105 protein-coding genes, 1 tRNA gene and 1 pseudogene (2 of these 107 running past the window's edge) are annotated in these 111,788 nt (G+C 70.6%); 66 read left to right on the top strand and 41 right to left on the bottom strand.

The genetic code is table 11. The annotated features are described in order from the left end of the window. On the top strand, window positions 1–8 hold the end of the coding sequence (pabB, locus tag FJ694_RS00815; RefSeq protein WP_157263516.1) for an aminodeoxychorismate synthase component I. 1,825 nt of this gene lie to the left of the window's left edge; only the last 8 of its 1,833 coding nucleotides appear in the window; the start codon falls outside the window, past its left edge; the stop codon is at window positions 6–8. Between the two features lie 182 nt (window positions 9–190). Further along, window positions 191–1,537: a tRNA (N6-isopentenyl adenosine(37)-C2)-methylthiotransferase MiaB gene (gene miaB, locus FJ694_RS00810; RefSeq protein WP_157263515.1), complete on the top strand. Its 1,347-nt coding sequence runs from the start codon at window positions 191–193 to the stop codon at window positions 1,535–1,537. 45 nt (window positions 1,538–1,582) lie between these two features. Here miaB and FJ694_RS00805 read toward each other — a convergent pair whose 3' ends face one another. Together FJ694_RS00805 and FJ694_RS00800 are read right to left on the bottom strand one after the other, a co-directional pair. Next, the gene (locus FJ694_RS00805) at window positions 1,583–1,801 is read right to left on the bottom strand and encodes a hypothetical protein (protein ID WP_157263514.1); all 219 of its coding nucleotides are present in this window, start codon (window positions 1,799–1,801) and stop codon (window positions 1,583–1,585) included. A gap of 169 nt (window positions 1,802–1,970) precedes the next feature. Next, window positions 1,971–2,375, bottom strand: a complete 405-nt coding sequence (locus tag FJ694_RS00800) for a hypothetical protein (RefSeq protein WP_232539830.1) — start codon at window positions 2,373–2,375, stop codon at window positions 1,971–1,973. A gap of 12 nt (window positions 2,376–2,387) precedes the next feature. On the opposite strand from FJ694_RS00800, the gene hemA reads away from it, so the two are divergent. The 6 genes from hemA to FJ694_RS00770 all read left to right on the top strand — a co-directional run bounded on the left by hemA (window position 2,388) and on the right by FJ694_RS00770 (window position 7,415). Further along, on the top strand, window positions 2,388–3,689 hold the full coding sequence (gene hemA, locus FJ694_RS00795; protein ID WP_157263512.1) for a glutamyl-tRNA reductase: 1,302 nt from the start codon (window positions 2,388–2,390) through the stop codon (window positions 3,687–3,689). Window positions 3,690–3,750: 61 nt separating this feature from the next. Continuing rightward, a complete protein-coding gene (gene prfA, locus FJ694_RS00790) occupies window positions 3,751–4,839 on the top strand; it encodes a peptide chain release factor 1 (protein ID WP_157263511.1) in 1,089 nt (362 codons plus the stop codon). After that, window positions 4,836–5,696 (top strand): peptide chain release factor N(5)-glutamine methyltransferase, encoded by an 861-nt coding sequence (gene prmC, locus FJ694_RS00785; protein ID WP_157263510.1) that lies wholly within the window; start codon window positions 4,836–4,838, stop codon window positions 5,694–5,696. Before prfA ends, prmC begins: the two co-directional genes overlap by 4 nt. Window positions 5,697–5,892: 196 nt before the next feature. Next, entirely contained in the window at window positions 5,893–6,438 is a 546-nt protein-coding gene (locus tag FJ694_RS00780) for a hypothetical protein (protein WP_157263509.1), read from the top strand. 96 nt (window positions 6,439–6,534) lie between these two features. Next, window positions 6,535–6,852 carry a Grx4 family monothiol glutaredoxin gene (gene grxD / locus FJ694_RS00775; protein ID WP_157263508.1) on the top strand — a complete coding sequence of 106 codons (318 nt, stop codon included), beginning with the start codon at window positions 6,535–6,537 and terminating at the stop codon, window positions 6,850–6,852. Next, the gene (locus tag FJ694_RS00770; RefSeq protein ID WP_157263507.1) at window positions 6,849–7,415 is read left to right on the top strand and encodes a UbiX family flavin prenyltransferase; all 567 of its coding nucleotides are present in this window, start codon (window positions 6,849–6,851) and stop codon (window positions 7,413–7,415) included. Before grxD ends, FJ694_RS00770 begins: the two co-directional genes overlap by 4 nt. A 30-nt stretch (window positions 7,416–7,445) precedes the next feature. Here FJ694_RS00770 and FJ694_RS00765 read toward each other — a convergent pair whose 3' ends face one another. Further along, on the bottom strand, window positions 7,446–8,045 hold the full coding sequence (locus FJ694_RS00765; RefSeq protein WP_232539829.1) for a lytic transglycosylase domain-containing protein: 600 nt from the start codon (window positions 8,043–8,045) through the stop codon (window positions 7,446–7,448). Beyond that, window positions 8,042–9,787 (bottom strand): proline--tRNA ligase, encoded by a 1,746-nt coding sequence (locus FJ694_RS00760; protein WP_157263506.1) that lies wholly within the window; start codon window positions 9,785–9,787, stop codon window positions 8,042–8,044. Before FJ694_RS00760 ends, FJ694_RS00765 begins: the two co-directional genes overlap by 4 nt. A 134-nt stretch (window positions 9,788–9,921) precedes the next feature. On the opposite strand from FJ694_RS00760, the gene FJ694_RS00755 reads away from it, so the two are divergent. Continuing rightward, window positions 9,922–10,509, top strand: coding sequence for an RNA pyrophosphohydrolase (locus tag FJ694_RS00755; protein ID WP_157263505.1), 588 nt, complete (start codon window positions 9,922–9,924; stop codon window positions 10,507–10,509). Window positions 10,510–10,569: 60 nt separating this feature from the next. Here the strand turns inward: FJ694_RS00755 and proB are convergent, their stop codons facing one another. From proB to rplU, 4 genes are all read right to left on the bottom strand, one after another. Further along, window positions 10,570–11,688 carry a glutamate 5-kinase gene (proB, locus tag FJ694_RS00750; RefSeq protein WP_157263504.1) on the bottom strand — a complete coding sequence of 373 codons (1,119 nt, stop codon included), beginning with the start codon at window positions 11,686–11,688 and terminating at the stop codon, window positions 10,570–10,572. Next, the gene (gene cgtA / locus FJ694_RS00745; RefSeq protein ID WP_157263503.1) at window positions 11,685–12,764 is read right to left on the bottom strand and encodes an Obg family GTPase CgtA; all 1,080 of its coding nucleotides are present in this window, start codon (window positions 12,762–12,764) and stop codon (window positions 11,685–11,687) included. Before cgtA ends, proB begins: the two co-directional genes overlap by 4 nt. A gap of 75 nt (window positions 12,765–12,839) precedes the next feature. Beyond that, window positions 12,840–13,097, bottom strand: a complete 258-nt coding sequence (rpmA, locus tag FJ694_RS00740) for a 50S ribosomal protein L27 (RefSeq protein ID WP_157263502.1) — start codon at window positions 13,095–13,097, stop codon at window positions 12,840–12,842. A gap of 27 nt (window positions 13,098–13,124) precedes the next feature. Next, window positions 13,125–13,439, bottom strand: a complete 315-nt coding sequence (rplU, locus tag FJ694_RS00735) for a 50S ribosomal protein L21 (protein WP_157263501.1) — start codon at window positions 13,437–13,439, stop codon at window positions 13,125–13,127. A gap of 229 nt (window positions 13,440–13,668) precedes the next feature. Between rplU and ispB the strand changes: the two genes are divergently transcribed. The 9 genes from ispB (at window position 13,669) to groL (ending at window position 22,165) form a co-directional block, all read left to right on the top strand. Next, the gene (ispB, locus tag FJ694_RS00730) at window positions 13,669–14,658 is read left to right on the top strand and encodes an octaprenyl diphosphate synthase (RefSeq protein WP_232539828.1); all 990 of its coding nucleotides are present in this window, start codon (window positions 13,669–13,671) and stop codon (window positions 14,656–14,658) included. A 61-nt stretch (window positions 14,659–14,719) separates the two neighbouring features. Continuing rightward, window positions 14,720–14,796, top strand: a tRNA-Pro gene (locus FJ694_RS00725). Window positions 14,797–15,054: 258 nt separating this feature from the next. Next, the gene (gene pilB, locus FJ694_RS00720; RefSeq protein WP_157263500.1) at window positions 15,055–16,791 is read left to right on the top strand and encodes a type IV-A pilus assembly ATPase PilB; all 1,737 of its coding nucleotides are present in this window, start codon (window positions 15,055–15,057) and stop codon (window positions 16,789–16,791) included. 59 nt (window positions 16,792–16,850) lie between these two features. Then, on the top strand, window positions 16,851–18,080 hold the full coding sequence (locus FJ694_RS00715; protein WP_375140184.1) for a type II secretion system F family protein: 1,230 nt from the start codon (window positions 16,851–16,853) through the stop codon (window positions 18,078–18,080). A 14-nt stretch (window positions 18,081–18,094) separates the two neighbouring features. Beyond that, window positions 18,095–19,012 (top strand): prepilin peptidase, encoded by a 918-nt coding sequence (locus FJ694_RS00710; RefSeq protein WP_310735025.1) that lies wholly within the window; start codon window positions 18,095–18,097, stop codon window positions 19,010–19,012. An 11-nt stretch (window positions 19,013–19,023) separates the two neighbouring features. Continuing rightward, a complete protein-coding gene (gene coaE / locus FJ694_RS00705; protein WP_157263499.1) occupies window positions 19,024–19,665 on the top strand; it encodes a dephospho-CoA kinase in 642 nt (213 codons plus the stop codon). A gap of 136 nt (window positions 19,666–19,801) precedes the next feature. After that, window positions 19,802–20,008, top strand: a complete 207-nt coding sequence (locus FJ694_RS00700; protein ID WP_157263498.1) for a DNA gyrase inhibitor YacG — start codon at window positions 19,802–19,804, stop codon at window positions 20,006–20,008. Window positions 20,009–20,180: 172 nt separating this feature from the next. Next, window positions 20,181–20,471 carry a co-chaperone GroES gene (groES, locus tag FJ694_RS00695; protein ID WP_028996473.1) on the top strand — a complete coding sequence of 97 codons (291 nt, stop codon included), beginning with the start codon at window positions 20,181–20,183 and terminating at the stop codon, window positions 20,469–20,471. A gap of 50 nt (window positions 20,472–20,521) precedes the next feature. Beyond that, window positions 20,522–22,165 carry a chaperonin GroEL gene (gene groL, locus FJ694_RS00690; RefSeq protein ID WP_157263497.1) on the top strand — a complete coding sequence of 548 codons (1,644 nt, stop codon included), beginning with the start codon at window positions 20,522–20,524 and terminating at the stop codon, window positions 22,163–22,165. A gap of 118 nt (window positions 22,166–22,283) precedes the next feature. Here groL and yihA read toward each other — a convergent pair whose 3' ends face one another. Continuing rightward, window positions 22,284–23,051 carry a ribosome biogenesis GTP-binding protein YihA/YsxC gene (gene yihA, locus FJ694_RS00685; protein ID WP_157263496.1) on the bottom strand — a complete coding sequence of 256 codons (768 nt, stop codon included), beginning with the start codon at window positions 23,049–23,051 and terminating at the stop codon, window positions 22,284–22,286. Window positions 23,052–23,125: 74 nt separating this feature from the next. Here yihA and FJ694_RS00680 point away from each other — a divergent pair, with 74 nt between their 5' ends. From FJ694_RS00680 to FJ694_RS00655, 6 genes are all read left to right on the top strand, one after another. Beyond that, window positions 23,126–23,764, top strand: coding sequence for a c-type cytochrome (locus FJ694_RS00680; RefSeq protein WP_157263495.1), 639 nt, complete (start codon window positions 23,126–23,128; stop codon window positions 23,762–23,764). 147 nt (window positions 23,765–23,911) lie between these two features. Continuing rightward, a complete protein-coding gene (locus FJ694_RS00675) occupies window positions 23,912–26,080 on the top strand; it encodes a cytochrome c biogenesis protein ResB (protein ID WP_232539827.1) in 2,169 nt (722 codons plus the stop codon). Then, window positions 26,077–27,471 carry a c-type cytochrome biogenesis protein CcsB gene (gene ccsB / locus FJ694_RS00670; RefSeq protein ID WP_157263494.1) on the top strand — a complete coding sequence of 465 codons (1,395 nt, stop codon included), beginning with the start codon at window positions 26,077–26,079 and terminating at the stop codon, window positions 27,469–27,471. Before FJ694_RS00675 ends, ccsB begins: the two co-directional genes overlap by 4 nt. 219 nt (window positions 27,472–27,690) lie before the next feature. After that, window positions 27,691–28,683, top strand: a complete 993-nt coding sequence (gene msrP, locus FJ694_RS00665; RefSeq protein WP_157263493.1) for a protein-methionine-sulfoxide reductase catalytic subunit MsrP — start codon at window positions 27,691–27,693, stop codon at window positions 28,681–28,683. Between the two features lie 25 nt (window positions 28,684–28,708). Continuing rightward, window positions 28,709–29,356 (top strand): protein-methionine-sulfoxide reductase heme-binding subunit MsrQ, encoded by a 648-nt coding sequence (msrQ, locus tag FJ694_RS00660; RefSeq protein ID WP_157263492.1) that lies wholly within the window; start codon window positions 28,709–28,711, stop codon window positions 29,354–29,356. A 35-nt stretch (window positions 29,357–29,391) separates the two neighbouring features. Beyond that, complete coding sequence (locus tag FJ694_RS00655) at window positions 29,392–30,159, top strand: phosphatase PAP2 family protein (protein ID WP_157263491.1); 768 nt, start codon at window positions 29,392–29,394, stop codon at window positions 30,157–30,159. Here FJ694_RS00655 and uvrA read toward each other — a convergent pair. Beyond that, window positions 30,107–35,779 carry an excinuclease ABC subunit UvrA gene (gene uvrA, locus FJ694_RS00650; RefSeq protein ID WP_157263490.1) on the bottom strand — a complete coding sequence of 1,891 codons (5,673 nt, stop codon included), beginning with the start codon at window positions 35,777–35,779 and terminating at the stop codon, window positions 30,107–30,109. The genes FJ694_RS00655 and uvrA overlap by 53 nt on opposite strands. A gap of 340 nt (window positions 35,780–36,119) precedes the next feature. Between uvrA and FJ694_RS00645 the strand changes: the two genes are divergently transcribed. From FJ694_RS00645 to FJ694_RS00635, 3 genes are all read left to right on the top strand, one after another. Continuing rightward, window positions 36,120–36,566 carry a response regulator gene (locus FJ694_RS00645; protein ID WP_157263489.1) on the top strand — a complete coding sequence of 149 codons (447 nt, stop codon included), beginning with the start codon at window positions 36,120–36,122 and terminating at the stop codon, window positions 36,564–36,566. 165 nt (window positions 36,567–36,731) lie between these two features. Next, complete coding sequence (locus FJ694_RS00640) at window positions 36,732–37,766, top strand: Bug family tripartite tricarboxylate transporter substrate binding protein (RefSeq protein WP_157263488.1); 1,035 nt, start codon at window positions 36,732–36,734, stop codon at window positions 37,764–37,766. Window positions 37,767–38,018: 252 nt separating this feature from the next. After that, entirely contained in the window at window positions 38,019–39,566 is a 1,548-nt protein-coding gene (locus FJ694_RS00635) for a malonate--CoA ligase (protein WP_157263487.1), read from the top strand. 370 nt (window positions 39,567–39,936) lie between these two features. Here FJ694_RS00635 and FJ694_RS00630 read toward each other — a convergent pair whose 3' ends face one another. Continuing rightward, a complete protein-coding gene (locus tag FJ694_RS00630; protein WP_157263821.1) occupies window positions 39,937–40,473 on the bottom strand; it encodes a deoxycytidylate deaminase in 537 nt (178 codons plus the stop codon). Window positions 40,474–40,541: 68 nt separating this feature from the next. On the opposite strand from FJ694_RS00630, the gene FJ694_RS00625 reads away from it, so the two are divergent. Beyond that, window positions 40,542–40,775, top strand: coding sequence for a cysteine-rich CWC family protein (locus FJ694_RS00625; protein ID WP_157263486.1), 234 nt, complete (start codon window positions 40,542–40,544; stop codon window positions 40,773–40,775). Between the two features lie 92 nt (window positions 40,776–40,867). Here the strand turns inward: FJ694_RS00625 and FJ694_RS00620 are convergent, their stop codons facing one another. The 4 genes from FJ694_RS00620 to FJ694_RS00605 form a co-directional block, all read right to left on the bottom strand. Next, complete coding sequence (locus FJ694_RS00620) at window positions 40,868–41,179, bottom strand: BON domain-containing protein (RefSeq protein WP_157263485.1); 312 nt, start codon at window positions 41,177–41,179, stop codon at window positions 40,868–40,870. Window positions 41,180–41,385: 206 nt separating this feature from the next. After that, entirely contained in the window at window positions 41,386–42,684 is a 1,299-nt protein-coding gene (locus FJ694_RS00615) for a glucarate dehydratase family protein (protein WP_157263484.1), read from the bottom strand. Window positions 42,685–42,709: 25 nt separating this feature from the next. Beyond that, on the bottom strand, window positions 42,710–43,684 hold the full coding sequence (locus FJ694_RS00610) for a Bug family tripartite tricarboxylate transporter substrate binding protein (protein WP_157263483.1): 975 nt from the start codon (window positions 43,682–43,684) through the stop codon (window positions 42,710–42,712). Window positions 43,685–43,828: 144 nt separating this feature from the next. Then, complete coding sequence (locus FJ694_RS00605) at window positions 43,829–44,875, bottom strand: LacI family DNA-binding transcriptional regulator (protein ID WP_157263482.1); 1,047 nt, start codon at window positions 44,873–44,875, stop codon at window positions 43,829–43,831. Between the two features lie 110 nt (window positions 44,876–44,985). Here FJ694_RS00605 and FJ694_RS00600 point away from each other — a divergent pair, with 110 nt between their 5' ends. Continuing rightward, complete coding sequence (locus tag FJ694_RS00600; protein ID WP_157263481.1) at window positions 44,986–45,279, top strand: hypothetical protein; 294 nt, start codon at window positions 44,986–44,988, stop codon at window positions 45,277–45,279. A 35-nt stretch (window positions 45,280–45,314) separates the two neighbouring features. Here FJ694_RS00600 and FJ694_RS00595 read toward each other — a convergent pair whose 3' ends face one another. From FJ694_RS00595 to FJ694_RS00585, 3 genes are all read right to left on the bottom strand, one after another. Then, window positions 45,315–45,866: a hypothetical protein gene (locus FJ694_RS00595; RefSeq protein WP_157263480.1), complete on the bottom strand. Its 552-nt coding sequence runs from the start codon at window positions 45,864–45,866 to the stop codon at window positions 45,315–45,317. 62 nt (window positions 45,867–45,928) lie between these two features. Beyond that, on the bottom strand, window positions 45,929–46,129 hold the full coding sequence (locus FJ694_RS00590; protein ID WP_157263479.1) for a hypothetical protein: 201 nt from the start codon (window positions 46,127–46,129) through the stop codon (window positions 45,929–45,931). A 218-nt stretch (window positions 46,130–46,347) separates the two neighbouring features. Further along, entirely contained in the window at window positions 46,348–46,935 is a 588-nt protein-coding gene (locus tag FJ694_RS00585; RefSeq protein ID WP_157263478.1) for an IMPACT family protein, read from the bottom strand. A gap of 78 nt (window positions 46,936–47,013) precedes the next feature. Between FJ694_RS00585 and FJ694_RS00580 the strand changes: the two genes are divergently transcribed. From FJ694_RS00580 to FJ694_RS00560, 5 genes are all read left to right on the top strand, one after another. Beyond that, window positions 47,014–47,235, top strand: a complete 222-nt coding sequence (locus tag FJ694_RS00580; RefSeq protein WP_157263477.1) for an oxidoreductase-like domain-containing protein — start codon at window positions 47,014–47,016, stop codon at window positions 47,233–47,235. 68 nt (window positions 47,236–47,303) lie between these two features. Continuing rightward, the gene (locus FJ694_RS00575) at window positions 47,304–48,293 is read left to right on the top strand and encodes an MBL fold metallo-hydrolase (protein ID WP_157263476.1); all 990 of its coding nucleotides are present in this window, start codon (window positions 47,304–47,306) and stop codon (window positions 48,291–48,293) included. Window positions 48,294–48,408: 115 nt separating this feature from the next. Then, window positions 48,409–48,753 carry a hypothetical protein gene (locus FJ694_RS00570; protein WP_232539826.1) on the top strand — a complete coding sequence of 115 codons (345 nt, stop codon included), beginning with the start codon at window positions 48,409–48,411 and terminating at the stop codon, window positions 48,751–48,753. Between the two features lie 129 nt (window positions 48,754–48,882). Then, the gene (locus FJ694_RS00565) at window positions 48,883–49,647 is read left to right on the top strand and encodes a carbonic anhydrase (protein ID WP_157263475.1); all 765 of its coding nucleotides are present in this window, start codon (window positions 48,883–48,885) and stop codon (window positions 49,645–49,647) included. Window positions 49,648–49,656: 9 nt separating this feature from the next. Beyond that, window positions 49,657–50,580 (top strand): alpha/beta hydrolase, encoded by a 924-nt coding sequence (locus FJ694_RS00560; protein ID WP_157263474.1) that lies wholly within the window; start codon window positions 49,657–49,659, stop codon window positions 50,578–50,580. Window positions 50,581–50,614: 34 nt separating this feature from the next. Here the strand turns inward: FJ694_RS00560 and FJ694_RS00555 are convergent, their stop codons facing one another. From FJ694_RS00555 to FJ694_RS00530, 6 genes are all read right to left on the bottom strand, one after another. After that, a complete protein-coding gene (locus tag FJ694_RS00555) occupies window positions 50,615–54,358 on the bottom strand; it encodes a ribonucleotide reductase barrel domain-containing protein (RefSeq protein ID WP_157263473.1) in 3,744 nt (1,247 codons plus the stop codon). A gap of 178 nt (window positions 54,359–54,536) precedes the next feature. Next, window positions 54,537–55,007: a ubiquinone anaerobic biosynthesis accessory factor UbiT gene (gene ubiT / locus FJ694_RS36980; RefSeq protein WP_157263472.1), complete on the bottom strand. Its 471-nt coding sequence runs from the start codon at window positions 55,005–55,007 to the stop codon at window positions 54,537–54,539. Beyond that, window positions 55,004–55,948, bottom strand: a complete 945-nt coding sequence (locus FJ694_RS00545; protein ID WP_232539825.1) for a U32 family peptidase — start codon at window positions 55,946–55,948, stop codon at window positions 55,004–55,006. Before FJ694_RS00545 ends, ubiT begins: the two co-directional genes overlap by 4 nt. A gap of 5 nt (window positions 55,949–55,953) precedes the next feature. Then, entirely contained in the window at window positions 55,954–56,976 is a 1,023-nt protein-coding gene (gene ubiU, locus FJ694_RS00540; protein WP_157263471.1) for a ubiquinone anaerobic biosynthesis protein UbiU, read from the bottom strand. Between the two features lie 238 nt (window positions 56,977–57,214). Continuing rightward, complete coding sequence (locus FJ694_RS00535; RefSeq protein ID WP_157263470.1) at window positions 57,215–57,646, bottom strand: putative toxin-antitoxin system toxin component, PIN family; 432 nt, start codon at window positions 57,644–57,646, stop codon at window positions 57,215–57,217. 3 nt (window positions 57,647–57,649) lie between these two features. Beyond that, window positions 57,650–57,892, bottom strand: coding sequence for a DUF2281 domain-containing protein (locus FJ694_RS00530; protein WP_157263469.1), 243 nt, complete (start codon window positions 57,890–57,892; stop codon window positions 57,650–57,652). 227 nt (window positions 57,893–58,119) lie between these two features. Here FJ694_RS00530 and glf point away from each other — a divergent pair, with 227 nt between their 5' ends. Together glf and FJ694_RS00520 are read left to right on the top strand one after the other, a co-directional pair. Continuing rightward, window positions 58,120–59,439: a UDP-galactopyranose mutase gene (gene glf, locus FJ694_RS00525; RefSeq protein WP_310735021.1), complete on the top strand. Its 1,320-nt coding sequence runs from the start codon at window positions 58,120–58,122 to the stop codon at window positions 59,437–59,439. Continuing rightward, a complete protein-coding gene (locus tag FJ694_RS00520) occupies window positions 59,436–61,640 on the top strand; it encodes an SDR family oxidoreductase (protein ID WP_157263467.1) in 2,205 nt (734 codons plus the stop codon). Before glf ends, FJ694_RS00520 begins: the two co-directional genes overlap by 4 nt. Before the next feature lie 16 nt (window positions 61,641–61,656). Here FJ694_RS00520 and ccoG read toward each other — a convergent pair whose 3' ends face one another. The 5 genes from ccoG to FJ694_RS00495 form a co-directional block, all read right to left on the bottom strand. Further along, window positions 61,657–63,081, bottom strand: coding sequence for a cytochrome c oxidase accessory protein CcoG (gene ccoG / locus FJ694_RS00515; RefSeq protein WP_157263466.1), 1,425 nt, complete (start codon window positions 63,079–63,081; stop codon window positions 61,657–61,659). A gap of 158 nt (window positions 63,082–63,239) precedes the next feature. After that, window positions 63,240–63,755: an RrF2 family transcriptional regulator gene (locus tag FJ694_RS00510; RefSeq protein WP_157263465.1), complete on the bottom strand. Its 516-nt coding sequence runs from the start codon at window positions 63,753–63,755 to the stop codon at window positions 63,240–63,242. A gap of 47 nt (window positions 63,756–63,802) precedes the next feature. Further along, a complete protein-coding gene (locus tag FJ694_RS00505; protein ID WP_157263464.1) occupies window positions 63,803–65,011 on the bottom strand; it encodes an NnrS family protein in 1,209 nt (402 codons plus the stop codon). Continuing rightward, window positions 65,008–66,105 carry a DUF8744 domain-containing protein gene (locus FJ694_RS00500; RefSeq protein WP_232539824.1) on the bottom strand — a complete coding sequence of 366 codons (1,098 nt, stop codon included), beginning with the start codon at window positions 66,103–66,105 and terminating at the stop codon, window positions 65,008–65,010. The genes FJ694_RS00505 and FJ694_RS00500 overlap by 4 nt, the downstream gene beginning before the upstream one ends. A gap of 35 nt (window positions 66,106–66,140) precedes the next feature. Then, window positions 66,141–66,506, bottom strand: coding sequence for a metal-sulfur cluster assembly factor (locus tag FJ694_RS00495; RefSeq protein WP_157263463.1), 366 nt, complete (start codon window positions 66,504–66,506; stop codon window positions 66,141–66,143). A 274-nt stretch (window positions 66,507–66,780) separates the two neighbouring features. Here FJ694_RS00495 and FJ694_RS00490 point away from each other — a divergent pair, with 274 nt between their 5' ends. The 4 genes from FJ694_RS00490 to FJ694_RS00475 all read left to right on the top strand — a co-directional run bounded on the left by FJ694_RS00490 (window position 66,781) and on the right by FJ694_RS00475 (window position 71,562). Beyond that, the gene (locus FJ694_RS00490; protein ID WP_157263462.1) at window positions 66,781–67,770 is read left to right on the top strand and encodes a recombination-associated protein RdgC; all 990 of its coding nucleotides are present in this window, start codon (window positions 66,781–66,783) and stop codon (window positions 67,768–67,770) included. A 47-nt stretch (window positions 67,771–67,817) separates the two neighbouring features. Next, entirely contained in the window at window positions 67,818–69,149 is a 1,332-nt protein-coding gene (locus FJ694_RS00485) for an erythromycin esterase family protein (RefSeq protein ID WP_157263461.1), read from the top strand. A 79-nt stretch (window positions 69,150–69,228) separates the two neighbouring features. Then, window positions 69,229–69,621 (top strand): TraR/DksA family transcriptional regulator, encoded by a 393-nt coding sequence (locus tag FJ694_RS00480; RefSeq protein ID WP_157263460.1) that lies wholly within the window; start codon window positions 69,229–69,231, stop codon window positions 69,619–69,621. Between the two features lie 225 nt (window positions 69,622–69,846). Then, window positions 69,847–71,562: a cation:proton antiporter domain-containing protein gene (locus tag FJ694_RS00475; RefSeq protein WP_157263459.1), complete on the top strand. Its 1,716-nt coding sequence runs from the start codon at window positions 69,847–69,849 to the stop codon at window positions 71,560–71,562. A 123-nt stretch (window positions 71,563–71,685) separates the two neighbouring features. On the opposite strand, the gene FJ694_RS00470 is transcribed toward FJ694_RS00475, so the two are convergent. Together FJ694_RS00470 and FJ694_RS00465 are read right to left on the bottom strand one after the other, a co-directional pair. Further along, a complete protein-coding gene (locus tag FJ694_RS00470; RefSeq protein ID WP_198320666.1) occupies window positions 71,686–72,030 on the bottom strand; it encodes an ElaB/YgaM/YqjD family protein in 345 nt (114 codons plus the stop codon). Window positions 72,031–72,225: 195 nt separating this feature from the next. Then, window positions 72,226–73,488, bottom strand: coding sequence for an NAD(P)H-dependent flavin oxidoreductase (locus tag FJ694_RS00465; RefSeq protein ID WP_157263458.1), 1,263 nt, complete (start codon window positions 73,486–73,488; stop codon window positions 72,226–72,228). Window positions 73,489–73,659: 171 nt separating this feature from the next. Here FJ694_RS00465 and FJ694_RS00460 point away from each other — a divergent pair, with 171 nt between their 5' ends. Further along, complete coding sequence (locus FJ694_RS00460) at window positions 73,660–73,992, top strand: cupin domain-containing protein (protein ID WP_157263457.1); 333 nt, start codon at window positions 73,660–73,662, stop codon at window positions 73,990–73,992. A 299-nt stretch (window positions 73,993–74,291) separates the two neighbouring features. Here FJ694_RS00460 and FJ694_RS00455 read toward each other — a convergent pair whose 3' ends face one another. The 6 genes from FJ694_RS00455 to FJ694_RS00430 form a co-directional block, all read right to left on the bottom strand. Further along, window positions 74,292–74,738, bottom strand: a complete 447-nt coding sequence (locus FJ694_RS00455) for a universal stress protein (protein ID WP_157263456.1) — start codon at window positions 74,736–74,738, stop codon at window positions 74,292–74,294. A 134-nt stretch (window positions 74,739–74,872) separates the two neighbouring features. Next, the gene (locus tag FJ694_RS00450; RefSeq protein WP_157263455.1) at window positions 74,873–75,571 is read right to left on the bottom strand and encodes a carbonic anhydrase; all 699 of its coding nucleotides are present in this window, start codon (window positions 75,569–75,571) and stop codon (window positions 74,873–74,875) included. A gap of 185 nt (window positions 75,572–75,756) precedes the next feature. After that, on the bottom strand, window positions 75,757–77,664 hold the full coding sequence (locus tag FJ694_RS00445) for a DmsC/YnfH family molybdoenzyme membrane anchor subunit (RefSeq protein WP_157263454.1): 1,908 nt from the start codon (window positions 77,662–77,664) through the stop codon (window positions 75,757–75,759). 29 nt (window positions 77,665–77,693) lie between these two features. After that, on the bottom strand, window positions 77,694–79,898 hold the full coding sequence (locus tag FJ694_RS00440; RefSeq protein ID WP_157263453.1) for a molybdopterin oxidoreductase family protein: 2,205 nt from the start codon (window positions 79,896–79,898) through the stop codon (window positions 77,694–77,696). Between the two features lie 52 nt (window positions 79,899–79,950). Next, window positions 79,951–81,378, bottom strand: coding sequence for a NarK family nitrate/nitrite MFS transporter (locus FJ694_RS00435; RefSeq protein WP_157263452.1), 1,428 nt, complete (start codon window positions 81,376–81,378; stop codon window positions 79,951–79,953). A gap of 105 nt (window positions 81,379–81,483) precedes the next feature. Then, a complete protein-coding gene (locus tag FJ694_RS00430; RefSeq protein WP_232539823.1) occupies window positions 81,484–82,779 on the bottom strand; it encodes an MFS transporter in 1,296 nt (431 codons plus the stop codon). Window positions 82,780–83,850: 1,071 nt separating this feature from the next. On the opposite strand from FJ694_RS00430, the pseudogene FJ694_RS00425 reads away from it, so the two are divergent. From FJ694_RS00425 to FJ694_RS00405, 5 genes and pseudogenes are all read left to right on the top strand, one after another. After that, window positions 83,851–84,236 (top strand): annotated as a pseudogene (locus FJ694_RS00425) (BPSL0067 family protein). A 3-nt stretch (window positions 84,237–84,239) separates the two neighbouring features. After that, window positions 84,240–84,665: an STY0301 family protein gene (locus FJ694_RS00420; RefSeq protein WP_157263451.1), complete on the top strand. Its 426-nt coding sequence runs from the start codon at window positions 84,240–84,242 to the stop codon at window positions 84,663–84,665. Window positions 84,666–85,219: 554 nt separating this feature from the next. Continuing rightward, entirely contained in the window at window positions 85,220–85,897 is a 678-nt protein-coding gene (locus tag FJ694_RS00415) for a DUF6946 family protein (protein WP_157263450.1), read from the top strand. 239 nt (window positions 85,898–86,136) lie between these two features. Then, window positions 86,137–86,775 carry a hypothetical protein gene (locus FJ694_RS00410; protein WP_157263449.1) on the top strand — a complete coding sequence of 213 codons (639 nt, stop codon included), beginning with the start codon at window positions 86,137–86,139 and terminating at the stop codon, window positions 86,773–86,775. 176 nt (window positions 86,776–86,951) lie between these two features. Then, a complete protein-coding gene (locus FJ694_RS00405; protein WP_157263448.1) occupies window positions 86,952–87,218 on the top strand; it encodes a hypothetical protein in 267 nt (88 codons plus the stop codon). Between the two features lie 152 nt (window positions 87,219–87,370). On the opposite strand, the gene FJ694_RS00400 is transcribed toward FJ694_RS00405, so the two are convergent. After that, window positions 87,371–88,093, bottom strand: coding sequence for a response regulator (locus FJ694_RS00400; RefSeq protein WP_232539821.1), 723 nt, complete (start codon window positions 88,091–88,093; stop codon window positions 87,371–87,373). Window positions 88,094–88,101: 8 nt separating this feature from the next. Then, window positions 88,102–90,012, bottom strand: a complete 1,911-nt coding sequence (locus tag FJ694_RS00395) for a type IV pili methyl-accepting chemotaxis transducer N-terminal domain-containing protein (RefSeq protein WP_157263447.1) — start codon at window positions 90,010–90,012, stop codon at window positions 88,102–88,104. A 198-nt stretch (window positions 90,013–90,210) separates the two neighbouring features. On the opposite strand from FJ694_RS00395, the gene FJ694_RS00390 reads away from it, so the two are divergent. After that, the gene (locus tag FJ694_RS00390) at window positions 90,211–90,801 is read left to right on the top strand and encodes a cytochrome C (protein ID WP_157263446.1); all 591 of its coding nucleotides are present in this window, start codon (window positions 90,211–90,213) and stop codon (window positions 90,799–90,801) included. Window positions 90,802–90,870: 69 nt separating this feature from the next. Here FJ694_RS00390 and FJ694_RS00385 read toward each other — a convergent pair whose 3' ends face one another. Beyond that, on the bottom strand, window positions 90,871–92,520 hold the full coding sequence (locus FJ694_RS00385) for an MFS transporter (RefSeq protein ID WP_157263445.1): 1,650 nt from the start codon (window positions 92,518–92,520) through the stop codon (window positions 90,871–90,873). A 371-nt stretch (window positions 92,521–92,891) separates the two neighbouring features. Here FJ694_RS00385 and FJ694_RS00380 point away from each other — a divergent pair, with 371 nt between their 5' ends. The 7 genes from FJ694_RS00380 to FJ694_RS00350 all read left to right on the top strand — a co-directional run bounded on the left by FJ694_RS00380 (window position 92,892) and on the right by FJ694_RS00350 (window position 101,053). Beyond that, window positions 92,892–93,146, top strand: coding sequence for a DUF4212 domain-containing protein (locus FJ694_RS00380; RefSeq protein ID WP_157263444.1), 255 nt, complete (start codon window positions 92,892–92,894; stop codon window positions 93,144–93,146). 7 nt (window positions 93,147–93,153) lie between these two features. Next, entirely contained in the window at window positions 93,154–94,959 is a 1,806-nt protein-coding gene (locus FJ694_RS00375; protein ID WP_157263443.1) for a sodium:solute symporter family protein, read from the top strand. Window positions 94,960–95,106: 147 nt separating this feature from the next. Then, window positions 95,107–95,460, top strand: a complete 354-nt coding sequence (locus FJ694_RS00370; protein ID WP_157263442.1) for a hypothetical protein — start codon at window positions 95,107–95,109, stop codon at window positions 95,458–95,460. 18 nt (window positions 95,461–95,478) lie between these two features. Next, complete coding sequence (locus FJ694_RS00365; protein ID WP_232539820.1) at window positions 95,479–95,679, top strand: hypothetical protein; 201 nt, start codon at window positions 95,479–95,481, stop codon at window positions 95,677–95,679. A 34-nt stretch (window positions 95,680–95,713) separates the two neighbouring features. Continuing rightward, entirely contained in the window at window positions 95,714–98,491 is a 2,778-nt protein-coding gene (locus FJ694_RS00360) for a sensor histidine kinase (RefSeq protein ID WP_157263441.1), read from the top strand. Beyond that, a complete protein-coding gene (locus tag FJ694_RS00355; protein ID WP_157263440.1) occupies window positions 98,466–98,849 on the top strand; it encodes a response regulator transcription factor in 384 nt (127 codons plus the stop codon). The genes FJ694_RS00360 and FJ694_RS00355 overlap by 26 nt, the downstream gene beginning before the upstream one ends. Then, window positions 98,846–101,053 (top strand): exonuclease domain-containing protein, encoded by a 2,208-nt coding sequence (locus tag FJ694_RS00350; RefSeq protein ID WP_157263439.1) that lies wholly within the window; start codon window positions 98,846–98,848, stop codon window positions 101,051–101,053. The genes FJ694_RS00355 and FJ694_RS00350 overlap by 4 nt, the downstream gene beginning before the upstream one ends. A 236-nt stretch (window positions 101,054–101,289) precedes the next feature. On the opposite strand, the gene FJ694_RS00345 is transcribed toward FJ694_RS00350, so the two are convergent. Continuing rightward, on the bottom strand, window positions 101,290–103,152 hold the full coding sequence (locus tag FJ694_RS00345; protein WP_157263438.1) for a putative nucleotidyltransferase substrate binding domain-containing protein: 1,863 nt from the start codon (window positions 103,150–103,152) through the stop codon (window positions 101,290–101,292). 315 nt (window positions 103,153–103,467) lie between these two features. Between FJ694_RS00345 and FJ694_RS00340 the strand changes: the two genes are divergently transcribed. The 12 genes from FJ694_RS00340 to FJ694_RS00285 form a co-directional block, all read left to right on the top strand. Then, window positions 103,468–103,827, top strand: a complete 360-nt coding sequence (locus tag FJ694_RS00340; protein ID WP_157263437.1) for a DUF485 domain-containing protein — start codon at window positions 103,468–103,470, stop codon at window positions 103,825–103,827. Beyond that, window positions 103,824–105,554, top strand: coding sequence for a cation acetate symporter (locus FJ694_RS00335; protein WP_157263436.1), 1,731 nt, complete (start codon window positions 103,824–103,826; stop codon window positions 105,552–105,554). The genes FJ694_RS00340 and FJ694_RS00335 overlap by 4 nt, the downstream gene beginning before the upstream one ends. A gap of 323 nt (window positions 105,555–105,877) precedes the next feature. Then, window positions 105,878–107,536: a sensor histidine kinase gene (locus FJ694_RS00330; protein ID WP_157263435.1), complete on the top strand. Its 1,659-nt coding sequence runs from the start codon at window positions 105,878–105,880 to the stop codon at window positions 107,534–107,536. Next, window positions 107,533–108,264 (top strand): response regulator transcription factor, encoded by a 732-nt coding sequence (locus tag FJ694_RS00325; RefSeq protein ID WP_157263434.1) that lies wholly within the window; start codon window positions 107,533–107,535, stop codon window positions 108,262–108,264. The genes FJ694_RS00330 and FJ694_RS00325 overlap by 4 nt, the downstream gene beginning before the upstream one ends. Before the next feature lie 100 nt (window positions 108,265–108,364). Then, entirely contained in the window at window positions 108,365–108,874 is a 510-nt protein-coding gene (locus tag FJ694_RS00320) for a response regulator (protein WP_157263433.1), read from the top strand. A 219-nt stretch (window positions 108,875–109,093) separates the two neighbouring features. Continuing rightward, entirely contained in the window at window positions 109,094–109,270 is a 177-nt protein-coding gene (locus tag FJ694_RS00315; RefSeq protein WP_198320665.1) for a Flp family type IVb pilin, read from the top strand. Between the two features lie 70 nt (window positions 109,271–109,340). Further along, complete coding sequence (locus tag FJ694_RS00310; RefSeq protein ID WP_157263431.1) at window positions 109,341–109,517, top strand: Flp family type IVb pilin; 177 nt, start codon at window positions 109,341–109,343, stop codon at window positions 109,515–109,517. A 59-nt stretch (window positions 109,518–109,576) separates the two neighbouring features. Beyond that, window positions 109,577–109,753, top strand: a complete 177-nt coding sequence (locus tag FJ694_RS00305) for a Flp family type IVb pilin (RefSeq protein ID WP_157263431.1) — start codon at window positions 109,577–109,579, stop codon at window positions 109,751–109,753. Window positions 109,754–109,812: 59 nt separating this feature from the next. Next, entirely contained in the window at window positions 109,813–109,989 is a 177-nt protein-coding gene (locus FJ694_RS00300; protein ID WP_157263430.1) for a Flp family type IVb pilin, read from the top strand. A 118-nt stretch (window positions 109,990–110,107) separates the two neighbouring features. Next, complete coding sequence (locus tag FJ694_RS00295) at window positions 110,108–110,284, top strand: Flp family type IVb pilin (protein WP_157263429.1); 177 nt, start codon at window positions 110,108–110,110, stop codon at window positions 110,282–110,284. A gap of 102 nt (window positions 110,285–110,386) precedes the next feature. Continuing rightward, window positions 110,387–110,944 carry an A24 family peptidase gene (locus FJ694_RS00290; protein WP_232539819.1) on the top strand — a complete coding sequence of 186 codons (558 nt, stop codon included), beginning with the start codon at window positions 110,387–110,389 and terminating at the stop codon, window positions 110,942–110,944. A gap of 22 nt (window positions 110,945–110,966) precedes the next feature. Further along, on the top strand, window positions 110,967–111,788 hold the 5' portion of the coding sequence (locus FJ694_RS00285; protein WP_157263428.1) for a DUF8689 domain-containing protein. 504 nt of this gene lie beyond the right edge of the window; 822 of the gene's 1,326 nt are visible here — the first part of the coding sequence; its start codon is at window positions 110,967–110,969; its stop codon lies beyond the right edge, outside the window.

Genomic DNA, 111,788 nt, shown 5'->3' with positions numbered 1-111,788 from the left:
CCGACTAGAATTTCGTCTTTCGCCTGCGGGCTTTCATGCCCGCTTCACAGCCGCTGGATCTACACCAGGCCCGCTGTGCCGGCGCCGCCTTCTTGACTGCGACTGCATCGGCAGCCGCTCCAGGCGGCCGCCTTGCGCATGGGTGCCGGGATGCCACGGGCTGCAGCCCTCCTCTCGCTGAAGGACCCCCATGAGCGCCAAGAAAGTCTTCATCCGCACCTTCGGCTGCCAGATGAACGAGTACGACTCGGACAAGATGGCCGACGTGCTGCAGGCCGTCGAAGGCTACGAGCCCACCGACGACGTCGAGCAGGCCGACCTGATCCTCTTCAACACCTGCTCGGTGCGCGAGAAGGCGCAGGAAAAGGTCTTCTCCGACCTGGGCCGCGTCAAGCACCTCAAGCAAAAGGGCGTGCTCATCGGCGTGGGCGGCTGCGTGGCCAGCCAGGAAGGGGCCGCCATCATCGAGCGCGCGCCCTACGTGGACATGGTGTTCGGCCCGCAGACGCTGCACCGGCTGCCGCAAATGATCCAGGCGCGGCAGCAGCAGCGCCGCCCGCAGGTGGACATCAGCTTTCCCGAGATCGAGAAGTTCGACCACCTGCCGCCGGCGCGCGTGGAAGGCGCCTCGGCTTTCGTGTCGATCATGGAAGGCTGCTCGAAATACTGCAGCTATTGCGTGGTGCCCTACACCCGCGGCGAGGAAGTCAGCCGACCCTTCGAGGACGTGCTGACCGAAGTGGCGGGCCTGGCCGACCAGGGTGTCAAGGAAGTCACGCTGCTGGGCCAGAACGTCAATGCCTACCGCGGGAAGATGGGCGACAGCAACGAGATTGCCGACTTCGCGCTGCTCATCGAGTACGTGGCCGAGATCCCGGGCATCGAGCGCATCCGCTACACCACCAGCCATCCCAACGAGTTCACGCAGCGGCTCATCGACGTCTACGCCAAGGTGCCGCAGCTGGTGAGCCACCTGCACCTGCCGGTGCAGCATGGCGCCGACCGCGTGCTCATGGCCATGAAGCGCGGCTACACCGCGCTGGAATACAAGAGCACGATCCGCAAGCTGCGCGCGGTGCGGCCGGACATCAGCCTGTCAAGCGACTTCATCGTCGGCTTTCCCGGCGAGACGCAGGAGGACTTCGAGCGCACGCTCAAGCTCATCGAGGACGTGGGCTTCGACGCCAGCTTCAGCTTCGTGTTCTCGCCGCGCCCGGGCACGCCCGCGGCCGCCCTGCACGACGACACGCCGCAGGACGTGAAGCTCAAGCGGCTGCAGCAGCTGCAGGCGCTGATCGAGCAGAACGTGCGCCGCATCAGCGACAGCCGCGTCGGCACGGTGCAGCGCATCCTGGTCGAAGGGCCCTCGCGCAAGGACCCGGCCGAACTCATGGGCCGCACCGAGTGCAACCGCATCGTCAACTTCAAGGGCCAGCCGCGCCTGGTCGGGCAGATGGCCGAGGTGCGCATCACGCAGGCGCTGCCGCACTCGTTGCGCGGCGAGATCGTGCTGCGCGGGGACGACGCGGCGGCCTGACCGTGAGGGGGCGCCGGGGCCGCGCGGCGGCCCGGTGTCAGGGCCTCAATGCAGGCTGCTGGGCAGCACGCGCGGGGTGGCGAACTCGCGCCCGACCATGGCGCGGGCGAACAGGTAGTTGCCCTTGGCGCGCTCGCTCAGCGCGTCGAGGTCCACATGGCCATCGCGGTCACAGGGAAAGGCCAGCGCATGGCCTTCACGGAACAGCGAGGGGAAGCGGATTTCGTAGGCTTCCACGGACTCGGCAAGGGGCTCGGAAAACATGGCCTTCTCCTGCATTGTTCGGTGCTTGACGGTTCTCGATGTGCTGCCGCAAGGCTGGCACGGGACAGTCAAACAGAAGCAAGGTGCGTGCCGGCGCCTTGCCCTTGCGCATGCCAGCACGAGGAACTGCAGGCCGCGGCATCTTTCCGGTGCCTGCCGCGGCGTTTCCCTACAAACGGGACGACGGCCGGGACGCCGCCTTGCCGAAGCCGGCCCACCACAGTGCCAGGGCGCAGCTCAGCGTCATGGCACCGTAATTGAGCAGGCGGCCGTCGCGGCCGCTGATGACGAGCATGGCGGTCAGTGCCAGCGCCGCGCCGGTGCAGCCCCAGAGCGCCAGGCGCCGCCAGGGCACGGCGGCGAGTTCGCGGCGCCAGCACAGCTTGGCCGTCAGCGCACCGAGTGCGCCGACGGCCAGCGCGGGCGCGAAGAAATCGAGCAGATGCCACAGCGCATCCAGCGGACCCATGGCCTGCGCCCCTCCGTATCCAGCCGCTTTGATGTCGGTCAAGCCGCGCAGCGCAGCCGGCGGCGACCATAACCGGCCGGCAAATCGGCCAAAACGGCAGATCATACAATTCCCACCATGAGTGTTTTTGCCCTCGGCCTGAATTACCAGACCGCCCCGCTGGACCTGCGCGGGCGGTTCGCGTTCGGGGCGGAGCAGCTCTCGCCGGCGCTGCGCGGCTTCCGCGAGCGGCTGCAGCGCGCCATGCCCGAGGCGGCCCTGGTCTCCACCTGCAACCGCACCGAGCTGTACGTGGCCGCCGAGCCCGGCCACGCGCGCGAGCTGGTGCGTCCGGCCATGGACTGGCTGGCGGAACAAGGCGGCGTCTCCGGCGTGCAGCTGGAGTCGTGCAGCTACGTGATGGAGAACCGCGACGCCGCGCGCCACGCCTTCCGCGTGGCCTCGGGGCTGGACTCCATGGTGCTGGGCGAGCCGCAGATCCTGGGCCAGATGAAGCAGGCCGTGCGCCAGGCCGAGACCGCCGGCACGCTGGGCACGACGCTGCACCAGCTGTTCCAGCGCAGCTTCTCCGTGGCCAAGGAGGTGCGCACCTCCACCGAGATCGGCAGCCACTCCATCAGCATGGCCGCCGCCGCGGTGCGGCTGGCCTCGCAACTGTTCGAGGACCTGCGCGACATCAAGGTGCTGTTCGTCGGCGCGGGCGAGATGATCGAGCTCGTCGCCACCCACTTCGCCGCGCGCGAGCCGCGCGCCATGGCCGTGGCGAATCGCACGCTCGAACGCGGCGAGAAGCTCGCCGGCCGCTTCGGCGCGCAGGCGCTGCGCCTGGCCGAGCTGCCCAACTGCCTGCACGAGTTCGACGCCGTCATCTCCTGCACCGCCAGCACGCTGCCCATCATCGGGCTGGGCGCCGTGGAGCGCGCTCTCAAGGCGCGCCGGCACCGCCCGATGTTCATGGTCGATCTGGCCGTGCCGCGCGACCTGGAGCCCGAGATCGCGCAGCTCTCCGACGTCTACCTCTACACCGTGGACGACCTCTCGGCCCTGGTGCAGAGCGCCGGCGAGAAGCGCCAGGCGGCGGTGCAGCAGGCCGAGGCTATCATCGACGCCGGCGTGCAGAGCTTCAGCCACTGGCTCGACCAGCGCGGCAGCGTGCCGCTGATCCAGGCCCTCAATCAGCAGGCCGACCGCTGGCGCGGCGCCGAGCTGGCCCGCGCGCGCAAGCTGCTGGCGCGCGGCGAGGACGTCGATGCCGTGCTCGAGGCGCTGAGCCGCGGCCTGACGCAGAAGATGCTGCACGGCGCCTTCGCCGAGCTGCATGCCGCCGATGGCGCGCAGCGCGAGCAGGTGGCGCACACGCTGTCGCGCCTGTTCCTGCGCCAGACCAGCCGCAATCCCGAATCCGAAGGCGGCCGCTAGCGGCTGTTACCCTGCCGCCGGCCGTGCGCGGGGTTGCCGTGTGCCCGGCATCCTTGCGCCCATGAAAGACACCCTGCGCCAACAATTCGAACGCCTGGCCCTGCGCCAGGCCGAGCTCGACGCCACGCTGGCCGACCCGCAGCTGATGTCGGACCTCAAGCGCTGGCGCGCGCTCTCGCGCGAGCAGGCCGAGGTGGCCGAAGTGGTCGCCGAGTTCCGCCGCTACCAGCAGCGTGAGCAGGACCTGGCCACCGCGCGCGAGCTGCTCGACGACCCGGACATGGCCGACATGGCGCGCGAGGAGATCGCCGCCGCCGCGGCCGACCTGGAGCGGCTGCAGGCCACGCTGCAGACCGCGCTGCTGCCGCGCGACCCGGATGACGCGCGCAACGCCTTCCTGGAAATCCGCGCCGGCACCGGCGGCGACGAGTCGGCACTGTTTGCCGGGGACCTCGCGCGCATGTACCTGCGCTACTGCGAGCGCCAGGGCTGGCGCACCGAGGTCATGAGCCAGAGCGACTCGGAGCTCGGCGGCTACAAGGAGATCGTGCTGCGCATCGAGGGCGACGGCGCTTACGGGCGGCTGCGCTTCGAGAGCGGCGGCCACCGCGTGCAGCGCGTGCCCGCCACCGAGAGCCAGGGCCGCATCCACACCAGCGCCTGCACCGTGGCGGTGATGGCCGAGCCTGACGAAGCCGAGGAAGTTGCGCTCAATCCGGCCGAGCTGCGCATCGACACCTTCCGCGCCAGCGGCGCCGGCGGCCAGCACATCAACAAGACCGACAGCGCGGTGCGCGTCACGCACCTGCCCACGGGCCTGGTGGCCGAATGCCAGGACGACCGCAGCCAGCACCGCAACAAGGCCAAGGCCCTGGCGGTGCTGGCGGCGCGGCTGCGCGACAAGGAAGCGAGCGAGCGCGCCGCCAGGGAAGCTGCCACGCGCAAGGGGCTCATCGGCAGCGGCGACCGGAGCGACCGCATCCGCACCTACAACTTCCCGCAGGGCCGGCTCACCGACCACCGCATCAACCTCACGCTCTACAAGCTCGGCGCGGTCATGGACGGCGAGCTCGACGACGTCATCGCCGCGCTGCAGGCCGCGCGCGCCGCCGAGCAGCTCGCCGCGCTCGAAGGCGGTGCCCTGGCATGACGGTGCCGGTTCCCCCCCCTGACACGGCCGGCACCGTGCGCGAGTCGCTGGCGCGCGCACGCGCGCTGGGGCTGGACCGGCTCGACGCGCAGCTGCTGCTGGCGCACCACCTGGGCCGCCCGCGCAGCTGGCTGCTGGCGCATGACGATGCCCTGCTGACGGCGGCGCAACGCGAAGCTTTTGACGCGGACGCGGCGCGGCGCGTCGACGGCATGCCGATCTCCTACCTGCTCGGACAGCGCGAGTTCCACGGCTTGACACTGCAGGTCACGCCCGACGTGCTGGACCCGCGCCCGGACACCGAGACGCTGGTGGACTGGGCGCTGGAGCTGCTGTCCGGCGCGCTGGCGGCGCTGCCCGCGCCGCAGGCGCTGGACCTGGGCACCGGCAGTGGTGCCATCGCCCTGGCCGTCAAGCACGGCGCGCCGCGCGTGCGCATGCGCGCGCTGGACGCCAGCGCCGCGGCGCTGGCGGTGGCGCAGGGCAACGCGCAGCGCCTGGGGCTGGAGGTGGAGTTCTCGCAGTCCGACTGGTGGCAGGCGCTGACGCCGCCGCGGCTGCACCTGGCGCTGAGCAACCCGCCCTACATCGACGGCGACGACCCGCACCTGGCCGCGCTGCGCCACGAGCCGCTGCAGGCACTCACGCCGGGAGCGGACGGCCTGCAGGCGATCCGGCGCATCGTCGAAGGTGCCCCGGCGCACCTGGAGCCCGGCGCCTGGCTGCTGCTGGAGCACGGTTTCGAGCAGGGCGAGGCCGTGCGCAAGGTGCTGCGCCGGCACGGCTTTGCCGACGTGGCGACGCGGTGCGACCTTGCCGGCCTGGAGCGCTGCAGCGGCGGGCGCTGGCCAGGCTGACTCACTGCCCCGAATCCTGCGGCGCGCCCCGTGCGCCGGGCTCACGTCCTGAGCCAGCACCAGCCGGGGCAGGCCGGCAACCCCGGGTTCGCACCCGGTCGGGGGATGCGCACGGCGCCGCGCAGGCGGCGTAGCATGGCCCGGCAGTGGTCCTGCTAAGGGGGGTACCGCGATGAAGGCAATCCGAGGATGGGCCGTGGCAGTCATGGCCCTGGGCAGCGTGGCCGCGCAGGCTGAGGGCGGGCTTCGGGTGGCGCCGGAGCAGGCGCCGTGGCCGCGCTGGCAGGCGCGCATCGGCGTGGACCAGGCGCCGGCGTGGCGCGGGGATCTCGCACCTGCCGGCAATGGCCCGCGCAGCATGAAGCTGCTGGGCGACTACTACCTCAGCGGCCCGGGCTTCGGTCAGGGCCAGGTCGTCGGCGGGCTGCGCGCCACGGGCGGGGTGCTGCTGGGCAGCGGCTCGCCGCTGCTGGGCGCGTCCGCCGGTGCGCCACTGACCTTCAGCGTCATGCGCAGCCTGACGCCCAACCGGGGCGACGACGGCTTGGAGGCGCCGCCGGTGGGCTACCTGGGCATCGGCTACAGCAGCCTGTCGCTGCGCGGCGGCTGGGGCTTCAGCGCCGACCTGGGTGTCACCACCGGCGCCGGGCTGCGGCCGCCCGAGGCGCGCACGCTCGACGACGCGGTGCGCGAGCTGCGGCTGCGGCCGGTGCTGCAGCTGGGTGTGTCCTACGCTTTCTGATGCCGCAGGCCCAGGGGCTTTGCCCTGCGCCGGGGCGACGGGGTGCCGCATGCCGTATAACGCCGGCTGTTTGAATCCCTCGTTTCAAGAGACACCATGGAAGACGTACAAAAGCGCATTGACGACCTCGTGAAGGGCAACCGCGTGGTGCTGTTCATGAAGGGCACGGCGCAGTTCCCGATGTGCGGGTTCTCCGGCCGCGCCGTCCAGATCCTCAAGGCCTGCGGCGTGCAGGACCTGCAGACGGTCAACGTGCTGGAGGACGAGGCGGTGCGCCAGGGCATCAAGGCCTACGCCAACTGGCCCACCATCCCGCAGCTCTACGTCAACGGCGAGTTCGTCGGCGGCTCGGACATCATGATGGAGATGTACCAGAGCGGCGAGCTGCAGCAGGTGCTGGGCGCCCAGGGTTGAGCGCGCAACGGCTGGTCGTCGGCCTCACCGGCGCCAGCGGCGCGGTCTACGGCGTGCGGCTGCTGCAGCGCGCCCGCGCCCTGGGCGTGCACACGCACCTGGTGGCCACGCCCGCAGGCGTGCTCAACGCGCACCACGAACTCGGCCTCGACCGCCGCTCGCTGGAGGCGATGGCCGACGAGTCGCATGCGCCCGGAGACATCGGCGCCTGCATCGCCAGCGGCTCGCACCCGGTGGACGCGATGCTCATCGCGCCCTGCTCCATGAAGACACTGGCCGCCGTGGCCCACGGCTACGGCGACAACCTCCTCACCCGCGCCGCCGACGTCATGCTCAAGGAGCGGCGCCGGCTGCTGCTGCTGGTGCGTGAGACGCCCTTCAATCTTGCGCACCTGCGCAACATGATGGCCGTGACGGAGATGGGCGGCATCGTCTTCCCGCCGCTGCCGGCCTTCTACAACCACCCCGCCAGCATCGACGAGATGGTGGACGACACGGTGGAGCGCGTGCTGGCGCTGGCCGGCATCGGCGCGGCCCGGCCGCGGGCCTGGCAGGGGCTGTAGCGGCCAGGGGTCAGGAAGACAACTTCGGCTTCAGTCCGGCAGCATCCACTGGCGCCGCGCGCCGAAGACCAGGTTCGGGTACTCGGCCCGGCCGCGGCTGCCGTTGTAGCGGCCCAGCGCCATGAACAGGTCGCCCGCCTCGCGCTCGAGGTAATGGCGCAGGATCACGCAGCCGAAGCGCAGGTTGGTCTGCATGTGAAAGAGGCGGCCGGCATCGCCGTCGCCGATGACGCGGGCCCAGAACGGCATCACCTGCATGTAGCCGCGCGCCCCGGCCGAGCTCACGGCGTACTTGCGGAAGTTGCTCTCCACCTGCACGACGCCGAGCACCAGGTCGGGCTCCAGGCCGGCGCGCCGGCTCTCGTACCACAGCGTCTCCAGGAATTCGATGCGGGTGCGGCGCTCGGTCTTGCGCGGCTGCAGCCGCTCGCTCATGGCCGTGAGCCAGCGCAGGTAGGCCATGCGCTGCGCGGTGCTGGGGAATTCCGGATGCGGCGGCGCCTCGGCCGATACGGCGGCGGACAGCGCCGAGCGCACGGCATCGGACAGATCCTCCTCCCGCTGCGCGCCGGCTCGGGCGCTGCCCAGCGGCAGCGCCAGCGCGGCACCCAGCAGGCGGCGGCGCTTCACGCGCCGAGCTTGTCCTTCAGAAAGGCGTCGATGTCGGCCACGGCCACCGGCGTGGCCTGCGCGTCGCGCCGTCCCTGGTATTCGAGCCGGCCTTCCTTGAGGCCGCGGTCGGAGATGACGACACGGTGCGGCACGCCGATGAGTTCCCAGTCGGCGAACATCGCGCCCGGGCGCTCGCCACGGTCGTCGAGCAGCACGTCCACGCCGGCGGCCTGCAGCTTGCCGTAGAGCCGCTCGGCTTCGGCGCGCACCGCCTCGCTGCGGTCCATGCCGATCGGGCACACCACGACGCGGAACGGCGCCATGGCGTCGGGCCAGATGATCCCGCGCTCGTCGTGGTTCTGCTCGATGGCCGCACCCAGCAGCCGCGTCACGCCGATGCCGTAGCAGCCCATCTCCATGAGCTGCGGCTTGCCCTTCTCGTCCAGGTACGTGGCGTTCATGGCCTTGGAGTACTTGGTGCCGAGATAGAACACGTGGCCGACCTCGATGCCGCGCTGGATTGCCAGCAGGCCCTTGCCGTCGGGCGAAGGGTCGCCCTCGACCACGTTGCGGATGTCGGCCACCACGTCGGGCTCGGGCAGGTCGCGGCCCCAGTTGGCGCCGGTGAAGTGGAAGTCGGCGTCGTTGGCGCCGCAGACGAAGTCGGCCATGCGTGCCACCGTGCGGTCGGCCACGATCTTCACCGGCTGCTTCAGCCCGATGGGGCCGAGGTAGCCGGGCTCGCAGCCGAAGTGCTCGGCGATCTCGGCCCTGGTCGCAAAGCGGAAGCCGCCCTTGAGGCCCTCGACCTTGCCGGCCTTGACTTCGTTGAGGGCGTGGTCGCCGCGCACGAGCAGCAGCCACACGGTGCTCTTGACGACCTTGCCGGCGCCGTCGAGCTCGTCGGTGGCCAGCACCAGCGACTTGATCGTGCGCTGCAGCGGCAGGCCCAGGAACTCGGCCACGTCGGCACAGGTGGCCTTGCCCGGTGTGGGCGCCTTGACCAGCGGCTCGGCCGCGGGAGCACGCTCGGCCAGCAGCGGCAGTGCCTCGGCCAGCTCGATGTTGGCGGCGTACTCGCTGTCGGGGCAGTAGACGATGGCGTCCTCGCCGGTGTCGGCGATGACCTGGAACTCGTGCGAACGGTCGCCGCCGATGGCCCCGGTGTCGGCCGCCACGGCCCGGTACTGCAGGCCCATGCGGTCGAAGATGGCGATGTAGGCCTTGAACATCGCGTCGTAGCTGCGGCCCGCGGCCTCGACGTCACGGTCGAAGGAGTAGGCGTCCTTCATCGTGAACTCGCGCCCGCGCATGATGCCGAAGCGCGGCCGGCGCTCGTCGCGGAACTTGGTCTGGATGTGATAGAAGTTCCTGGGCAGCTGCTTGTAGCTGCGCAACTCCTGGCGCGCGATGTCCGTCACCACCTCCTCGGAGGTCGGCTGGATGATGAAGTCGCGCTCGTGCCGGTCCTTCACGCGCAGCAGCTCCGGACCCATCTTGTCGAAGCGGCCGGTCTCCTGCCACAGCTCCGCGGGCTGCACCACGGGCATCAGCAACTCGACGGCGCCGGCGCGGTTCATCTCCTCGCGGATGATGGCTTCGACCTTGCGGATCACGCGCAGCCCCATGGGCATGTAGTTGTAGATGCCCGCGCCCAGGCGTTTGATCAGACCAGCGCGCATCATGAGCTTGTGGCTCACGATCTCGGCGTCGGCGGGCGCCTCCTTGAGCGTGGAGACGAAGAACTGCGAGGCTTTCATGGATAGGAACTCAGGAGACTGCACCAGGGCGCCAGGGGGTGCGCCGCGGGCTCGGATGCCGGGGGTTACCGAGAGGACCCGGGCCACGGCGAGCCGGTGCAATAATCAAATCAATTCAAGAATTGGGGTTGATTATGCTCGACCGTGAAGGCTTCAGGCCCAACGTCGGCATCGTCCTGCTCAACGCGCGGAATCAGGTGTTCTGGGGCAAGCGGCTGCGCACCCACTCCTGGCAATTCCCGCAAGGCGGCATCAAGTACGGCGAGACGCCTGAGCAGGCCATGTTCCGCGAACTGCACGAGGAGGTCGGGCTGCGGCCCGAGCATGTCAAGGTGCTGGCCCGCACCCGCGACTGGCTGCGCTACGAAGTGCCCGACCACTACATCCGCCGCGATGCGCGCGGGCACTACAAGGGCCAGAAGCAGATCTGGTTCCTGCTCAAGCTCCTGGGCCGGGACTCCGACATGAACCTGCGCGCCACCGATCATCCCGAGTTCGACGCCTGGCGCTGGAACGACTACTGGGTGCCGCTGGACATGGTCATCGAGTTCAAGCGCGACGTGTACCAGATGGCGCTGACCGAGTTGGCGCGCTTCCTGCCGCGCGCCAACCCGCACAACCGCTACCTGCGCGCCGGCATGCGCTCGCACCAGCGCCATGAAGATCCGCCGGACGCCGCTACCTTCACGCCGCCAACCACCACGCCGGGCAACCGCGCCTGAGCAGCGGCCAACATCGAAGTCCCCCCGGGACTTCGATTGCTCAGCAGCGGCGGGCCCGACTCAGGCCAGCACCAGGTTGGCCCGGTCGATGAGCTCGGGCTCGTTGACGTAGCCCAGCAGCCCCTCGATCTGCGAGGACGGCTTGCGCATGATCAGCCGCGCCTCGGCACTCGAATAGTTGGCCAGGCCGCGCGCGACTTCCGTGCCCTGCGCGTCACGCACCGCGATCACGTCGCCGCGGTGGAACTCGCCCTGCACTTCCACCACGCCGATGGGCAGCAGGCTCTTGGCCTCCTCGCGCAGCTTGACCACCGCCCCGGCATCCACCACCACGCCGCCGCGCATCTGCAGGTGGTCGGCCATCCATTGCTTGCGCGCGGCCAGCTTCGGGGTGGCGGCAATCAAGGCCGTGCCGATGGACTCGCCCTGCGCCAGGCGCAGCAGCACGTCGGCCTCGCGCCCGTAGGCGATCACGGTGCTGGCGCCGCTGCGCGCGGCGCGCTTGGCGGCCAGGATCTTGGTGATCATGCCGCCCTTGCCGATGCTGCTGCCCGCGCCACCGGCCATCTGCTCCAGCTCCGGTGTGCCCGCCGGGGCCTCGTCGATGAAGCGCGCGTCCGGGTCCTTGCGCGGGTCGGCCGAGTACAGGCCGCGCTGGTCGGTGAGGATCACCAGCGCGTCGGCCTCCACCAGGTTGGCCACCAGCGCGCCCAGCGTGTCGTTGTCGCCGACCTTGATCTCATCGGTGACCACCGTGTCGTTCTCGTTGATGACCGGGATCACCTTGAGCGCCAGCAGCGTCAGCAGCGTCGAGCGCGCATTGAGGTAGCGCTCGCGGTCGGCCAGGTCGGCATGCGTGAGCAGCACCTGCGCGCTGCCCATGCCCTGCTCGCGCAGCTTGGTCTCGTACATCTGCGCCAGGCCCATCTGGCCCACGGCGGCGGCGGCCTGCAGCTCGTGCAGTTCCTTGGGCCGCGCCGTCCAGCCCAGGCGCTTCATGCCCTCGGCGATGGCGCCGCTGGACACCATGATGACCTCGCGTCCCTGCTGCGCCAGTGCCGCGAGCTGGCGGCACCAGTTGCCGATGGCCTCGGCATCCACGCCGCGGCCCTCGTTGGTCACGAGGCTGGAGCCGACCTTGACGACGATGCGCCGCGCCAGGCGCAGCACCTCGCTCATGCCGCGCCTCCGTCGGTGTCCTTCACGCCTTCAAAGCGCGGATCGACCTCCGGCGCCACCGGGTGCTTGTGCGCCTGCACATGCTCGAACACGGCGCGCACCAGCGGATCAAGTCCCTCGCGTGCCAGCGCCGAGATCTCGAACACCGGGCCCTTCCACTTGAAGCGCTTGACGAAGTCCTTCACGCGCGCGGCGCGCTGTTCCATGGGCACCATGTCGAGCTTGTTGAGCACCAGCCAGCGCGGCTTGTCGTGGAGCAGCTGGTCGTACTTCTTGAGCTCGGCCACGATCGCCTTGGCCTGCGCCACCGGATCGACCCCTTCGTCGAAGGGCGCCATGTCCACCACGTGCAGCAGCAGCTGCGTGCGCTGCAGGTGGCGCAGGAACTGGTGGCCCAGGCCCGCGCCCTCGGCCGCGCCCTCGATCAGGCCCGGCACGTCGGCAACGACGAAGCTCTGCTCCGGCCCCACGCGCACCACGCCCAGGTTCGGATGCAGTGTCGTGAAGGGATAGTCGGCGATCTTGGGCCGCGCATTGGAAACGGAGGCGATGAGCGTGCTCTTGCCCGCGTTGGGCATGCCCAGCAGGCCCACGTCGGCCAGCACGCGCAGCTCCAGCCGCAGCTTGCGGCGCTCTCCGGGCCAGCCCGGCGTCTTCTGGCGCGGGGCGCGGTTGGTGCTGCTCTTGAAGTGCAGGTTGCCGAAGCCGCCGTCACCGCCCTTGCAGATCAGCACCTTCTCGTCGGGCACGAGCAGCTCGACCAGGACCTCGTCGGTGTCGGCGTCCTTGATGATCGTGCCCAGCGGCATGCGCAGCACGATGTCGTCGCCGGCGGCGCCGAACTGGTCCGAGCCGCGACCGGGCTCGCCGTTGCGCGCCTCGTGGCGACGCGCGTAGCGGTAGTCGATGAGCGTGTTGAGGTTGCGGTCGGCCACGGCCCAGATGCTGCCGCCGCGCCCGCCGTCGCCGCCGTTGGGGCCGCCGAAGGGGATGAACTTCTCGCGCCGGAAGCTCACGCAGCCCGCGCCCCCGTCGCCCGCGGCGACATCGATGGTGGCTTCATCTACGAATTTCATGGCGCAAGAATAGTCAAGTCGGAAACGACAAAGCCCCGGCGGGCCGGGGCTTGGCTGGTGCGAGGCGAATCAGCCTCAGACCGGGGTGACGAACACCGTCTGGCGGTTGAGCTCGCCCTTGACGGCGAAGGACACCTGGCCGTCCACGAGGGCGAACAGGGTGTGGTCCTTGCCGATGCCGACGTTGGTGCCGGCATGGAACTTGGTGCCGCGCTGGCGCACGATGATCGAGCCGGCCGAGATGGTCTGGCCGCCGAACACCTTCACGCCGAGCATCTTCGGCTTGGAGTCGCGGCCGTTCCGGGTGGAACCGCCGCCTTTTTTCTGTGCCATGGTTCAGCTCTCCTGAGGCAACTGGGATCAGGCGGCGTTGACCGCGCCGATCTGGATTTCGGTGAAGGTCTGGCGATGACCTTGGCGCTTCTGGTAGTGCTTGCGGCGACGCATCTTGAAGATGCGCACCTTGTCGTGCTTGCCGTGCGCCACGACCGTGGCGGTGACGGTGGCACCGCTGACCAGAGGCGTGCCCACCGTGAGTTCAGCGCCGTTGCCGACAGCCAGAACCTGGTCGATCACGATCTCCTGGCCCACGTCCGCAGCAATCTGTTCTACCTTGATCTTTTCGCCGACAGCAACCTTGTATTGCTTGCCACCGGTTTTTATGACCGCGTACATATGTGACCTTTCTCTTGACGTCCCGCCCGCCACAAAAGCTGCAGCAGACGGAACCCGAGATTCTAACCCAGCGCCGGCAATGACCCAGCATCACGCTGGGAAAGGCGCGCAACGGCGTGCAATCCGGCCGGGATGCGCGGTTTTGCACGGCGCGGCACGCCACCTGCCGCACCCTCGGGGGGCCGGCATGGAGCGCTTCCTATAATCCGCGCCGACTTACAGGGCATCCATGACTTCCTCGGCCACCAACTCCTCTTCCCTTTCCGCCGACGAGCTCATGGCGCAGGAGATGCAGACCGTCGACGCCGTCATCGTCGAGCGGTTGCGCTCCGACGTGGCGCTGATCAACCAGATCGCGCACTACATCATCAGCGCCGGGGGCAAGCGCATCCGACCGCGCCTGGTACTGCTGCTGGCACGCGCGCTGGGCTTCAAAGGTCCCGAGCGCTTCACGCTGGCGGCCATCGTCGAGTTCATCCACACCGCCACGCTGCTGCACGACGACGTGGTGGACGAATCGTCGCTGCGCCGCGGCCGCCAGACGGCCAATGCGCTGTTCGGCAATGCCGCCAGCGTGCTGGTGGGCGACTTCCTGTACTCGCGTGCCTTCCAGATGATGGTGTCCGTCAACCGCATGCGCGTGCTCGACGTGCTGGCCGACGCCACCAACGTCATTGCCGAAGGCGAAGTGCTGCAATTGATGAACATGCACGACCCCGATCTGGCGATCGAGGACTACCTGCGCGTCATCCGCTACAAGACCGCCAAGCTGTTCGAAGCCAGCGCGCGGCTGGGCGCCGTGCTGGCCGAGGCCGACCCCGACACCGAGGAGCACTGCGCCGACTACGGCCGCTCGCTGGGCACGGCGTTCCAACTCGTGGACGACCTGCTCGACTACCAGGGCGACACCCAGGAACTGGGCAAGAACGTCGGCGACGACCTGCGCGAGGGCAAGCCCACGCTGCCGTTGCTCATCGCCATGGCGCGCGGCACCGAGCAGGAACGGCTGACCATCCGCCGCGCCATCGAGCACGGCGAGGTCGAGAAACTGCCCGAGATCGTGCAGATCGTGCAGCGCACCGGTGCGCTGGAAGCCACGCGCGAGGCCGCGCGTGCCCAGGCCGACCAAGCTCGCAAGAGCCTCGAAGGACTGCCGGACTCTGAAGCCAAAAAATCTCTGCTAGAATTTTGTTCTCGCTCGGTGGACAGATCTTTCTGAAAAATCTGCTACAGTAGCGAAAGTTGATGCAGACAGCTTGCTAAAGCTGATGCAGTCAAGACGGGGTGTAGCTTAGCCTGGTAGAGCGCTACGTTCGGGACGTAGAGGCCGGAGGTTCGAATCCTCTCACCCCGACCAGGATTTCCTTGGACCCTCAAGGTCGCGCAAAGCTCCGCTCGTCGGAGCTTTGTCGTTTCTGGCCTTGCCGATGGCCATTCCGGCACCGCACAGCGACCGGCACGGGCTTTTGTCTCAGACCGCCTTCAACGACACCGGCCCGCAATCGCGCGCCCAGCGCCGCGCCGGGCGCGACGTCCATTGGGGCTGCTGCCCGTAGCCTTGGCGGCAACGCGTGGAGCAACATCCAGTTACTCCCTCATTGCCGGACGTCCTGCCTTGAACAGCGCCTTCCTTGCCGCCAGCCCCCTGGCGCTGCCCGACTCGCTCACCGGTGCTGCGCGCGTGCTGGTGCACGCCGGCAGGCTCGACGCCGACACGGCGCTGCGGCTGGCACAGTCGGCGCGCGAGCGGCAGCGCGGCTTCGCGCAGGCGGTGGTTGAAGCGGGAGCGCTGTCCGCCTCGGAACTGGCCCACACGCTGGCGCGCGCGCTGGCCGTGCCGCTGCTGGACCTCGACGCCTTCGACCCGCGCGCGCTGCCGCGCGGGCTGCTCGACGCGCCGCTGGCGCGCCGCCACCAGGTGGTCGTGCTGGGCCGGCGCAGCGGGCGGCTGTTCATCGGCGGCGCCGATCCCACCGACCAGCTCGCCGCCGAGCGCATCCGCTTCGCCACGCAACTCACGCCCGAGTGGATCGTGGTCGAGCAGGACAAGCTCGCGCGGCTGCTCGACGCGGGCACGGCCGAGCCGCTGCCCGCGCCGCCCGGCGGCACCGACTTCCGCTTCGACCTCGCCGACGACGGCGCGGGCCCGCCGACGGCGGCGGAGTCGGCGCAGGTCGCGTCCGAGGTGGAGGACGCGCCCGTGGTGCGCTTCCTGCAGAAGATGCTCATCGACGCCGTCAATGCCCGCGCCTCGGACCTGCACTTCGAGCCTTACGAGACGCACTACCGGGTGCGCTTTCGGATCGATGGCGAGCTGCGCGAGGTGGTGCAGCCGCCGCTGCCCATCAAGGACAAGCTGGCCTCGCGCATCAAGGTCATCAGCCGCCTGGACATCGCCGAGAAGCGCGTGCCCCAGGACGGGCGCATGCAGCTCACGCTGGGCGCGCGCGCCATCGACTTCCGCGTCAGCACGCTGCCCACGCTGTTCGGCGAGAAGATCGTCATCCGCATCCTCGACGCCTCCAACGCCCGGCTGGGCATCGACGCGCTGGGCTACGAGCCCGATGAAAAGGCGCGGCTGCTGCACGCCATCCAGCGCCCCTACGGCATGGTGCTCGTCACCGGGCCGACCGGGTCGGGCAAGACGGTGTCGCTCTACACCTGCCTGAACCTGCTCAACCGCCCGGGCGTGAACATCTCCACCGTGGAAGACCCGGCCGAGATCCGGCTCCCGGGCATCAACCAGGTGGACGTCAACGAGAAGGCCGGGCTGACCTTCTCCACCGCGCTGCGCGCCTTCCTGCGCCAGGACCCGGACGTGATCATGGTCGGCGAGATCCGCGACCTGGAGACCGCCGACATCGCCATGAAGGCGGCGCAGACCGGGCATCTGGTGCTGTCCACGCTGCACACCAACGACGCGCCCGCCACGCTCACGCGGCTGCTGCACATGGGCGTGGCGCCCTTCAACGTCGCCGCCAGCGTGCTGCTGATCACGGCGCAACGCCTGGCGCGCCGGCTGTGCGAGCAGTGCAAGGCGCCAGCCGACTATCCCGAGGACGCGCTGCGGCGCGCGGGCTTCACTGACGCGGAGCTCGACGGCGGCTGGCGCCCGTACCGGGCCGTGGGCTGTGCCGCCTGCAACAATGGCTACAAGGGCCGCGTCGGGCTGTACCAGGTGATGCCGGTGAGCGAGGCGCTGCAGCGGCTGATCCTGGCCCAGGGCACGGCGCTGGACATCGCGCAGCAGGCGCGCCGCGAGGGCGTGCGCGACCTGCGCCAGGCCGGGCTGGTCAAGGTGCGCGCCGGGGTGACGTCGCTGGAGGAAGTCATCACCGTCACCAACGAGTGAAGACGGGGCTGGTTGCGCGCGCAGCGACGCCTGCCCACGACGATTGCGGGAGGGCTCTCATGGCAGGCATGGCAGGCAGGACCGCGGCGGCACGCGCCCGGGAATTCCTCTTTGAATGGGAGGGCCGCGACCGCCAGGGAAAGCCCGTGCGCGGCGAGCTGCGCTCGGCCGGCGAGGCGGCGGTGGGCGCACACCTGCGCCGCCAGGGCGTCACGGTGCTGCGGCTCAGGAAGCGCCGGCTGCCCGTCGGGTGCGCCATCCGACGCAAGGACGTCGCGCTCTTCACGCGCCAGCTCGCCACGCTGCTGCGCGCGGGCGTGCCGCTGCTGCGGGCCTTCGACATCGTGGGCCGCGGCAGCGCCAATCCGCGCCTGGCGCGGCTGCTGCAGGCAGTGCGCGCCGACGTCGAGACCGGCACCAGCCTGTCGGCGGCGCTGCGCCGGCATCCGCGCCATTTCAGCGCGCTCTACTGCAACACGGTGCAGGCAGGCGAGAGCGGCGGCGTGCTGGAGCCGATGCTGGAGCGGCTGGCGCAGCACGAGGAGAAGGCGCTGGCGCTGCAGGCGCGCATCCGCTCCGCGCTGTTCTACCCGGTGACGGTGCTGGCGGTGTCGGCAGTGGTGCTGGCGCTGATCCTGGTGCTGGTCATTCCCTCGTTCACCGACGTCTTCAGATCCTTCGGCGCCGACCTGCCCGCGCCGACGCGCTTCGTGATCGCGCTGTCGGGCTGGTTCGTGGCCTGGTGGCCATGGCTGCTGGGCGCGCTGGCCGGCAGCGCCTGGGCCGCCGCCGCGGCGTGGCGCCGCTCGCAGCGGCTGCGCGACGCGGCGCAGGCCGCGCTCCTGAAACTGCCGCTTTTCGGCGAGCTGGTGTTCAAGGCGGTGCTGGCGCGCTGGACGCGCACGCTGTGCACCCTGTTTGCCGCCGGCATTCCGCTGGTGGAGGCGCTGCCTTCCGCCGGCGCGGCCGCCGGCAACGCGGTGGTGGCGCGCGCCACGGCCCAGGTGCGCAAGGACGTGGCCTCGGGCATGGCGCTGAGCGCCGCGCTGCAGGCCGCGGGCGTCTTTCCGGCGCTGCTGCTGCAGCTCACCGCCATCGGCGAGGAGTCCGGCGCGCTCGACGCCATGCTGGCCAAGGCGGCCGAGTTCTACGAGACGGAAGTCGACGAGACCGCGCGCGGGCTCACCAGCCTGATGGAGCCGGCGGTGATCGTGGTGCTGGGCTCGCTCATCGGCGGCATCGTCGTGTCCATGTACCTGCCCGTGTTCAAGCTGGGAGCCATCGTCTGATCGACTTCGCTTTTCTGCAGCCGCTGCTGCACCCGCTGCCGCTGGCCCTGCTGGGGCTGTGCATCGGCAGCTTCCTCAACGTGGTCGTGCACCGGCTGCCGCGCATGCTGGAGCGCCAGTGGTGGCAGGACGTGGCCGAGCAGCTCGGCGATGCCGACTCGCACGCGCGCACGCTGGGCCGCGCGCCCGCACCGCTGCTGGCCGACAGCGCCGGCGCGCTGCGCCAGGCGCTGGACGCGCTGCCCGCGCTGACGCTGTCGCGCCCGCGCTCGCGCTGCCCGCATTGCGCCGCGCCCATTGCCTGGCACGACAACCTGCCGCTGCTGGGCTGGCTCAAGCGGCGTGGGCGCTGCGCGGCCTGCGGCGCGCGCATCGCGCTGCGCTACCCGCTGGTCGAAGGCGGCACGGCGCTGCTTTTCGCCGCGATCGGCGCGCATTTCGAAGGACAGGCCGTGGCGCTGCTGTGGTGCGCGGTGGCGGCCGCGCTGCTGGCCGCGGCGCTGATCGACTGGGACACCACGCTGCTGCCCGACGCGCTGACGCTGCCGCTGCTGTGGGCGGGCCTGGTGGCCGCGGCGCTGGGCTGGACGGCGCTGCCGCTGAGTCAATCGCTGTGGGGCGCGGTGGCCGGGTACCTGTCGCTGTGGTCGGTGTACTGGATCTTCAAGCTGGCCACCGGCAAAGAAGGCATGGGCTACGGCGACTTCAAGCTCATGGCGGCGCTGGGCGCCTGGTTCGGCGCGTGGATGATCATCCCGATGCTGCTGCTGGCCTCGCTGCTGGGCGCGGTGGTAGGCATCGGCATGAAGCTCAACCACTCGTTGCGCGAGGGCCGCTACGTGCCCTTCGGCCCGTTCCTGGCCGGCGCGGGGCTGATGGCGATGCTCGCCGGCGCGCGCACCATGCAGGGCTGGATCGGCTGGACCTTCTGACTGCTTCGGACATGAGCCTGGATACCCCCCTGACAAACGGCGCCACGGCCGCCGCGCCGCTGCGCATCGGCCTGACTGGCGGCATCGGCAGCGGCAAGAGCACGGTGGCGGCGCTGCTGGCCGGCCTCGGCGCGGTGGTGATCGACACCGACGCCATCTCGCGCGCGCTCACCGCGCCCGGCGGCGCGGCGCTGCCCGCCATCGCCGCGCTGTTCGGCTCGCAGGCGATCGGCGCCGACGGCGCGCTCGACCGCGCCTGGATGCGCCAGCGCGTCTTCGCCGACGCGGCGGCGCGCCAGCAACTCGAAGGCATCCTGCACCCGATGATCCAGGCCGAGACGCAGCGCCGCAGCGACGCCGCCGGCGCCGCGCCGCGCGTCTTCGACGTGCCGCTGCTGGCCGAGTCGCTGCACTGGCGCGCGCGCGTGCAGCGTGTGCTGGTGGTGGACTGCAGCGAGGACACGCAGGTGCGGCGCGTGATGCAGCGCTCGCAGTGGAGCGAGGACACGGTGCGCCGCGTCATCGCGCAGCAGGCGCCGCGCGCGCGGCGCCGCGCCATCGCCGACGCCGTCCTCTTCAACGAGGGGCTGTCGCTGGAAGGGCTCGGCGCCGAGGTCGAGACCCTCTGGCGCGGATGGTGCCCGACCGCGTGAAAGAATTCGCGCCCCGCTGACGGCCCTCCGAAAGCCCTGGCCCCGCCGCCCGCGCGGCACCCGGCCGACAGCTTCCTCTCCTCTTCACCCTTCCCCCGTCTTGCGCGCCGCCGCCGGCGCCTCCATCTCCGGTGCCATGACCGCTCCCCGACTCGTTCCCTGCCCGCACTGTGGCCAGCCCGCGGCCTTCGAGCCGTCGAACCGCTGGCGCCCGTTCTGCAGTCAGCGCTGCCGCGAGATCGACCTCGGCGCCTGGGCGCGCGAGGACTACCGCGTCCCGGATCGCGGCCGCGGCGGCTCGCAAGCCGACACGCCCGACGACCCGCAGGATTTCCCGCACTGACGCACCGCACCCCTTGAAGCTGGAACGTCCATCCCTATAATCCGTTTCGCTAGCACTCGCCGCCGGTGAGTGCTAACAGCCGGTGGATGGCTCAGGACAGCGCCGGCTGCGATTTTCGAGGTACGCCCGGTGGCGTGCTTTTTCACCTCCCAAAGCGAACCAAGGAGAAGCAATGAAACTTCGTCCGTTGCATGACCGCGTGATCGTCAAGCGTCTCGAAAATGAAACCCGCACGGCCTCGGGCATCGTGATCCCCGACAACGCCGCGGAAAAGCCCGACCAGGGCGAGGTGCTGGCCGTGGGTCCGGGCAAGCGCAACGACAAGGGCGAGTTCGTGGCCCTGAACATCAAGGTCGGCGACCGCGTGCTGTTCGGCAAGTACAGCGGCCAGACCGTCAAGGTTGACGGCGACGAGCTGCTGGTGATGCGCGAGGAAGACCTCTTCGCCGTGGTCGAGAAGTAATCGCTTCTTCCATTCCCCTACACCGAATCCACTGAATCCGGAGAATTCCAATGGCAGCTAAAGACGTCGTGTTCGGCGGTGAAGCCCGTGCCCGCATGGTCGAGGGCGTGAACGTCCTGGCCAACGCCGTGAAGGTCACCCTGGGTCCCAAGGGCCGCAACGTGGTGCTGGAGCGCTCGTTCGGCGCCCCCACGGTCACCAAGGACGGCGTGTCCGTGGCCAAGGAAATCGAGCTCAAGGACAAGCTCCAGAACATGGGCGCGCAGATGGTCAAGGAAGTCGCTTCCAAGACCAGCGACAACGCCGGTGACGGCACCACCACCGCCACCGTGCTGGCCCAGGCCATCGTGCGCGAAGGCATGAAGTACGTGGCCGCGGGCATGAACCCGATGGACCTCAAGCGCGGCATCGACCGCGCCGTGCTGGCCCTGGTCGAGCAGCTCAAGGCCGCTTCCAAGGCCACCACGACCTCCAAGGAGATCGCCCAGGTCGGCGCCATCTCCGCCAACTCCGACGAGTCGATCGGCCAGATCATCGCCTCGGCCATGGACAAGGTCGGCAAGGAAGGCGTGATCACGGTCGAGGACGGCAAGAGCCTGGACAACGAGCTCGACGTCGTCGAGGGCATGCAGTTCGACCGCGGCTACCTGTCGCCCTACTTCATCAACAACCCCGAAAAGCAGGCGGCGATCCTCGAGAACCCGTTCGTGCTGCTGTTCGACAAGAAGATCAGCAACATCCGCGACCTGCTGCCCACGCTGGAGCAGGTGGCCAAGGCCGGCCGTCCGCTGCTGATCATCGCCGAGGAAGTTGAAGGCGAGGCCCTGGCCACGCTGGTGGTCAACACCATCCGCGGCATCCTGAAGGTCGTGGCCGTCAAGGCCCCGGGCTTCGGCGACCGCCGCAAGGCCATGCTGGAAGACATCGCCATCCTGACCGGTGGCAAGGTCATCGCCGAGGAAGTCGGCCTGACGCTGGAGAAGGTCACGCTGGCCGACCTGGGCCAGGCCAAGCGCGTCGAAGTGGGCAAGGAAAACACCACCATCATCGACGGCGCCGGCGCTGCCGCGGACATCGAAGCCCGCGTCAAGCAGATCCGCATCCAGATCGAGGAAGCCACCAGCGACTACGACCGCGAGAAGCTGCAGGAGCGCGTGGCCAAGCTGGCCGGCGGCGTGGCCGTCATCAAGGTCGGTGCCGCCACCGAAGTCGAGATGAAGGAGAAGAAGGCCCGCGTGGAAGACGCGCTGCACGCCACCCGTGCCGCCGTCGAAGAGGGCATCGTCGCCGGCGGCGGCGTGGCCCTGCTGCGCGCGCGCCAGGCTGCCGGCGAGATCAAGGGCGACAACGCCGACCAGGACGCCGGCATCAAGCTGGTCCTGAAGGCGATCGAAGCCCCGCTGCGCGAGATCGTGTCCAACGCCGGCGGCGAGCCGAGCGTGGTCGTGAACGCCGTGCTGGCCGGTTCCGGCAACTACGGCTTCAATGCCGCCAACGACACCTACGGCGACATGATCGAGATGGGCATCCTGGACCCGACCAAGGTGACCCGCACCGCGCTGCAGAACGCCGCTTCCGTGGCGTCGCTGATGCTGACCACCGAAGCCATGGTCGCCGAGGCCCCCAAGGAAGACGCCCCGGCCATGCCCGGCGGCGGCATGGGCGGCATGGGCGGCATGGGCATGGACATGTAATGTCCCCGGCCCTGTAGCCCTACAGAGCTCCAGAACGAAAAGCCCGCGGCGCAAGCCGCGGGCTTTTTTCATGGTCGCAGCCGGTGCCGTGCGGTGCGCGGGCGGCGTGCCCCTTCAGTCAGTCAGCGGACCTGGGCGTAGCGTCGGCGTCGGCGTCGTCCTCGTCGCCTTCTGCCGGCGCGGGCTCCACCGGCTCCGGCGCTTCCACCCGCACGTGCTCGCTGATCCAGGTGCGCAGCGCCAGCGCCGCGTCGCCCACGCCGGACTTCTTCAGCGCCGAGAACAGCAGCACGCCGATGTCGGCCTCGTCGGTGCTGAGCTCGCCCAGCACTTCCGAGGCGGCGCGCAGCGAGGCGTCGGCCTCCTTGCGCGAGAGCTTGTCGGCCTTGGTCAGCAGCACCAGCAGCTTGACCTCGCCGGTCTGCACGCGCGGCGCGATGAAGCCCAGCAGCTGCCGGTCCAGGTCGGTGAATCCGAGGCGCGAATCCACCATCAGCACCACGCCGGCGAGGTTGCGGCGCACTTCCAGGTAGTCGGCCATCACCTGCTGCCAGCGCAGCTTGGCGCTGCGCTCCACGGCCGCGTAGCCGTAGCCGGGCAGGTCGGCGAAGAGCGCGTCGGGCGCGTCCTTGGGGCCGAGGTGGAACAGGTTGATGTGCTGCGTGCGCCCGGGCGTCTTGGAGGCGAAGGCCAGGCGCTTCTGCTGCGCCAGCGTGTTGATCGCCGTGGACTTGCCGGCGTTGCTGCGGCCGACGAAGGCGACTTCGGGCAGCTCCGTCACCGGCAGCTGGTCAAGCTTGCTCGCCGTGGTCAGGAAGCGGGCGGTGTGGGTCCAAGCCAGTGAAGACTTGGCATCCGGCTCAGCCGGTGTAAGGGACGCGTACATGGGGCATTGTAAAATCTTGCGGTTTGTCCCCATTGCCCCTCACCGCGTTTTTGCGTCCACCAGGCAGCCCAATCATGAAGTCGATCATCGCCCGCACCCTTCAGACGGCGTTTGCGCCGGCCCTTGCGCTCGCCCTGGCGGCGCCCGCTTTCGCCGCTCAGCCGGCCGCCCCGGCCAAGCCGGACCTGGCCAAGGGCCAGGCCACGGCCCAGGTCTGCGCCGCCTGCCACACCGCCGACGGCACGCGCGGCATCCCGGCCAACCCGATCCTGCAGGGCCAGCATCCGGAATACCTGGTCAAGCAGTTGCAGGAGTTCAAGGCCGGCAAGCGCCAGAACCCGATCATGCAGGGCATGGCCGCGGCGCTGAGCGAGGAGGACATGCGCAACGTCGCTGCCTTCTACGCCAGCAAGCAGCCCGAGCCCGGCGCCGCCACCGACAAGGACCTGGTGCTGCTGGGCGAGAAGATCTACCGCGGCGGCATCGCCGAGCGCAACGTGCCGGCCTGCGCCGGCTGCCACGCCCCCAGCGGCGCCGGCATCCCCGCGCAGTACCCGCGCCTGTCGGGCCAGCACGCCGAGTACACCGTGGCGCAGCTCAACGCCTTCCGCGCCGGCACCCGCGCCAACAGCACGCAGATGACGGGCGTGGCCGCCAAGATGAACGACCGCGAGATCAAGGCCGTGTCCGACTACATTGCCGGCCTGCGCTGAAGCGCAGCCCGCCAGCGGCGTTTTTCTCGCCCTCAGTAGTAACCCCAAGGCCGGCCTCGTACCGGCCTTTTTCAATGGTGCCGCGCCCGCCCTTCGCGCTTGACCGTTGTCAAGCGGGGTAGATGCGCGGACCCGGACAATCCTGCGATGACCGTTTCCGCCCCCGCCGCGCGCGAGCCCCGGCAGCACCTGCGCGACACCCTGGAACTGGTGTCGTCGATGCGCTTTGCCATCGCGCTGCTGACCGTGATCTGCATCGCCTCGGTGATCGGCACCGTGGTCAAGCAGCACGAGCCGATCAACAACTACGTCAACCAGTTCGGCCCGTTCTGGGCCGAGGTGTTCGGCGCCGTGAACCTCTACAGCGTCTACAGCGCCTGGTGGTTCCTGCTGATCCTGGGCTTCCTGGTGCTCTCCACCAGCCTGTGCATCGCGCGCAACACGCCGCGCTTCCTGGCCGACATGCGCTCGTTCAAGGAGAACGTGCGCGAGTCGGCCCTGAAGGCGTTCCACCACAAGGCGCAGGGCGTGCTGCCCGGCGAGGCGCCGCAGGCCAGCCTGGCGCGCGTCACCGCGCTGCTGGCGGGCAACGGCTGGAAGGCCAGGGTGCAGCAGCGCGAGGGCGGCACCATGGTCGCCGCGCGCAAGGGCGCGGCCAACAAGCTCGGCTACATCGCCGCGCACTCGGCCATCGTGCTGATCTGCCTGGGCGGCCTCTTCGACGGCGACCTGATCGTGCGCGCGCAGATGCTGCTGCTGGACAAGACGCCCTACAACGGCGGCGGCCTGATCCGCGAAGTCCCGGCCGAGCACCGCCTCGCCGCCACCAACCCCACCTTCCGCGGCAACCTGCTGGTGCCCGAAGGCGCGCGCGCCGGCACCGCGGTGCTCAACATGTCCGACGGCGTGGTGCTGCAGGACCTGCCCTTCGACATCGAGCTCAAGAAGTTCATCGTCGAGTACTACGACACGGGCATGCCCAAGCTCTTCGCCAGCGAGATCGTGATCCACGACCACGCCACCGGCGAGGCCCGGCCCGCCACCGTCAAGGTCAACGAGCCCGCCTTCCACCGCGGCATCGCCATCTACCAGAGCAGCTTCGACGACGGCGGCTCGAAGTTGAAGCTCAACGCCGTGCCGATGAAGCCGGGCGTCAAGCCCTTCACCGTGGCCGGCCAGATCGGCGACAACTCCACGCTGGAGCCCGCCGGCCAGCCCTACACGCTGGAGCTCACGGGGCTGCGCGTGATCAACGTCGAGAACCTCGGCGGCACCAGCGCCAACGGCGCCGGCGCCAGTGGCGCCGACGTGCGCAAGGTGGACCTGGTGAGCTCGCTGCAGCAGCACCTGGGCTCGGGCGCCAAGTCGGCCCAGGGCGAGAAGGAGCTGCGCAACATCGGCCCCTCGGTGAGCTACAAGCTGCGCGACGCCAGCGGCCAGGCGCGCGAGTTCAACAACTACATGGTGCCCGTGGAGCTCGACGGCCAGCGCGTGCTGCTCGCCGGCGTGCGCGACAACCCCAACGAGACCTTCCGCTACCTGCGCATTCCCGTGGACGAGCAGGACCGCGTCGACGGCTGGCTGCGGATGCGCGAGGCGCTGCTGGACCCGGTGACGCGCACCCAGGCCGCGCGCCGCTACGCCAAGCTGGCCTCCCCCGCCGACAACCCGCAGCTGACGGAGCAGCTGCAGGTCACGGCCATGCGCGCGCTGGGCCTGTTTGCCGGCGTCGAGCGCGCCGAGCCGGTGGCGCCGGCGGGCGCGGCTGCCAGTGGCGCGGATGCCGCTACCCCCGCCGCCCAGCCGCCCGGCGGCCTGGCCTCGCTGGGGCGCTTCATCGAGACCAGCGTGCCCGAGAACGACCGCGCGCGCGTGTCGGAAGTGCTGCTGCGCATCCTCAACGGCAGCCTGTTCGAGCTGCTCAACCTCAGCCGCGAGCGCGCCGGGCTGCAGCCGCTGGCCTCCGACGAGAAGGCGCAGACCTTCATGACGCAGGCCGTGGTGTCGCTGTCGGACAGTTTCTTCTACCCTGCGCCGGTGCTGCTGCAGCTCACCGAGTTCGAGCAGGTGCAGGCCAGCGTGTTCCAGCTGGCGCGCGCGCCGGGCAAGAAGCTCGTCTACCTCGGCGCAATCCTGCTGATCCTGGGCGTGTTCGCGATGCTCTACGTGCGGGAACGCCGGCTGTGGATCTGGGTCGAAGCGCACGGCCAGGGCGCGCGCATCACCACCGCCCTGTCCACCACGCGGCGCACGCTGGACGCCGACACCGAATTCGAGCTGCTCAAGAAGGCCATCCTGAAGGACGCTGCCGCATGAACACTGCCACCTCCACGGGCACCGCCCCGGGCACCACCGCCCCTTCGGGCATTCCCACCACCACCTTCACGCTCGGCCGCGCGCACCCGCTGGCCGGGCGCAGCCTCTACGACTGGCTGTTCGCGCTGCTGGCCGTGGCCGGCGCCGTCTTCGCCTTCATGCGCTACGGCGACGTGATGGACGTGTACGAGAAGGGCATCCTCATCGGCACCGTGCCGGCCGTGATCTGGCTGGGCTGGTTCTGGGGCCCGCTGCGCACGCTGATGCTGGGCGTCGCCGCGGCCAGCCTGCTGGCCATCGCGCTCTACAGCCGCACCCCCGACGCCTTCGGCGCCGACCTCGCCGCCGGCGAGAAGGTGTTCCTGCTCAAGTACTTCCTCTCCAGCCAGAGCGCGATCCTGTGGATGTCGGTGCTGTGCTTCATGAGCACGGTCTTCTACTGGATCGGCTTCGCCGGCCGCGGCCACGACAACGTGGCGCAGCGCCTGGGCTCGCAGATCACCTGGGCCGCGGTGTTCATGGCGCTGACCGGCACCATGGTGCGCTGGTGGGAGAGCCACCAGATCGGCGCGGGCATCGGCCACATCCCGGTGAGCAACCTCTACGAGGTGTTCGTGATGTTCGTGTGGATGACGGCGCTGTTCTACCTGTACTTCGAGCAGCACTACCGCACCCGCGCGCTGGGCGCCTTCGTGATGCTGATCGTCAGCGCCGCGGTCGGCTTCCTGCTGTGGTACACGGTGGCGCGCGAGGCGCAGCAGATCCAGCCGCTGGTGCCCGCGCTGCAGAGCTGGTGGATGAAGCTGCACGTGCCTGCCAACTTCATCGGCTACGGCACCTTCGCGCTGGCGGCCATGGTGGCCTTCGCCTACCTGCTCAAGCAGCAGGCCACCGAGACGGCCTGGTGGAAGCTGTTGCCGCTGGCGCTGCTGGGCCTGGTGCTGTGCTTCGAGCCGATGGTGTTCCGCCAGGGCGCGCAGGAAGCCGGCGCCAGCTTCTGGCTCATGTACTTCGGCGTCAGCACGCTGATCGTGGGCGGCATCCTGGCCGGGCGCCGCGCCATTGCCGAGAAGCTGCCCGCGCTGGAGCTGCTCGACGACATCATGTACAAGGCCATCGCCGTCGGCTTCGCCTTCTTCACCATCGCCACCATCCTGGGCGCGTTCTGGGCCGCCGAGGCCTGGGGCGGCTACTGGAGCTGGGACCCGAAGGAGACGTGGGCGCTGATCGTCTGGCTCAACTACGCCGCCTGGCTGCACATGCGGCTCATGAAGGGCCTGCGCGGCACGATGTCGGCCTGGTGGGCGCTGGCCGGCCTGGTGGTCACGACCTTCGCCTTCCTGGGCGTGAACATGTTCCTCTCCGGCCTGCACTCCTACGGCGAGCTGTGAGCGCCCCCGCACGGCTGCTCCGAAGGGGGCGATCCGTCCCGCTTGGCGGGACCGCGCGTAGCGCGAGGGTGCCCCAATGAGCGGCACGATGCTGCCCTGACAAGTCAACGGCGCCCCTCGCGGGCGCCGTTTTCGTTTCCGGCAGGTAAAGCGCCGGGCGCATCCAGGAACTTCCCCGGGGCGTAAAAAGTCTGTCGAATGACCTCCGGAGAACATCACATGCACCCGCTCAAGGACCGCGGTTTCGTCCACCCCGTCGCTTCCGAGATCACGCCGCAGGCGGTCTACGAACAGCGCCGCCGGCTGCTGCAGACCGTGGCCGCCGGCGCCGCCGGCAGCGTGCTCGCCGCCTGGGCCGCGCGCGACGCCCGTGCCGCCTTCGCCGGCCCCGGCAAGCTGCCCAAGCTCTCCGCCGCGGCGTCCACCGTCGCCGGTGCCGCCACCATGGAGAAGGTGACCGACTACCAGGACGCCACCACCTACAACAACTTCTACGAGTTCGGCACCGACAAGGCCGACCCCGCGGCCAATGCCGGCAAGCTCAAGACGCGGCCCTGGACCGTGGCCATCGAGGGTCACGTCGCCAAGCCGCAGACGCTCGACATCGAGCAGCTCTTGAAACTCGCGCCGATGGAGGAGCGCATCTACCGCCTGCGCTGCGTCGAGGGCTGGTCGATGGTGATCCCGTGGATCGGCTTCTCGCTGTCCGAGGTCATCAAGCGCGTCGAGCCCACCGGCAATGCGAAGTACGTCGAGTTCGTGACCCTGGCCGACCCGAAGCAGATGCCCTATGTCGGCTCGCGCGTGCTGGAGTGGCCCTACGTCGAAGGCCTGCGCATGGACGAGGCCATGCACCCGCTGACCATGCTCGTGTTCGGCATGTACGGTGAGGTGCTGCCCAACCAGAACGGCGCCCCGCTGCGCCTGGCCGTGCCCTGGAAGTACGGCTTCAAAAGCGGCAAGTCGATTGTGAAAATCCGGTTCGTCGAGCAGCAGCCGCGCACGGCTTGGGTGAAGTCGGCGGCGCAGGAATACGGCTTCTATTCCAACGTCAATCCCAGCGTGGACCATCCACGCTGGAGCCAGGCCACCGAGCGGCGCATCGGCGAGGGCGGCCTGTTTGCCAAGAAGCGCCCCACGCTGATGTTCAACGGCTACGAGGCGCAGGTCGGCCAGCTCTACGCCGGCATGGACCTGAAGAAGAACTACTGAGGGATCGAGCGTGGCGAACCCCGCGATGGCCGCGCCCACGGCCCGCAAGAAACCGTTGCTGCTGCACCCGCTGGCGAAGCCGCTGCTGCTGGCGCTCCTGCTGCTGCCGCTGGCCTACCTGGTGTGGGCGGCGGCCACCGACAGCCTGGGCGCCAACCCGGCCGAGGCGCTGATCCGCAGCAGCGGCGACTGGACGCTGCGGCTGCTGTGCGTGACGCTGGCCGTCACGCCGCTGCGCGTGCTGCTGAACCAGCCGGCGCTGGCGCGCTTCCGGCGCATGCTCGGCGTGGCCACCTTCGGCTACGCGCTGCTGCACTTCGCCTGCTATGCCGTGCTGGACCAGGGGCTGGATGTGCAGGTGATCCTCCAGGACATCGCCAAGCGGCCTTTCATCCTGGTCGGCACCGCGGCGCTGATCCTCATGACGCCGCTGGCGCTGACCTCCTTCAACCGCGCCATCAAGGCGCTGGGCGGTGCGCGCTGGCAGCGGCTGCACAAGGCGGTCTACGCCGTCGCGCTGCTGGCGCTGCTGCACTTCTTCTGGATGAAGGCGGGCAAGAACGATTTCGGCGAGTGGTCGATCTACGCCGCGGTGATCGCGGCGCTGCTGGGCTGGCGCGTGTGGCAGGCGCGGCGCCGCCGCGCGGGGCCGGCGGCGCAGGCTATCCGCTGACGCGCTTGGCGCACTGATTGCCCAGGGGTCGCTTGATGCGACCCTTTCCGCTTTGGCGTCCCGCCCTGGCCTGGCTGCTGGTGCTGGGGCCGCTGTTCATCCTGAGCTACAGCGCAACGAACCACCGCGCGGCCACGCTGCCCGACGTGCCCAGCATCGTCTTCGACTGGGAGCGCCACATCCCGCTGTGGCCGTGGACCATCGTGCCCTACCTGTCGCTGGACCTGCTCTACGGCCTGTCGCTGCTGCTGTGCCGGGCGTGGCAGGAGCTGCACCGCCACGCGCTGCGGCTGCTGACGGCGCAGCTGGTGTGCGTGGCCTGCTTCTTCGCCTTCCCGCTGCGCTTCAGCACGCCGCGCCCGGACGTGCAGGGCTGGGCCGGCCCGCTCTTCGACGCCCTCACCGCCGTGGACCTGCCCTACAACCAGGCCCCGTCGCTGCACATCGTGCTGCTGGTGATCCTGTGGGACTTCTACCGCCGCCACACCCGCGGCGCGCTGCGCGCCTTCGTGCACGTCTGGAGCGCGCTGATCGGCCTGTCGGTGCTGACCACCTACCAGCACCACTTCATCGACGTGCCCACCGGGCTGCTCGTGGGGGTGCTGTGCCTGGGGCTGTGGCCGCTGCAAGGGCCGCTGCCGGCGTGGCGCCGGCGCGCGGCGCCCGCCGGGCGGCGCCGGCTGGTGCTGCCGCCGCAAGCCGGCAACGCGCGCGGGCTGGATGCCGCGGGCCGGCACCGCCCGGCGCGAGTCAGCGGCTCAGCACCGGCGCGAGCGCCTTCCCGGTATGACTCCCCGCCTTGACCAGCGCCTCCGGCGGCCCCGCCACCACCAGCTTGCCGCCGCCGCTGCCGCCCTCCGGCCCCAGGTCCAGCACCCAGTCGGCCTCGGCGATCAGGTCCAGGTCGTGCTCGATCACCACCACGCTGTGCCCGCCGGACACCAGCCGGTGCAGCACGTGGATGAGACGTTCCACGTCCGCCATGTGCAGGCCCACGGTCGGCTCGTCCAGCACGTACAGCGTGTGCGGCGCCTTCTGCCCGCGCCGGCCCACCTCGTCGCGCACTTTTGAAAGCTCCGTCACCAGCTTGATGCGCTGCGCCTCTCCGCCCGACAGCGTCGGCGAGGGCTGGCCCAGCGTCAGGTAGCCGAGGCCCACGTCCTTCAGCAACTGCAGCGGGTGCGCGATGCCCGGCATCGAGGCGAAGAAATCCACCGCCTCGTCCACCGCCATGTTCAGCACGTCGCCGACGCTTTTTCCCCGCCAGGTCACGGCCAGCGTCTCCGGGTTGAAGCGCTGCCCGTGGCACACGTCGCAGGGCAGCTTCACGTCGGGCAGGAAACTCATCTCGATGGTGCGCAGGCCCTGCCCTTCGCAGGCCGGGCAGCGCCCCTCGCCGGTGTTGAAGCTGAAGCGCCCCGGGCCGTAGCCGCGCGCCTTGGCCTCCAGCGTCTGCGAGAAGAGTTTCCTGATCGCATCCCAGAAGCCGATGTAGGTCGCGGGACACGAGCGCGGCGTCTTGCCGATGGGCGTCTGGTCCACCTCCAGCACCCGGTCCACCTGCAGCCAGCCTTCCACCGCGCCGCAGCCCGTCAGCGCCACGTTCTTGCCGCGCGCGGCCACGAGCGCCTGCACGTTGGCCAGCAGCACGTCGCGCGCGAGCGTGCTCTTGCCCGAGCCGGAGACGCCCGTCACCGCCACCAGGCGGCGCAGCGGCACGCCCACGTCCACGTTCTGCAGGTTGTGCAGATCGGCCTTGCGCACGCGCAGCCACTGCACGGCGTCGTCCACCGGCCGCCGCGTCTCGATCGGGTGTTTCAGCGGGTTGGCCAGGAAGCGGCCGGTGATCGAGTCCGGCTGCGCCGCCAGCTCCGCGGCCGTGCCCTGCGCCACCACCTGCCCGCCGCGCCGCCCGGCGCCGGGGCCGATGTCGATGATGTGGTCCGCGCGCCGGATCGTGTCCTCGTCGTGCTCGACCACCACCAGCGTGTTGCCGCGGCTGCCCAGCTCCTGCAGCGCGTCGAGCAGGATGCCGTTGTCGCGCGGATGCAGCCCGATGGTCGGCTCGTCCAGCACGTAGCACACGCCCTGCAGGTTGCTGCCCAGCTGCGCCGCCAGGCGGATGCGCTGCGCCTCGCCGCCGGAAAGCGTCGGCGCGGCCCGGTCCAGCGTCAAATAGCCCAGGCCCACCGCTTCCAGGAAGCGCAGCCGGCTGGCGATCTCGGTGACCACGTCGCGCGCGATGTCGGCACCGCGTCCTTCCAGCGCCAGGCCGTCGATCCACTCCCGCGCCTGCTGCACCGACCACGACGCCACCTCGCTGATGGGCCGCTCGTCGAACCTCACCGCCAGCGACACCGGGTTCAGCCGCGCCCCGTGGCAAGCCGGGCAGGCGCGCTCGGACACGTCCTCGGCTTCCGCCTCTTCGGAAGGGAAGCTCTGCTCGCGCCCGCGCTCGTCGTCCTCGCGCACCGAGTCGTCATAGACCTTGCGCTGCTCGCGCGTCAGCGCCAGGCCGGTGCCCACGCACTCCTCGCACCAGCCGTGCTTGCTGTTGTAGGAGAACATGCGCGGGTCCAGCTCCGGATAGCTCATGCCGCAGGTCGGACAGGCGCGCTTGGTCGAGAAGACTTTCACGTGGCACAGCCCGGCCGTGGGCTGGCCGCATTCCATCGCGCCGCGCAGCTGGTCGAGCGGATGCAGCAGGTGCATCACGCCCTTGCCATGCTCCAGCGCCTGCTGCAGCAGCTCGCGCAGCCGGCCCTCGTTCTCCGGCGTGACGACGAGGTCGCCCACCGGCAGTTCGACGGTGTGCTCCTTGAACCGGTCCAGCCGCGGGAAAGGCTGCACCGGCACGAACTCGCCGTCCACGCGCAGGTGCGTGTGGCCGCGCGCCAGCGCCCATTTCGCCAAGTCCGTATAGAGGCCCTTGCGGTTCACGACCAGCGGCGCCAGCAGCCCGACGTGCTGGCCCCGGTGCTCGCGCAACAGCTGCGCCGCGATGCTCTCGGCGCTCTGCGGCATCACCGGCGTGCCGTCGCGCACGCAGTGCTGCAGGCCCAGCTTCACCCACAGCAGGCGCAGGAAGTGCCAGGTCTCGGTGGTGGTCGCCACCGTGCTCTTGCGCCCGCCGCGCGACAGCCGCTGCTCGATCGCCACCGTCGGCGGGATGCCATAGACGGCATCCACCTCCGGCCGCCCCGCCGGCTGCACGATGCTGCGCGCATAGGCATTGAGCGACTCCAGGTAGCGCCGCTGCCCCTCGTTGAACAGGATGTCGAAGGCCAGCGTGCTCTTGCCCGACCCGGACACGCCCGTGATGACGCTGAAGCGCCCGTGCGGTATGTCCACGTCCACGCCCTTGAGGTTGTGCTCATGCGCGTTGACGATGCGGATCGCCTGCGCCGGCGGCGCCGCGCGCCGCGCCTTCACCAGCGCCTGCAGCGGGACGCCCTCCTCCACCGCGCCGTCCAGCCCCAGCGCGCGCTCGTAGGCGCGCAGCGCGCGGCCGGTGTGCGAGTCCGGGTGGTGCCGGATGTCCTCCGGCGTGCAGGCCGCCACCAGCTGGCCGCCGCCCTCGCCGCCCTCGGGGCCCAGGTCGATGAGCCAGTCGGCGGCGCGGATCACGTCCAGGTTGTGCTCGATCACGATCAGCGAGTGCCCCGCCTCCAGCAGCTTGCGCAGCGCGCGCATCAGCCGGGCGATGTCCTCGAAATGCAGCCCCGTGGTCGGCTCGTCGAACAGGAACAGCGTGCCCTTCTTCGCCAGCGACTGCCGGCTCTTGGCCGCCGACTGCGCCGCCTCGGCCAGGAAGCCCGCGAGCTTGAGCCGCTGCGCCTCGCCGCCGGAGAGCGTGGGCACGGGCTGGCCCAGGCGCAGGTAGTCCAGGCCCACGTCCACGATCGGCTGCAGCGCGCGCGCCACCTCGCGGTCGTCGCGGAAGCGCTGCAGCGCCTCGCTCACCGTCAGGTCCAGCACGTCGGCCACGCTCAGCTCGCCGCCCACCGCCTCGGAGGGCAGCCGCCGCTCGATCTTCACGTCCAGGATCTCGGGCCGGTAGCGGCGCCCCTCGCAGTCCGGGCAGCGCAGGTACACGTCGGAGAGGAACTGCATCTCGACATGTTCAAAACCCGAGCCGCCACAGGTCGGGCAGCGCCCGTCGCCGGCGTTGAAGCTGAACATGCCCGCGCCGTAGCCGCGCTCGCGCGCCAGCGGCGCCTCGGCGAACAGTTTTCTGATTTCGTCGAAGGCGCCGACGTAGCTGGCGGGATTGGATCGCGCCGTCTTGCCGATCGGGCTCTGGTCCACGAACACCGCGTCGGCCAGCATCTCCGCGCCCAGCAGCCGCTCGTGCGCGCCCGGCGCCTCGGTGGCCTTGCCGAAGTGGCGCGCCAGCGCGGGATACAGCACGTCCTGCATCAGCGTGCTCTTGCCCGACCCGCTGACGCCCGTCACCACCACCAGGCGCTGCAGCGGGAACTCGACCGTCACGTCCTGCAGGTTGTGCTCCTTGGCGCCCTCCAGGATCAGCCGCGGCGTGCCCGGCGCCACGAAGCGCTTGATGGTGCCGCCGACATGCTTGCGCGCGCCCAGGTAGGCGCCGGTGAGCGTGTCGGCCTTCCTCGCGTCGTCGGGCGTGCCGTCGAAGACGATGCTGCCGCCGCGCTCGCCCGGGCCCGGGCCCATGTCGATCAGGCGGTCCGCCGCCAGCATCACCGCCGGGTCGTGCTCCACCACCACCAGCGTGTTGCCCGCGTCGCGCAGCCGCTGCATGGCCTGCACGATGCGGTCCATGTCGCGCGGGTGCAGCCCGATGCTGGGCTCGTCCAGCACGAAGAGCGTGTTCACGAGCGAGGTGCCCAGCGCCGTGGTCAGGTTGATGCGCTGCACCTCGCCGCCCGAGAGCGACCGGCTCTGCCTATCCAGCGTCAGGTAGCCCAGCCCCACGTCGCACAGGTAGCGCAGCCGCGTGCGCACCTCGTCGAGCAGCAGCTCCATCGCCGCCTGCTCGGCCTGCGGCTTGTCCTGCACCGCGGCCTCGACGCTGTCGAAGAAGCCCCTCAGGCGCTGCAGCGACAGCTGCATCAGGTCGTGCAGGTGCAGCCCCGGCAAGGCCTCCAGCTGCTCCCGGGTCCAGTCCACGCCTGCAGGTTGAAAACGCTTCTCCGGGGGCAGCACCGCGTCGGCCTGCGCCTTGGTGCCGATGCGCCACAGCAGCGCCTCGGTCTTGAGCCGCGCGCCGCGGCAGGTCGGGCATTCGGTGTAGCTGCGGTACTTGGACAGCAGCATGCGGATGTGCATCTTGTAGGTCTTCGACTGCAGGTAGTCGAAGAAGCGGCGCACGCCGTACCACTGCTTGTTCCAGTTGCCGTTCCAGTTCGGCGAGCCCTCGATCACCCAGTCGCGCTGCGCCTGGGACAGCTGGGCCCAGGCCGTGTCGCGCGGTATGCCGGCCTCGCCGGCGTACTTGATCAGGTCGTCCTGGCACTCCTTCCACGCCGGCGTCTGCATCGGCTTGATGGCGCCGCCGCGCAGCGTCTTGCGCTCGTCGGGAATCACCAGCCCCATGTCCACGCCGATCACGCGCCCGAAGCCCTTGCAGGCCTCGCAGGCACCGAAGGGCGAGTTGAAGGAGAACAGCGAGGGCTGCGGCTGCGCGTAGCGGATGTCGCTCTCCGGGCAGTGCAGCCCGGTCGAGAACTTCCACACCTCGGGCTCGGCCTCGTCCTGCAGCACGTAGACGTTGAGCCGTCCGCCGCCGCGCTTGAGCCCCAGCTCGATCGCCTCCATGGCCCGCACCTGCTCGACGCTGCCGATGCGGAAGCGGTCCGCCACCACGTCCAGCAACTTGCGCTCGCCCACCGTGCGCTCGGCCTGCACGCGCGTGAAGCCGCTGGCGGCGAGCCACTGCTCGACTTCCTCGGCCGTGGTGTTGGCCGGCAATTCGACGGGGAAAGTCAGCGCCAGGCGCGGGTCGCCCGACGCGGCGCCACGGCGCTGCATCTCGGCGTAGATCGACTCCGGCGTGTCGTGGCGCACCGGCAGCGCGGTCTGGCGGTCGAACAGGTCCGAGGCGCGCGCGAACAGCAGCTTCAGGTGATCGTTGAGCTCGGTCATCGTGCCGACCGTGGAGCGGCTGGTGCGCACCGGGTTGGTCTGGTCGATGGCGATGGCCGGGGGCACGCCCTCGACGCGGTCCACCGCCGGGCGGTCCATGCGGTCGAGGAACTGGCGCGCGTAGGCGCTGAAGGTCTCCACGTAGCGGCGCTGGCCTTCGGCGTAGAGGGTGTCGAACACCAGGCTGGATTTGCCCGACCCGCTGGGGCCGGTGACCACCGTCATCTCGCCGGTGCGGATGTCCAGGTCCAGGTTCTTGAGGTTGTGCTGGCGCGCGCCGCGGATGCGGATGACTCCGGAACTCATTGGGGGGTCTTTTCGGGAGGAGGCGGGGGATTCTAGGGAGGCGCAAAGCCCCGCCACGGCGGCGGGACAGCCCGGGGAAAAGCCTGGGCAGGCAATCCCGCGGCCCGGGGAACGGTGACGCCGGAATGCATCGGGATTGGCCGGAAAGCGCTGCGGCAACTTGTCGCATTTCTTGCCCTTCCCTCGCCAAGGGCTTGTTGCGGTTAAGAAAACCCCGGCAACCCCCCTGGGACCGCCGACGGCGGGGCCGGTGCTAGCATGCAACTTCGCCTCACGGAAACGTGGGGGGCCGGTACTGCATGTGCCGGCAATCCCGGGCACCCCGCTTCTGGAGAACTGGATGAATTCGGTGCCGCCAGCGCCCATCGACGACGTCTCGACCGCCCCAGCCGTTACCGGCCTGGGGCCGGTGCTGCTGGTCGAGGACCACCCGGTCAACCAGATGATCGCGCTGGAGATGCTCAAGGCCCTGGGCCTGGAAGTGCTCACCGCCGACGACGGCGCGCAGGCACTGGAGCGCTGCGAGGCCACGCCGCCGCGCCTGGTGCTGATGGACCTGCAGATGCCGGTGATGGACGGGCTGCAGGCCACGCGGCGGCTGCGCGAGATGCAGCAGCAGGGCCGGCTGCCGGGCTTCCCGATCCTGGCGCTCACCGCCCACGCCCTGGCCAGCGACCGCGAGATGGCCCTGGCCGCCGGCATGGACGACTACCTCACCAAGCCCATCGTTTTCGAGACCTTGCGCCGCGCCCTGGCGCGCTGGCTGCCCGACCTGCCGGCGGCCTGACGCCACGGTCTGTACTTTCACTGGGCCGCGAGGCCCGACTGTCTACACTCTCTCCGGGCCGAAAGGCCCGACGCGCCTTGAAGGGCGGGCCGCAGGTCCGCCCGCTTTCCTGAACGACACAAAAAACGCCCGCCACGTTGCAGGAGCGTTCTTCGGAGACAACCCATGACCCACCGCCGCACGCTGCTGGCCCGCGCCAGCGCAGTTGCCTGCCTGACCCTGCTCGCCTCGTTGCCCGCCGCGGCGCAGACCGTGCCCGCGGCCCCGGCCGCCCCGGCGTCCCCCGCCCCCGCTGCCGGCACCTGGCCCGTGAAGCCCGTGACGATCATCGTGCCCTTCCCGGCCGGTGGCGGCACCGACACCTTCGCACGGCCGCTGTTCGCGGCCATGGGCAAGAACACCGGGCGCCAGTTCGTCATCGACAACAAGGGCGGCGCCGGCGGCACCGTCGGCGCGGGCCTGGCGGCGCGGCTGCCGGCCGACGGCCACAACTTCTTCATGGGCGGCGTGCACCACGCCATCGCCCCGGCCATGTACCCGAAGCTGGACTACAACCTGGAGTCCGACTTCGTGCCCGTCGGCCTGGTGTCCAACGTGCCGCAGGTGGTGGTGGTCAATGCCGCCAAGGGACCGGCCGCCGACCTGCCGGGTCTGCTGAAGCTGCTGCGCCAGAACCCGGGCAAGCTCAATTACGGCTCGGCCGGCAACGGCACCTCGCACCACCTGGCCGGCGAGCTGTTCAAGCTCCAGACCAAGACCTTCATCACCCACATCCCGTACCGCGGCGCCGGCCCGGCGCTGCAGGACCTGATGGCCGGCCAGGTGGACATGATGTTCGACGGCCTGGGCTCCTCGGCCGGCCACATCCGCAGCGGCCGCCTCAAGGGCCTGGCCGTGGCCGGCGAGCGCCGCGCGCCGGGCTTCCCCGACATCCCCACCGCGCGCGAGCTGGGCGTGCCCGACTACGTGGTCAGCACCTGGTACGGCATCTGGGCGCCCAAGGGCACGCCGCGCGAGGCCATCGAGCGCATGCAGGCCGAGATGAAGAAGGCGCTGGAGTCCGCCGAGCTGAAAGCCACCTGGACCGGCCTGGGCAGCGAGACGCCCAACCTCTGGGGCAACGACTTCAGCGCCTGGACCGCCAGGGAAACCAAACGCTGGGCCGAGGTGGTGAAGGCCTCCGGCGCGCGGCTGGAGTGAGTGAGCCTTTCGTCACGCCTTCGCTGAGCTTTCCTGAGCGCCCGCAAGGTGGCCGCCGCGGCGGCCGCCATCATTTCCGGCACCACACTGTCCGCCTGAACCCCGTTTGACCGAAGCTGAAACAGTCCCTCGTCATTCCGGCGAAAGCCGGAATCCACCCCGGCCGGGATGCCGCGCGGGGCTCGTGGATCCCGGCTTTCGCCGGGATGACGAAGTGAATGTTCAGCCGCTTTGACCCATTGGCCTGACCCCATGAGCAACCTCTACGCCGCGCTGCGCGCGGGCTTCCCCGCCGACCTCGACCGCTGCGCCATCGAGGCGCTGGACGCCCCGAACGGGCCGCTGTACTACAGCTGGCGCGACATCGACCGCGGCAGCGCCATGATCGCCAACCTGCTGCAGTCGCTGGAGATCGCGCCCGGCGCCGACGGCGTGCCGCCGCGCGTCGCCGTGCAGGTGGACAAGAGCGTCGAGGCGCTGATGCTCTACCTGGGCGTGCTGCGCGCCGGCATGGTGTACCTGCCGCTGAACAACGCCTACCAGGCCGCCGAGGTCGAGTATTTCGTGAGCAACGCCGAGCCCAGCGTGGTGGTGTGCGCACCGCGCAACTTCGGCTGGGTCAGCCGCACGGCCTTCAACGCCGGCGCGCAGCACGTGTTCACGCTGGGCGAGGAGCGCGACGGCACCCTGCTGCAGCGCGCCGCCGCGCAGCCGCACGAGCAGGCGCCGGTGGCGCGAGGGGCCGGCGACCTGGCCGCCATCCTCTACACCAGCGGCACCACCGGGCGCAGCAAGGGGGCCATGCTCAGCCACGGCAACCTGCTGAGCAACGCGCAGGTGCTGCAGGACTACTGGGACTGGCAGCCCGGCGACGTGCTGATCCACGCCCTGCCGATCTTCCACGTGCACGGCCTGTTCGTGGCCTCGCACGGCGCGCTGCTCAACGGCAGCCGGATGCTGTGGCTCAACAAGTTCGACCCCCGGGCCGTGATCGCGCAGCTGCCGCGCGCCACCGTCTTCATGGGCGTGCCCACGCTGTACGTGCGCCTGCTCGCCGACGCGGGCCTGACGCGCGAGGCCTGCGCGCGCATGCGGCTCTTCATCTCCGGCTCCGCGCCGCTGCTCATCGACACCTTCACCCAGTGGCAGGAGCGCACCGGCTTCACGATCCTGGAGCGCTACGGCATGAGTGAGACGGCCATGCTCAGCTCCAACCCCTGCAAGCCGGCCGACGGCACGCGCCGCGGCGGCACGGTGGGCAAGCCGCTGCCGGGCACGGACATCCGCGTCATGGACGACGACGGCCAACCCCGCCCCGTCAACGAGATCGGCCACATCCAGGTGCGCGGCCCCAACGTCTTCAGCGGCTACTGGCGCATGCCCGAAAAGACGAAGGAAGAATTCACCGCCGACGGCTGGTTCAAGACCGGCGACGTGGGCAAATACGAACCGGACGGTTATCTCGTCATCGTCGGCCGCAGCAAGGACCTCATTATTTCCGGTGGCTACAACGTCTATCCGGCCGAGGTCGAGAGTTTCATCAATGAAATCCCCGGCGTGGCCGAGAGCGCCGTGGTCGGCGTGCCGCACCCGGATTTCGGCGAAGCCGTGATCGCTGTGGTGATCCCCGCCGCCGGCGCCCAGCTGAATGCCACCGAGATCATTGCCAGGCTGAAAGCCGGCATCGCAGGATTCAAAGTGCCCAAGCAGGTTTTCATTTCGCCCGAACTGCCGCGCAATGCAATGGGGAAGGTGCAGAAGAATCTGCTGCGGGAGCAGCATCGGGCGTTGTTTGCGTGATTGAATGGCCAATAAAGGCCAGAACATGAATTCGTCGTCCCCGCCTGCAATCACTGCGGTGTGGGGAAATCGAATTCATGGCACCTCGTCAACCACGACGCTTCGCACCACGATCCGTCATTCCGGCGAAAGCCGGAATCCACGCGCACCGACACGGTGGCATGACCGACGCCGGCATGTGCCTGCGCTGGCAGGCGGGACATCGCAGCGTTCGTGGATTCCGGCTTTCGCCGGAATGACGAAGCAGTGGGCGAGAGGCCCGTGCTGTCGGGATGCCGGCTACGCCCGAGTTGTCCCGGTCTTCAGCAAACCTGCGCGGAATGACAATTTACCGCACCTGAAGAAATAATGACAAAGAAAATAACTGGAATCATCCAGCACTACCTTCCCCCTTCGTCAAATACCTCTCCAGATTTTCGATCCACTCCCCCGTCGCCGGATTGATGTCACTGATCCTCTCGGCAATCACCCCCGCATCCTGGAACATCTTCTCCACGGCCCTGATTTGCGGCCCATGGTGCTCCTTGCGCCGGTGGTAAATCACCTTGCCGATGCCCGTCTGGATGATGGCCTGCGCGCATTTGGGGCAGGGAAACTGCGTCACGTAAATGGCCGAGCCCGCCAGCCGCAGCACCACGCAATTCAATATCGCATTGATTTCGGCGTGGACCACGTAACTGTGGCGCGAGCGGAACGGGTCGTTGTCGTCATCGCTCCAATAGGTCGGGTCGCTGTCGTCGCAACCCCGGGGCAGGCCGTTGTAGCCCACGCCCAGGATCTTGTGGTCGGGGCTGACGATGCAGGCGCCATTCTTGGTCAGCGGGTCCTTGGAGCGCAGCGCCGCCAGTTGCGCAATGCCGAAGAAAAACTGGTCCCAATCGATGGCGGCTTTTGGCGATGACGACATTTTCAGCACCCGGAAAATGGGTCATTCTCGCACCTTCGCCCTCCCACCCTGCCCAGCTTCCGCCTGCCATGACCGACGCCGCCACCCCCGAAACCCTGTCCGACCGCTGCCCGCGCTGCGGCGGCGCCTTCCACTGCGGCGTCAGCGACGCGGCGCCCTGCCCCTGCAGCACGCTGACGCTGAGCCCGGAATTGCAGGCGCAACTGCGCCAGCGCTGGAGCGGCTGCCTGTGCCTGCGCTGCCTGCAGGCCCTGGCCGCCGGCGCGGCGCTGGAACACGGCGCACCCCAAGCCCAGGCGTGAAACGAAAACGGCGCCGCGCAATGCGGCGCCGCCCGGGAAGCTGGCAAAAAAGCGGGCGGGCCGCGGTGGGCCCGCCCGGGAGCCACGGACGTTCAGCCCGTGATCAGCAGCTGGTTGTCCACCGACTTCACGCCCTTGATGGCGCGGGCCATGGCGTCGGCCTTCTGGCGCGCGGCGAAGGTCTTGACTTCACCCTTCAGGCGCACGAAGCCCTGGGTCGAATCGACGTTGATCTTGAAGGCGCTCAGGTCCGAGTCGGCGGCGAGCTTGGCCTTGAGCTCGGTGACGATCTTGGCGTCGTCCACCGCCTCGCCCACGGTGCGGTGCGGCGCGCCGTCGGCGCGGTCCGGGCTGCCGGCCAGGGTGCCGCAGCCGGCCAGGAAGGCGGCGGAAACCAGGGCCATGGGGAGCAAGTGCTTGGTATTCATGAGCGAAGTCCTCTACAGGTGCTTTTGTTCAGATCGTGATCACGGCGTGCCGGCCACCGGGCCGGCCGCGCCGCGGCGTGCGCCCGCACGTGCCGCCGGTCCTGGCCGGCACTGCGGGCGTTGCAGGGTCGGCAAGCCGCGTGCCCTGCGGTCCCGGGCCCGCCTCGGCGGCAGCCCGGGGCTCAAAACCTCGGGCTCTTCCCGCTGAAGTCCGGCTGGTACTTGCGCATCTGCTTGAGGTCGTCGCGGTTGCGCACGCCGCAGCTCAGGTACTGCTCGTGCAGCCGCGCCAGCGCCTCGCGGTCCAGCGTCACGCCCAGGCCCGGCTTGGTCGGCACCGCCACCGCGCCGTCCTGGAAGGCGATGCGCCCACCCTCGATCACCTCCTCCTCCTGCCACGGGTAGTGCGTGTCGCAGGCATAGGTGACGTTGGGCACCGCGGCGGCCACGTGCGTCATGGCGATCAGGCTGATGCCCAGGTGGGAGTTGCTGTGCATCGACAGCCCCAGCCCGAACACCTCGCACATGCGGCCCAGCGCCTGCGTCGCGCGCAGCCCGCCCCAGTAGTGGTGGTCGGACAGGATGATCTTCGTGCCGCAGCCCAGCTCCACGTTGCGGCGGAACTCGTCCATGGTCGTGACGACCATGTTGGTCGCCAGCGGCGAGCGGCAGTGCTTCGACAGCTCGGCCATGCCTTCGAGCGTGGGCGTCGGGTCCTCGTAGTACTCCAGCAGCTCATCCAGCTCCGGCGCGGCCCGGATGCTGGTTTCCAGCGACCAGTTGGCGTTCGGGTCCAGGCGCAGCGGGTGCTTCGGGAAGGCCTCGCGCAGCGCGCGCATGGTGGCGATCTCGTGCGCGGGCTCGAACACGCCCCCTTTGACCTTGATGCTCTGGAAGCCGTAGAGCTCCACCATGCGCCGCGCCTGCGCCACCATCTGCGCCGGGCTCAGGCCCTCGCCCCAGGCGTCGGGCGCGTACGGCTTGTCCACGTGCTCGGCGTACTTGAAGAACAGGTACGCGCTGTACGGCACCGCCTTGCGCACCGCGCCGCCGAGCAGGTCCACCACCGGCGCGTTCAGCATCTGGCCCTGCAGGTCCAGCATCGCCACCTCGAAGGCGCTGGTGACCTTGGCCGCGTTCTTGGCGGTGTGCGAGCCCGGCGCCAGCGTGAACTCCACCGCGCCGGCGTTGATCGCCGCGGCGGCCGCCGGCTTGAAGGCGGCGCGCACCCGCTGCTCCATCTCGTTGAGGTCGAAGGGCGACAGGCCCTGCAGCAGCGGCCGGGCCGTCTCCAGCGCGCGCAGCATCGGCTCGTCGCCGTAGGTCTCGCCCAGGCCGACGCGGCCGTCGCTGGTCTCGATCTCGACGATGGCGCGCAGCGCCCAGGGCTCGTGGATGCCGCTGGCATTGAGCAGCGGGCCGTCGCGGAAGGCGATGGGCGTGATGCGGACGTGCTGGATCAGGGTGTCGCGGAGGGTCATGGGAATACTTCCGGAATGGATTGCGTCACTCGGCCGAGGCGCCGGTCTTCTTCACCAGCGCGCCCAGGCGCGGGATGTCGGTGCGCATCAGCGCAGCGAGCTGCTCGGGGCCGCCGCCGACGACCTCCATGCCGAACTGCTGCTCCAGCTTGGACTTCACCTCGGGCTGCTGCAGCACCCTGGAGATCTCGGCGCTCAGGCGCTGCACCACGTCCCTGGGCGTGCCCTTCGGGGCATACACCGCCTGCCACGACACCAGGTTGAAGCCCGGCATGCCGGCCTCGGCCATGGTCGGCACGTCGGGCGCGAGCACGTTGCGCTTCTGCGAGGTCACGGCCAGCACCTTCAGCTTGCCGCCCTTGGCCAGCGGCAGGCCGGCGGTGAGCTGGTCGAACAGGAACGGCACGTTGCCCGCCACCACGTCCTGCAGCGCCTGCGGGCTGCCCTTGTAGGGCACGTGCATCATCGGCACGCCCAGCGTGTCGGCCAGCAGCGCGCCGGTCAGGTGCGTGGACGTGCCCGCGCCCGACGAGGCGTAGGACGCCTCCTTGGGATGCGCCTTGATCCAGGCGAGCAGCTCCTGCACCGAGTTCACGCCCAGCGCCGGATTCACCATCAGCGCGTTGGGCACGAAGGCGATGAGCGACACCGGCTCGAAGTCCTTCACCGGGTCGTAGGGCAGGCTCTTGTAGAGCGTGGCGTTGATGGCGTGCGTGCTGATGGTGCCGCCGATGAGCGTGTAGCCGTCCGCCGGCGCCTTGGCCACCGCCGTGACGCCGATGACGCCGCCCGCGCCGGCGCGGTTGTCCACCACCACCGTCTGCTTCAAGGCTGTCTGCAGCCCCTGCGCCACGACGCGCGCCACCACGTCGGTCGAGCCACCCGGGGCGAAGGGCACGACCCAGGTGATCGGCTTCGCGGGCCAGGCCTGCGCCTGCGCGCCGCCGCACGCGGCAGCCGCCAGGGCCAGGACGAGAAGGGAGCGGCGCGGGAACGTCATGACAGTTGTCCTTCGGGTCAGGGGCCACCCCGGCCCATCGCCACGGTAGCGCTACCAAAAACAGGCGCGATGGTAGCGCTACCGATGCACTTCACATCCCGGGTTAACCCGCGCGCGGGGTCTTGTCCAGGGATTGCGGGCGCTTCAGGTGCTGTCGCGCTGGATGACGCTGAAGCCCACGTCGATGACCTTGTCGCCGACCTCGCGCCCTTCCACGCGCTCGACGATGAAGCGCGCCGCGTGGCGGCCGATGGCCGTGCCGTCGATGCGCACGGTGGACAGCGCCGGGCACAGCGAGGCGGCGAAGGGCATGTCGCCAAAGCCGGCCAGCGCCAGGTCGGTGGGCACGCGCAGACCCCGGGATTGCGCCTCGGCCAGCGCCCCCAGCGCCAGCGCGTCCGACGCGCAGAACACGGCCCGGGTGTCCGGTGCCTGCTCCAGCAGCCGGCTGAGCCCGGCGCGGCCTTCGGGCACGCCGGTGGGCGCGGGCAGCGCCAGCGCCGGCACGGCCGCGCAGCCCAGGGCCCGGGCCCGGTCGATGAACCCCTTCTGGCGCCGCAGCGCGCGCGCGTCGTCGCCGCCCAGCACCGCCAGGCGGCGGTGGCCGCGCTCGAAGAGGTGGTCGGCCATCGCCGCGGCGGCGGCCTCGTGCGAGAAGCCCACCAGCATGTCGATGGGCGTGCTCGTGAAATCCCAGGTCTCGACCACCGGCAGCCCGCTGGCGAGCAGGCGCCGGCGGCCCTGGGCCGAGTGCATCACGCCGGTGAGCACCAGGCCGTCGGGGCGGCGGCCGAGGATGGACTCCAGCAGTTCGTCCTCGCGTGCCCCGTCGTAGCCGCCCTGGCCCAGCATGAGCTGGTAGCCCTGCGCGGCCAGCGCCTCGGTCAGCGCCTGCATCGTCTCCAGGAACACCGGCGCGGCGATGCTGGGCACGACGGCCGCGACCAGCCGGCTGCGCCGCGAGGCCAGCGCGCCGGCGAGCAGGTTCGGCACGTAGCCGGTGCGCTGCACCGCCTCGCGCACGCGCTGCAGCACCTGCGGCGACACCTGCGCCGGCGTGTTGAGCGCGCGCGAGGCGGTGATCGGCGCCACGCCCGCGATGCGGGCCACGTCGTTCAGCGTGATGCCCCCGCCGCCGCGGCGCCGGCGCGGGGTGGAAGGCGTGTCCACGGGAGGGGCGTCGTCGTTCATGGCCCGATTGTGCGCCGCCGGCGACTTCCGATGGCAGCGCTACCAGGCACCGGCCCGGGATTCAGCGCGGCACGGGGCTTGCCGCCCGAAAGCTCAACAGGAGTACCACCATGATCAAGTCCGACACCCTCGCCAATCCGCCCCGCGAGACGCCGCCCAACGGCACGCCCGGCCCGTCGGGGAAAGCCGTACCCGACAGCACGACCTCGGTGGGCAACACCGCGCAGGCCAGCGGCGGCGGCGATGGCACCACGCAAAGCTCGGACTGGCTGGCCGAGGCGCACGTGGGCGGCGCGGCCGGCACACCCGGCGCGGGCGAGCCCAAGGGCCCGCCGATGCGCTCGGGCACCGGCGGCGCGGACCGGCAAGGCCACACCGAGGAATCGCGCCGCGGGCAGTACTGAGGCTGTAGCCGGGCCGCGCGGCCCGGCGGGCGCGCTTACTTCAGGCGCGTCAGCAGCACGATCGCGTTGGTGCCGTCGTCCGTGCCGGCCGTGGTGATCACCAGCAGCCGGCCACCGGCCACCACCGTGGCCGGCATGCCCCAGATCGTCAGCGCGCCGCTGGCGTAGCTCCACTTGAAGCTTTCCTGGGGCTGGGGATGGTTGCGGGTGCTGCGTGACAGCGAAGGCAGGTTGAGCTGGCTGCCCACTTCCGTGTTGCCCTTGAGCGTGCCGGTGCCGTTGGCAGCCAGCGTCAGCGTGCCCCGGCCGGTGTAGGCCGCCACCCGCGCCCCCGGGTTGCCGCCGATCTCGGTCTGGAACTGGTTGACCGCGTAGGTGCCCGCCAAGTCGGCCGCGGTGATCGTGCCTTCCAGCTTCTGGACGCGCGCATTGAGGCCGTTGATGGCCGTGGCCAGGGCCTGCAGGTCGGCATTGATCTCGGCCGCCTTGGCCGGCATGCCGGGCTTGAAGGTGTAGGGCAGCGTGACCTGGGCCGCGGCCCAGGAGGCGGCCAGCGACAGGGACAGGGCGACGAGCGGCTTGCGCATGGGAGATCTCGGGATGTTGAAAAGGACGGGGAGCACGGGCGCCGCGACGGGCGCTCGCCTGCTCATTGCCAGGTGGCTTTGTCCCAGGTGGTCGTGGTCTTGTCGAAGACCAGGGGCGGCAGCGCCGCGGCGGTGACCGCGGCGGCCGTCTCGCGGCCCTCGGCCGGGGCGTCGCTGCCGCCGCCGCAGCCGGCGCCCAGCAGCGCCAGCGCCAGCGCGGCGGCAGCGGCGCACCAGGGCTTGGCCGGTCTTGGTGTGTTCATTCATCCCTCCTGAGGAAAACCGTCGCCCGGCCGGTCTCCCGGGCCGCCGGCGCAGTGCCGTGCAGGAATGCAGGAGGAAACCGCCGCGCGTCGAAACCCGGCAGTGGACGGCCTGCGCCTGTCGTCGGGCAATCCGATCTGTAGGGGCCGCGCCACGGCGGCGCGGCGCGCGGCCGGGATGTGCCGAATAGTTCACGGCGGCCATGCCGCCGCGGCGGCTAGTCCTTGAGCCAGCCCACCTTGCCCTGCCCCAGCTCGTTGAGCCGGGCCACGAAGGCGCCGGCCTGGTCCTCGGGCCCGCTGAAGGCCAGCGTCACCACGCTGCCGTGGGCCACGTCGCCCAGCGTGAAGCCGGCGGCCTCGATCTCGCGGCGCAGCAGGCCTTCGAGCGCGTAGGGCACGCTGCAGCGCAGGGCCTGCAGCCGCCGCAGCGGCACCTTCTCGGCCTGCAGCAGCGCCTGCGCCACGCTGTCGGTGTAGGCACGCACCAGGCCGCCGGCACCCAGCTTCACGCCGCCGAAGTAGCGCACCACGGTGGCGAGCACGCCGTCGAGCTGCTGGCGGCGCAGCACCTCCAGCATCGGGCGCCCGGCGGTGCCGCCGGGCTCGCCGTCGTCCACCGCCGCCGACTGCCCGCCGGCCAGCAGCGCCCAGCACACGTGCGTGGCCGTGGGATGCTGCGCGCGCAGCCCGGCCACGCGCGCCAGCGCCGCGGCGCGGTCGGGCACGGGCTCGACGCAGCCGATGAAGCGGCTCTTCTGGATCAGCAACTCGCTGTGGCAGGCGGCGGCAAGGGTGACGGGCATGGGCGGGATTGTCGGCGTCCCGGCGGGGCCCCGGGCCGAGCCGGCCGACAATCACGCCCTGCCCCACGGAGTCTTCCCTTGAGCCGCGACCTCTTCACCGACCGCGACACCGCGCGCGCCCTTTTCGCCCACCTGCAGCAGCGCGCCCGGACGCTGGGCGTGGACCTGCCCCCGCCGCCCGAGGAGCCCACCACCTGCTGCGGCCGCGGCTGCAACGGCTGCGTCTGGGACGGCTTCTACGACGCCGCGGGCTACTGGTGGGAAGAGTCGCAGTGGCGGCTGGAGGACGCCGCGGCCTGAGCCGCAGCCCGGGCCCCGCGCGGCGCCCTATGCTGGCCGCCTCGCGACTTCCCGTTGAGGGCTCCACGATGCTGCGTTCCCTGCTCGGCGGCCTGGCCGCCGCCTCCCTGATCGCCCTGGGCACCCCGGCCCAGGCCGCCGCGCTGCAACTCAAGACGCAGGCACCCGGCTGGCACCGCATGATGCTGGGCGACTTCGAGATCACGGCGCTGTCCGACGGCACCCTGGCGCTGCCCATGGACCAGCTGCTGCACGGCCGCCCGCAGCACACCCGCGAGCGCTTCGCGCAGGCGCGCCTGGCGCTGCCGGCCGAAACCTCCTTCAATGGTTTCCTGGTCAACACCGGCACGAAGCTGGTGCTCATCGACGTCGGCGCGGCCGGCAACTTCGGCCCCACGCTGGGCAAGCTCATGGCCAACCTGCGCGCCGCGGGCTACCAGCCCGAGCAGGTGGACGAGGTCTACATCACCCACCTGCACCCGGACCACGTCGGCGGGCTCATGCTCGACGGCCAGCGCGCCTTCCCCAACGCCGTGGTGCGCGCCGGCCGCGCCGATGCCGAGTTCTGGCTCGATGCCGCCAACCAGGCCAAGGCGCCGCAGGAGATGAAGAGCTTCTTCGACGCCGCGCGCGCCGCGCTACAGCCCTACATCGACGCCGGCAAGTTCCAGCCCCTCGAAGGCGCGCCCGAAGTCGTGCCCGGCATCCAGGCCGTGCCGCTGCCGGGCCACACGCCCGGGCACTACGGCTTCCTGCTGCGCAGCCAGGGCCAGCAGCTGCTGGCCTGGGGCGACCTGATGCACGCCGCCCCGGTGCAGATGGCCGCCCCGGACACGACCATCCTGTTCGACGTCGAACCCAAGGCCGCCGCGCCGCAGCGGCGCAAGGTCATGGCCGACGCCGCGCGCCAGGGCACCTGGATCGCCGGCGCCCACCTCTCCTTCCCCGGGCTGGGACGGCTGCGCGCCGCGGGCAAGGGCTACGAGTGGCAGCCGATCAACTACAGCAGCCTGATCCCGCCGGCACCTGCGGCGGCAGCGGCTTCGGGGGCGAAGTAGCCCGGCGCGGACCGGCACGCAGCCTGCCCTGACTCCCGGCATCCCGCGTGGCCCGCAGCCCGGGCACGCGGCCCTCGTCTCCCGTGAGTCCGGCCCGGCGCCGGCCCTTTCGCCCATGCCCGAAGCCTTCATCGACGCCCTGCAATGGCCCGCCATGGCCGCCACCCTGATCGCCTCCTGGATGGTGGGCTCCCAGCGCAAGCGCAAGCGCAACTGGGGCTTCTGGCTCTTCATCGTGAGCAACCTGCTGTGGCTGGCCTGGGGCTGGCACACCCAGGCCTGGGCGCTGATGGTGCTGCAGCTGGGCCTGTTCGGGCTCAACCTGCGCGGGGCGCGCAAGAACGACCCGGACTGCGGCGACGCCGACGAGCAGCCGCAGTCCCCGCCCCGGGCCGCGGACACGCACCGCGGCGGCACGGGCCGGCGCCCCGGCGCGCAGCCCGCCGCGCCGAACCGCTGACCGGGCGCGCGCGGCGCCGGCGCGCAAGGCACTGCCCCTGCCGCTGTCTTGGCTGGCCCGCGCTGCACGGCGCTCCCAGACTGGGCGCCCGCCGCCGTCCGGGCGGCCCCGCACAGGAGCCTTGCAGTCATGACGAACTCCCCTCGCACCCGCCCGCCCGCGGCCGTGCCCGCACCGCTGCCGCTGTCCCGGCGCGGCTTCTTCCGCCGCGCCTGCGCCTGCTGCGGCGTGGCGGCTCTGCCCGCGCTGCCCACGCTGCCCGCCCGCGCCGCCGAGGGCCGGCGCACCAGCCTGACCGCGGCACAGGCGCTGGAGCGGCTCAAGCAGGGCAATGCCAACTTCCTGGCCGACCGGCTGCCGCCCGACCCGCCCGACCACGCCTCGCGCCGCCTGGAGCTCGCGCGCAGCCAGACGCCCTTCGCGGTGCTGGTGAGCTGCTCCGACAGCCGCGTGCCGCCGGAGCTGCTGTTCGGCGCCGGGCTGGGCGAGCTGTTCATCGTGCGCAACGCCGGCAACACCGTGGACACCGTGGCGCTGGGCAGCATCCAGTACGCCGTGCAGGTGCTGGGCGCGCCGCTGATCCTGGTGATGGGCCACGAGCGCTGCGGCGCGGTGGACGCCGCGGTGTCGGTGGTGCAGAAGAACGCCACCTTTCCCGGCAGCATCGGCCAGATGATCGAGCCCATCATCCCGGCCGTGCTCAAGGCGCGCAGCGCCGGCGGCAAGGACGACGAGCTGCTGGACCTGGCCGTGCGCGAGAACGTGCGCCGCACGGTGCTGCGGCTGCGCGAGTCGGAACCCTCCCTGATCGAGCCGCAGCGCGGCGGCCGGCTGCGCGTCGTGGGGGCGCGCTACGACCTCGACGATGGCAAAGTGGATTTCTTCGTCGAGTAGTGTCCCTCCATGCAGCCCTCCCCCGCGCCGGCCCCGGCACGCCGGCGCCGCCTCCACCGGCGCGGCGCGCGCGCCTTCGCGCTGCTGCTGGGCGCCGCCGCGCTGATGGTGCTGCTGCGCAGCCTGGTCTTCGTGGCCGTGGAATGGATGGCCTTCGACACGCCCGCGCCCGGCTCGCTGCGCCCCGACTCGCTGGGCGTGCCCTCGCAGCGGCTGCAGATCGCCAGCGCCGACCGGCGGCTGCAGGGCTCGTGGGTGCCGGTGGAGGATGCGCGCGCGCCGGCGCTGCTGATCTTCCACGGCGACGGCGAGGACATCTCGCGCTGGGCCGGCGTGCAGGCGCGGCTGCATGAGGCCGGCATCGCCTCGCTGGTGTTCGACTACACCGGCTACGGCGCCAGCACCGGCCGCCCGACGCTGGCGCGGCTGCGCCAGGACGCGCTCGCGGCCTGGGAGCGCTTCGTGGCATTGACGCCGCAGTCCGGCGCCCGCTTCGCGCTGGGCTTCTCGCTGGGCTCGGCGGTGCTGCTGGACGCGGCGCCGCAGCTGCAGCCACCGCCGCGGGGGCTGGTCATCGGCGGGGGCTTCGCCTCGGCGCGCGAGATGGCCGTGGTGACCGGGCTGGTGCCGCACTGGGCCGCCTGGGTGCTGCCGGACCTGTGGAACAACGAGCAGCGCATTGCCGAGGTGACGCTGCCGCTGCTGATCGTGCACGGCCGCGACGACGAGGTCGTCCCGTTCGACGACGCGCTGCGGCTGTGCCGCGCCGCGACCGCGCCGCGGCGCCTGCTGGCGCTGGATCGGCTGCCCCACGACGCGCCGCTGGAGCCGGCGCAGTCCGAACCCTTCTGGCAGGCGGTGGCGGACTGGCTGCACAGCGACGACCCGGTGCACGGCGGCTCCACCGCGCCGCGGGACGCGTGCCGGCCCTGAGCAGCCGGCGCGCCACGCTGCCCGCCCGCCCTCCTTACCCGCACACCCCCACGTAGCCGCAGGCGGTGCAGAAGTCGCAGCCGTCCTTGTGGATGACGGTGGCGTTGCCGCATTCCGGGCAGGGCTTGCCGGCCATGGGTGCGACCGTGGCGCCGCTGTCGGCACGCGTGGGCGCGGGCGTGGCCAGGATGCCCATCTCGCGCGTCGGCAGCCCCGACTCGTCGAGCAGCCCCAGCATGGCGTAGCGGTGGATGATCAATCGGGCGATGTAGGCCACCGTGCTGGGCCACACCTGCTGCCGGCGCTCGCCCGGCACCGGCGCCATGAAGTGGCCCAGCGGCTCGCCCACGTTGAGCAGCTTGCGCAGCTTCATGCCGATCCAGGCCGGGTCGAGCACCCGCATGTCCAGCGACAGCAGCCGCGCCAGGCCGTCGAGCGCGCGCGGGTAGTTGCCCGCGAAACCCACGGCGCAGGGCCGCGTCACCGCCCCGCCGTCCCCGTCGCGCGCCGCCAGCGTGACTTCCTTGAGCGTGAGCGTGAAGGACTCGCCGGTGGCGGGGTTGTCCACGTCCACGGCCCAGGCCAGCGTGCCGGAGGTGCCGGTGCGCGGCTCCTCGCGGCTGAACATGGCGTCGAGCACGGGCGTGGGGCCGGACTCGGCCGCCTCGCCCAGGGCGCCCAGCTGCTCGCAGCGCCAGCGGATCACGGCCGCGGTGGCGGCGACCACGCCGGGAAAGAGGCGCTTCTCGCCATGCGGCGGGAACGGCATCTCGAAGGCGCGCTCCTCCGCCACCGTGGCCAGCGCATCGAGCTTCAACTTGAGCCAGGCCGCGTCGTTGGCGCGCATGTCCATGGACAGCGTCTTGGCCAGGGCGGCGAGGCCGCGCGGCTGCTCCGCGCCGTTGACCCAGACCTCGAAGGGCAGCGTCTTGCCGAAGAGGCCCAGCCCCGGCCCTTCCGCGGGCAGCTCGCCCACGAACAGGGCGAACTCGCCGTGCGGGTGCTTGATCATGAAGCTCCACGACGGGTTGCCCGCGGGCAGCTCCGGGCGCCCCGGCCAGCGCAGCGAGGCCAGCACCGGCGCGGGCAGCCGCTCCAGGCGCAAGCGCTGGTTCATGCCCGCGTCGCCCAGCAGCGGCTCGGGCTTGGCGGCCGCCGGCGCGGCGACGCTCAGCACCGAGCCGAGCACGCTGTTGGGCCGGTAGGTGGCCAGGCCCTTCAGGCCCGACTTCCAAGCCGTCATGTACAGGCCCTGGAACTCCTCGTAGGGATAGTCGGCCGGGACGTTGACGGTCTTGCTGATGGCGGTGTCGATGTACGGCGCCACGGCCGCGACCATGGCGGCATGGCTCTCGGCGCTCATCTCCAGCGCGGTGACGAAGGCGCGCGGCAGCGGCGCTTCCGTGCCGTGCAGGTGGCGGAACAGGCGCCAGGCGTGGTCCTCGACCGCGTACTCCTTGAAGCCGCCGTCGGGCATGCGCTTCTTGCGCGTGTAGCTCCAGCTGAAGGGTGGCTCGATGCCGTTGCTGGCGTTGTCGGCAAAGGCCAGGCTGATGGTGCCGGTCGGGGCGATGGACAGCAGGTGCGAGTTGCGCAGGCCATGGGTGCGGATGCGCTCCTTCAATGCCGCGGGCAGGCGCGAGGCGAAGCTGCCCTTGCGCAGGTACAGGTCGGCATTGAAGAGGGGGAAGGCGCCGCGCTCGCGGGCCAGGTCCACCGAGGCGCCGTAGGCCGCGTCGCGCATCACCTCGCTGATGCGCCGCGCCATGGCCCGCGCGTCCTCCTCGTCGTAGCGCAGGTTCAGCATGGCCAGCGCGTCGCCCAGGCCCGTGAAGCCCAGGCCGACGCGGCGCTTGCTGGCCGCCTCCTGCGCCTGCTGCGGCAGCGGCCAGACGGTGACGTCGAGCACGTTGTCGAGCATGCGCGTGGCCACGGCGCACACCTCGGCAAAGGCGGCCTCGTCGAAACGCGCCCGCGGCGTGAACGGGTCGAGCACGAAGTTCGTCAGCGAGACGCTGCCGAGGCAGCAGCAGCCGTAGGAGGGCAAGGGCTGCTCAGCGCATTGCCCGCTGACCAGGCCGTTGAAGACGACGGTGTTGTGGTCGGGCTGCGTGGTGTCGAACACCGGCTGCCGGCCGATGGATTCGATGCGGGTGATGCGGGTGGTGAAGCGCTGTATCGCACCGGGCTCGCGGCCTTTCGACCAGGTTTGGTACTTCCTGTTCTGCTCCTCCAGCAGAAAGCCGATGTCACGCATGAACACGTCACGTGACTCTTCCTTCAGGCTCAGCACATGGGCCGCATTGCTACCCTGATCTGAAAGGATGGTGCTGAAAATGCCCTGGTTCGCCAGCAGCACTTGAATCTGCTGCAGATACGGGCGGTGCGCCGAAGCCAGCCGTATCGAACAGGTATCGGCACCGGCATCAACGGCTGCGCCCAACTGGAACTGCGCTCGCAAATAGCCGCGCACACAAGCTTCATTGCCACGCCAAATCTCTTCAGGGACTTGTGTTGCAGCCGGCTGCGAGAGCTTCACGCCGAAATCCTCATTGCCCTGCGTGCCGAACTGCCCCTTGCCCGCCTGCACCCACAGCTCATCGCCAAGATGCAGGTCCTGCAACTTGAGCTTGCCGCGCGCGGTGTAGAGCTCGTGCCATGCCGTGGCCTTGATCTCGTAGCCATCTTCAGTCTCGACGCGGAACACCTCGGCATCGCGCGCCGTCATGAAGGCCCGCACGGCGGGACGCACCTCAGTGCCGCGTGCCTGGCTCTCGGCGCCCAGCGCACGCCGGTCCACCGTCACCTGCAGCGGCACCTGCGCCGCGTGCAGCTCGCCGATGGGCACCAGGCCGTACTGCGTCGCCAGCCGCGTATCCGCCGTCACGCACGGATTCGTCGCCGCGATCGTCTCGCAGTACCCCAGGTTGTTGTCGGTGTTGATGCGGTCCAGGAACAGCACGCCGGGCTCGGCGTGGTCGTAGGTGCTGCGCATGATCTGGTCCCACAGCGCGCGCGCCGGGAGCTTGCGGTACACCCACTGCCCGTCGCCGCGGCGGTAGGCGCCGGCATCTTTCAGCTTCTCACCGGGCTCGGCGCGGTGCACCAGTTCCACCTCCTTGTCCTCGACCACGGCCTGCATGAAGGCATCGGTCACGCCCACGGAGATGTTGAAGTTCCTGAGGTCCCCTTCGTCCTTGGCGTGAATGAAGGCTTCGATGTCGGGGTGGTCGCAGCGCAGCACGCCCATCTGCGCGCCGCGGCGGCTGCCGGCGCTCTCCACCGTCTCGCAGCTGCGGTCGAAGACGCGCATGTAGCTCACCGGCCCGGAGGCGTTGCTGCGCGTGCTCGCCACCCACGCGCCCGACGGGCGGATGCGCGAGAAGTCGTAGCCCACGCCGCCGCCGCGGCGCATGGTCTCGGCCGCCTCGGTCAGGGCGGTGTAGATGCCCGGGAAACCATCCTCGGCCACGGCGATGGAGTCGCCCACCGGCTGCACGAAGCAGTTGATGAGCGTGGCGCTCAGGTCCGTGCCGGCGGCGGAGTTGATGCGCCCGGCCGGCACGAAGCCGCGGCGCTGCGCGTCGAGGAAGCGCTGCTCCCACTGCGCGCGCGCCTCCGGCGCCTCCACCGCGGCCAGGGCGCGCGCCACGCGGGCGCGCACCTCGTCCACGCTGCGCTCGCCGTCCTTGGCGTACTTCTCCAGCAGCACTTCGGCGCTGATGGGCTGCGCCGGCAAGTTGACGACCGTGGCCGGACCGAGGATGGATTCGCTCATCGCAACAACTCCCATGCGGGCCCGCGCCGCGGCGCGGGCCGGGTACCAGGTGGCGGGCAGTATCCCGGCTGGCACGCCCGTGTGGGCGGCAGCCGTCGTGCCCGTTGCGCAAGGCGCAACGGCGCCTTGCCATGACGGAAAAAGGGTCGGGAAGGCCCGGCCAGGCGGGCCTTCAGGCTCAGGACTTGGCCAGGAAGCCCGGGCGCAGCAGCGCCGCCGCGTCGAGCTGCAGCGGGCCCACGGCATCGAGCGTGTTCTTGAGCAGCAGCGCGTACTCGGTGTCGCCCTCGATCACCAGCGCGCGCTCGAAGAAGAGCCGGTCCGGGTCCTCCTGGCCGCGCAGCAGCCGCAGGTAGTCCGCGGCGCGGGCGCGGATGCGCACGCGCGGCTGCACGCCCGAAGGCGCCACCGCGAAGCCGCCGCCCGGGGCGATCCAGACCCGGCTGCGCAGCGCCAGGTCGCTGACCTCCACCTCCACCACCGCGCCGGCCAGCTCCTGGCGCTGCGACGCGTCCAGCCGCGGCCACAGCAGCCGCTGCAGTCCCAGCGCCAGCGCCAGGCTCGGCGGCTGCCACGGCAGCTTCGCCACCAGGCGGCGCAGCCCTTCGGGCATCGGCGGCAGTTTCACCAGCAGGTTCTCGACGTTCATGCTCTCGTCCACTCCAGGCCCGGACGGCCCATCGCATAGCCATTGACCAGGGCGCCCGGCAGCGCCAGCCCTTGCAGCGCGGCCAGCGCCTGCGCCGCGTCGGCGCCTTCGTTGAACACCGCCTCGTGCAGCCGCAGCACCTCCATGAAGCCTTCGGCGCAGGGCGACAGGCGCAGCCGGCGCACGCCCGCGGCGCGCAGCGCCCCAGGGCGGTCCAGCACGCACTGCAGCCCGGCCGACTGGGTCTGGATGCCGTTGAGCACCAGGAAGTCCTGCCCTTCGGTGGATTTCAGCAGCAGCCCGTCGGGGTCGGCCAGGCAGCGGAACTCGCACTCGTCCTTGGGCAGCTTCAGGTGCCGCGCCGTGAAGCAGCGCGCCGAGAAGGCCAGCGGCATGCGGCCGAAGGCAAACAGCTCGGTCTCGACCGCCTCGCCCTGCGGGGTCCGGACCGGATCGCCCGGCGGATTGATGCGCGCGATGGCGGCCAGGTCCAGCTCCACCGGCGGCACCCAGCGCACGGCGCCCAGCGCGGCGTGCTCCTGCAGCGCCTCGCGGCTGTAGACGTTGACGTGCGGCGACAAGCTGAAACGCCGGCCCTGCAGCCGGCGCAGCGCCGAGGCGTCGCCGGCCTCGACCAGGAAATCGTCCTGCGCGCAGCGCTCGCGCAGCGTGCGCAGCTCGGCCTCGCTCTCGACCAGCGCCTGCGTGCCGAGCACGACTTCCTTCCCGGCCTGGCGCAGCTCCTGCGCGAGCGAAAACCAGTCGGCGGCCTTGTACTCGCGCCGGCGCGAGCACACCACCTCGCCCAGCACCACGGCGTCCGCGGGCGAGTCGGCCACGTCGGCATAGAAGTTGGTGAGCGCCTGGCGCGTCCAGTGGTAGAGCACCGGGCCCACCACCAGCACCGTGCGCGGCGGTTGCTTGATGTTGTCGTTCGTCACGGCGCTCACCTCCAGGGCCGGCTGTAGGCGCCCAGCGTGTGCTGCTGGGCCTCGGCGTGGCGCGAGAGCGTCGCTTCCCAGGGCTCGGGGATCTCGAAGCGCTCGGGGTCGGACGCGCAGCGGTCGATGGCCTGGCGCCACACGCGCGTGACCTGCTCGACGTAGCTGGCGCTGCGCTGGCGGCCTTCGAGCTTGATGGCCGAGATGCCCAGCGCCATGAGCTGCGGCAGCAGCGCCATGCTGTTGAGGCTCACCGGCTCCTCGATGGCGTACTCGCGCCGCCCCTCCACGTCGAAGCGGCCCTTGCACAGCGTCGGGTAGCCGCGCGACTCGTGCGGCGCGTAGCGGTCGATCAAGACGCCGCCCAGCCGGGCATCGACGCCGCGCGGCGTCTCCTCCCAGCGCACGGCCGAGGCCGGCGAGCACACGCCGGCGTTGTTGGGCGACTGGCCCGTGACGTAGGACGACAGCGCGCAGCGCCCTTCCACCATCACGCACAGGCTGCCGAAGCCGAAGACCTCGATCTCGGCCGAGGTGTGGCGCGCCAGGTGCCCGACGTGGCTGAGCGTGAGCACGCGCGGCAGCACCGCGCGCTGGATGCCGTAGCGCTCGCGGTAGAACTCGATGGCCTCGTAGCTCGTGGCCGAGGCCTGCACGCTCAGGTGCAGGCGCAACTGCGGATGCGTCTTGCGGGCGTAGGCCAGCACCGCGGTGTCGGCGCAGATGAGCGCATCGGCGCCCATGTCCACGGCCGTGTCCACGGCGCGGAACCAGCGCGGCACGTCGCCGGCGCGGGCGAAGGTGTTGAGCGCCATCAGGACCTGGCGGCCGCGCGCGCGGGCGTAGCGCACGCCCTCGCGGGCCTGGGCCAGGTCGAAGTTGAGGCCGGCGAAGTTGCGCGCATTGGTCGCGTCCTTCAGGCCCATGTAGACGGCATCGGCGCCGGCGTCCACGGCCAGCTGCAGCGCGCGCAGCGAGCCGGCCGGGGCGACCAGCTCGGGTTTTCTTGTGGGAGGCAGGGAAGACATCCGGATCGGGTCAGGCAACGGTGCGGGGATTGTCTGGAGGGGTGGCAGCGAGGGACTGATGCAGGTCAGGGAGCGCTCGATGGGCTGATCCATCTGCAAGGGCCGCCATGCTCGGCCGGGGCGCGGCGCGTGTCCTTGAACCAGGGCAAGGACAGCTGCGCACGTGGCGCCGTCCCCGCGGTGAGCCTGCCGGGCGCAGTGTCATGTACCGGGCATGCCGCTGACGGCAAGGATCGGATCAGATCGAGCCTTGCGCTTGCAGCCGTGCCACGGCTTCACTGGCCGTGACGATGGGAATGCCTTGAAAACTTCCCATGGGCAGCAGGTCCCGCTTGTCGCCGGAAGCGATGAGGTCCACCCGCCCGGCCACGGCTGCGGCGATGACGTGGTCGTCGTCAGGGTCCGTCACCACCACACGGGGCACGGACGAAGGCACGACGATGAGCGCGATGCGGCGCATGTCATCGACAACACCCTGCGGTGTCAGGCACGCCTGATGGAAACGGGCAGCAAACTTGTCTCTCGACAGCACGTCGAACAACTCGGCCAGCAGCACATCGCTGGTGCAAAGCTGCAACTTGCCGGCTCTCGCAGCATCGATCAAGCGCCGTGGCGGTCCGCTTGAGATGACGCCGGAAACCAGCAGGTTCGTATCAAGGACGACTCGCACGCGTCAGGCGCCCTGGCCGGTCCGCTTCTCCTGGCGCAAGGCCTGGATCTCGGCCTCGATGTCGTCTTCGTCCAGCGGCGGACAACTCAACGCGTCCAGCCGCGCCAGGCCCTCGCCGAGCCGCTGCGCAGCGGCAGCGCGCTCCTCGCGCGCGGCCAGGAACTCCACGAAGTCCAGCACTTCGGCCACACGGTCGGGCGGCAGGCTTTTCAGCCGCTCGATCAGCTGCATTTCGATGGCAGTCATGGCATCGCCTTTCCAGACCGGATTCGGGCCGCACTTTCGTCCCATGAAATTAAACCACCCGTCAAGCCTTGTGATGGCTTGACGGCTGTTCCGGGCGCCTTCCTGCCCTGACACAAATTGCATCCGGCGCGCAGTTCGCCTGGCCCTCCCCGCTCCCCGGGCTTTCCCCTCGGCACACGCCTTGCCGACGCCGGGCTTGACCTTTCAGACCTCAACAGGAGATGCCCGTGGGTTTCAACAACGCCCCCGGCCTGGGCGCGCCTTCGCGCCCGGCCGCTGCCAACGGCGGATTCGACGTGCTCGTGGTCGGTGCCGGCTTTGCCGGCAGCGTGCTGGCCGAGCGCCTGGCCAGCCAGCTGAACCTGCGCGTGCTCATCTGCGACAAGCGCCCACACATCGGCGGCAACGCCCACGACCGCTACGACGACGCCGGCTTGCTCATCCATCCCTACGGGCCGCACATCTTCCACACCAACTCCGCCGACGTCTTCGACTACCTGTCGCAGTTCACCGAGTGGCGCCCCTACCAGCACCGCGTGCTGGCCAGCGTGGACGGGCAGCTGCTGCCCATGCCCATCAACCTCGACACCGTCAACCGCCTCTACGGCATGAACCTCACGGCGCTGGAGATGGAGGGCTTCCTGGCCTCGCAGGCCGAGCAGATCGAGCAGGTCAAGACCTCCGAGGACATGGTCGTCAGCAAGGTCGGGCGCGACTTGTTCAACAAGTTCTTCCGCAACTACACGCGCAAGCAGTGGGGGCTGGAGCCCGCCGAGCTCGACGCCAGCGTCACCGCGCGCGTGCCCACGCGCTGCAACCGCGACGACCGCTACTTCACCGACACCTTCCAGGCCATGCCGCGCCACGGCTACACGCGCATGTTCGAGCGCATGCTGGCGCACCCGAACATCAAGGTCATGCTCAACACCGACTACCGCGAGATCGAGCATCTCGTGCCGTGGCGGCACATGGTCTACACCGGCCCGGTCGATGCCTACTTCAACTACCGCCACGGCCGCCTGCCCTACCGCAGCCTGCGCTTCGAGCACGTGACGCTGCCGCAGGAGCAGTACCAGGCCGTGGGCACGGTGAACTATCCCAACGACTACGCCTACACCCGCATCACCGAGTTCAAGCACCTCACCGGCCAGGCGCATGCGCAGACCTCGCTGGTGTACGAGTTTCCCTGTGACGAGGGCGACCCGTACTACCCGGTGCCGCGGCCGCAGAACGCCGAGATCTACCGCCTCTACCAGGCCGACACCGAGCAGATGCCCAACGTGAGCTTCGTGGGCCGGCTGGCGACCTACAAGTACTACAACATGGACCAGGTCGTGGCCCAGGCGCTGGCCACCTTCAAGAAGCTCAAGGCCGGGCTCGGCGCCGCGCAGGCGCTGCACACGCCGGGGCTGCACGACGCGGCCACGGCCGCGGTCACGCCGCTGTCGGAGGCGCCGGCCAATGGCGCCGCGCTGCTGCCGGCACGCACCCGGCGCGACGGTCCCGCCGCCAACCCGGCGCTCAACGGCGCCGCCACGCCGCAATGACCGCGGCGACGCCGGGCCCGGGCCCGGGGCTGGAGCTGTGGGCCGCGCCCGAGGCGACCGTCAACCGCATCGGCGACCGCTACATCGATCAGCTCGAGTGCAGCGGCTTCGCCCGCCGCCTCGACGACCTGGACCGGCTCGCCTCGCTCGGCGCCACGCGCACGCGCTTCCCCATCCTGTGGGAGCGCACCGAGCAGGACGGCGGCGGCCTGGACTTCGCCTGGGCCGACGAGCGCATGGCGCGGCTGCGCGAGATCGGGCTCGACCCCATCGTCGGGCTGCTGCACCACGGCAGCGGGCCGCGCCACACCAGCCTCATCGACCCGGCGTTCCCGGCCCGGCTCGGCGCCTACGCCCGCGCCGTGGCCGAGCGCTACCCGTGGGTGACGGCCTGGACGCCGGTCAACGAGCCGGTCACCACGGCGCGCTTCTCCGGGCTCTACGGCGTCTGGTACCCGCACCGGGCCGACGGCCACAGCTTCGTGCGCGCGCTCATGAACCAGGTGCTGGGCACGGCCGCGGCGATGCGCGAGATCCGCGCCGTGCAGCCCGCAGCACGGCTGGTGCAGACCGAGGACATCGGCTTCATCCACTCCACGCCGCCGCTGCAGTACCAGGCGCGCCACGACAACGCCCGGCGCTGGCTGGCGCTGGACCTGCTGGCCGGGCGCGTGGACGAGAAGCACCCGATGCGCGGCTACCTGCTCGACCACGGCGCGACGCCCGAAGAGCTTGACGGCCTGCGGGCCGCGCCGGAGAGCGGCATGCTCATCGGCGTCAACTGCTACATCACCAGCGAGCGCTTCCTGGACCACCGCCTGGAGCGCTATCCCGAGCACCTGCACGGCGGCAACGGCCGCGACCGCTACGTGGACACCGAGGCCGTGCGCGTGCTGGGCGCGCACGTGGGCGGCTTCGAGGCGCGGCTGCGCGAGGTGGCGGCGCGCTATCCCGCGCACGAGCTGGCGATCACGGAAGTGCACATGGGCTGCACCCGCGAGGAGCAGATGCGCTGGTTCCTGGAAACCTGGGACGCGGCACAGGCGCTGCGCGGCCAGGGCGTGAAGCTGCGCGCGCTCACGCTGTGGGCGGCCTTCGGCACCTTCGACTGGGACAGCCTGCTCACGCGCCCACGCGGCAACTACGAGAGCGGCGCCTGGGACGTGCGCGGCCCCGCGCCGCGCGAGACCGCGCTGGCCGGCCTGGTGCGCGACCTGGCCGCCGGGCGCGAGCCCGCGCACCCGGTGCTGCAAGGCCCGGGCTGGTGGCGGCGCCAGGAGCGCCACGTCTACGTGCCGCACGGCGAGGTGCAGTCGCAGGGCTGCGGCGGCCGGCCGCTGCTGATCGTGGGCGCGCGCGGCACGCTGGGCCAGGCCTTCGGGCGGCTGTGCCGCGAGCGCGGCCTGCCCTACCGGCTGCTGCGCCGCGACGAGCTCGACATCACCCGCGGCGCCGACGTGCGCGCGCTGCTGCAGGCGAGCCAGGCCTGGGCCGTCATCAATGCCGCGGGCTACGTGCGCGTGGACGACGCCGAGACCGACCCGCGCCAGTGGCACGACAACGCGCTGGGGCCGATGACGCTGGCGCGCGCCTGCGCGCAGGCCGGGGTGCCGTCGCTGACCTTCTCCAGCGACCTGGTCTTCGACGGGCGCCAGCAGCGCCCCTACCGCGAGAGCGACCCGGTCAACCCGCTCAATGCCTACGGCCAGGCCAAGGCGCGCGCGGAGCGGGCGCTGACGCGGCTGCCGCGGGCGCTGGTGGTGCGCACCAGCGCCTTCTTCGGGCCCTGGGACCGCTACAACTTCCTGCACCAGGGGCTGGAGCGGCTGTCGCGGGGCGAGTGCTGGACCGCGCCGCACGACCAGGTGGTGTCGCCCACCTACGTGCCCGACCTGGTGCACGCCTGCCTGGACCTGCTCATCGACGCCCAGTCCGGGCTGTGGCACGTGGCCAACCGCGGCTCGATGAGCTGGTACGACTTCGCCTGCGCCGCGGCCGAGGCGGCCGGGCAGTCGCGGCAGCTGGTGCAGGGGGTGAGCACCGACACGCTGGGACTGCGCGCCGCGCGCCCCGCCTACAGCGCCCTGGGCAGCGAGCGCGGCGAGTTCACGCCGCGGCTGGAGGACGCGCTGCAGCGCTACCTGGCCGAGGCGCCGCGCCGGCTCGAAGAGGCGGCGCCGGCGGCGGTGTTCGGGGGGTGAAGGGGGCTTTCCAGCCTCAGCGCGGCACCACGAACGTCGTCTTCTCCCTGACCACCTGCTGCCCGCCGTCGGGCAGCAGCCGCGCCACCTCGATCACCACCGGCGTGGAGCGGCCCTGCAGCTCCTGCGCGGCCTCGGGGGGCAGCTGCAGGCGCAGCGGCATGGAGGCGATCTCGGCGGCGGGCACTTCCAGCTCGGCCTCGCCCACCAGCACCAGCCCCGGCAGGCCGCTGACGCTGACGCGGTAGCGGCCCACTCGCTCCGAGCCGTTCATCAGCTGCAGGCGGTACACGTTCTCCACGCGTCCGTCCTCGACCATGCGTGCCAGCGTGTTGCGGTCCTTGATCAGGTCCACGTGGAAGGGGCTGCGCAGCGCCAGCGTGGCCACGAAGGCGATGCTCACCGCCGCCAGCAGCGCGCCGTAGATCAGCACGCGCGGGCGCAGCACGCGCCTGAACATCTGGGCGCGCGAGAGCTTCTGCGTCACGCCGTTCTCGGTGGAGTAGCGGATCAGGCCCTTGGCGTAGCCCATCTTGCCCATCACGCCGTCGCATACGTCGATGCACGCGGCGCAGCCGATGCACTCGGCCTGCAGCCCGTTGCGGATGTCGATGCCCGTGGGGCACACCTGCACGCACAGCCCGCAGTCGATGCACGAGCCCAGGCCCAGCGCCGCCGGGTCGGCCTTCTTCGAGCGCGAGCCGCGCGGGTCGCCGCGGCCAGCGTCGTAGGTGATGATCATCGAGTCGCGGTCGATGAGCGCGCTCTGGAAGCGGGCGTAGGGGCACATGTAGCTGCACACCTGCTCGCGCATGAAGCCGGCGTTGCCCCAGGTGGCGAAGCCGTAGAACAGCACCCAGAAGGTCTCCCAACCGGTGAGGCTCAGGCTCATGAGCTCGGCCGTGAGGGTGCGGATGGGCGTGAAGTAGCCCACGAAGGTGAAGCCGGTGACCAGCGCGATCGCCACCCACGCCACGTGCTTGCCGCCCTTGCGCAGCAGCTTCCCGCCGCTCCAGGGCGCCTTGTCGAGCTTCATGCGCGCGATGCGGTCGCCCTCGGTCTTGCGCTCGACCCACATGAAGATCTGCGTGTAGACCGACTGCGGGCAGGCGTAGCCGCACCAGAGGCGCCCGGCGACGGCGGTGAAGAAGAACAGGCCCAGCGCCGAGATCACCAGCAGCGCGGTCAGGTAGATCAGGTCCTGCGGGTACAGCACCAGGCCCAGCAGGTAGAAGCGGCGCTCGTCGAGGTCGAACAGCAGCGCCTGGCGGCCGTTCCACTGCAGCCATGGCATGCCGTAGAAGAACAGCTGCGTGAGCCACACCATCACCCAGCGCCAGTTCGCGAACCAGCCGGTGACGGCCTTTGGGTAGATCTTGTCGGCCTTCTGGAAGATCGAGGCCGACTGGATCGGGATGACTTTGGCGGTGGGCTTGCTCACGGGAAATCAGCCTTCAAAGATGCGGGCGCAATGTATCTTCGACTCGAAGCCGCAGCACGCTCGTGCGGCACTGCAGCAACGCCGCGCGTGACTTGCTGCCGCCGGCGCAGCCGTCGGGCGTAGTGCGGAAGAGCTAGGGGGACGGTGGCCGCGTCACTTCAGTCCGCCGCGGCCGTGGCGGCCGTCACGGGCTGCTGCAGCCACTGCACCGGGCGCGCCGCGCCGGGCAGCACGTCGGCCAGCGAATACCTGTCCAGGTGCTGCATGAAGCGCTGCAGCGCCCCGCCAATGACGCCGGCCAGGCCGCAGTGGCCGTCGAGCAGGCAGGTGCCGCCGGGCAGCGGCGCGTCCTCCGGCAGGGCCGCGGCGGCCGGTACCGGGGCGTGGACGTCATGTGTGAAACACTCGACCAGCGCGAAGTCGGGCTCCATGCAGCGCACCACCGCGCCCAGCGGGATGTCGGCCGGCGCGCGCGCCAGGCGCATGCCGCCGCCCTTGCCGCGCACCGTCTCCAGGAAGCCGCCCAGCGCCAGCCGGTGCGTGATCTTCATCAGGTGCGCCTCGGAGATGCCGTAGGCGCGCGCCACCTCGGCGATGGTGCACAGCCGCTGCGGGTGCTGCGCCACATGCAGCAGCAGCCGCAGCGCGTAATCGGTCATGGCGGTCAGGCGCATGCGTCACTCTCCCGCGCGGCGCCGCCGGGCCTTGAGTTGAGTCATCTTCAGCCCGCCTTGCCGTCGAGCCGCGCGCGGCTGAGCGCCGGCCAGTAGCGCACGGCGTAGAGCCCGAAGCCGGCCGACCACAGCAGCGCGGAGCCCAGCAGCGCGTGCACGTAGCCGGCGGGCCACAGCAGCGGCAGCCCCACGCGCAGCGCGCCCGCGGCCAGCACCAGGGCGTAGCAGGCCACGTCGAAGCGGTCGGCGCGCAGCGCCCGGCCGGTGTGGCCACGCGCGGTGCGGGTCATCATGCCGATGGTCAGGCCGCCGATGGCGCCCACCGTCAGCGCATGCGTGGCGAAGGTGCTGGGGATCAGTTCCAGCGCCGCCGCGGCGCGCATGAGCAGGTGCAGCGGGATCCAGGCGTAGGCCGCGTGCAGCACCCACACCAGCGGCACGCGGCGCGTCCTGTGCGGTTGCCACAGCAGCAGCCGCGCGCCGTGCAGCAGCGCGGCGGTGCCGGCCACCCCGAACACCACCACGCCCGGCAGCGCCAGCGCGTCGGCCACCAGCAGCGCCAGCACGCTGCCCAGCGCCGCCTGCTCCAGGCGCGGATGGCGCGTGGCCTGCGTGCCCGGCACGCCGTTGTTGGTGAACATCGGGATCACGCGCCCGCCCATGACGGCCATCATGAACAGCACCACGTCCAGCGCGATCTGGATGCCGGCCCAGCCCGGCAGCAGCCGCAAGCCCAGCGCCTCGGCATGCACCAGCGCCGCGCCCAGCGCCATCACCGCCAGCAGCCCGGCAAAGAAGTAGTTGCGCCGGTTGTTGCCGCGGCGCAGCGCCGCGAACAGCGCCCAGGCCGCCGCCAGCGGAAAGGCCACGTTGGCCGCGGCGGCCGCCCAGCCCCAGGGCGTGAGCACCAGCACGCGCGCGGCGAGCCACAGCGCGGCCAGCGCCATCAGCGCCGGGCCCGTGGGCGTGTCCTGCCCCGACCAGTTGCGCCCGGCGGTGAAGAGGAAGCCCACCACCACCGCCAGCGTGAAGCCGAACACCATCTCGTGCGCGTGCCACAGCGGCCCGGCGAGGTAGGCGTGGCCCCCCGGCAGCCCGGCGAACTGCAGCGCCCACAGCGCCACGGACAGCGCCGCGAAGCCGCTGGCCAGCAGGTAGAAGGGCCGGAAACCCAGCGCCCACAGGGCAAATCCCTGCGGACGGGGCGCGGGCGAGGCGGCGCGCGGCGCCTCCTCGATCTTGAGCAGGACGGTCATGTGCGTCGTCTTTCCATGGCGCGCCAGCGCAGGGCGGCGCGCAGCATCACCAGCGCGAACAGCGCGATGGCGGCGGCATTGAGGGCGGCACCCGAGGGGCGCCAGGCCGGGTCGGCCAGCCGCAGCACGAGCGAGGCGTGCAGCAGTGCCAGCGGCAGGTAGAAGGCGGCGTCGAATTGCACCTTGATGCGCGCCACCGCCGGCAGGATGACGGGCGCGTGCCCCATCACCATGCAGAAGATGAAGCCCAGGCCGAGCGCGTGCAGCGCCGCGTCGCGGGCGCCGGCGTGGCCCAGGCCCAGGCTGATCCAGGCCACGCCCGACACGGCCAGCCAGGCATAGCCGCCGAGCAGGCACAGCGCCATGTAGCGCGACAGGCCGCGGGCGCGCACCGTCTGGCGCGCGATGTCGAAGGCGGCGAACCACAGCGCCAGGCCCGTCAGCGCCAGCCCGAACAGCGCCGTCGAGAGCGAGGCGCCGGCCAGCAGCGCCACGAGCAGCCCCACCAACAGCGGCTGCGCCGCGGCACGGCGGCGCATCAGCCGCGTCATCTCCAGCCGCTCCGCGGCGATGGTGATGACGAGGAAGGCGAACCACGAGGCCAGCATCGCGTCGTCGTGCAGCCCCACGGCCAGCCGCACGCAGCCGTTGAGCCAGGCCAGCGCCGACACCAGCAGCAGCACGGTGTGCGGCGCGGCGTGGCGGTTGATGATGGCCAGGTTCACCGCCACAAAGCCCAGCGCAGCGGCCGCGAAGGCCAGCGCGCCGGCCTCGGGCTGGCCCGCCAGCAGCGCCGCGCCGCCGGCCAGGCACAGCAGCGGCACGCCGAAGGCGGCGCGGCGCTTGAGCGCCACGGCGCGCTCGATGCTGACCACCGCGCCGAAGAAGGCGCAGATCATCAGCGCCGCGTGCTGCGCCGCGGCCTGGCCGACCAGGGCGCCCTGCGCCACCGGCCAGCCGGCGCGCAGCAGCCCGCCGGCGATGGACAGCACCAGCAGCGCGACGAGCAGCGGCGCGAGCAGCGCCCGGCCCCAGCGCATCGCCCGCGAGGGGCCAGCGCCGGCGCGCGGGCGTGAAGGCAGGACGGCGGCCATGGCGTGGTCTTTCCCGGGGTGTTCCAGAAGGGGCCTTACCAGCGCATGAAGCGCCGTGCGGACTCGCTCATGCGCTCGGGGGTCCACGGCGGCTCGTAGGTCAGCTCGACTTCGAGCGGCAGCGCGGGCGGCAGCACGCGGTCGAGCTCGTTCTGCACGTCCTCGATGATCACGTCCGTCACCGGGCAGGCGGCGGAGGTCATGGTCATGAGCACGTACACGCCCTCGGCGCCGGCGCGCACGCGGTAAATGAGGCCCACGTCCACGATGGACAGCGCCACTTCCGGGTCCACCACGCGCCGCAGCGCCGCGGTGATGGGCGCACGCAAGCCCTCGTCGCCCTCGAATTCGAAGCGCGGCGCCTCAGGCTCGGCGGCGTCGGACTGTTCGTGCGCCGCCATGTCAGCCCCCGCAGCAGCGGCCGCAGACGTGCAGGTGGCGCTCCTGGGGCGGGAGCTGGCGCAGGTCGGTGGTCAGGGCAGGCGTCATCGCGGAGGTCCGGCTTTCAAAGATGTACGAAAGATGAATCTATTGTGGACAGCGCCGCGGCGGCCCGGTTTGACCTGACTCAAACGCCGCCGGGCGCCGCGCCGCGGCGTGGACAATGCGGCCCCTTTCGCCACGCCGCCGGCGTGCGAGATTCCCCTGCCCCGACACCCTCCCCGACTGCATCCCATGTTCAAGAACCTGCACCTGCTGCGCATCGCTCCCGGCTGGACGGCCGACGCGGCGCAGGCCGAGGCGCGCCTGGCGCGCGAACCCTTCCAGCCCTGCGGCGCGACGCAGCCCGAAAGCGCCGGCTGGGTGCCGCCGCGCGGCACGCCGCACGCGCCGCTGCTGGAGATCGTCGATGGCCAGTGGCTGCTGGCGCTGATGACGGAGAAGAAGATGCTCCCCGCCTCCGTGGTCAAGGAGCGTGGCGAGGAGATCGCGGCGCGGCTGGAGCAGGAGCGCGGCTACAAGCCGGGCCGGCGCGAGGCCAAGGAGATCAAGGAGCAGGCCACGCAGGAGCTGCTGCCGCTGGCCTTCACCAAGCGCGCGCGCACGGCCATCTGGATCGACCCGCAAGCCGGCCTGCTGGCGCTGGACGCCGGCAACATGAACCAGGCCGACGCGGTGGTGAGCCTGCTGGTCAAGGCGCTCGACGGTTTTGCTTTGCTGCCGCTGCAGACGCAGCAGTCGCCCGCGGGGTGCATGGCGGCGTGGCTGGCCGAAGGAGAAGCGCCGGGCAGCTTCTACCTGGACCGCGAGTGCGAGCTGAAGTCCCCGGACGAGATGCGCTCGGTGGTGCGCTACGCGCGCCACGCGCTGGACACCGACGAGGTGAAGCAGCACATCGCCGCCGGCAAGCGGCCGACGCGGCTGGCGCTGAGCTGGAACGAGCGCGTGGCCTTCACGCTCACCGACGCGATGCTGCTCAAGAAGATCGAGTTCCTGGACACCGCCCTCGAAGGCCGCGACGCGGTGGCCGAGGACGAGGCCTTCGACGCCGACGCGGCGATTGCCACGGGCGAGCTGCGGCGGCTGATCCCGGAGCTGGTCGAAGCGCTGGGCGGCGAGCAGGTGGCGGGGCAGGCAGCGGCGCCGGTCGAGGCCGCCGCGCCGGCGCCGGTTTCCGCGCCTGCCGCCGAGACGGCCGACAGCGCCGACGCCGCGCCCTGGTGACGCGGCTTTGAGTTGGCGCGGGCGCGGCACTTGCCGCCCCGCCGGGCATGAGACACGACCCTGCCCTGGACCCGGTGCGCCGCGCCGCGCGGCCGCTGGACGACCTCGACGACGTGGACGGCCTCGCGCGCCTGGTCGGCGACGCGAAGCTGGTGCTGCTGGGCGAAGCCACGCACGGCACGCGCGAGTTCTACATGCTGCGCGCGGCGCTGACCCGGCGGCTCATCGAGCACCACGGCTTCGACGGCCTCGCGGTGGAGTCCGACTGGCCCGACATGCTGCGCCTGCACCGCTGGGTGCAGGGCGGCACGGACGACGCCAACGCGCGCCAGGCGCTGGGCGACTTCCAGCGCTTCCCGCGCTGGATGTGGCGCAACCGCGAGTTCCTGCGCCTGGCGCAGTGGCTGCGCTCGTACAACGACCTGCAGCCCATGCACCGGCGCGCCGGCGTCTACGGCATCGACCTCTACAGCCTGCACGCCTCGGTGCGCGCGGTGCTCGACTACGTGCAGGAACACGAGCCCGAGATGGCGCGCCAGGCGCGCGAGCGCTACGGCTGCTTCGACCACTACCTGGAAGACCCGCAGCGCTACGGCCAGGCCGCGCACTTCGGCCTGAGCGAGGGCTGCCAGCGCCAGGTGCTGCAACAGTTGCAGGACCTCATGGCCCGCACCGGGCAGCAGCGCCTGGGCGGCAGCAGCGAGGACGAGCTGTTCCACGCCCAGCTCAACGCGCTGGTGGTGCGCAATGCCGAGCGCTACTACCGCGTCATGTTCGAGGGCTCCACGACCTCGTGGAACCAGCGCGACCGCCACATGCACCAGGTGCTGGAGCGGCTGCGCGAGCACCTCACGCGCACGCGCGGCCACCCGGCGCGGCTGGTGGTGTGGGCGCACAACTCGCACCTGGGCGACGCGCGCGCCACGGACGTGAGCGACCACGGGCAGCTCAACCTGGGCCAGCTGGTGCGCGAGGCCTCGGCGCCGGGCGAGAGCTTCATCCTCGGCTTCAGCACCGACCACGGCAGCGTGGCGGCGGCCTCGGACTGGGACGAGCCGGTGCAGTTCATGCGCGTCACGCCCGCGCGCCCCGACAGCTGGGAGGGCCTGCTGCACGACACCGGGCTGGACCTGTTCGTGCTGCCGCTGCGCGACGACCCGGCGCTGCAGACGCTGCTGGCGCCGCCGCGGCTGGAGCGCGCCATCGGCGTGATCTACCGCCCGGACACCGAGCGGCAGAGCCACTACTTCGAGGCCTCGCTGTCGCAGCAGTTCGACGCCGTGCTGCACGTGGACCGCAGCCACGCCCTGCACCCGCTCGACGGCGCCGCGCCGCCGGAAGTGCTGGAGGAGCCGGAGACTTTCCCCAGCGGGTTGTGAGGCCCTTCCCTGCCCGCGCGGCACACGGCTTGCCGCCCTGACGGCTCAGCAAAACAGCCCGACCCAGGAGGTATCCGCCATGTCCGCCCTGACTACCCAACAACTGCAGGCGCTGCAGGACCAGCTCGCGCAGCGCGAGGCCGAGCTCGGCGCCGAGCTGCGCGACGCGCGCGCGGCGCGCGCGGAGCGGCCCAGCGCGCAAGGCCCGCTGGTGGACGACCAGGTGGCGCAGGGCGAGGAGCGCATCCGCACCGGCGTCGAGCACATCGAGATGGAGCGTGACCAGCTGGAGATGCGCGACATCGACGACGCGCGCGCCCGCATCGCCGAGGGCAGCTACGGCGAGTGCGTGGACTGCGGCTGCGACATCCCCTACGAGCGGCTGCACGCCCAGCCCACCGCCGCGCGCTGCGTGGACTGCCAGGAGCGTTGGGAAAAGACGCACGAGACGGTGCCGCGCTACACGGCCTGACTCCCGCGGCGTTCCCGCTGCGGCCCGGCGGCCCGGCTCCCGGTGGGGGCGCGGGCCGCAAGCTTTTTCGCGTTTGCCTGAACCCGGAGGCGCCTTCATGCTCCCACCGGGCGGGAACCGCGTTCCCGTGCCTTCCCGATTTCACCAGCAGGCCCGGCCGGGCGGCGCCGCGCTCTTGCGCGCCGGTGCCGCCAGGGGCTGGGCCGCACGACAAAAAAGGACCCCATGCACGCACCCGCCCCCCTCATCGCCACGCTGGCCGCCGCCTTCGCGCTGGCGCTGCTGCTGGGCTTCGCCGCCGTGCGCATGAAGCTGCCGGCGCTGGTCGGCTACCTGGCCGCGGGCATCCTGATCGGGCCGTTCACGCCGGGCTTCGTCGCCGACGCCGCGCTGGCCGCGGAGCTGGCCGAGATCGGGGTGATGCTGCTGATGTTCGGCGTCGGGCTGCACTTCTCGCTCGACGACCTCATGGCCGTGCGCCGCATCGCCGTGCCCGGCGCGGCGCTGCAGATCGCCGTGGCCACCGTCCTGGGCGGCGGCGTGGCGCTGGCCTGGGGCTGGAGCATCGGGGCGGCGCTGGTGTTCGGGCTGGCGCTGTCGGTGGCCTCCACCGTGGTGCTGCTCAAGGCGCTGGAGGCGCGCGGCATCCTGGACACTACCAACGGCCGCATCGCGGTGGGCTGGCTGGTGGTGGAAGACCTGGTGATGGTGCTGGTGCTGGTGCTGCTGCCGGCGCTGGCGCCGCTGCTGGGCGGCGGCGGCGGCCATGCCGCGGCGCACGGCCCGGCCGCGGGCGCCGAGCCGCTGTGGCTGACCCTGGTGCGCACGCTGCTGGCCGTGGGCGCGTTCGTCGCGCTGATGCTGGTGGTGGGCCGGCGCTTCTTCCCCTGGCTGATGTGGCAGGTGGCGCGCACCGGCTCGCGCGAGCTGTTCACGCTCAGCGTCATCGCCGCGGCGGTGGGCATCGCCTTCGGCGCCGGGAAGCTCTTCGGCGTGAGCTTCGCGCTGGGCGCCTTCTTCGCCGGCATGGTGCTGCGCGAGTCCAGCCTGAGCCACCGCGCCGCGCACGAGAGCCTGCCGCTGCGCGACGCCTTCGCGGTGCTGTTCTTCGTGTCGGTGGGCATGCTCTTCGACCCGAGGGTGCTGATGGAGCAGCCGCTGGCGGTGCTGGCGGTGGTGCTGATCATCGTGCTGGGCAAGTCGGTGGCCGCGGCGGCGCTGGTGCTGCTGCTGCGCTACCCGCTGGGCACGGCGCTGACCGTCTCGGCGAGCCTGGCGCAGATCGGCGAGTTCTCCTTCATCCTGGCCGGGCTGGGCATGCAGCTTGGGCTGCTGCCGCAGGCGGGCCAGAGCCTGATCCTGGCCGGCGCGCTGATCTCCATCGCCGTCAATCCGCTGGTGTTCTCGGCCATCGAGCCGCTGATGCGCACGCTTCGCAGCCGCCCGGGGCTGCTGCGCCGGCTGGAGCAGCGCGACGACCCGCTGGCCGAGCTGCCCATGGACACCGCGCACCGCTACCTCGAGCAGCAGGTGGTGCTGGTGGGCCACGGGCGCTGCGGCAGCCACATCACGCGCGCGCTGCGCGGCGCGGGCGTGCCCTGCGTGGTGGCCGACAGCAACCGCGAGACCGTGGAGCGGTTGCGCGCGCAAGGCCACCCGGCCGTGTGCGGCGACGCCGCCGACGAGGGCACGCTGATCCAGGCCCACATCGCGCGCGCGCGCATGCTCGTCATCGCCGTGCCCGGCACGGTGGACGTGCTGCCGATGGTGGAGATCGCGCGGCTGCTCAATCCGGACATCGAGGTGGTGCTGCGCGGCGGCGGCGAGGACGAGGCCGCCTTCATCCAGCGCGCGCAGGCCGGGGCGGTGTTCACCGCCGAGGAGGCGCTGGGCCGCGTGATGAGCGCGCACGTGCTGGAGCGGCTGGGCGCGGCGCATTGAGGCCGCAGGAGCGCCCCCCGTTGCACGGGCAACAAAAAACCCGCCTCGCGGCGGGTCGTTGACAAGGAGAGGGGGCGCCGGGCCGGCCCCGGCGGCCGGCCCGGCGGGAGGATCGAGCCCGTGTCAGCGCCGTCCGACGATCATGCCGACGAGGAAGCCCACGCCGGCGGCCACGGCGATGGAGCGCCAGGGCTTGTCGTGCACGTAGTCATCGGCGGCATGGCCGGCGGCGCGCGTCCTGGAGACGGCGTTGGCCTGCAGGTCGCGCAGGTCGTGGCGCGCCTCGCGCAGCCGCTCGCGCAACTGCGTGGCGCTGGCGCTGGCGCTGGCGGCGCTGGAGCGCATCAGCGCCTCGGCGTCGGCCACGATGGCCTTGAGATCGCTCTTGAGCTGGTCCATGCCCGGGTTGCTCGTGCCGGTGGTACCGGTGGCGGCGGTGGTGGTGGCCGGGGTGCTCATGTCGTTCATCGTGCGGTCCTCCGTGTGTGAGAAGCGGAATCGGGTCTTTACCTTAGCCCGGCGCATCACCCGGGGCAAGCGCCGCGCGCAGCCCGGAAGTGCCTGGGAAACCCGCAGGGCGGCCCATCATGCCGCCCCATTGAGCTGGATCAGCCCCGCGCCCCGAAGTTCCGCCGGCGCCGCGCCGGCCCGGCAAGCCCTCGCTCAGGCCAGCGCCGCGGCCGCGTCGGCCGGCGCCGCGACCGTGGCCGCCGCCACGGCGTCCGCCGGCGTGAGCAGCCGCTGCACCAGGTCGCGCACGCCGCGGATCTCGCTGCCGAAGGGCAGCGCGCCGACGCCGCGGAAGAAGAGGCCCTTCCTGACCTCGCCGCGCAGCGCGGCGGCGAGCTGGTGGTCGATGCAGAACTGGCCCCAGCCCGGCAGCCCGTCGCGCAGCCCGCACTGCGCCAGGCAGTCGAAGACCTTGGTGCAGCGCGACTTGGTGTGCACCTTCTCCTGCAGCCGAGGCTCGGCCTTGAGGTAGGACTGCAGCCACTGCGTCTTCACGCCGCGCGCGGGCAGCCCCGCCACGCTGGTGAACTCGACCATGTCCTCGTCGCGCGCCTCGGCCAACACGCGCTTGAACTCGGGATGCGCGTCGCCTTCGAGCGTGACCGCGAAGGGCGTGCCCAGCTGCACGCCCGCGGCACCCAGCGCCTGCACGCGCGCGATGTCCTCGAAGCTGCGGATGCCGCCGGCGGCAATGATGGGGATCTCGCGCTCGATGCCGGCCTTCTTCAGGAACTCCAGCACCGCGGGGATGACGTTCTCGAAGTCGAAGCGCGGGTCGTTGAGGTCGGCCACTTTCGCCGCGCCCAGGTGCCCGCCGGCCAGGCGCGGGTGCTCGATGACGATGGCATCGGGCAGGCGCTTCTTGCGCTCCCACTTCTTGACGATGAGCTGCACGCCGCGCGCGTCCGACAGGATCGGCACCAGCAGCGTTTCCGGGTGGTCCTGCGCCAGGTCGGGCAGATCCAGCGGCAGCCCCGCGCCCACCACGACGGCGTCGATGCCGCACTCCATGGCGCGCTTCGCGCTGGGACCGTACTCGCTGACCGCGCGCATGACGTTGATGGCCAGCAGCCCGCGGCCTTGCGAGAGCTCGCGCGCGGCCTTGATCTCGCGCTCCAGCGCCTCCAGGTTGGCCGCGTCGATGAGCGCCTTGCCCTCGGCCTCCTGGCCGTGGCGGGCGGCGACGCCCTCGGTGCGCTCCATCAGGTCGGGATGGTGGCGGCGCAGGTCCACCGAGCTGATCGTGCCCACGCCGCCCAGCGCGGCCACGCTGCCGGCCAGGCGGTGCGCCGACACGCCCACGCCCATGCCGCCCTGCACGATGGGCAGCAGCGTGCGGCCGCCGAGTTGCAGCGCGCGCAGGCGGCTTTGCTCCAGGACGGGCACGAGGTCGGGGGCGATGTGGGGGCAGGTCATGTCAGGGGCCGAGCAGTCAGGCAGGGCCTGCACCTTACGCAGCCCGGGGCCGGCCCGCCTTGATCTCGGTCAGGTCCGGGCCCGATGCGCCGGTGCGATTGCCCCCGCCGCCTGCGCAGGGTTTGCGGACCCCGGCTTGCGGCGCCGCGCGGCGCTGGCGATGCTGCGCCCATGGCTCTCGAACACGCATCCCCGCTGCAGCCCATCCGGCTGCTCTCCGACGGCGCCCTGCCGCCCGACGCCGTGAGCGTCAGCCTGATCAAGAGCGCCGAGCTGCAGCTGCTGCGCGTGGTGCTGCGCACCGGCAGCGCGCTGCCGGCGCACTGGGTCGCCGGCGAATGCACCATCCAGTGCCTCACCGGCACGGCGCAGCTGATCACGCCCGGCAAGCAGCTGGACCTGGAAGCCGGCGACGTGGTGCTGGTGCCGAAACAGCAGCCGCACGAGGTGCGGTCCCAGCACGAGGACAGCGTGCTGCTGGTGACGATACGGCTGGGGACGTGAGGGGCCGGCGGTCGTCATTGGCCGCCGTTTTAAAGATTCGCCTTGTCGTCAGCCCGCGGGCTGACACGCAGCGCCCACCACCCCGTCATTCCGGCGAAAGCCGGAATCCACGCGCACCGCTACGGTGGAATGGCTGGTGGCGGCACGTGCCCAAGCCAAGCCAGCGGGGCATCGCAGCGTTCGTGGATTCCGGCTTTCGCCGGAATGACGACGTTCTTTCTGCGGCCGACGCTTCAGCAGGCCCCGATCAGCGGGCAACCCACTTCGCATCGAGCCGGCGCGAAGCCGTCAGCGCCGCGTCAATGCAACACCAGCACCGGCAGCTTGCTGCGCGCCATCACGCCCTTGGTGTGCGAGCCGAACAGCAGCTCGCCGAAGGGGCCGCGGCCGTGGGTGACCATGACGATCATGTCGCAGCCGCGCTCGCGCGCGGCCTCGGCGATGGCGGCGTCGATGTGGCTGCTGCGCACGTAGTGGCCCTGGAAGGTGACGCCGGCCTCGATGGCCCGCGCCGCGAAGCGGCCCAGCAGCTTGTGCGCATGCTCGGCCGTGCGCTCCTCGTGCGCGGTGGCGGCACGCTCGTAGTGGGCGGGGTTCATGCCGATGTTGCCCGGCAGCGCCACCGCGGGCTCGGCCACGAAGCCGGCGATCTCCGCGCCCAGCTGCCGGGCCAGCCGGATGCTCTCCTCGATGGCCCGCTCCGACAGCTCGCTGCCGTCCACCGGCACCAGCAGACGTTGGTACATGCGCTTCTCCTGCAATGCTTTGAATGAACCGATCGGTTCACTCTAGGCCGCGCCGCGGCGCCGGCCTTGAGCAGGCTCAAGCCTTGGTGCGACCCGCCGCGGCCGCCGGCCGGAACCGGCAATGCGCCTCGAAATCAGCCCACCGGCCAATGCCCGCCGATCTCGTTGAAGAGCTGCTCGGCGTCGCCCGGGTGGTCCTTGTAGGGCCCGGTGCCGCTGTGCTCGGCCTTGGAAGCCGGCACGAAGCAGCCGCGCTGCACGTCGAAGACGTGCACCTCGCCGTCCTCGATCACGTAGTGCCAGCCGTGCAGCGTGAGCTCGCGCGCCTCGACGCGGCGGCGCACCATCGGGTAGCCCATCAGCCGCTCCAGCTGCAGCACCACCGCGCGCTGCTCGGTGCGGCGCAGCGCCTCGGGGCCGGGCACCACCGGCAGCACCGCCTCGCGCGCCAGGTCGAGCCAGACGTTGAGGTTCTTCGCCTCGGTCGAGACCTCGCCGTACAGCGCCTTCATCGCGCCGCAATGGCTGTGGCCGCACACGACGATGCGCTGCACGCCCAGCTGCAGCACCGCGAACTCGATAGCCGCGGCCGTGCCGTGGTAGCCGGCCGAGCCGTCGTAGGGCGGCACCAGCGCGCCCACGTTGCGCACCAGGAACAGCTCGCCCACGCGCGAGCCGGTCAGCAGGTGCGGCATCAGCCGGGAATCGGAGCAGCCGATGAAGAGCGTGGTCGGGCGCTGGCCGTGGTCCACCAGGTGCTTGAAATGCTGCTCGTACTGCGGGAAGGCATCGGTGCGGAAGCGGCGCAGCCGCTGCAACAGCTCATCGGGCATGGGCAAGGTCTCGTGGGGCACCCGCGGCAGCGCGGGCGACGGAAATCATGGCAGCGGGGTCGCGGACGCCGTCCCGATCCGGACAAACTTCCGCGAGGTGCCGGTGAACAAAAAGCCGACGGGCGGGCACACGCCGGGTGTCGGCGCATGCCCGCCCGTCGGGCGAGGCGGATGCGGCAGGCGGGTCAGCCGGTGAAGATGCGCCGGGCCTGGGCGATCTTCTCGCTCATCGGCGTCTTCATGATGGTCTCCAGCAGCTCGCCGACCTTGAAGGGATGGTGACCTTCGCGCAGCACGCCGACCTGCGGCATGTCGGCCAGGCCGACCTGGCGGGCGTGCTCGACGAAGCCCGGGTTGCGCCAGAAGAAGCCGCCCGGCATCGTGGTGGGGATCACCGCCGCGAAGAACAGCGCCCGGCCCAGCACCGACTGCGCCAGGGCCAGCACCGCCAGCAGCGGCAGCAGCACGAGGGCCGCACCCGGCGCTGCCACCAGGGCCAGCGACAGCGCCAGCGCCGCGGCCAGCAGGCCGTTGCGCAGCGTGTAGGAGTGGCCGTAGGTCGTGGTCTGGATGTAGAACGAGGCCGCGCCCTCGCTCTTCTGGCCGCGCAGGTCGCGGGAATGCGCCAGCACCGCGGCGCCTTCCAGCGCCAAGCCCGTGGCGGCCACGCCGGCCAGCAGGCGCACCAGGCCTTCAGAGGCGAGTCCGAACGGCAAGGCCACCACGCCCAGCAACAAGGCACCCAGCGACAAAGCCGAGGAAATAAAACTGGCGTCGGTGTGCCAGTGGTTCCAGAACGGACGCGCCTTGATGCGGTACAGCTTGATCATGTAGTAGCCGCCGTAGCCGATGCCCAGGCCGCCGATGGCGGCGAACAGCGCGCGCAAGCCACCCTGCAGCGCCGGGTTCAGCTCCGGCACCACGCTGTGCGCCACGGCCAGGGCCAGGTAGCCGCCCAGGCCCATGGTGAACACCGTCACGCCGGCAATTTCCTTGGCCACCGGCGAATACTTCAGGTTGTAGTAGCCACGGTAGAAACGGTGCGGACGGCCCAGGTGCATGTTCAGCTTGAACATGCCGAACATCAGCAGCCCGAACATCGCGAACAAACTCGACAGCCACGCCGCGCCGCCCTGCAGCGCGCCCAGCGGGCTGAAAATCGCCGCGCCCGCGGTCAGCAGCGCGAAGGCGCCGGCCGCCAGTTGGGCGCTGAGCGTGAAGGCGATGTGCGAATTCTCGTGCGAGCCCAGCAGCTTCTTCAGGTTCCAGTGGCGCTCGAAACCGTTCTTCGGATCGAGCACGGGCACGTAATCGCCCTTGTCATCCTTGCGGTGGAACTTGATGGGCACGCTGTCCACGCGGTGCATGTCGCGCGCCAGGGTGCGCGTCTGCTGGAAGCGGGTATTCGGGTGCGTGATTTCCGGCGAGGGGAAGCCCGGAATTTCCAGCTTGGCCTGGACGCGCCCTTCGGGAATGTCCTCCACCACGCCGAAATCCAGCGCCTTGCCCACGCAGGCGGACACGCAGGCGGGCTTCAAACCCACTTCCAGGCGGTCCACGCACATGTTGCACTTGCTGACCACGCCCTTGGCCTGGTCGAGCTGCGGCGCGTTGTAAGGGCAGACCCAGGTGCAATAACCACAGCCGAAGCAGATGTCCGGGTTCTGCAGCACGGCGCCATATTCCGTGAACTTGGTGTAGGCGCGCGTCGGGCAGCCCTTCAGGCAGACCGGATCATCGCAGTGGTTGCAGGCCAGCGAGATATTCAGGCGCGACACGTTCGGGAAGGTGCCGCCCTCGATGAAGCCGACCGAGCGGAACGCCTGGTGCGCCGGGTTGTCGTTCTTTTCCGAGCAGGCGGTTTCGCAGGCGTGGCAGGCGATGCAGTTGTCGGCGTTGAAGAAAAAGCCGTGCTGCTTGTAGCGGTTCGGGTTGTCGCTGACGAAACTGTCGCCGTTGATGTTCAGGCTCTGGCCGCGGCGCGGGTCGCCTTCGGGCACGGTCTCGATCGCCTTGCCCCACTGGTTGTGGATGGGCCCGGAGCCGCCGGACAGGCAAGCGTATTCGGGCTCGATTTCTCTGCGTTGGTACATGATTCAACCTCGCGTCAAGTCTGAACCAGTCAGAACTGGCGCATTTCCTTGCTCAGCAGCGCGGCTTCGCGCTGGTCGGCGATTTTCTCGATGCGTACCGCCGCCTGCTTGAAGGCGGGCTGGCGCGAATACGGGTCGAGCAGCGCAATGGTCAGGCGGTTCGCGCAGTCGTGGAAATGGAAGGGCACGAACAGCGCATCCGGGGCCACGCGCTGCGTCAATTCGGCCATCACCACCGCGTCGGCGCGGCGCGAAATCAGTCGCACGTATTCGCCGCGCCGGATGCCCAATTTGGCCGCCGTGTCCGGATTCAGCTCGACGAACGGAATCGGGCTGAACTTGTTGTTGTTGCCGACCTTGCCGGTCTTGGTGCGGGTATGCCAGTGCTCGACCAGCCGCCCGGTATTGAGCCAGTACGGATACTGCTCGTCCGGCGACTCGTAATTCACCACGAAGGGCAGCGGAATCAGCTTGGCCTTGCCGTCCGGGTAGCGGAAGGTGGCGTCCTCGGTGTAGAGGCGCTTGCCGCCGCGCAGCGGCTCCTCGCCCCGGGCGCGCTGCTCGGCGGTGTAGGGCCACTGCACGCCGCGGTGCTTGAGCAGCAGCTCGTGGTCCATGCCGGTGATGTCGCAGAAGCGGCCCTTCGACAGCTCGCGCATCTCCAGGAAAATATCCGAGGCGTACTCCGGGAATTTCACCCGTCCGCCCTCGTTGAATTTCTCCGCCACGCGGTTGAAGATCCACAGGTCGGGCTTGGCCTCGCCCGGCGGCACGGCCACCGGCGTCACGATGTTCACGCGCCGCTCGGTATTCGTCATCACGCCGCACTTCTCGGCCCAGGTGCCGGCCGGCAGATACAGGTGAGCATATTCATTGCTCGCCGTGTCCTGGTAGCAGTCCTGCACGACGCAGAATTCCAGCTGCTCCATGGCCTTGCGCACGCGCACGGTATTGGGCAGCGAGCTCATCGGGTTCGTGGCGATGATCCACAGGCCCTTGATCTTCCCGGTCTCCATGACCTTGAAAATGTCGGTCTGCTTCAATCCCAACTGCTTGGGGAAGAACTCGGGATCGACGTTCCAGAACTTGCCGATTTCCTCGCGGTGCTCGGCATTTTCCAGGAAGCGGTGGTTGGGCAGGCCCGAGGCCGAGGACCATTCCCGCGTGCCCATGGCATTGCACTGGCCGGTGATGGACAGCGGCGTGCCGCCCGGCTTGCCGACGTTGCCGGTGATCAGCGCGAGATTGTTGATGCCCACCACGCCGTCGGAACCATGGGTGGACTGGTTGATGCCCATGGTCCAGATTTGCATCGCGGCCGGCGCCCTGGCAAACAGCCGGGCCACGACGCGAATCGTTTCCTCGTCGATGCCGCAAATCTTCGAGGCCGTGGTCGGGTCCCATTTCGCGACCTCGGCGCGCAATTCGTCGATGCCGTTGCAGTTGGCCTCGATATAGCGCTTGTCCTCCAGGCCTTCCTTGAAGATCACGTGCATCAGCGCGTTCTGCAGCACCACGTCGGTGCCCGGCGTCAGCGGCAGGTGAATGTCGGCCATCTGCGCCAGCATGGTGACGCGCGGGTCCACCACGATCATCGGGAAGCGCCGCTTTTCCTGCGCGTCCTTCAGGCGGTAATAAATGATCGGGTGCTGCTCGGGCAAATTCGAGCCCCAGGCGATCAGGCAGTCGGTGTGCGAGAAATCCTCGTAGCTGCCCGGCGGGCCGTCGGAGCCGAAGGAGCGCTTGTAGCCCGACACCGCCGAGGCCATGCACAGCGTGGTGTTGCCGTCGTAATTGTTGGTGCCGAGCAGGCCGCGGGTGAGCTTGCCGAGGGTGTAGAACTCCTCGGTGAGCAGCTGGCCGGTGGAAATCACCGCCACCGAATCCCGGCCGTATTGGGCCTGGATGCGGCGGAACTCGTCACGCATTTTCGTCGTGGCCGAATCCCAATCGGTGGCCTGCCACGCGTCCTGCCAATGCTTGCGCACCAGCGGCTTCAGGCCGCGGCCGGCGGAGTCGAAAATCTCGTGCTCGGCCAGGCCCTTCAGGCACAGCTTGCCGCGGTTCACGTCGGCATCGGCCACGCCGCGCGAGGCGACGGGCTTGCCTTCGGCATTCAGGCCGACTTCGATGGAGCAGCCGGTCGAGCAATAGCCGCAAACGGCGTATTTCCAATCCACCACGCCCTTGTCGGCGAGCTTGATCGGGTTCTTCTGGGTTCTTCCAAACAACATTTGAATATTCCTTGCCAGACCGGGACTGCTGCCTTCGTGTGCCGCTGCTGCTTCAGCAGGGCATGGGCGCGTTGCGGCGGCTGTAGAACCACCAGGTCACGGCCACGCACAGCACGTAGTAGCCGACGAAGCACATCAGCGCCGCCTCGGGGCCGCCGGTGAGGCTGATGGAGGTGCCGTAGCTCTTGGGGATGAAGAAGCCGCCGTAGGCGCCGATGGCCGCGGTGAAGCCCAGGGTGGCGGCACCTTCGGTGTTGCCTTCCTTGGTGGCGCGGGCCATGGCCACGGCGTCCTTGCGGTCCACGCCCTTGAGGGCCTGGTTCAGGAAGATCACCGGGATCATGCGGAAGGTCGAGCCGTTGCCGATGCCGGTGGTCATGAACAGCACCATGAACATGGCGAAGAAGCCGGCGAAGTTGCCGCCCTGCCCGCCCGTGGGCAGGAACTGCAGCACGCCCACCACGGCCAGCGCCATGACGACGAAGTTCCAGAAGGTCACGCGCGCGCCGCCGAGCTTGTCGGCCAGCCAGCCGCCCAGGGGGCGGATCAGCGCGCCCACCAGCGGGCCCATCCAGGCGTAGGCCAGCGGGTTCACGCCCGGGAACTGGCTCTTGATCAGCAGCGGGAAGCCCGCGGCATAGCCGATGAAGGAGCCGAAGCAGCCGAGGTACAGGATGCACATCAGCCAGTTGTGCTTGCGGCGGAAGATCGCGGCCTGGGTGGCGAAGGAGGCCTTGGCGTCGGCGATGTCGTTCATGCCGAACCAGGCGCCCAGCGCGGCCAGCGCGATGAACGGCACCCAGATGAAGGCGGCGTTCTGCGCCCACACGGTGGAGGCGGTGCCGTTCTTGATCAGGCTCTGGGCCTCGCCGCCGATGGCGCCGAACAGGCCGATGGCGATGACCAGCGGCGACAGGAACTGCACCACCGACACGCCCAGGTTGCCCAGGCCGGCGTTGATGCCCAGCGCCGTGCCCTTCTTCTCCTTCGGGAAGAAGAAGCTGATGTTGGCCATGGAGGAGCTGAAGTTGCCCCCGCCCAGGCCGCACAGCAGCGCCAGGGCCAGCATGGTCGGGTAGCCGGTGGTGTTGTCCTGCACGGCGAAGCCGATGCCCAGCGCCGGGATCAGCAGCGAGGCGGTGGAGATCGCCGTCCAGCGCCGGCCGCCGAAGACCGGGACCATGAAGGAATAGAAGATGCGCAGCGTCGCGCCCGAGAGCGCGGGCGCCGCGGCCAGCCAGAACAGCTGGTTCGTGGAGTACTGGAAGCCCAGGCCGGGCAGGCTCACGGCGACCACGCTCCAGACCTGCCAGATGGCGAAGGCCAGGAACAGCGCGGGCACGGACAGCCACAGGTTGCGGCGCGCAACGGCCTCGCCTTCGCGGGCCCAGAAGCCCTTGTCCTCGGGCGTCCAGTGGGTGAGCAGCCGGCCCTGCCGCGCACGGGGCGCGAGGGCGGCGGTGGAGGAAGAAGTGGTCATGTGCGGTTCTCCGCGGGTGACGGGCGTAGGGGGGGCCGGCCCGCGCGCTTTTCGGCGCGCGGGGGGCGGATGTGTCAGGGGGTTATCGAGTGGGGCGTTGGGGCGTCAGGCGGCCTCGGGGCCCATCACGCGGCGCTGGCGCACTTCGGTGAAGTACATCCAGATCAGCGAGACCCAGACCACGCCGTAGAGCAGCATGAAGGCGCTGGAGCGCACGCCGGTGAGGTCCATGAGCGCGCCGAACAGGATCGGCAGCAGGAACCCGCCCAGGCCGCCGGCCAGGCCGACGATGCCGCTGATGGCGCCGATGTTCTTGGGGTAGTCGTCGGCGATGTACTTGAAGACGCTGGCCTTGCCGAAGGCCCAGGCCACGCCCAGGATCGCCATCAGCCCGGTGAAGGTGTAGACGTTGAGGCCGATGTGGAAGGTGGCCGGGCCGTTGACGGTCAGGACCGTGAAGTCGGTCTGCGGGTAGGACAGCAGGAACAGGCAGATCCAGCTCACCCACATCACCCACCAGGTGACCGAGTGGGCGCCGTACTTGTCCGAGAGCCAGCCGCCGATGGCGCGCAGCACGCCGCCGGGCAGCGAGAAGCAGGCGGCCAGCAGCGCGGCGACGCGGATGTCGAGGCCGTACTCGCCGACGTAGTACTGCACCATCCACAGCGACAGCCCGACGTAGCCGCCGAACACGATGCTGTAGTACTGGCAGTACTTGAGCACCTTGGGGTCCTTGAGCGCCTTGAGCTGGTCGGTGAACTTGACGTTGCTCGGCACCAGGTGGGCCGGGTCGGAGTGGCTGAACAGCCAGAACAGGACCACGGTGCCCAGCATCACGGCGGCATAGACCTGCGGCACCAGGGTCCAGCCCGCGGCCACCAGGATCACCGGGGCGACGAACTTGTTGACCGCCGCACCCGAGTTGCCGGCGCCATAGACGCCCATGGCGAAGCCCTGGCGGTTCTTGGGGAACCAGCGCGCGACGTAGGGCGTGCCCACCGAGAACGAGCCGCCGGCCAGGCCGACGAACAGGCCGATGACGATGAAGTGCCAGAACTCGGTGGCATAGGACATCAGGAAGATGGCCGGCACGGTGCAGGCCATCAGGATCGTCATGACGATGCGGCCGCCGAAGCGGTCGGTCCAGATGCCCAGCGGCACGCGCACGAGAGAGCCGGTGAGCACCGGCGTGGCGGTGAGCAGGCCGAACTCGGTGGCGCTGAGGTTGAGCGCCTTCTTGATGGGGATGCCGATGACGCCGAACATCATCCACACCATGAAGCAGACGGTGAAAGCCAGGGTCGAGACCACCAGCACCGACAGCGCCTGACGGCTGCGGCTTGCGGCGGCGGCACCCTGGCTGGGCAAGCGCGCGGCGGTGGTTGAAGTGATTGAGGCCATGTGAGCTCCTCCTTTGGGCTCCTTAGGCCGTGACTTTCGGGTTTTTGCGCAGGGGCGAACATTCGCCGGTTGGGTTGATTTCAAGGAACGGAAGAACTAGCCCACCAAGCGCCGCATCGTTCCAAAGAACTATGCGAGGCAATTCCTTCACGGGCTTTTGTCACGGACGACTGCCGAGCGTGAAATAAGTGGCGAAGCTCATTGTCGATGTCACGGCTCGCTACAAATTGGTGGAAGCCGAGCCTTTTGCCCTCTCATCCGCATAATCAGCCGGCTCAGCCGCAACACCGGCAAACTGCTTCTCAACGAGCGGCTGGCTATTTGAGCGCCGCACCGCAGGCCACTGGAGAAACGCCGTCATGGCCGCGCACGCGGGCATCCATGTTTGCGCCGGCCGCCAGGCCGGCTTTCAATATATTCCACCGTCTTGCCTGACAAGCCAAATCGGATGTCCGCGTTCGCGCCTTCCGGCCGGAGAAAGCCGGAGAAAGCGCCAGCCGGAAGCCGACACGGCGCGCCCTCCGTTCCGTCATTCCGGCGAAAGCCGGAATCCACGAACGCCGCGCTGTTTCGCCAGCCAACGCAGGCACGTGCCAGCACCAGCCATTGCACCGCAACAGCGCGCGTGGATTCCGGCTTTCGCCGGAATGACGGGCCGGGGTGCGAGGCATCGCGGCTGACGGGATACCGCTGGACGAGTATTTTTAGACAGCGGTATGCGCAGGCGGGCACCCATATTCGCGCCGTCCGCCAGGCCGGCTTTCAACTGAAAGCTCAATAAACCCGCCGTCCTGCCGGACGGCCAAAATTGGATGCCCGCGTCCGCGGGCATGACGGCGTTGTTGGCTTCGGCCGGCACGATGGTGCGCCATCGTCGGAATAATGAATTGACGGGGCGGTTTCCAATCCGCCTGCACCCTTCCCTTCATCGCCACTTTCACCTCTGAATTCAGCGGGTTTACCAGCAGGCGATTCGTCCTGCCCGGGGCAGTACAAAGCTCCTATGGAAGCTGCGGACTGCCGTGTTTAGCGTCGGCATCTCCCTCACTGCCGGCGCAAGCCCGCTACGCCATGACTTACGTTTACTCCGACGTGGACGAACTCAAAAGTAAACCGAAGGTGGGTACGCACCAGTGCGTGGCACTGCTTCAACATTTCGCCAAACTCCCCCACACGTCTTTTTGGAAAGAGGGCAAGTCCGTCATGGAGGCAACAACATCACCAAGGGGACGGCAATAGCAACTTTTGTTGACGGCAAGTACCAGAGCCTGTCCACCGGCAACCACGCGGCCTTTTTTATTTCAAAGGACGCCAACGGCATCACCATCATGGATCAATGGTTCGGCAGCAAAAAGAAAACCATTTTCAGCCGGCATATTCCACGCAAAGGCAAGCTGCAATCAGGCAGGTTTGCAGACCCCAGCAACAGCGCCGACGCCTACTCCATCATCGAATGAACCATGCGCATTTTCAGCTATTGCGCCGCATTGACCATGCTCGTGGCTTCCCAACCAGGCAGAGCCGATGTCCGCATCGAGTGTCCAACCCGAATATTCATGGACTCGGGGCAAGTGGCTTTGAAAGACCTTCCAACCGGCTTCGTGGTCAGCACACCAAAATCGTCGTTCCTGTTGTACAGCATGACGGTTTACAACGGTCCGCCCGAGAAAAAATCCTCCATGGCGCCCAATCTGGACGTGAGAAGCCGTGATTCCGGATGGAAATTCGAAGGCGATTTTCCCGAAGGCAAATGGATTTCCTGCGATTATGCGGAGGGGCTCATAAGACTGGCCAAGCGGCTTGACGAGCCCACTGAACAATGCCGAGGCATTTTGGAGCAGAAGGGAAACCCCAAACTACCTCATGGCGTGTTTCGCTGCCGATAACTCGATACTGCCGGCTTGAGTCTTGCCTCGTCAAACATGGAGTCTGGGAAAGTGGCGGACAGCGACACGCCGCCCAATTTCCGCTCCGCCATCACCCAAGGGCTCAATGCCTATGTCGGGCCGCCCGAGAACGAAAAGGCGATCAAGGCCCGGCAAAGCCGCGGCGCCAGGATGAGTTCGAAGCGCTGGACCTTCAGCGGCAGTTTCGGCGAGGGCAAATGGCTCGCTTGCGGGGATGACGGAGTAATGAGAACCCTACCCAGGCCGCGGATTTGGCCCGCAAGCAGGCCTCCTGCCCGCGCGTTGATAAGCGCTTCTGCCGGGCCTGAGCCAAAGAGGAATCACGGTATCGGCGGCCAACCAGCCGGCCGCAAGCTTCTTCCTGTGGAATGCGGTGCGGTGCGGCACGGCGCTTGTCCCCCCACATCCCTCCCCCTCCCCCGGTACAAACCTCACGCCGCGCGCGGGACCTTCTTCCCATGGACGGCGGCGGCCCTGCAAAGCACCCTGAAGGCACCCAACTTCCGCCCTTCCGGGCGCAAAGCAGTCCCGCCGTGAACCACATCTACGTTCCCGCCATCGACCCCGGCCAGTGGGCCGGCTTCCTCACCGCGCCGGCCAGGCAGTGGCGCAGCGGCTACTCGGCCCACGCCCTGGCCCACGCCTGGCAGCTGGCCGACGGCTTCCCGCCCGAGGTCGAGGCGGTGCTCGCCGCCAGCGGCCGCTTCCCCGACGTCGAGCTGCTGCTGGCCCTTCCCGAGCATGCCGTGGCGCTGCCCGGCGGCACGCGGCCGTCACAGAGCGACGTCTGGGCCCTGGCACGCAGCGGCGAGCACCTGGTCTCCATCGCGGTCGAGGGCAAGGTCAGCGAATCCTTCGGGCCCACGGTGCAGGAGTGGTTCGCCGGCCACTCGCCGGGCAAGGTCACGCGGCTGGCCTACCTGCAGGCCGAGCTGGGGCTCGAAGCCGTGCCGGTGGGCACCATCCGCTACCAGCTGCTGCACCGCGCCGTCTCGGCCATCGTCGAGGCGCGGCGCTTCTGCGCGACGCAGGCGCTGATGCTGGTGCACTCCTTCAGCCCGGACCAGGTCGGCTTTTGCGACTTCATGGACTTCGTGCGGCTGCTGGGCGCGGAGCCGCGCATCAACCGCATCGTGCCCATCGGCCAGCGCGGCGGCGTGGAGCTGCTGCTGGGCTGGGTCACGGGGCAGTCGGGGCGGCGCGGATGGTGACGCCCCAAACGCAACGCTTGAGCGGCGTCAATAGCCGGATGCGCCTGCCCGGCCGGGCAAGTCGTCCTATGGCGGGCGCGGCCCGCCGCCCCCTATAACGGCGCCTCGCAGTCGCAGTCGCAGTCGCAGTCGCAGTCGCAGTCGCAGTCGCAGTCGCAGTCAGTCTTCCACCCGGCGCCGTGCCGGCCTTCCCGTCGCAGCCCGGGAGGCCGCCGCGCCCAAGCTTTCCGACCGACGCCATGCCAGCCACGCCCGCCGAGCACCTGAGCGACCTGATCGCACGCATCGCCCTGTATCCCGGCGGACCGATGCTCGGCCGCGCCGCCGTGGCCGCGTGCCTGGCGCTGGCCGCCGCCGGCGCCTCGCTGGAGTGGCTCGACACCGTGGCGCTGCCTGCGTGGCAACGGATCGTCGAGCCGCCGCCCAACGTGGCCGGCCCTCCCGTCCCGGCGGCGGTGGAGGCGGTGCCGGTGGCCACGCCGGCCGCCGCGGCGGCCGAATCCCGCCGCGGCAGCTCCTCGGTGCGCGTGCTCTCCACCCACGTCCTGGCCGACGCCGCGGGCGAGGCCACGTTGACGCTGCAGCTGCGCCGCGGCGCCGAAGCGCAGGTGCAGCTGCGCGTGGAAGGCGCCGAGATCGAGGCCGCCGACGGGCCGGTGCGCCTGTCCGCCCCCGGCGCGGCCGCGGCCGAGCTGCTGGGCAGCGGCACCGTGCGGCTGTCGCTGCAGGACCTGCGTCCGGCGCGCGCGCTGCGCCTGCGCCTGGTGGACGCGCACGGCCAGGCCCTGGACGCCGCCGGCACCGCCGCGGGCGTGGAGCTCGCCGTGCTGGCCCCTCCCGCGGCCGCGGCGCCGCTGACGGTGGCGCTGGCGCGCTAGCGCCCCGGGCCGCCTGCGCAGCAGTTCACGCCGGCGCGCTCCGCGTGCGCCGCCGCCACACGCGCCGCGCCGGGATGCGCATTGCTGCCTGGGCGGCGGCGCCGGCTTGCGCGACAAAGCCGGGACACCGCCGCCTCCACGATCTCCCGACCCACGGCCGCCGCGCCCCGACCGCCATGCCCGTCTACTGCGTCTCCTACGACCTGACCAAGCTCGGCCAGAACTACGCCCCGCTGCACGAGGAGCTGCGCAGCTCGGGCACCTGGTGGCACCACCTCGGCACCACGTGGCTGGTGCAGACCGCCGAGGCCGCCGACGAGCTCTCGGCACGGCTGCGCAAGTCGCTGCACGACGACGACAGCCTGCTCGTCATCAAGGTCACGCGCGACTACGCCGGCTGGCTGCCCAAGAAAGCCTGGGAGTGGATCGAGCAGCACCTGTGATACGCAACGGACTTGTTTGCCGAATGGCCTCTTCCCGTTCGCCCTGAGCCTGTCGAAGGGCAGGCGCTCGGAACGCCGCCAAAGGCTTCGACAAGCTCAGTCCGAACGGGTTTTTCTGTCCGCTCCGTATGGGGCCGTGAGGCCCGGGCGCCTCAATTCACGCCCCGCTCCGTCGCATACACCGCCGCCTGCACCCGCGAGCTCAAGCCCAGCTTGCGCAGGATGTGCTGCACGTGGATCTTCACCGTGGTCTCGGCGATGTCCAGGGCACGGGCGATCTCCTTGTTGCTGGCGCCGCGCGCGATGTGGGCCAGGATCTCGCGCTCGCGCGGCGACAGCGTCTGGATCGGGTCGGCCGGCGCCGCAGGCGCGGCCGCCGGGGCCGCCGGCGCGGCATGGAGCGACTGGAACGCGGCCACGAGCTTGGCCGTCATCTCCGGGCTGACCACCGACTCGCCGCGCATGCTGCGCACGATGGACGCGGCCAGCGCCTCGCTGTCGATGGTCTTGAGCAGGTAGCCCTGGGCGCCATTGCGCAGCGCCGCGGCCAGGTCGCGCTCGTCCTCGCTGACGGTGAGCATGAGCACGCGCGCGCGCGGCGCGGACTCCTTCAGGCCCTTGAGCGCGTCCACGCCGTTGACGCCGGGCAGGTGGTTGTCGAGCAGGATCAGGTCGGGCTGCAGCGCCTGCGCGTGGCGCTGCGCCTCGCCGGCGTCCGCCGCCTCGGCCACCACGTCGAAGCGCGCATCGGCGGCCAGCAGCGCGATCAGGCCGCGGCGAAACAGCGTGTGGTCGTCCACCACCAGCAGCCGGATCGGCACCGGCCCGGCGCCACCGCCGCCGTCAGCGCCTGAAAGGGATTGCATCGTCGTCATGGGCGCGATCATGCCGCCGCGGCGCGGCTGCCCGCCGCCGGTGCCGCACCCGGCACGGCCGCGCCGGGCGGCAGCGTCAGCGTCACGCAGCTGCCCGCGCCGGGCACGGCGTCGAGCTGCACCTGCGCGCCGATGCGCGCGGCGCGCTCGCGCATGATCTTCAGGCCCACGTGCGTCTCGGCGCGGTCGGCCTGCGGGTCGAAGCCCACGCCGTCGTCGCGCACCTCGAAGCGCCAGCCCGTGCCCGCGCCGGCGGCCACCTCCACCCACACCTCGCTGGCCTGCGCGTGCTTGCGCACGTTGGACAGCGCCTCCTGCACCACGTGCAGCACCTGCACCTGCACGTCCGGGTCCAGCGGCAGGCCGTGGCCCTCGATCTCCAGGTGCGTCTTCAGGCCCGTCTGGTGCTCGAACTTCTGCAGCGTGGTGCGCAGCGCCGGCTCGATGTGCTCGGCATTGGTGCGGGTGCGGAAGTGCACCAGCAGCTCGCGCACGTCGCCCATGCACTCGCGCACGCCGGTGTCGAGCTCGTCGAGCGTGCGCTCCACGCGCGCCTCGTCGCCGCGCTGGCGCGCCGCGCGCAGCAGCTGCACCTGGATCTTGAGGAAGGCCAGCGACTGCGCGATGGAGTCGTGCAGCTCGCGCGCGATGAAGCCGCGCTCCTCGGCCACGGCCTGCTCGCGCTCCAGCGCCGCGGCGCGCAGCCCCTCCATCGCGCCGGCCAGGTGGCTCGCCAGCGCATCGAGCAGGCTCCTCTCGTCGTCGCTGAGCGGGACCTCGGTCCGGTAGAACAGGTCCACCTCGCCCAGCAGCCGCTGGTGCAGCCGCACCGGCACGCTCACCAGCATGTTGAAACCCTCGCGGGCGCAGTGGCCCAGGGTACGGTCGGCGCTGCGGATCGGGATGACGCGCATGCGCGCATCGGCCGCCGACTGGCCGCACAGGCAGTCGCCCGTGGGCACGCAGTGCTCGCTGTCGCTCATGGCCTGCGGCAGCCCCTCGCCGGCCAGCAGCAGGTAGCGCTGGTTGGCCTCGTCGGACCAGCGGATGGCCACGGCGTCGGCGCGCGCGATGCGCCGCACCTGCTGCGCGAAGCCCTGCGCCATGCTCTCCAGCGTGTCGGCGCGCGCCAGCAGCGCGCTCACGTCGTAGAGCGTCTGCAGCCGCGCGCGCTGCAGCTCCAGCGAGGCGGTCTTCTCGCGCACCTTGTCCTCCAGGTCCTGGTAGAGCGACTGCAGCGTGCGCGCCATGCGGTTGAAGCCCGAGGCCAGGCGGCCGAACTCGTCGCGGGTGGGCACCTCCACGCGCGCGCCGAAGTCGGCCTGCTCCACGCGCTCCAGGCCGCGCTGCAGCCGCGCCAGCGGCTCCAGCACGAACAGGTGCCCGGTGTAGAGCAGCACCACCGCCGCGGCGATGGCCAGGCCCAGCATGGCCAGCTGGTACAGGTGCAGGATGCTGGTGTAGCGCGCGAGCTGCCCCTCGATGGCGTCCACCAGCGCGTCCACCGAGCCCACGAAGGCTTCGGCATCGGCGCGCACCGCCGCCGGCGGCGGTGGCGGCGACTGGCGCCAGCGCGCGTGCAGTTCCTGCCACTGCTGCAGCACGTCGTTGAAGGCGGCGTGCGCCGCCGTGTTCCAGGGCACGAGCAGCGGGCGCGAGGGGTCGCCTTCGGACAGCAGCGCCAGGCTGTCCTGGAAGCGCTCGAACTTGGCCTGCACCTGCGCCGGCGCGGCGTCGTGCAGCGAGGCCGCGAGCTGCCAGGTCTGCATGCGCATGCGCCCGGCCTCGTTGACGGCGGCCGCCCCGCCTTCGAGCTGCCAGCTCACCCACAGCGTCAGCCCGATCGAGGCCAGCGCCAGCACCAGCATCGTCGTGCCGATGGCCAGCAGCTTGCGCGCCAGCGTCCAGGTCGTTTTCATGCGCGCACTCTATGCAGCGGCGGTTGCCGGCGCTTGCCTCTTGTCAAGAGACCCCGCACCCCGCGCCCGCGCGGCAGCACGCCCCCATTTCCCGGGATGCGCGCCAGGGAACCCGCGCCTACGGTCGGCGTCCCGGCGCCGCGCCGCGGCCGTGGCGCGCCAAGCCGGCTTTTCCGGACCCAGTGAAAGGATCGCCTCATGCATCGCACGTCCTTTTCCCTGAGCTGCGCGGCGCTGGCCGGCGCGCTGCTGGCCGGCACGGCGCCGGCGCACGGCGCCGACGGCGCCCCGGGCAGCCCGCCCAGCGTGGCGCGCCCCGAGCCCAACGACCGCATCTCGCGCGGCTTCGCGATCGTGCCCGAGGGCGTCACGCTCAACCTCAAGGGCCGCGACCGCACGCTCGTGGGCCTGGGCAGCTACCTCGTCAACGCCGTGGGCGGCTGCAACGACTGCCATGCCCGCCCGGCCTACGCGCCCGGCGGCAACCCGTTCAATGGCGAGCCCGAGCGCATCGACGCCGAGGCCTATTTGCGCGGCGGGCGCCAGTTCGGTCCCTTCACCTCGCCCAACCTGCGTCCCGACGCGCGCGGCAACCCGGCCGGGCTGCGGCTGTGGCAGTTCATCCGGACGATACGCACCGGCCACAGCCCCAACGACGCGCCGGGCCAGATCCTGCAGGTCATGCCCTGGCCGGTGTACAGCCACATGGTCGAGCGCGACCTGCGTGCCATCTACGAGTACCTGCGCTCGCTGCCCTCGGCGCCGGACAACCCCAACCCGGGGCCGTGAGCGCGGTGCCCTGAGGAATGAAGAAAACGCGGCCACGGGCCGCGTTTTTCATGGAGCCCGGGGCCGCCGTCAGTCCGCCGCGTAGATGTCGCGGTCCTTGGTCTCGCGGATGAAGAGCATGCCGATCACGAAGGTCGCGCCCGCAACCACGATCGGGTACCACAGGCCGTTGTAGATGTTGCCCGTCTGCGCCACGATGGCGAAGGCCGTGGTGGGCAGCAGCCCGCCGAACCAGCCGTTGCCGATGTGGTAGGGCAGGCTCATCGAGGTGTAGCGGATGCGCGTGGGGAAGAGCTCCACCAGCATCGCGGCGATGGGGCCGTAGACCATGGTCACGTAGATCACCAGCAGCGTCAGGATGCCGATGACCAGCGGCTTGTTGATGCGCGCGGGGTCGGCGGCCACGGGGTAGCCGGCCGCCTTGGCGGCGTCCGCGACCTCCTTCTTGAACGCGGCGATCCTCGCCTTGCTCGGGGCGTCGAAGGCGTGGCCGTTGGGCGTGCGCGTGGCGTCGAAGGCAGGGATGACGCGCTCGCCGATGCGGATCGAGGCCGCGGTGCCCGCCGGGCCCTCGACGACCGTGTAGTTCACGGCCGCCTGCGCCAGCGTGCGCTTGGCCAGGTCGCAGTCGGTGCGGAAGTCCACCTCGCGCGCGATGGGGCTGCCCTGGAAGCTGCAGCGCGCGGGGTCCACCGTGACGGTGATGGGCACGGCGCGCTGTGCCTGCGCCAGCGCGGGGTTGGCGGCCTCGGTGAGCGCGTGGAAGAGCGGGAAGTACGTCAGCGCCGCGATGAGGCAGCCGGCCATGATGATGGGCTTGCGCCCGATGCGGTCGGAGAGCCAGCCGAAGAGGATGAAGAACGGCGTGCCCAGCAGCAGCGACACCGCCACCAGGATGTTGGCCGTGGACTCCTCGACCTTGAGCGCCTGCGTCAGGAAGAACAGCGCGTAGAACTGGCCCGTGTACCACACCACCGCCTGCCCGGCGGTCAGGCCCACCAGGGCCAGCAGCACGACGCGCAGGTTCTTCCAGCGCCCGAAGCTCTCCGACAGCGGCGACTTGGAGCTGCGCCCCTCCTCCTTGATCTTCTTGAACGCGGGCGACTCGTTGAGCGAGAGCCGGATCCACACGCTCACCGCCAGCAGCACGATCGACAGCAGGAACGGCAGCCGCCAGCCCCAGTCGGCGAACGCCGCCTCGCCGGTGAGCGTGCGCGTGCCCAGGATCACGCCCAGGCTCAGGAACAGGCCCAGCGTGGCCGTGGTCTGGATCCACGAGGTGTAGAAGCCGCGCTTGCCGTGCGGCGCATGCTCCGACACGTAGGTGGCCGCCCCGCCGTACTCGCCGCCCAGGGCCAGGCCCTGGAGCATGCGCAGCAGCACCAGCAGCACCGGCGCGGCCACGCCCACGCTGGCGTAGGTGGGCAGGATGCCCACGATGAAGGTGGACAGCCCCATGAGCAGGATCGTCACCAGGAAGGTGTACTTGCGCCCGATCATGTCGCCCAGCCGCCCGAACACCAGCGCGCCGAAGGGCCGCACCAGGAAGCCCGCGGCAAAGGCCAGCAGCGCGAAGATGAAGGCCGCGCCCGCCTCAAGCCCGGAGAAGAACTGCCGCGCGATGATGGGCGCCAGCGCCCCGTAGAGGTAGAAGTCGTACCACTCGAAAACCGTCCCCAGGCTGGAGGCGAAGATGACCTTGCGCTCCTCGCGCGTCATTGGCGCCCTTGAGCGCGAAAGCCTGTACGCACGGGCAGTGCTGGCCATGAATGCATGTCTCCTGTCGATTCGATGAGCCTCTGCGGGCCGTGCCGCGGGCATCGTGGTGGACCCTTCTGACGGTGGGCTTACTGACAGCGGGACGGCGCGCGGGGCGGGTGGCGACCTGGGAATTACCCTTGGCGACGCGCCATTTTTCACAATCCAAAAAAAACGGCCGCGGGAAACCCGGAAACGTCAGCCAGCATTCAGTTACGCGTCAGGAAGCGCGGCAAACCTTCGCCTGCGGCGGCGGGCCCTTCTGGCCGGGGGGCCTTGCCGTGCAGATGCACCCACAACCTTTTCTTCCTTGAGGTGTAGGAGACAACGACATGAATCACGACTCGACCGGTTACTGGCGAGCGACACTGGCACTGCTGGGCAAGATCCTCGTGATCTGGTTCCTGGTGTCCTTCGGGGCGGGCATCCTGTTCGCCGGCCCGCTCAACGGCATCCACCTGGGCGGCTATCCGCTGGGCTTCTGGTTCGCGCAACAGGGCTCGATCTACGTCTTCATCGCGCTCATCTTCTGGTACGCCAAGAAGATGGGCGACCTGGACCGCGAATTCGACGTGCACGAGGACTGAGCGCACCATGGATCTGCAAACCACCATCTACCTCGTTGTCGGGTTGAGCTTCGCGCTCTACATCGGCATCGCCATCTGGGCGCGCGCGGGCTCGACCAGCGAGTTCTACGCCGCCGGCGGCGGCGTGCACCCGGTGACCAACGGCATGGCCACGGCGGCCGACTGGATGAGCGCGGCGTCGTTCATCTCCATGGCCGGCCTGATCTCCAACATGGGCTACGGCGGCGGCCTGTTCCTCATGGGCTGGACCGGCGGCTACGTGCTGCTGGCCATGCTGCTGGCGCCGTACCTGCGCAAGTTCGGCAAGTTCACCGTGCCGCAGTTCATCGGCGACCGCTTCTACTCCAAGAGCGCCAGCACGGTGGCCGTGGTCTGCCTGCTGACCGCCTCGATCACGTACATCATCGGCCAGATGACGGGCGTGGGCGTGGCGTTCTCGCGCTTCCTGGGCGTCTCGGCCGAGACGGGCATCTACGTGGGCATGGCCATCGTGTTCGCCTACGCGGTGTTCGGCGGCATGAAGGGCATCACCTACACGCAGGTGGCGCAGTACATCGTGCTGATCCTGGCTTACACGGTGCCCGCGGTCTTCATCTCGCTGCAGCTCACGGGCAACGCGCTGCCGCAGCTGGGCCTGGGCGGCACCTATTCCGGCTCCGACGTGTCGCTGCTGCAGAAGCTCGACCAGGTCGTCACGGACCTGGGCTTCGGCCAGTACACCACGACCACGGCCGGCAGCACGCTCAACATGTTCATGTACACGCTGTCGCTGATGATCGGCACGGCCGGCCTGCCGCACGTGATCATGCGCTTCTTCACCGTGCCCAAGGTCAAGGACGCCCGTTCCTCGGCGGGCTGGGCGCTGGTCTTCATCGCCATCCTCTACACGACCGCGCCGGCCGTGGCCGCCATGGCCAAGCTCAACCTGCACGGCACCGTCAACACCGCGGTGGCTGCCGGCGGCAACCTCTACGCGCCCGACGCCAGCCTGCGCTATGAGGAGCGTCCGGACTGGATGAAGCGCTGGGAGAAGACCGGCCTGCTGAAGTTCGAGGACAAGAACGGCGACGGCCGCATCCAGTACTACAACGACAAGAGCACCAACGCCGACGCCAAGGCCAAGGCCGCGGAAGCCGGCTGGAAGGGCAACGAGCTCACCGTCAACCCCGACATCATCGTGCTGGCCAACCCCGAGATCGCGCTGCTGCCCAACTGGGTGATCGCGCTGGTGGCTGCCGGCGGCCTGGCCGCGGCGCTGTCCACCGCGGCGGGGCTGCTCATGGCCATCTCCGCGGCCGTCTCGCACGACCTGGTCAAGGGCGTGTTCGCGCCCAACATCAGCGAGAAGAACGAGCTGCTCACGGGCAAGATCTCGATGGCCGTGGCCATCGTGATCGCGGGCTGGCTGGGCCTGAACCCGCCGGGCTTCGCCGCGGGCACCGTGGCACTGGCCTTCGGCATCGCCGCGAGCTCGCTGTTCCCGGCGATCATGATGGGCATCTTCAGCAAGAAGATGAACAAGGAAGGCGCCATCGTCGGCATGCTCGCGGGCCTGTTCGTGACGCTGTTCTACGTGTTCGCGCACAAGGGCATCTTCTTCGTGAAGGGCACGGAGTACGTGGACCTGATCGGCGGGCCCAACAGCTTCTTCGGCATCACGCCGGAGGCCTTCGGTGCCGTGGGCGCGGCGGTGAACTTCGTGGTGGCCTTCGTCGTTGACAAGGTGACCAAGGAGCCGCCGGTGCACATCCAGGCCATGGTCGAGGCCGTGCGCATCCCGCGCGGCGCCAAGGCGGTGGACGGCGCACACTGAGCGCGCCAGCCGCACGCCAGCCCGTGCCGGGCTGGCGCACGCAGCCCCCGATCCCGGCCTCGCGGCCGGGGCTGCATGCGCCGGCCACCGTATGGGGCCCTGCCGGCGCCGCCCGCAGGGCCCCTTTTCATTTGCGGAGTAGTAACCATGGCCTTCGATGTCAGCGTCGTCCTGACGTGGCTCCTCTTCCTCGCGCTGTTCCCGATGGCCTTCTTCTGGCTGCGCCGGGCCTGGCGCATCCTGATGCGGCGCGACTTCTCCGAAGTCGCGCTCAAGCACGGCGAGCCCCCGCCCGAGGCCTGGCGCTGGGCGCCCTACGAAATGGCCATCAACGCCGTGGCCGGCACGGTGGTGGTGTGCGTGATCGTGGCCATCGTCCTGGCGGGCCTGCCCTACGAGAGCTGGACCGCCATCGCGGGCACCACGATCTGGTGCAAGTTCTTCCTCAGCTTCGCGCTGAGCCGGCATGCGCATGCCGCCGCGGCGCGCCGGCGCGCCTGAGCCGGCCGGGCCGCCGCCATGCCCATGCGCGCCACGCTGCTGCATCAGCGCCTGCTGGGGCTGTTCGCGCTGGCGCTGCTGCTGCTGAACTTCCCGCTACTGGCGCTGTGGGACCGCGACGCGCTCGTGCTGGGGCTGCCGCTGTTCCCGCTGGCGCTGTTCGGGCTGTGGGCCCTGCTGATCGCGCTGCTGGCGTGGCTGATGGAGCGGCCCGACTGAGCATGCGCGAGCGCCCCGCCCCGGAGCCCGCGCGATGCTGACGCCCGCGGCCGTGCTGGTCGCCTCGACGGCGTACCTGCTGCTGCTGTTCGCCGTGGCCTGGTGGGGCGACCGGCGCGCGCGCCAGGGCCGCTCGGTGGTGGGCAACGCCTGGGTCTACGCGCTGTCGATGGCGGTGTACTGCACCGCCTGGACCTACTTCGGCAGCGTCGGCCGCGCGGCCTCGGGCGGGGTGTGGTTCCTGCCCATCTACCTGGGCCCGACGCTGGCGATGCTGCTGGCGTGGCTGGTGGTGCGGCGCATGATCCGCACCGCGCGGCTGCACCGCATCACCTCCATCGCCGACTTCGTGGCCAGCCGCTACGGCAAGAGCCCGCTGCTGGCCGGGCTCGTCACGCTGATCTGCGTGGTGGGCATCGTTCCGTACATCGCGCTGCAGCTCAAGGCCATCGCCAGCGGCTACGCCGTGCTGACCCAGGGCGCGGGCGCGCCGGCGGCCGCGCCCGGGCCGTGGTGGCGCGACGGCATGCTGGCCGTGGCGCTGGCGCTGGCGGGCTTCACGATGGTGTTCGGCACGCGGCGCCTGGACAGCACCGAGCGCCACGAGGGCATGGTCGCGGCCATCGCCTTCGAGTCGGTGGTCAAGCTCGTGGCCTTCGTGGCCGTGGGCGTGTTCGTCACCTGGGGCCTGTTCGACGGGCCCGGCGCGCTGTTCGGGCAGGCGCTGGCGCAGCCCGAGCTGCGGGCGCTGCTGGCGCTGTCGCAGCCCGAGCGGCCCTTCGCCTGGGGGCAGTGGTTCGCGCTGACGCTGCTGTCGATGCTGTCGGTGCTGCTGCTGCCGCGCCAGTTCCAGGTGATGGTGGTGGAGAACGTGCACGAGAACCACCTGCGCCGCGCGGCCTGGCTGTTCCCGGCCTACCTGCTGGCCATCAACCTGTTCGTGCTGCCCATCGCGCTGGGCGGGCTCCTGGTGCTGGGCCGCGGCGCCAATGCCGACACCTTCGTGCTGTCGCTGCCGCTGGCCGCGGGGCAGCAGGCGCTGGCGCTGGCGGCCTTCGTCGGCGGGCTCTCGGCGGCCACGGGCATGGTCATCGTCGAGGCCATCGCGGTGTCCACCATGGTGTGCAACGACCTGGTGATGCCGCTGCTGCTGCGGCTGCCGGCGCTGGCGCGGCGCGCCGACCTCACCGGGGTGCTGCTGGCCATCCGCCGCGCCGCCATCGTCGTGGTGCTGCTGCTGGGCTACCTGTACTTCCACCTCGCCGGCGAGGCCTACGCGCTGGTGAGCATCGGGCTCATCAGCTTCGCGGCGGTGGCGCAGTTCGCCCCGGCGCTGCTGGGAGGCATGTACTGGAAGGGCGGCACGCGCCAGGGCGCCGTGGCCGGGCTGCTGGCGGGCTTCGCGCTGTGGGCTTACACGCTGATGCTGCCCTCCATCGCCAAGTCGGGCTGGTGGGACACCGACTTCATCGAGCGCGGGCCGTGGGGGCTGGCGCTGCTGCGGCCCGAGGCGCTGCTGGGCCTCACGGGGCTGGACCCGCTGACGCACTCGCTGTTCTGGAGCCTGCTGGCCAACGCCGGGCTGTTCGTGGCGCTGTCGCTGCTGCGCACGCCCTCGCCGCGCGAGACCAGCCAGGCGCTGCTGTTCGTGGGCGTGTTCGACCGCAGCCGGGCCGTGCAGCCGGTGTTCTGGCGCGGCCGCGCGCAGCTGGCGGACCTGCACGCGCTGGCCGCGCGCTTCCTGGGCGCGGCGCAGGCGCAGCGGCTGTTCGAGGACTACGCCCGGCGCAGCGGCGCCGCGGCCGTCGAGCACATCGAGCCCGACGCGCGGCTGGTGCACTTCGTCGAGACCGAGCTCGCCGGGGCCATCGGCAGCGCCTCCGCGCGCGTGGTGGTGGCCTCGGTGGTGCAGGAAGAGGCGCTGGACATGGACGACGTGCTGCGCATCCTCGACGAGGCCTCGCAGCTGCGCGCCTACTCGCACGCGCTGGAGCGCGCCGGCGCCGAGCTGCGCGCGGCCAACGAGCGGCTGGAGAGCCTGGACCGGCTCAAGGACGACTTCATGTCCTCGGTGACGCACGAGCTGCGCACGCCGCTGACCTCCATCCGCGCGCTGGCCGAGCTGATGCTGGCCGAGCCGGACATGCCCGCGGCGCAGCGCCAGCAGTTCCTGGGGCTGGTGGTGGCGGAGTCGCAGCGCCTGAGCCGCCTGGTCAACCAGGTGCTCGACCTGGCCAAGATCGAGTCGGGCCAGGCGCAGTGGCACGACACCGACGTGGATCTCGTGGCGCTGCTGCGCCAGGCCGCGCAGACCGTGGAGGAGCTGGTGCACGAGCGCGGCGCGCAGCTGGCGCTGGAGCTGCCCGAAGGCGCGCCGCCGCCGCTGCGCGCCGACCCCGACCGGCTGATGCAGGTGCTGCTCAACCTGCTGAGCAACGCGGTCAAGTTCGTGCCCGAAGGGCGCGGGCGCATCGTGCTGCGGCTGCTCAGCGACGCGCACGGCGCCACGGTGGAGGTGCAGGACAACGGCCCGGGCGTGCCGGCGCACCAGCGCGAGCTGGTGTTCGAGAAGTTCCGCCAGGGCGGCGACGCCGCGAACCGGCCGCAGGGCACGGGCCTGGGCCTGCCCATCAGCCGCCAGATCGTGGCGCACTTCGGCGGGCAGCTGGAGCTGCGCCCTGACAACGGTCAAGGCGCGTGCTTCGCCTTCACACTACCGTGGAACCAACCGTCAGCACCACAGACGGCGCCGGGCAAGCACCCAGGGCCGCCGCAGGAGACAAGCCATGACGACCAAGGTCCTCGTCGTTGACGACGAACCCAACATCCTGATCTCGCTGGAGTACCTCATGAAGCGCGAGGGCTACGAGGTGCACGTGGCGCGCGACGGGCTGCAGGCGCTGGAGGTGCTGCGCCGCGAGCGCCCGGCGCTGGTGCTGCTGGACGTGATGATGCCGGGCAAGAACGGCTTCGAGGTCTGCCAGGAGCTGCGCGGCGACGAGGCGCTGCGCGGCACGCGCGTGCTCATGCTCACGGCCAAGGGGCGCGACACCGACGTCGCCAAGGGCCTGGCCATGGGGGCCGACGCCTACGTGACCAAGCCCTTCTCCACGGCCGAGCTGGCGCAGCAGGTGCGCGCGCTGCTGCAGGCACCCGCGCGCGAGGCATGAGGCGCGACCGCCGGCTGCTGGCCGCCACCGCCGCCGCCGCGGGCGCGGCCGCCGCCGGGTTGGCGCTGTTCGCGCTGGGCGGCGGCACGCTGCTGTGGCTGACGCTGGAGCCCGCGCAGCGCCAGGCGCTGGCGGCGCTGCTGGCGCCGCGCTGGCCGCTGCTGCTCATGGCCGCCTGCGCCGTGGCCGGCCTGGCCGCGGCCGCGGCGCAGCCGCTGTACCAGCGCTGGATCGCCGCGCCGGCGCGGCTGCTGGAGCAGGTGCGCCTGCGCCTGGGCACCGAGGTGGAGCACCCGCTGGCGGTCGAGCACGCGACGCCGGCGCTGCAGGGGCTGGCGCAGGCGGTCGACGCGCTCGTGGCGCAGCGCCGGCAGCTGCACAGCGACATCGCGCAGCAGGTGGCGCAGGCCAGCCGCGGCATCGAGCAGGAGCGCAACCGGCTCGCGGCGCTGATGAGCGAGCTCACGCAAAGCGTGGTGGTGTGCAACCTCGACGGCCGCATCCTGCTCTACAACAACCGCGCCCGCATGCAGTTCCGCGCGCTGTCGGACGCGCCGGCGCCGGCCGGCGGCGCCGAGCTCATCGGGCTGGGCCGCTCGATCTACACCGTGTTCGACCGCAAGCTCGTGGCCCATGCGCTGGAGAGCGTGCAGCAGCGGCTGCAGCGCGGCGCGGCGCATCCCAGCGCGCAGTTCGTCACCGTCACGCGCGGCGGCCAGCTGCTGCGCGCGCAGATGGCGCCGGTGCGCGCCGTGGATGGCGCCGGGGAGGCCGACGGCGCTCCGCAGGCCGCGCTCAGCGGCTTCGTGCTGATGCTCGACAACATCACGCAGGAGTACGAGCAGGAGTCGGCCCAGGAGCGGCTGCTGCACGGGCTCACCGAGGGCAGCCGCGGCTCGCTGGCCAACCTGCGCACGGCCGTGGAGATGCTCAGCGACCCCGCGCTCGACGCCGGCATGCGCGAGCGCTTCCTGGGCGTGGCGCGCGACGAGGCCCGGGCCATGTCGCGGCGCATCGATGAGCTCGCCGCGCAGAGCGCCGAGGGCCTGGCCACGCGCTGGCCGCTGGAGGAGATGCTGGGCGAGGACCTGCTGCAGGCGGCGCAGCGCCGCATCGAGGCCCAGACCGGGCTGCGCGCGGGCGTGGAGCCGGTGCAGGGCGCGCCGTGGCTGAAGGTGGACAGCTTCTCGCTGCTGCAGATGCTGGCCTACCTGGCGCAGCGGCTGCACGACGAGTTCGACGTCGGCACGGTGCGGCTGCGCCTGGGCACCGGCCAGGCGCAGCGCGCGCAGCTCGACCTGGTGTGGAGCGGCCCCGGCGTCAGCAGTGCCACCGTGGCGGGCTGGGAGATCGACCCCATGGCCAGCGGCGGCGGCGCCAGCAGCGCGCTGACGGTGCGCGACGTGGTGCAGCGCCACGGCGGCGAGTTCTGGTTCGAGCGCGAGCGCGTGCGCCACGAGGCCTTCTTCCGCGTGCTGCTGCCGCTGGCGCCCGCGGCCGCGTCGCAGCAGACGCTGGAGGCCGCCTTCGTGCACGGGCACAGCCGCCCCGAGTACTACGACTTCGACCTGCTGGCGCACAACGAGGCCGCCAGCGCGCTCGACGAGCGGCGCCTGGTGGAGCTGGCCTACACGGTGTTCGACACCGAGACCACCGGGCTGGACCCGGCCGGCGGCGACGAGATCATCCAGATCGGCGCGGCGCGGCTGGTCAACGGCAAGCTGCTGCGCGGCGAGTGCTTCGAGCAGCTGGTCAACCCGGGGCGCCCCATCCCGCGCGCGACCATCCCCATCCACGGCATCACGCCGGAGATGGTGGCCGCCCAGCCGCGCGTCGCCGAGGTGCTGCGCGCCTTCCACGCCTACGCGCAGGACACGGTGCTGGTGGCCCACAACGCGGCCTTCGACATGCGCTTCCTGCAGCTCAAGGAGAAGGCCAGCGGCGTGCGCTTCGAGCAGCCCGTGCTCGACACGCTGCTGCTGTCGGCGCTGGTGCACCCGCAGCAGGCCTCGCACCGGCTGGAGGACATCGCCGAGCGCTTCGGCGTGCCCGTGATCGGGCGCCACACCGCGCTGGGCGACGCGATGGTGACGGCCGAGGTTTTCCTCAAGCTCGTGCCGCTGCTGGCCGACAGGGGCATCCACACGCTGCGCCAGGCGCGCGAGGCGGCGCAGCAGACCTACTTCGCGCGGCTGAAGTACTGAGCCCAGATCGCTTCAGCCAGTGAAGTATTCCGTTCGCCCTGAGGTATCGAAGGGTGGACGGCCCGCACCTCGGTGCGGGCATCCGAGCCTCTCGGATTCGGCCTTCGATACCTCAGCCGAACCCTGCCCCGGCCGCGGATTCGGCCCGCAAGCGGGCCTCCTACCAACGGCTTGGTGAGTTTTCTCTCAGGCCTGAATCGAAGCTGGAATGAAACGCCCCTGCGCGCCGGTCCGTTTCAGCGATACCGTTGCGCCAGCACGCTTTGCAGCGTCTGCACCACGGCGAAGGCGTCCTTGAGCTGGCTGCGCTCGAAGTTGCTGAGCTCGGACAAGGACAGCATGTTGTCGGCGGCCTGGCCCTGGCGCGTCTGCTGCGCCTGGTGGCGGATGCGCAGCCCGGCCATGAACTCCAGCGCGTCGCGCAGGTCGCGCGCGCTCTGCTCACTGATCTCGCCGCTCTGGGCGGCCACCTCCAGCCGGGCGTAGGTGTTGACCGCCTCATGGCCGCCGGCCAGCGCGTAGATGCGCGCCAGGTCCACGATGGGCACGATGCCGCTGTGCTTGAGGTCCACGGCGTCGCGCAGCTTGCCCGCGCGCACCGTGGCGATGCCGCCGAACAGCGACAGCGGCGGGCGGTGCTTGAGCGCGTTGCCCACCATGTAGGCCAGGAAGATGCGGTTGCCCTGGGTCTGGCGCAGCACTTGCGCACGCAACGAGTCGAGCAGCTCGGCGCGGCCGTGGATGGCGCGCAGGTCGAAGAAGACGCAGGTGAGCATCAGCGCCCGGGGCTCGGGCTCCTCGGTCCAGCGCCGGAAGTACTCGGCCCAGCGCCACTGCGGCTGGCGCCACTCGTCGGTGCGCGCCATCATCTCGCCGGGACAGTGGACGTAGCCGCAGGCGTTGAGCCCGTCGTTGACGAAGGCCGCGAGCGCGCGGAAGTACGCGCCGTGCGCGGCCTCGTCGTAGCGGTCGTCGAGCACCAGGCAGTTGTCCTGGTCGCTGCGCGCGGTCTGCTCGCTGCGTGCCTGCGAGCCCGCGGCCACCCAGGCGTAGTCCACCGGCGCGGGGCCCAGCTGCGCCTCGGCCATCTGCAGCAGCCGCGTCGTGACGGCGTCGGTGACGGCGGTGACGATGTGCCCGGTGCTGCAGGCGCTGGCCTGCGCGGCGGCGAGGTTGCGCTGCAGCGCCTTGACGCGGCCCGCCACCTCCACCAGGCCCTGCAGCGTCGTCTGCTTGTGCACCTCGCCGGCCAGGTACACCGCCGAGGTGCTGTGCTGCTCGGTGATGTCGGTGGCGGTGAGCATGCCCACCACGCGCGTGCCGTCGAGCACGGGCACGTGGTGGATGTTGTGGCGCGCCATGAGCAGCAGCGCCTCGAAGGCCGGCTGCGCGACGTCCACGGCCAGCGGCGCGACGGTGGCGACGCGGTGCACCGGCTCCTGCGGGTCCAGCCCGGCCGCGAGCACGCGGTTGCGCAGGTCGCGGTCCGTCACCAGGCCGAACAGGTGCTCCTGCTCCAGCAGCAGCACCGAGGACACGCGCTCGTCGCGCATGGTCTGCGCCGCCTGCAGGATGCTAGCGTGCGGCGCCAGCGTCACCGGCGCGCGCTTGAGCAGCCCGCGCACCGGCTGCGCCATCAGGCCCAGGTGCGGGTCGCTGCCGCGCTCGGCGGCGCTGCCGCCGGCGCCGTTGCCGGCCGGCGGCGGCGCCAGGAACAGCGCCATGGCCGGGTGCTCGGCGCACAGCTGCGCCACGTCCGCCGCGGGCAGGAAGGCGATGTCGGTGCGCTCGCGGGCCACGGCCGTCCAGCCCTGGGGCTCGCCGCGCGGCAGCGCCCCGGCGCCGAAGAGCTCGCCGCCCTCCAGCGTCGCCACGTCGGCCGCGCCGCCCTCGCGCAGCAGCGCCACGCGCCCGCACAGCACCCAGCCCAGGCGGCGGCCCAGCGCCGCATCCGCCGCCACGCGCTCCCCGGCCTCGAAGCGCCGGCATGCCAGGCGCCGCGCCAGCCGCGCCTGCGAGGCCGCGTCCAGCAGCGAGAACACGCGATGGCGGCCCAGCAGTTCGCTCAGGCTCGGCTCGGGCAGGCAGGCGCTGGGCATGGTGATACGCATCGGCAGTGGCAACTGCCGCCAAGTCTGGCCGAAATCCCGAGCACCATGCGCGCTGGCCGCGGATGGTTTGATGGTCAACAACCTCGGCCTGCGGCCACGCACGTCCCGCACCCGGCCGGCACCTTTCCTGACGGCCCGCTGACATACCACTGACGATCGCCTGACGCCTCGGGATGAACCCGTAGGGCCGGGTTTTTGTAAGAGCTTGGTCAGACGCCCTGCTGAAACTGGTCCTCGCCGAATGCCGCGCCTTGCGTGGTGCGGCATTCCCAGACACCGACATCCCGCACAGGAGAGCAAGACATGGCAACTGCCGTCGGAAGTGCACCGGCCCGATCCAGGCCGGCGGAGACAAAGATCGACCCCGTGGTGGCCCGCATCCAGGCCAACCCCAAGTATCACGAGCTCAAGAACAAGCGCAGCAGCTTCGGCTGGATGCTCACGATCCTGATGCTGGTCGTGTACTACGGGTTCATCGCGCTGATCGCGTTCAACAAGCCCTTCCTGGCCACGCCACTGGGCCAGGGCGTCACGACGCTGGGCATCCCGCTGGGCATGGGCGTGATCGTCTTCACCATCGCCATCACCGGCTTCTACGTGCGCCGCGCCAACAGCGAGTTCGACGCGCTGACGGCTGAAATCCTGAAGGACGCCGCCAAATGAGCAGCAAGCATCTCAAGAGCCTGGCCGCGCTGGCGGCCCTGGGCACCGCCGGCGCCGCGCTGGCCGCCGGCGCCGACATGGGCAGCACGGCCAAGCAGGCGACCAACTGGACCGCCATCGCCATGTTCGCGCTGTTCGTGGCCGGCACGCTCTGGATCACGAAGTGGGCCGCGGCCAAGACGCGCTCGGCCGCTGACTTCTACACCGGCGGCGGCGGCATCACCGGCTTCCAGAACGGCCTGGCGATCGCGGGCGACTACATGTCCGCCGCCTCGTTCCTGGGCATCTCCGCGGCCGTGATGGCCTCGGGCTTCGACGGCCTGATCTTCTCGATCGGCTTCCTGGTGGGCTGGCCCATCATCACGTTCCTGATGGCCGAGCGGCTGCGCAACCTGGGCAAGTTCACCTTTGCCGACGTGGCCGGCTACCGCTTCCAGCAGACCCCCATCCGCGCCTTCGCCGCCTCCGGCACGCTGGTGGTGGTGGCCTTCTACCTGATCGCGCAGATGGTCGGCGCCGGCCAGCTCATCAAGCTGCTGTTCGGCCTGGAGTACTGGCTGGCCGTGGTGATCGTGGGCGCGCTGATGATGATCTACGTGCTCTTCGGCGGCATGACGGCCACGACCTGGGTGCAGATCATCAAGGCCGTGCTGCTGCTGTCCGGCGTGAGCTTCATGGCCTTCATGGTGCTGGCGCAGTTCAACTTCAGCCCCGAGGCGCTGTTCGCCAAGGGCGTGAGCGTGAAGACGGCCATCGCCGTCGTCGCGGGCAAGACGCCTGAAGAGGCGGCTGCCACCGGCCTGTCCATCATGGGCCCGGGCGGCTTCATCAAGGACCCGATCTCGGCCATCAGCTTCGGCATGGCGCTGATGTTCGGCACCGCCGGCCTGCCCCACATCCTCATGCGCTTCTTCACCGTGCCCGACGCGAAGGAAGCCCGCAAGAGCGTGTTCTGGGCCACGACCTGGATCGGCTACTTCTACATCCTGATCTTCATCATCGGCTTCGGCGCCATCACCCTGGTGCTGACCAACCCCGACATGGCCGACACGGCCAAGGGCGTGATCAAGGGCGGCGCGGGCACGGCCAACATGGCTGCGGTGCTGGTGGCCAAGACGGTCGGCGGCGACGTGTTCTACGGCTTCATCTCGGCCGTGGCCTTCGCCACCATCCTGGCCGTGGTCGCGGGCCTGACGCTCTCGGGCGCCTCGGCCGTCTCGCACGACCTCTACGCCACCGTGTTCAAGAAGGGCAAGGCCGACAGCGCCGCCGAGCTGCGCGTCTCGCGCATCACGACGCTGGCCCTGGGCGTCATCGCCGTGGTGCTGGGCATCGCCTTCGAGAAGCAGAACATCGCCTTCATGGTCAGCCTGGCCTTCGCCATCGCGGCGTCCGCCAACTTCCCCGTGCTCTTCATGAGCGTGCTGTGGAAGGACTGCACCACCAAGGGCGCCGTCGTCGGCGGCTTCCTGGGCCTGATCAGCTCCGTGGCCCTCACGGTGGTGTCGCCCTCGGTGTGGGAAGTCACGCTGGGCAACCCCAAGGGCTCGGCCTGGTTCCCCTACAGCTCGCCGGCGCTGTTCTCGATGACCATCGCCTTCGTGGGCATCTGGCTGGTCTCGATCCTGGACCGCAGCGCGCAAGCCGCCAAGGAGCGCGCCGACTTCCCGGCGCAGCAGGTGCGCTCGGAGACGGGCCTGGGTGCCGCCGGCGCCTCCGGTCACTGATCGGCTGCAATCCACCACCGGGCGGGCCGCAACGGCCCTGCCCACTGCCACAAAGGCCGGGGTTTCCCCGGCCTTTTTTCATGGCGCGACCTCAGCGTGCCGGCCGTGAACACGGATGTGGCCACAGGGATCCGGCCGTTGCTGCACGCTTTTCCCGGCATCGGCAAGAAAGTGACAAAGGGCGTCACGAGGTTTTGCATTGCAGCAATAGACAATTAATCGTGACCTATGTCTCAATATGAATCCAAGGGATCGCCCCGGACTGCAGTGATGGGCAACGCGTCCGAAAAAGCGTAATGCCCGTCCGGGAAGTAGAGGAATTCATGCCGAGCGTCGAGGGGAAGGCCTTCCCGTCCGCAGCCATCGAGCCGCCATCGCCGCTGCCGCGCCTGCCTCAGCAGGCCCAGCAGGCGCTGCTGCGGCACGTCGCCGGCACGCGCGCGCTGCTGGCGCTCAGCGCCGGGCTGGCGCTGCTGCCGGCCATGCACGGCCCGGCCCCGGTGCTGCTGCTGGCCTACGCCTTCGCCGCGGTGGTGCTGGTGTCGCTGACGCTGCGCGGCTGGCCGCAGACGCAGTGGCGGCTGTGGCTGTGGCTCGACGCGCTGGTGGTGCTGCTGGCCAGCGCGATGCTGACCCCGTCGCTGGCCGCGCTGGCCGCGCTGCCCGTGGTGGCGCTGGCGTTGCTCTGGGGCCTGCGCTCGGCGGCCTGGCTGGCGCTGGCCTGCTGCGCCGCGCTGTCGCTGCTGCCGACTGCCGGCGGGGCGATGGCGCTGGTGACACCGCTGCTGCTGGCGCTCAGCCCGGCCGCGGCGCTGCTGGCGCGCCCCGGCACGGCGCGGCGCGAGCGCCAGCGGCTCGCGGCCGAGTTCACCGCGCAGGCCGACCCGCGTCACGGCCTGCGCCACCAGGTGGAGGTGCTGCTGGAACTGCTGGGCCGCTATTTCGGCCTGGAACAGGCGCTGCTGGACCTGCCGGGACCCGAGCCCCGGGTGTTCTGCTGGACGCGCATGGTGGGTGTGCACGTGCTCGAAGGCGAATTGCTGGGGCATTGGCAGGCGCAGCGCCGGGTGCTGCCCGCCGGCCTGGGCTGCCTGGTCAGCGCCGAGCCGCTGGTGTCGGTGCGTGCCTTCGACCCGGCCAGCGGCGCACCCGGCGCGGCGCTGCACCCGGGCGCCTGCCGCACGCTGCTGGGCGCGGGCTTGCAAAGCCTGTGGACGCCGCTGCACAGCTACGGCCGCACCCAGGGCCAGCTGTGCCTGGTGCGCGCCGAGCCGCCGTTCGGCGTGGCCGAGCTGCGCTGGCTGCATGCGCTCATGCAGGAGCTGCTGCCGCTGCTCGAGCGCGCCGACCTGCTGGAGCAGCTGCAGGACGAGACCACCGCGCGCGAGCGCGAGCGCATCGGGCGCGACCTGCACGACAGCGCGGTGCAGCCGTACCTGGGGCTGAAGTACGGGCTGGAGGCGCTGGCGCGCGTGGCCGGGCCCGACAACCCCGTGAGCCCGCAGATCGCGCAGCTGGTGCAGATGACCAACGACGAGCTGCAGGCGCTGCGCGACGTCGTCAGCGGGCTGCGCCGCGGCCAGGACCCGGCTGCGCCCGCGGGCGCGCTGGCGGCGCTGCAGCGCCAGGCGCAGCGCTTCGAATCGCTCTACGGGCTCAAGGTCGAGGTGCAGCTGCCGGCGCAGGCGCCGCCGCTGCACGGCAGCCTGGCCAAGGCGCTGCTGCACCTGTTCAACGAGGCGCTGACCAACGTGCGCCGCCATACCCAGGCCAGCAGCGTCACCGTGCAGTTCGACGTGCAGCCCGAGCGGCTGTGCATGCGGCTGCGCAACGACCGCGGCGGGGCCGCGGCGCCCGCCCCCTTCACGCCGCGCTCGCTGTCCGAGCGGGCGCGCGAATTCGGCGGCCAGGTCCGGGTGAGTCACCCGCCGGGCTGCACCGAGGTGGCCATCGAGCTGCCGCTGACAGGAACCACCGCATGAACACCAAAAGCAACATCCAGCCCATCCGCGTGCTGCTGGCCGACGACCATGCCGTGGTGCTGTGGGGATTGCGCCAGCTCATCGACAGCGCGCGCCCGCGCATGAGCGTCGTGGGCACGGCCAGCAGCCGGCGCGAGCTGCTGGCGCACCCGGCGCTGGCCGACACCGACGTGCTGCTGCTGGACCTGGGGCTGCCCGACGGCGACGCGCTGGAGTGCATCCGCAAGGTCACGGCCGCGGGCATCCGCGTGGTGGTGCTCACCGGCAACCTCAACGCCGCGCAGCACCTGGAGGCGGTGATGCAGGGCGCGCGCGGCGTGGTGCTCAAGTCGCACTCGCCCGACCTGCTGCTGCGCGCCATCGAGTGCGTGCACGCCGGCGAGGTGTGGGTCGAGCGCGCGCTCATGGCGCAGGTGCTGGGCAGCGTCTCCAGCGGGCCGGCGGCCGCGCCCGCGCCGGCGCGCGGCGACGAGACCGCGCAGCGCATCGCCTCGCTCACCCCGAAGGAGCGCCAGGTGGTGGCCGCGGTGGTGCAGCACCGCCGCGCCAAGGGGCTGGTAGTGGCCGAGACGCTGGGCATGAGCGAGCACACGCTGCGCAACCACCTCACCGTGATCTACAGCAAGCTCGCGCTGCACGGGCGACTCGACCTGTACGCCTTCGCGCTGGAGAACGGGCTGGCCACGCCGCCCGCGGGGCTGCCCCTGAAGGACCTCGACCCGGCCTGAGGCCGCGCCCGGTGCCCGGGGCACCGGTACAAAAATCCCCCTCCAGAGCGGGCGCCGCTGCCCTGTGACGGCGGCCCATGCCCTCCCTACCCTGTGGGGCATGGAAACCTTCCCACCCGCGCCCAGCCCCGCCGGCCTGTCCGCGCAGCCCCCTTGCGCCTCGGTACTGGTGGTGGACGACCACCCCGGCGTGCGCACCGGGCTGACGCTGCTCATCGACACCGAGCGCCCGCGGCTGTGCAGCGCCGGCGCGGCCGCCAGCGCCGCCCAGGCGCTGGAGATGGCGCGGCGGCTGCGCCCGGCGCTGGTGCTGCTCGACGTGGACCTGGCTGGCGAGGACGGCCTGGCGCTGATCGCGCCGATGCGCCGCGACACGGGCTGCGCCGTGGTGGTGCTCAGCAGCGCGGCCACGCCGGGCGTGCGCGCACGCGCGCTGGCCCTGGGCGCCCACGCCTGCCTGTGCAAGACCGTCCCCGCGGCCGAGCTGCTGGAGTGCCTGCGCGCGGCCGCACCTGCGAACGTGGGGGGTGAATTGTCCTGCCCGAAAAGGAGCGAACACCCGGTTGCACCGGGACGCTCCTCCGATGGCGCCAGCCGGGCCCAGGCCTAGATTCGCTCCCATGGCAACGCGATACACACCGCCCCGGACGCAGCGGCCCCACAGCGGGACGCGCGCCCGGCCAGCGTGACGGCAGCCGTCAACTCGCGGACACCACCAAGCAGTACCTGAAACCGCCGTGTGTGCGGTTGCAGTCTCAACCTGGGTCCAGCCCGGCCGGGCTGGAGATGAAGCCGGCAACGGCGCGTCATGCAACTGAAGGGAAACACCATGGAACTCATCCGCCACATCAAGGACTTCGCCCGCGAGGAAGACGGCGTCGCCGCCATCGAGTACGCGCTGGTGGCCTCGCTCATCGCGCTGGCCGCCGTCACGGCCATGTCGGGCCTGGGCACCAAGCTCGGCCAGTTCTTCACCGCCATCGGCAACAAGCTGGTGACGACCTGAGCGTCTCGCCCCGCTGCGCCCCGCACCGCCAGTCACGCTGCATCACTCCAGCAACCGCCAAGGACAGACCATGAACCTGATCAACCGCATCCAGGACTTCGCCCGCGAGGAAGACGGCGTCGCCGCCATCGAGTACGCGCTGGTGGCTTCGCTCATCGCGCTGGCCGCCGTCACGGCCATGTCGGGCCTGGGCACCAAGCTCGGCCAGTTCTTCACCGCCATCGGCAACAAGCTGGTGACGACCTGATCGCTGCGCCGAATCCGCAGACGACCCAGCGTTCCTTCAGCAACCGTCAAGGACAGACCATGAACCTGATCAACCGCATCCAGGACTTCGCCCGCGAGGAAGACGGCGTCGCCGCCATCGAGTACGCGCTGGTGGCCTCGCTCATCGCGCTGGCCGCCGTCACGGCCATGTCGGGCCTGGGCACCAAGCTTGGCCAGTTCTTCACCGCCATCGGCAACAAGCTGGTGACGACCTGATCGCTGCGCCGAATCCGCAGGCAACCCTGCATTCCTTCAGCAACCGCCAAGGACAGACCATGAACCTGATCAACCGCATCCAGGACTTCGCCCGCGAGGAAGACGGCGTCGCCGCCATCGAGTACGCGCTCATCGCCTCGCTCATCGCGCTGGCCGCCGTCACGGCGATGTCGGGCCTGGGCACCAAGCTCGGCCAGATGTTCACCGCCATCGGCAACAAGCTCGTCACCACCTGAGCCAGCCCTCGCGTTCGCGCACCTGGCCATCCGTCACGGCGAATGGCCAGGCTCCAGGTCCCGCAGTTTCTGCCGTGAAGTTAATGAACCAACGCATTGCCATCGACAAGGAAACACCATGAACACGATTCACCTGATCAAGCGTTTCGTCCGCGAGGAAGACGGCGTCGCCGCCATCGAGTACGCGCTGGTGGCCTCGCTCATCGCGCTGGCCGCCGTCACGGCCATGTCGGACCTGGGCACCAAGCTCGGCCAGATGTTCACCGCCATCGGCAACAAGCTCGTCACCACCTGATCAAACGGCCCGTACCGCCCGCGGCCAGGACCTGACCCGCCGCCGCTGGCTGCAACCCCTTCCGCCCGCACCACGCCATCCGCCGTCCTGAACCCGATCGCCATGAACCTGCAACTGCTGTCGCTGCTGATCGTCTCGGGGCTGCTGCTGGGCGCCACCGTCACCGACCTGCGCTCCCGGCGCATTCCCAACACCCTGGTGCTGTACGGCTCGGCGCTGGGGCTGTGTTTCCAGGCGCTGGCCCCGGCCTCTGGCGCCGGCCTGTTTCCCGGCAGCGAGCCGGGCCTGCTCGCGGGGCTGCTCGGCGGCCTCACCGGCCTGGGGCTGTTGCTGCCGCTGTACCTGCTGCGCGTCATGGGCGCGGGCGACGTCAAGCTCGTGGCCATGACCGGCGTGTGGCTGGGCGTGGACAACGTCTGGCACGCCACGCTGTGCACGCTGCTGGCCGGCGGGGTGCTGGCGGTGGTGGTGGCGCTGGCCAGCGGCGCGCTGCGCCAGGCCGTGCACAACACGATGCGCGTCGTGCACTCGGCGCTGCTGCGCGGCGCCAGCGCCGGGATGCTGGTGCAGGCACCGGTACAGACCACCGGGCGGCTGCCCTACGCGGTGGCCATCGCCACCGGCACCGGCGTCGAGATGGCGCGGCTGCTGGCGGCCTGAACGCCATCCACTGGAGCTTGCCATGTCCGCCTTGCCTTCCTCAACGAACGATCGGGCCGCGGGCCCGGGCGGCGCGCTGCCGCCGGCGCCGCAGCGTGCCCAGGACACCGGGCTGCCGCCGATGCTGCTCAACGAGCTGGTGCTCAAGGCCATGCAGCAGCACGGCCTGCGCTCGCTGCGCGAGCTCTGCGCCCACCTCAAGCTCGGCGCGCTGCTGCTGGAGTCGCTGCTGGGCCAGCTGCGTCGCGAGGCGCTGGTGGAAGTGCAGCACCGCGGCGCGCTGGCCGGCGACGTCAGCTACGCGCTCACGCAGGCCGGCCACCGGCGCGCCGACGAGGCCCTGGTGCACAACCTCTACTGCGGCGCCGCGCCGGTGCCGCTGCATGCCTACGTGGAGCGCGTGCAGGCGCAGAGCGTGCGCGACATGGGGCTCACGCGCGAGCGCTTCGAGCAGGCCATGGCCCCGGTGGTGATGCGCCGCGAGTTGCGCGACCAGCTGGGCGCGGCCATGAACTCGCGCCGCGCCAAGCTGCTCTACGGCCCGCCCGGCGCGGGCAAGACCTTCCTGTGCGAGCGCATGGCCTCGCTGCTGCAGGGCGCCGTGGCGGTGCCGTACGCGGTGGAGGTGCACGGCGAGATCATCAACGTGTTCGACCCGCTGGTGCACCGCGCGCTGCCCGCGGCCGCGCAGGACTGCGCCGGGCTCTACGACACGCACCGCGACGACGCGCGCTGGGTGCTGTGCGAGCGCCCGGTGGTCATCACCGGCGGCGAGCTCACGCTGGAGATGCTCGACCTGGTGTTCGACCCGCGCTCGGGCTTCTACCACGCGCCGCCGCACTTC

Origin of the sequence: Azohydromonas aeria (genome assembly GCF_009760915.1) — a bacterium.
Lineage (GTDB): Bacteria > Pseudomonadota > Gammaproteobacteria > Burkholderiales > Burkholderiaceae_C > Azohydromonas > Azohydromonas aeria.
This window is presented reverse-complemented; position numbering and strand designations above follow the sequence as displayed.

Bases quoted from the DNA above. Each gene is read 5' to 3' on its own strand.
- FJ694_RS00355 (WP_157263440.1), top strand. From the start codon at position 98,466: ATGACGACCAAGGTCCTCGTCGTTGACGACGAACCCAACATCCTGATC.
- FJ694_RS00510 (WP_157263465.1), bottom strand. From the start codon at position 63,755: ATGCGCCTGACCGCCATGACCGATTACGCGCTGCGGCTGCTGCTGCAT.
- FJ694_RS00595 (WP_157263480.1), bottom strand. From the start codon at position 45,866: ATGCGCAAGCCGCTCGTCGCCCTGTCCCTGTCGCTGGCCGCCTCCTGG.
- FJ694_RS00620 (WP_157263485.1), bottom strand. From the start codon at position 41,179: ATGGCCCTGGTTTCCGCCGCCTTCCTGGCCGGCTGCGGCACCCTGGCC.
- FJ694_RS00560 (WP_157263474.1), top strand. From the start codon at position 49,657: ATGCAGCCCTCCCCCGCGCCGGCCCCGGCACGCCGGCGCCGCCTCCAC.
- FJ694_RS00635 (WP_157263487.1), top strand. From the start codon at position 38,019: ATGAGCAACCTCTACGCCGCGCTGCGCGCGGGCTTCCCCGCCGACCTC.
- FJ694_RS00605 (WP_157263482.1), bottom strand. From the start codon at position 44,875: ATGAACGACGACGCCCCTCCCGTGGACACGCCTTCCACCCCGCGCCGG.
- FJ694_RS00465 (WP_157263458.1), bottom strand. From the start codon at position 73,488: ATGACCTGCCCCCACATCGCCCCCGACCTCGTGCCCGTCCTGGAGCAA.
- rplU (WP_157263501.1), bottom strand. From the start codon at position 13,439: ATGTACGCGGTCATAAAAACCGGTGGCAAGCAATACAAGGTTGCTGTC.
- prmC (WP_157263510.1), top strand. From the start codon at position 4,836: ATGACGGTGCCGGTTCCCCCCCCTGACACGGCCGGCACCGTGCGCGAG.
- groES (WP_028996473.1), top strand. From the start codon at position 20,181: ATGAAACTTCGTCCGTTGCATGACCGCGTGATCGTCAAGCGTCTCGAA.
- FJ694_RS00390 (WP_157263446.1), top strand. From the start codon at position 90,211: ATGCATCGCACGTCCTTTTCCCTGAGCTGCGCGGCGCTGGCCGGCGCG.
- coaE (WP_157263499.1), top strand. From the start codon at position 19,024: ATGAGCCTGGATACCCCCCTGACAAACGGCGCCACGGCCGCCGCGCCG.
- grxD (WP_157263508.1), top strand. From the start codon at position 6,535: ATGGAAGACGTACAAAAGCGCATTGACGACCTCGTGAAGGGCAACCGC.
- FJ694_RS00645 (WP_157263489.1), top strand. From the start codon at position 36,120: ATGAATTCGGTGCCGCCAGCGCCCATCGACGACGTCTCGACCGCCCCA.
- FJ694_RS00330 (WP_157263435.1), top strand. From the start codon at position 105,878: ATGCCGAGCGTCGAGGGGAAGGCCTTCCCGTCCGCAGCCATCGAGCCG.
- ubiU (WP_157263471.1), bottom strand. From the start codon at position 56,976: ATGTCTTCCCTGCCTCCCACAAGAAAACCCGAGCTGGTCGCCCCGGCC.
- hemA (WP_157263512.1), top strand. From the start codon at position 2,388: ATGAGTGTTTTTGCCCTCGGCCTGAATTACCAGACCGCCCCGCTGGAC.
- FJ694_RS00295 (WP_157263429.1), top strand. From the start codon at position 110,108: ATGAACACGATTCACCTGATCAAGCGTTTCGTCCGCGAGGAAGACGGC.
- FJ694_RS00400 (WP_232539821.1), bottom strand. From the start codon at position 88,093: ATGACGACGATGCAATCCCTTTCAGGCGCTGACGGCGGCGGTGGCGCC.
- FJ694_RS00675 (WP_232539827.1), top strand. From the start codon at position 23,912: ATGACCGTTTCCGCCCCCGCCGCGCGCGAGCCCCGGCAGCACCTGCGC.
- miaB (WP_157263515.1), top strand. From the start codon at position 191: ATGAGCGCCAAGAAAGTCTTCATCCGCACCTTCGGCTGCCAGATGAAC.
- groL (WP_157263497.1), top strand. From the start codon at position 20,522: ATGGCAGCTAAAGACGTCGTGTTCGGCGGTGAAGCCCGTGCCCGCATG.
- msrQ (WP_157263492.1), top strand. From the start codon at position 28,709: ATGGCCGCGCCCACGGCCCGCAAGAAACCGTTGCTGCTGCACCCGCTG.
- FJ694_RS00625 (WP_157263486.1), top strand. From the start codon at position 40,542: ATGACCGACGCCGCCACCCCCGAAACCCTGTCCGACCGCTGCCCGCGC.
- yihA (WP_157263496.1), bottom strand. From the start codon at position 23,051: ATGTACGCGTCCCTTACACCGGCTGAGCCGGATGCCAAGTCTTCACTG.
- FJ694_RS00345 (WP_157263438.1), bottom strand. From the start codon at position 103,152: ATGCCCAGCGCCTGCCTGCCCGAGCCGAGCCTGAGCGAACTGCTGGGC.
- FJ694_RS00575 (WP_157263476.1), top strand. From the start codon at position 47,304: ATGCTGCGTTCCCTGCTCGGCGGCCTGGCCGCCGCCTCCCTGATCGCC.
- FJ694_RS00435 (WP_157263452.1), bottom strand. From the start codon at position 81,378: ATGACCACTTCTTCCTCCACCGCCGCCCTCGCGCCCCGTGCGCGGCAG.
- FJ694_RS00335 (WP_157263436.1), top strand. From the start codon at position 103,824: ATGAGCAGCAAGCATCTCAAGAGCCTGGCCGCGCTGGCGGCCCTGGGC.
- FJ694_RS00290 (WP_232539819.1), top strand. From the start codon at position 110,387: ATGAACCTGCAACTGCTGTCGCTGCTGATCGTCTCGGGGCTGCTGCTG.
- cgtA (WP_157263503.1), bottom strand. From the start codon at position 12,764: ATGAAATTCGTAGATGAAGCCACCATCGATGTCGCCGCGGGCGACGGG.
- FJ694_RS00600 (WP_157263481.1), top strand. From the start codon at position 44,986: ATGATCAAGTCCGACACCCTCGCCAATCCGCCCCGCGAGACGCCGCCC.
- FJ694_RS00655 (WP_157263491.1), top strand. From the start codon at position 29,392: ATGCGACCCTTTCCGCTTTGGCGTCCCGCCCTGGCCTGGCTGCTGGTG.
- prfA (WP_157263511.1), top strand. From the start codon at position 3,751: ATGAAAGACACCCTGCGCCAACAATTCGAACGCCTGGCCCTGCGCCAG.
- FJ694_RS00360 (WP_157263441.1), top strand. From the start codon at position 95,714: ATGCTGACGCCCGCGGCCGTGCTGGTCGCCTCGACGGCGTACCTGCTG.
- uvrA (WP_157263490.1), bottom strand. From the start codon at position 35,779: ATGAGTTCCGGAGTCATCCGCATCCGCGGCGCGCGCCAGCACAACCTC.
- FJ694_RS00610 (WP_157263483.1), bottom strand. From the start codon at position 43,684: ATGACGTTCCCGCGCCGCTCCCTTCTCGTCCTGGCCCTGGCGGCTGCC.
- FJ694_RS00485 (WP_157263461.1), top strand. From the start codon at position 67,818: ATGAGACACGACCCTGCCCTGGACCCGGTGCGCCGCGCCGCGCGGCCG.
- FJ694_RS00700 (WP_157263498.1), top strand. From the start codon at position 19,802: ATGACCGCTCCCCGACTCGTTCCCTGCCCGCACTGTGGCCAGCCCGCG.
- FJ694_RS00755 (WP_157263505.1), top strand. From the start codon at position 9,922: ATGCTCGACCGTGAAGGCTTCAGGCCCAACGTCGGCATCGTCCTGCTC.
- FJ694_RS00350 (WP_157263439.1), top strand. From the start codon at position 98,846: ATGAGGCGCGACCGCCGGCTGCTGGCCGCCACCGCCGCCGCCGCGGGC.
- FJ694_RS00430 (WP_232539823.1), bottom strand. From the start codon at position 82,779: ATGGCCTCAATCACTTCAACCACCGCCGCGCGCTTGCCCAGCCAGGGT.
- FJ694_RS00325 (WP_157263434.1), top strand. From the start codon at position 107,533: ATGAACACCAAAAGCAACATCCAGCCCATCCGCGTGCTGCTGGCCGAC.
- FJ694_RS00460 (WP_157263457.1), top strand. From the start codon at position 73,660: ATGGCTCTCGAACACGCATCCCCGCTGCAGCCCATCCGGCTGCTCTCC.
- FJ694_RS00630 (WP_157263821.1), bottom strand. From the start codon at position 40,473: ATGTCGTCATCGCCAAAAGCCGCCATCGATTGGGACCAGTTTTTCTTC.
- FJ694_RS00520 (WP_157263467.1), top strand. From the start codon at position 59,436: ATGACCGCGGCGACGCCGGGCCCGGGCCCGGGGCTGGAGCTGTGGGCC.
- FJ694_RS00500 (WP_232539824.1), bottom strand. From the start codon at position 66,105: ATGGCCGCCGTCCTGCCTTCACGCCCGCGCGCCGGCGCTGGCCCCTCG.
- FJ694_RS00410 (WP_157263449.1), top strand. From the start codon at position 86,137: ATGCCAGCCACGCCCGCCGAGCACCTGAGCGACCTGATCGCACGCATC.
- ubiT (WP_157263472.1), bottom strand. From the start codon at position 55,007: ATGAACGTCGAGAACCTGCTGGTGAAACTGCCGCCGATGCCCGAAGGG.
- FJ694_RS00590 (WP_157263479.1), bottom strand. From the start codon at position 46,129: ATGAACACACCAAGACCGGCCAAGCCCTGGTGCGCCGCTGCCGCCGCG.
- FJ694_RS00455 (WP_157263456.1), bottom strand. From the start codon at position 74,738: ATGTACCAACGTCTGCTGGTGCCGGTGGACGGCAGCGAGCTGTCGGAG.
- FJ694_RS00440 (WP_157263453.1), bottom strand. From the start codon at position 79,898: ATGTTGTTTGGAAGAACCCAGAAGAACCCGATCAAGCTCGCCGACAAG.
- FJ694_RS00495 (WP_157263463.1), bottom strand. From the start codon at position 66,506: ATGGCGGCGCACGAACAGTCCGACGCCGCCGAGCCTGAGGCGCCGCGC.
- FJ694_RS00805 (WP_157263514.1), bottom strand. From the start codon at position 1,801: ATGTTTTCCGAGCCCCTTGCCGAGTCCGTGGAAGCCTACGAAATCCGC.
- FJ694_RS00340 (WP_157263437.1), top strand. From the start codon at position 103,468: ATGGCAACTGCCGTCGGAAGTGCACCGGCCCGATCCAGGCCGGCGGAG.
- FJ694_RS00800 (WP_232539830.1), bottom strand. From the start codon at position 2,375: ATGATCTGCCGTTTTGGCCGATTTGCCGGCCGGTTATGGTCGCCGCCG.
- FJ694_RS00385 (WP_157263445.1), bottom strand. From the start codon at position 92,520: ATGACGCGCGAGGAGCGCAAGGTCATCTTCGCCTCCAGCCTGGGGACG.
- FJ694_RS00505 (WP_157263464.1), bottom strand. From the start codon at position 65,011: ATGACCGTCCTGCTCAAGATCGAGGAGGCGCCGCGCGCCGCCTCGCCC.
- FJ694_RS00305 (WP_157263431.1), top strand. From the start codon at position 109,577: ATGAACCTGATCAACCGCATCCAGGACTTCGCCCGCGAGGAAGACGGC.
- FJ694_RS00450 (WP_157263455.1), bottom strand. From the start codon at position 75,571: ATGCCCGATGAGCTGTTGCAGCGGCTGCGCCGCTTCCGCACCGATGCC.
- FJ694_RS00315 (WP_198320665.1), top strand. From the start codon at position 109,094: ATGGAACTCATCCGCCACATCAAGGACTTCGCCCGCGAGGAAGACGGC.
- proB (WP_157263504.1), bottom strand. From the start codon at position 11,688: ATGAGCGAGGTGCTGCGCCTGGCGCGGCGCATCGTCGTCAAGGTCGGC.
- FJ694_RS00370 (WP_157263442.1), top strand. From the start codon at position 95,107: ATGGCCTTCGATGTCAGCGTCGTCCTGACGTGGCTCCTCTTCCTCGCG.
- FJ694_RS00585 (WP_157263478.1), bottom strand. From the start codon at position 46,935: ATGCCCGTCACCCTTGCCGCCGCCTGCCACAGCGAGTTGCTGATCCAG.
- FJ694_RS00445 (WP_157263454.1), bottom strand. From the start codon at position 77,664: ATGTACCAACGCAGAGAAATCGAGCCCGAATACGCTTGCCTGTCCGGC.
- FJ694_RS00555 (WP_157263473.1), bottom strand. From the start codon at position 54,358: ATGAGCGAATCCATCCTCGGTCCGGCCACGGTCGTCAACTTGCCGGCG.
- FJ694_RS00395 (WP_157263447.1), bottom strand. From the start codon at position 90,012: ATGAAAACGACCTGGACGCTGGCGCGCAAGCTGCTGGCCATCGGCACG.
- FJ694_RS00405 (WP_157263448.1), top strand. From the start codon at position 86,952: ATGCCCGTCTACTGCGTCTCCTACGACCTGACCAAGCTCGGCCAGAAC.
- FJ694_RS00365 (WP_232539820.1), top strand. From the start codon at position 95,479: ATGCCCATGCGCGCCACGCTGCTGCATCAGCGCCTGCTGGGGCTGTTC.
- FJ694_RS00320 (WP_157263433.1), top strand. From the start codon at position 108,365: ATGGAAACCTTCCCACCCGCGCCCAGCCCCGCCGGCCTGTCCGCGCAG.
- FJ694_RS00420 (WP_157263451.1), top strand. From the start codon at position 84,240: ATGCGCATTTTCAGCTATTGCGCCGCATTGACCATGCTCGTGGCTTCC.
- FJ694_RS00480 (WP_157263460.1), top strand. From the start codon at position 69,229: ATGTCCGCCCTGACTACCCAACAACTGCAGGCGCTGCAGGACCAGCTC.
- ccsB (WP_157263494.1), top strand. From the start codon at position 26,077: ATGAACACTGCCACCTCCACGGGCACCGCCCCGGGCACCACCGCCCCT.
- FJ694_RS00570 (WP_232539826.1), top strand. From the start codon at position 48,409: ATGCCCGAAGCCTTCATCGACGCCCTGCAATGGCCCGCCATGGCCGCC.
- FJ694_RS00300 (WP_157263430.1), top strand. From the start codon at position 109,813: ATGAACCTGATCAACCGCATCCAGGACTTCGCCCGCGAGGAAGACGGC.
- FJ694_RS00680 (WP_157263495.1), top strand. From the start codon at position 23,126: ATGAAGTCGATCATCGCCCGCACCCTTCAGACGGCGTTTGCGCCGGCC.
- FJ694_RS00475 (WP_157263459.1), top strand. From the start codon at position 69,847: ATGCACGCACCCGCCCCCCTCATCGCCACGCTGGCCGCCGCCTTCGCG.
- FJ694_RS00715 (WP_375140184.1), top strand. From the start codon at position 16,851: ATGGCAGGCATGGCAGGCAGGACCGCGGCGGCACGCGCCCGGGAATTC.
- FJ694_RS00310 (WP_157263431.1), top strand. From the start codon at position 109,341: ATGAACCTGATCAACCGCATCCAGGACTTCGCCCGCGAGGAAGACGGC.
- FJ694_RS00530 (WP_157263469.1), bottom strand. From the start codon at position 57,892: ATGACTGCCATCGAAATGCAGCTGATCGAGCGGCTGAAAAGCCTGCCG.
- msrP (WP_157263493.1), top strand. From the start codon at position 27,691: ATGCACCCGCTCAAGGACCGCGGTTTCGTCCACCCCGTCGCTTCCGAG.
- FJ694_RS00640 (WP_157263488.1), top strand. From the start codon at position 36,732: ATGACCCACCGCCGCACGCTGCTGGCCCGCGCCAGCGCAGTTGCCTGC.
- FJ694_RS00760 (WP_157263506.1), bottom strand. From the start codon at position 9,787: ATGAAAGCCTCGCAGTTCTTCGTCTCCACGCTCAAGGAGGCGCCCGCC.
- FJ694_RS00375 (WP_157263443.1), top strand. From the start codon at position 93,154: ATGGATCTGCAAACCACCATCTACCTCGTTGTCGGGTTGAGCTTCGCG.
- rpmA (WP_157263502.1), bottom strand. From the start codon at position 13,097: ATGGCACAGAAAAAAGGCGGCGGTTCCACCCGGAACGGCCGCGACTCC.
- FJ694_RS00565 (WP_157263475.1), top strand. From the start codon at position 48,883: ATGACGAACTCCCCTCGCACCCGCCCGCCCGCGGCCGTGCCCGCACCG.
- FJ694_RS00490 (WP_157263462.1), top strand. From the start codon at position 66,781: ATGTTCAAGAACCTGCACCTGCTGCGCATCGCTCCCGGCTGGACGGCC.
- ispB (WP_232539828.1), top strand. From the start codon at position 13,669: ATGACTTCCTCGGCCACCAACTCCTCTTCCCTTTCCGCCGACGAGCTC.
- FJ694_RS00615 (WP_157263484.1), bottom strand. From the start codon at position 42,684: ATGACCCTCCGCGACACCCTGATCCAGCACGTCCGCATCACGCCCATC.
- FJ694_RS00470 (WP_198320666.1), bottom strand. From the start codon at position 72,030: ATGAACGACATGAGCACCCCGGCCACCACCACCGCCGCCACCGGTACC.
- FJ694_RS00380 (WP_157263444.1), top strand. From the start codon at position 92,892: ATGAATCACGACTCGACCGGTTACTGGCGAGCGACACTGGCACTGCTG.